114 protein-coding genes, 3 tRNA genes and 1 pseudogene (1 of these 118 running past the window's edge) are annotated in these 109,577 nt (G+C 63.5%); 70 read left to right on the top strand and 48 right to left on the bottom strand.

Annotated elements, in window-relative coordinates:
- Window positions 1-187: 187 nt before the first annotated feature.
- The 3 genes from AWB76_RS13680 to AWB76_RS13670 are packed head-to-tail and all read right to left on the bottom strand — an operon-like array spanning window position 188 to window position 1,326.
- The gene (locus AWB76_RS13680; protein ID WP_157696122.1) at window positions 188-562 is read right to left on the bottom strand and encodes a hypothetical protein; all 375 of its coding nucleotides are present in this window, start codon (window positions 560-562) and stop codon (window positions 188-190) included.
- A 19-nt stretch (window positions 563-581) separates the two neighbouring features.
- The gene (locus tag AWB76_RS13675) at window positions 582-1,106 is read right to left on the bottom strand and encodes a hypothetical protein (protein WP_157696121.1); all 525 of its coding nucleotides are present in this window, start codon (window positions 1,104-1,106) and stop codon (window positions 582-584) included.
- 4 nt (window positions 1,107-1,110) lie between these two features.
- On the bottom strand, window positions 1,111-1,326 hold the full coding sequence (locus AWB76_RS13670; RefSeq protein ID WP_061160640.1) for a hypothetical protein: 216 nt from the start codon (window positions 1,324-1,326) through the stop codon (window positions 1,111-1,113).
- 434 nt (window positions 1,327-1,760) lie between these two features.
- Between AWB76_RS13670 and AWB76_RS13665 the strand changes: the two genes are divergently transcribed.
- From AWB76_RS13665 to AWB76_RS13650, 4 genes are read left to right on the top strand one after another with little or no spacing between them, the layout of a single operon-like run.
- A complete protein-coding gene (locus tag AWB76_RS13665) occupies window positions 1,761-3,344 on the top strand; it encodes a type VI secretion system Vgr family protein (RefSeq protein WP_061160639.1) in 1,584 nt (527 codons plus the stop codon).
- Window positions 3,295-3,897, top strand: coding sequence for an RHS repeat-associated core domain-containing protein (locus tag AWB76_RS42890; RefSeq protein ID WP_082864433.1), 603 nt, complete (start codon window positions 3,295-3,297; stop codon window positions 3,895-3,897). Before AWB76_RS13665 ends, AWB76_RS42890 begins: the two co-directional genes overlap by 50 nt.
- A gap of 12 nt (window positions 3,898-3,909) precedes the next feature.
- A complete protein-coding gene (locus tag AWB76_RS13655; RefSeq protein ID WP_061160637.1) occupies window positions 3,910-4,128 on the top strand; it encodes a hypothetical protein in 219 nt (72 codons plus the stop codon).
- 27 nt (window positions 4,129-4,155) lie between these two features.
- Entirely contained in the window at window positions 4,156-4,416 is a 261-nt protein-coding gene (locus AWB76_RS13650) for a PAAR domain-containing protein (protein WP_061160636.1), read from the top strand.
- A gap of 80 nt (window positions 4,417-4,496) precedes the next feature.
- Here the strand turns inward: AWB76_RS13650 and AWB76_RS13645 are convergent, their stop codons facing one another.
- Entirely contained in the window at window positions 4,497-4,694 is a 198-nt protein-coding gene (locus tag AWB76_RS13645; protein WP_061160635.1) for a hypothetical protein, read from the bottom strand.
- Between the two features lie 19 nt (window positions 4,695-4,713).
- Window positions 4,714-5,046: a hypothetical protein gene (locus tag AWB76_RS13640; protein ID WP_061160634.1), complete on the bottom strand. Its 333-nt coding sequence runs from the start codon at window positions 5,044-5,046 to the stop codon at window positions 4,714-4,716.
- 18 nt (window positions 5,047-5,064) lie between these two features.
- Between AWB76_RS13640 and AWB76_RS42690 the strand changes: the two genes are divergently transcribed.
- The 3 genes and pseudogenes from AWB76_RS42690 to AWB76_RS13630 all read left to right on the top strand — a co-directional run.
- Window positions 5,065-6,012 carry an RHS repeat-associated core domain-containing protein gene (locus AWB76_RS42690; RefSeq protein ID WP_082864435.1) on the top strand — a complete coding sequence of 316 codons (948 nt, stop codon included), beginning with the start codon at window positions 5,065-5,067 and terminating at the stop codon, window positions 6,010-6,012.
- Between the two features lie 28 nt (window positions 6,013-6,040).
- Window positions 6,041-6,433 carry a hypothetical protein gene (locus AWB76_RS40890; RefSeq protein ID WP_074171346.1) on the top strand — a complete coding sequence of 131 codons (393 nt, stop codon included), beginning with the start codon at window positions 6,041-6,043 and terminating at the stop codon, window positions 6,431-6,433.
- Between the two features lie 119 nt (window positions 6,434-6,552).
- Window positions 6,553-6,936: pseudogene (locus AWB76_RS13630) on the top strand (transposase domain-containing protein); the annotation flags it as partial.
- 623 nt (window positions 6,937-7,559) lie between these two features.
- Here the strand turns inward: AWB76_RS13630 and AWB76_RS40885 are convergent.
- The 3 genes from AWB76_RS40885 to AWB76_RS13620 all read right to left on the bottom strand — a co-directional run bounded on the left by AWB76_RS40885 (window position 7,560) and on the right by AWB76_RS13620 (window position 9,285).
- Window positions 7,560-7,838 carry a hypothetical protein gene (locus AWB76_RS40885; RefSeq protein WP_157696120.1) on the bottom strand — a complete coding sequence of 93 codons (279 nt, stop codon included), beginning with the start codon at window positions 7,836-7,838 and terminating at the stop codon, window positions 7,560-7,562.
- Between the two features lie 196 nt (window positions 7,839-8,034).
- The gene (locus AWB76_RS40880) at window positions 8,035-8,175 is read right to left on the bottom strand and encodes a hypothetical protein (protein ID WP_157696119.1); all 141 of its coding nucleotides are present in this window, start codon (window positions 8,173-8,175) and stop codon (window positions 8,035-8,037) included.
- A gap of 171 nt (window positions 8,176-8,346) precedes the next feature.
- Window positions 8,347-9,285 carry a CHAD domain-containing protein gene (locus AWB76_RS13620; RefSeq protein ID WP_244173339.1) on the bottom strand — a complete coding sequence of 313 codons (939 nt, stop codon included), beginning with the start codon at window positions 9,283-9,285 and terminating at the stop codon, window positions 8,347-8,349.
- A gap of 294 nt (window positions 9,286-9,579) precedes the next feature.
- Here AWB76_RS13620 and AWB76_RS13615 point away from each other — a divergent pair, with 294 nt between their 5' ends.
- Entirely contained in the window at window positions 9,580-11,166 is a 1,587-nt protein-coding gene (locus tag AWB76_RS13615) for an inorganic phosphate transporter (RefSeq protein ID WP_061160630.1), read from the top strand.
- A gap of 11 nt (window positions 11,167-11,177) precedes the next feature.
- Here AWB76_RS13615 and AWB76_RS13610 read toward each other — a convergent pair whose 3' ends face one another.
- Window positions 11,178-11,711, bottom strand: a complete 534-nt coding sequence (locus tag AWB76_RS13610) for a hypothetical protein (protein ID WP_061160629.1) — start codon at window positions 11,709-11,711, stop codon at window positions 11,178-11,180.
- A 266-nt stretch (window positions 11,712-11,977) separates the two neighbouring features.
- On the opposite strand from AWB76_RS13610, the gene AWB76_RS13605 reads away from it, so the two are divergent.
- Together AWB76_RS13605 and AWB76_RS13600 are read left to right on the top strand one after the other, a co-directional pair.
- Window positions 11,978-13,156 carry a CaiB/BaiF CoA transferase family protein gene (locus AWB76_RS13605; protein ID WP_061160628.1) on the top strand — a complete coding sequence of 393 codons (1,179 nt, stop codon included), beginning with the start codon at window positions 11,978-11,980 and terminating at the stop codon, window positions 13,154-13,156.
- A 135-nt stretch (window positions 13,157-13,291) separates the two neighbouring features.
- Window positions 13,292-16,087: a winged helix-turn-helix domain-containing protein gene (locus AWB76_RS13600; protein WP_063936343.1), complete on the top strand. Its 2,796-nt coding sequence runs from the start codon at window positions 13,292-13,294 to the stop codon at window positions 16,085-16,087.
- A 9-nt stretch (window positions 16,088-16,096) separates the two neighbouring features.
- Here AWB76_RS13600 and AWB76_RS13595 read toward each other — a convergent pair whose 3' ends face one another.
- On the bottom strand, window positions 16,097-16,915 hold the full coding sequence (locus tag AWB76_RS13595) for an enoyl-CoA hydratase/isomerase family protein (protein WP_061160627.1): 819 nt from the start codon (window positions 16,913-16,915) through the stop codon (window positions 16,097-16,099).
- Between the two features lie 151 nt (window positions 16,916-17,066).
- Between AWB76_RS13595 and AWB76_RS13590 the strand changes: the two genes are divergently transcribed.
- From AWB76_RS13590 to AWB76_RS13555, 8 genes are read left to right on the top strand one after another with little or no spacing between them, the layout of a single operon-like run.
- Window positions 17,067-18,266, top strand: a complete 1,200-nt coding sequence (locus tag AWB76_RS13590; protein ID WP_061160626.1) for an acetyl-CoA C-acetyltransferase — start codon at window positions 17,067-17,069, stop codon at window positions 18,264-18,266.
- A gap of 14 nt (window positions 18,267-18,280) precedes the next feature.
- Window positions 18,281-18,670: a PhlB family protein gene (locus AWB76_RS13585; protein WP_208606565.1), complete on the top strand. Its 390-nt coding sequence runs from the start codon at window positions 18,281-18,283 to the stop codon at window positions 18,668-18,670.
- Window positions 18,667-19,815, top strand: coding sequence for a thiolase family protein (locus AWB76_RS13580; RefSeq protein WP_061160624.1), 1,149 nt, complete (start codon window positions 18,667-18,669; stop codon window positions 19,813-19,815). Before AWB76_RS13585 ends, AWB76_RS13580 begins: the two co-directional genes overlap by 4 nt.
- 13 nt (window positions 19,816-19,828) lie before the next feature.
- Window positions 19,829-20,575, top strand: a complete 747-nt coding sequence (locus AWB76_RS13575; protein ID WP_061160623.1) for an SDR family oxidoreductase — start codon at window positions 19,829-19,831, stop codon at window positions 20,573-20,575.
- A gap of 10 nt (window positions 20,576-20,585) precedes the next feature.
- Window positions 20,586-21,389: an enoyl-CoA hydratase/isomerase family protein gene (locus AWB76_RS13570; RefSeq protein WP_061160622.1), complete on the top strand. Its 804-nt coding sequence runs from the start codon at window positions 20,586-20,588 to the stop codon at window positions 21,387-21,389.
- Window positions 21,390-21,402: 13 nt separating this feature from the next.
- On the top strand, window positions 21,403-22,557 hold the full coding sequence (locus AWB76_RS13565) for an acyl-CoA dehydrogenase family protein (RefSeq protein ID WP_061160621.1): 1,155 nt from the start codon (window positions 21,403-21,405) through the stop codon (window positions 22,555-22,557).
- 33 nt (window positions 22,558-22,590) lie between these two features.
- Entirely contained in the window at window positions 22,591-23,505 is a 915-nt protein-coding gene (locus AWB76_RS13560; protein ID WP_061160620.1) for an SDR family NAD(P)-dependent oxidoreductase, read from the top strand.
- Between the two features lie 9 nt (window positions 23,506-23,514).
- Window positions 23,515-25,191, top strand: a complete 1,677-nt coding sequence (locus tag AWB76_RS13555) for a GMC family oxidoreductase (protein ID WP_061160619.1) — start codon at window positions 23,515-23,517, stop codon at window positions 25,189-25,191.
- 164 nt (window positions 25,192-25,355) lie between these two features.
- Here AWB76_RS13555 and AWB76_RS13550 read toward each other — a convergent pair whose 3' ends face one another.
- Entirely contained in the window at window positions 25,356-27,221 is a 1,866-nt protein-coding gene (locus tag AWB76_RS13550) for an alkyl/aryl-sulfatase (protein ID WP_061160618.1), read from the bottom strand.
- A 255-nt stretch (window positions 27,222-27,476) separates the two neighbouring features.
- On the opposite strand from AWB76_RS13550, the gene AWB76_RS13545 reads away from it, so the two are divergent.
- Window positions 27,477-28,586, top strand: a complete 1,110-nt coding sequence (locus AWB76_RS13545; protein WP_061160617.1) for a porin — start codon at window positions 27,477-27,479, stop codon at window positions 28,584-28,586.
- A 115-nt stretch (window positions 28,587-28,701) separates the two neighbouring features.
- The gene (locus AWB76_RS13540; protein ID WP_061160616.1) at window positions 28,702-29,049 is read left to right on the top strand and encodes a BON domain-containing protein; all 348 of its coding nucleotides are present in this window, start codon (window positions 28,702-28,704) and stop codon (window positions 29,047-29,049) included.
- Between the two features lie 45 nt (window positions 29,050-29,094).
- On the opposite strand, the gene AWB76_RS13535 is transcribed toward AWB76_RS13540, so the two are convergent.
- The 8 genes from AWB76_RS13535 to AWB76_RS13500 all read right to left on the bottom strand — a co-directional run bounded on the left by AWB76_RS13535 (window position 29,095) and on the right by AWB76_RS13500 (window position 37,237).
- The gene (locus tag AWB76_RS13535; protein WP_061160615.1) at window positions 29,095-30,330 is read right to left on the bottom strand and encodes an acyl-CoA dehydrogenase family protein; all 1,236 of its coding nucleotides are present in this window, start codon (window positions 30,328-30,330) and stop codon (window positions 29,095-29,097) included.
- Window positions 30,331-30,352: 22 nt separating this feature from the next.
- On the bottom strand, window positions 30,353-31,774 hold the full coding sequence (locus AWB76_RS13530; protein WP_061160614.1) for an aldehyde dehydrogenase family protein: 1,422 nt from the start codon (window positions 31,772-31,774) through the stop codon (window positions 30,353-30,355).
- An 18-nt stretch (window positions 31,775-31,792) separates the two neighbouring features.
- The gene (locus AWB76_RS13525; protein ID WP_061160613.1) at window positions 31,793-33,094 is read right to left on the bottom strand and encodes an MFS transporter; all 1,302 of its coding nucleotides are present in this window, start codon (window positions 33,092-33,094) and stop codon (window positions 31,793-31,795) included.
- A 63-nt stretch (window positions 33,095-33,157) separates the two neighbouring features.
- Window positions 33,158-33,982, bottom strand: a complete 825-nt coding sequence (locus AWB76_RS13520) for an SDR family NAD(P)-dependent oxidoreductase (RefSeq protein WP_061160612.1) — start codon at window positions 33,980-33,982, stop codon at window positions 33,158-33,160.
- A 24-nt stretch (window positions 33,983-34,006) separates the two neighbouring features.
- A complete protein-coding gene (locus AWB76_RS13515) occupies window positions 34,007-34,414 on the bottom strand; it encodes a MaoC family dehydratase (RefSeq protein ID WP_061160611.1) in 408 nt (135 codons plus the stop codon).
- Between the two features lie 16 nt (window positions 34,415-34,430).
- Window positions 34,431-34,871, bottom strand: coding sequence for a MaoC family dehydratase N-terminal domain-containing protein (locus AWB76_RS13510; RefSeq protein ID WP_061160610.1), 441 nt, complete (start codon window positions 34,869-34,871; stop codon window positions 34,431-34,433).
- Window positions 34,872-34,881: 10 nt separating this feature from the next.
- Window positions 34,882-36,069 carry a lipid-transfer protein gene (locus AWB76_RS13505; RefSeq protein WP_061160609.1) on the bottom strand — a complete coding sequence of 396 codons (1,188 nt, stop codon included), beginning with the start codon at window positions 36,067-36,069 and terminating at the stop codon, window positions 34,882-34,884.
- 28 nt (window positions 36,070-36,097) lie between these two features.
- On the bottom strand, window positions 36,098-37,237 hold the full coding sequence (locus AWB76_RS13500) for an acyl-CoA dehydrogenase family protein (RefSeq protein ID WP_061160608.1): 1,140 nt from the start codon (window positions 37,235-37,237) through the stop codon (window positions 36,098-36,100).
- Window positions 37,238-37,462: 225 nt separating this feature from the next.
- Here AWB76_RS13500 and AWB76_RS13495 point away from each other — a divergent pair, with 225 nt between their 5' ends.
- Genes AWB76_RS13495 through AWB76_RS13485 form a run of 3 tightly spaced genes read left to right on the top strand, consistent with a single transcriptional unit; the run spans window position 37,463 to window position 41,383 of the window.
- Entirely contained in the window at window positions 37,463-38,656 is a 1,194-nt protein-coding gene (locus AWB76_RS13495; protein WP_061160607.1) for an acyl-CoA dehydrogenase family protein, read from the top strand.
- Between the two features lie 17 nt (window positions 38,657-38,673).
- Window positions 38,674-39,795: an acyl-CoA dehydrogenase family protein gene (locus AWB76_RS13490; RefSeq protein WP_061160606.1), complete on the top strand. Its 1,122-nt coding sequence runs from the start codon at window positions 38,674-38,676 to the stop codon at window positions 39,793-39,795.
- A 34-nt stretch (window positions 39,796-39,829) separates the two neighbouring features.
- Window positions 39,830-41,383 (top strand): acyl-CoA synthetase, encoded by a 1,554-nt coding sequence (locus AWB76_RS13485; RefSeq protein ID WP_061160605.1) that lies wholly within the window; start codon window positions 39,830-39,832, stop codon window positions 41,381-41,383.
- Window positions 41,384-41,543: 160 nt separating this feature from the next.
- Here AWB76_RS13485 and AWB76_RS13480 read toward each other — a convergent pair whose 3' ends face one another.
- A complete protein-coding gene (locus AWB76_RS13480; RefSeq protein WP_061160668.1) occupies window positions 41,544-41,819 on the bottom strand; it encodes a hypothetical protein in 276 nt (91 codons plus the stop codon).
- 236 nt (window positions 41,820-42,055) lie between these two features.
- Here AWB76_RS13480 and AWB76_RS13475 point away from each other — a divergent pair, with 236 nt between their 5' ends.
- Both AWB76_RS13475 and AWB76_RS13470 read left to right on the top strand, forming a co-directional pair.
- Window positions 42,056-42,628, top strand: a complete 573-nt coding sequence (locus tag AWB76_RS13475) for a hypothetical protein (protein ID WP_061160604.1) — start codon at window positions 42,056-42,058, stop codon at window positions 42,626-42,628.
- Between the two features lie 297 nt (window positions 42,629-42,925).
- Complete coding sequence (locus AWB76_RS13470) at window positions 42,926-43,654, top strand: DUF2968 domain-containing protein (RefSeq protein ID WP_063936342.1); 729 nt, start codon at window positions 42,926-42,928, stop codon at window positions 43,652-43,654.
- A gap of 63 nt (window positions 43,655-43,717) precedes the next feature.
- Here AWB76_RS13470 and AWB76_RS13465 read toward each other — a convergent pair whose 3' ends face one another.
- On the bottom strand, window positions 43,718-44,029 hold the full coding sequence (locus AWB76_RS13465) for a hypothetical protein (RefSeq protein ID WP_374729926.1): 312 nt from the start codon (window positions 44,027-44,029) through the stop codon (window positions 43,718-43,720).
- Here AWB76_RS13465 and AWB76_RS13460 point away from each other — a divergent pair.
- Window positions 44,028-44,270 carry a hypothetical protein gene (locus AWB76_RS13460; protein ID WP_061160601.1) on the top strand — a complete coding sequence of 81 codons (243 nt, stop codon included), beginning with the start codon at window positions 44,028-44,030 and terminating at the stop codon, window positions 44,268-44,270. The genes AWB76_RS13465 and AWB76_RS13460 overlap by 2 nt on opposite strands.
- A 55-nt stretch (window positions 44,271-44,325) precedes the next feature.
- Here AWB76_RS13460 and AWB76_RS13455 read toward each other — a convergent pair whose 3' ends face one another.
- Window positions 44,326-44,832 carry a PRC-barrel domain-containing protein gene (locus AWB76_RS13455; protein ID WP_061160667.1) on the bottom strand — a complete coding sequence of 169 codons (507 nt, stop codon included), beginning with the start codon at window positions 44,830-44,832 and terminating at the stop codon, window positions 44,326-44,328.
- A gap of 111 nt (window positions 44,833-44,943) precedes the next feature.
- On the opposite strand from AWB76_RS13455, the gene AWB76_RS13450 reads away from it, so the two are divergent.
- Window positions 44,944-45,615 carry a ribonuclease HI family protein gene (locus AWB76_RS13450; RefSeq protein WP_061160600.1) on the top strand — a complete coding sequence of 224 codons (672 nt, stop codon included), beginning with the start codon at window positions 44,944-44,946 and terminating at the stop codon, window positions 45,613-45,615.
- Between the two features lie 9 nt (window positions 45,616-45,624).
- On the opposite strand, the gene AWB76_RS13445 is transcribed toward AWB76_RS13450, so the two are convergent.
- Entirely contained in the window at window positions 45,625-46,374 is a 750-nt protein-coding gene (locus tag AWB76_RS13445) for an SDR family oxidoreductase (RefSeq protein WP_061160599.1), read from the bottom strand.
- Window positions 46,375-46,582: 208 nt separating this feature from the next.
- On the opposite strand from AWB76_RS13445, the gene AWB76_RS13440 reads away from it, so the two are divergent.
- The 4 genes from AWB76_RS13440 to AWB76_RS13425 all read left to right on the top strand — a co-directional run bounded on the left by AWB76_RS13440 (window position 46,583) and on the right by AWB76_RS13425 (window position 50,609).
- On the top strand, window positions 46,583-47,752 hold the full coding sequence (locus AWB76_RS13440) for a porin (RefSeq protein WP_082864432.1): 1,170 nt from the start codon (window positions 46,583-46,585) through the stop codon (window positions 47,750-47,752).
- A gap of 66 nt (window positions 47,753-47,818) precedes the next feature.
- Complete coding sequence (locus tag AWB76_RS13435) at window positions 47,819-48,451, top strand: LysE family translocator (RefSeq protein WP_061160598.1); 633 nt, start codon at window positions 47,819-47,821, stop codon at window positions 48,449-48,451.
- A 497-nt stretch (window positions 48,452-48,948) separates the two neighbouring features.
- Window positions 48,949-50,493, top strand: coding sequence for a peptide MFS transporter (locus AWB76_RS13430; protein ID WP_061160665.1), 1,545 nt, complete (start codon window positions 48,949-48,951; stop codon window positions 50,491-50,493).
- 39 nt (window positions 50,494-50,532) lie between these two features.
- Window positions 50,533-50,609, top strand: a tRNA-Met gene (locus AWB76_RS13425).
- A 327-nt stretch (window positions 50,610-50,936) separates the two neighbouring features.
- Here AWB76_RS13425 and rpsU read toward each other — a convergent pair.
- From rpsU to AWB76_RS13405, 4 genes are all read right to left on the bottom strand, one after another.
- Window positions 50,937-51,149, bottom strand: a complete 213-nt coding sequence (gene rpsU / locus AWB76_RS13420) for a 30S ribosomal protein S21 (protein ID WP_006999077.1) — start codon at window positions 51,147-51,149, stop codon at window positions 50,937-50,939.
- 164 nt (window positions 51,150-51,313) lie between these two features.
- The gene (locus AWB76_RS13415) at window positions 51,314-51,622 is read right to left on the bottom strand and encodes a 2Fe-2S iron-sulfur cluster-binding protein (protein ID WP_061160664.1); all 309 of its coding nucleotides are present in this window, start codon (window positions 51,620-51,622) and stop codon (window positions 51,314-51,316) included.
- Between the two features lie 26 nt (window positions 51,623-51,648).
- Entirely contained in the window at window positions 51,649-52,242 is a 594-nt protein-coding gene (locus AWB76_RS13410) for an IMPACT family protein (RefSeq protein ID WP_061160597.1), read from the bottom strand.
- 54 nt (window positions 52,243-52,296) lie between these two features.
- Window positions 52,297-52,836 (bottom strand): GNAT family N-acetyltransferase, encoded by a 540-nt coding sequence (locus AWB76_RS13405; protein WP_061160596.1) that lies wholly within the window; start codon window positions 52,834-52,836, stop codon window positions 52,297-52,299.
- A 273-nt stretch (window positions 52,837-53,109) separates the two neighbouring features.
- On the opposite strand from AWB76_RS13405, the gene AWB76_RS13400 reads away from it, so the two are divergent.
- The 13 genes from AWB76_RS13400 to AWB76_RS13340 all read left to right on the top strand — a co-directional run bounded on the left by AWB76_RS13400 (window position 53,110) and on the right by AWB76_RS13340 (window position 66,966).
- Entirely contained in the window at window positions 53,110-54,696 is a 1,587-nt protein-coding gene (locus tag AWB76_RS13400; protein WP_061160595.1) for an EAL domain-containing protein, read from the top strand.
- A 61-nt stretch (window positions 54,697-54,757) separates the two neighbouring features.
- Window positions 54,758-55,156 (top strand): hypothetical protein, encoded by a 399-nt coding sequence (locus AWB76_RS13395; protein ID WP_061160663.1) that lies wholly within the window; start codon window positions 54,758-54,760, stop codon window positions 55,154-55,156.
- A gap of 273 nt (window positions 55,157-55,429) precedes the next feature.
- On the top strand, window positions 55,430-56,119 hold the full coding sequence (locus AWB76_RS13390; RefSeq protein ID WP_061160594.1) for an ABC transporter permease: 690 nt from the start codon (window positions 55,430-55,432) through the stop codon (window positions 56,117-56,119).
- Between the two features lie 23 nt (window positions 56,120-56,142).
- Window positions 56,143-56,892 carry an ABC transporter permease gene (locus tag AWB76_RS13385; protein ID WP_061160593.1) on the top strand — a complete coding sequence of 250 codons (750 nt, stop codon included), beginning with the start codon at window positions 56,143-56,145 and terminating at the stop codon, window positions 56,890-56,892.
- A 21-nt stretch (window positions 56,893-56,913) separates the two neighbouring features.
- On the top strand, window positions 56,914-57,741 hold the full coding sequence (locus AWB76_RS13380) for an ABC transporter ATP-binding protein (RefSeq protein ID WP_061160592.1): 828 nt from the start codon (window positions 56,914-56,916) through the stop codon (window positions 57,739-57,741).
- 43 nt (window positions 57,742-57,784) lie between these two features.
- Window positions 57,785-58,756, top strand: a complete 972-nt coding sequence (locus AWB76_RS13375) for a GlxA family transcriptional regulator (RefSeq protein WP_244173345.1) — start codon at window positions 57,785-57,787, stop codon at window positions 58,754-58,756.
- Window positions 58,757-58,871: 115 nt separating this feature from the next.
- On the top strand, window positions 58,872-60,098 hold the full coding sequence (locus AWB76_RS13370; protein WP_061160662.1) for an aspartate aminotransferase family protein: 1,227 nt from the start codon (window positions 58,872-58,874) through the stop codon (window positions 60,096-60,098).
- 16 nt (window positions 60,099-60,114) lie between these two features.
- Window positions 60,115-61,161, top strand: a complete 1,047-nt coding sequence (gene aruF / locus AWB76_RS13365) for an arginine/ornithine succinyltransferase subunit alpha (protein ID WP_061160661.1) — start codon at window positions 60,115-60,117, stop codon at window positions 61,159-61,161.
- Entirely contained in the window at window positions 61,158-62,189 is a 1,032-nt protein-coding gene (gene astA, locus AWB76_RS13360; RefSeq protein ID WP_061160590.1) for an arginine N-succinyltransferase, read from the top strand. Before aruF ends, astA begins: the two co-directional genes overlap by 4 nt.
- An 11-nt stretch (window positions 62,190-62,200) precedes the next feature.
- Window positions 62,201-63,673 carry a succinylglutamate-semialdehyde dehydrogenase gene (gene astD, locus AWB76_RS13355; RefSeq protein WP_061160589.1) on the top strand — a complete coding sequence of 491 codons (1,473 nt, stop codon included), beginning with the start codon at window positions 62,201-62,203 and terminating at the stop codon, window positions 63,671-63,673.
- Window positions 63,674-63,700: 27 nt separating this feature from the next.
- Window positions 63,701-65,041, top strand: a complete 1,341-nt coding sequence (gene astB / locus AWB76_RS13350; RefSeq protein ID WP_061160588.1) for an N-succinylarginine dihydrolase — start codon at window positions 63,701-63,703, stop codon at window positions 65,039-65,041.
- Window positions 65,025-66,041 (top strand): succinylglutamate desuccinylase, encoded by a 1,017-nt coding sequence (astE, locus tag AWB76_RS13345; protein ID WP_061160587.1) that lies wholly within the window; start codon window positions 65,025-65,027, stop codon window positions 66,039-66,041. Before astB ends, astE begins: the two co-directional genes overlap by 17 nt.
- Window positions 66,042-66,165: 124 nt before the next feature.
- Window positions 66,166-66,966, top strand: coding sequence for an ABC transporter substrate-binding protein (locus tag AWB76_RS13340; protein ID WP_061160586.1), 801 nt, complete (start codon window positions 66,166-66,168; stop codon window positions 66,964-66,966).
- A 65-nt stretch (window positions 66,967-67,031) separates the two neighbouring features.
- Here AWB76_RS13340 and AWB76_RS13335 read toward each other — a convergent pair whose 3' ends face one another.
- From AWB76_RS13335 to AWB76_RS13320, 4 genes are read right to left on the bottom strand one after another with little or no spacing between them, the layout of a single operon-like run.
- The gene (locus AWB76_RS13335) at window positions 67,032-67,895 is read right to left on the bottom strand and encodes an efflux RND transporter periplasmic adaptor subunit (protein WP_061160585.1); all 864 of its coding nucleotides are present in this window, start codon (window positions 67,893-67,895) and stop codon (window positions 67,032-67,034) included.
- 39 nt (window positions 67,896-67,934) lie between these two features.
- Entirely contained in the window at window positions 67,935-68,138 is a 204-nt protein-coding gene (locus tag AWB76_RS13330; RefSeq protein WP_061160584.1) for a DUF1656 domain-containing protein, read from the bottom strand.
- Window positions 68,125-70,317, bottom strand: coding sequence for an FUSC family protein (locus AWB76_RS13325; RefSeq protein WP_061160583.1), 2,193 nt, complete (start codon window positions 70,315-70,317; stop codon window positions 68,125-68,127). The genes AWB76_RS13330 and AWB76_RS13325 overlap by 14 nt, the downstream gene beginning before the upstream one ends.
- Before the next feature lie 2 nt (window positions 70,318-70,319).
- On the bottom strand, window positions 70,320-71,834 hold the full coding sequence (locus tag AWB76_RS13320; protein WP_061160582.1) for an efflux transporter outer membrane subunit: 1,515 nt from the start codon (window positions 71,832-71,834) through the stop codon (window positions 70,320-70,322).
- A gap of 168 nt (window positions 71,835-72,002) precedes the next feature.
- On the opposite strand from AWB76_RS13320, the gene AWB76_RS13315 reads away from it, so the two are divergent.
- Window positions 72,003-72,941, top strand: coding sequence for a LysR family transcriptional regulator (locus AWB76_RS13315; RefSeq protein WP_061160581.1), 939 nt, complete (start codon window positions 72,003-72,005; stop codon window positions 72,939-72,941).
- Window positions 72,942-73,065: 124 nt separating this feature from the next.
- Window positions 73,066-73,224 (top strand): hypothetical protein, encoded by a 159-nt coding sequence (locus AWB76_RS40875; protein ID WP_157696118.1) that lies wholly within the window; start codon window positions 73,066-73,068, stop codon window positions 73,222-73,224.
- Between the two features lie 18 nt (window positions 73,225-73,242).
- On the opposite strand, the gene AWB76_RS13310 is transcribed toward AWB76_RS40875, so the two are convergent.
- The 5 genes from AWB76_RS13310 to wrbA form a co-directional block, all read right to left on the bottom strand.
- Entirely contained in the window at window positions 73,243-73,953 is a 711-nt protein-coding gene (locus AWB76_RS13310; protein WP_061160580.1) for an SOS response-associated peptidase, read from the bottom strand.
- Between the two features lie 62 nt (window positions 73,954-74,015).
- The gene (locus tag AWB76_RS13305; RefSeq protein WP_061160579.1) at window positions 74,016-74,819 is read right to left on the bottom strand and encodes a metallophosphoesterase; all 804 of its coding nucleotides are present in this window, start codon (window positions 74,817-74,819) and stop codon (window positions 74,016-74,018) included.
- Window positions 74,816-76,270, bottom strand: a complete 1,455-nt coding sequence (locus tag AWB76_RS13300; RefSeq protein ID WP_061160578.1) for an FAD-binding oxidoreductase — start codon at window positions 76,268-76,270, stop codon at window positions 74,816-74,818. Before AWB76_RS13300 ends, AWB76_RS13305 begins: the two co-directional genes overlap by 4 nt.
- 160 nt (window positions 76,271-76,430) lie before the next feature.
- Window positions 76,431-76,826 (bottom strand): DUF2069 domain-containing protein, encoded by a 396-nt coding sequence (locus tag AWB76_RS13295; protein ID WP_061160577.1) that lies wholly within the window; start codon window positions 76,824-76,826, stop codon window positions 76,431-76,433.
- Window positions 76,823-77,443, bottom strand: coding sequence for an NAD(P)H:quinone oxidoreductase (gene wrbA, locus AWB76_RS13290; RefSeq protein ID WP_061160576.1), 621 nt, complete (start codon window positions 77,441-77,443; stop codon window positions 76,823-76,825). The genes AWB76_RS13295 and wrbA overlap by 4 nt, the downstream gene beginning before the upstream one ends.
- A gap of 90 nt (window positions 77,444-77,533) precedes the next feature.
- Between wrbA and AWB76_RS13285 the strand changes: the two genes are divergently transcribed.
- Complete coding sequence (locus tag AWB76_RS13285; RefSeq protein ID WP_208606564.1) at window positions 77,534-78,847, top strand: YihY family inner membrane protein; 1,314 nt, start codon at window positions 77,534-77,536, stop codon at window positions 78,845-78,847.
- 15 nt (window positions 78,848-78,862) lie between these two features.
- Here AWB76_RS13285 and AWB76_RS13280 read toward each other — a convergent pair whose 3' ends face one another.
- The 3 genes from AWB76_RS13280 to AWB76_RS13270 form a co-directional block, all read right to left on the bottom strand.
- A complete protein-coding gene (locus AWB76_RS13280) occupies window positions 78,863-79,183 on the bottom strand; it encodes an Mpo1-like protein (protein ID WP_061160575.1) in 321 nt (106 codons plus the stop codon).
- A 150-nt stretch (window positions 79,184-79,333) separates the two neighbouring features.
- Window positions 79,334-80,176, bottom strand: coding sequence for an alpha/beta fold hydrolase (locus AWB76_RS13275; RefSeq protein WP_061160574.1), 843 nt, complete (start codon window positions 80,174-80,176; stop codon window positions 79,334-79,336).
- Complete coding sequence (locus tag AWB76_RS13270) at window positions 80,173-81,504, bottom strand: O-acetylhomoserine aminocarboxypropyltransferase (RefSeq protein WP_061160659.1); 1,332 nt, start codon at window positions 81,502-81,504, stop codon at window positions 80,173-80,175. The genes AWB76_RS13275 and AWB76_RS13270 overlap by 4 nt, the downstream gene beginning before the upstream one ends.
- 253 nt (window positions 81,505-81,757) lie before the next feature.
- Here AWB76_RS13270 and AWB76_RS13265 point away from each other — a divergent pair, with 253 nt between their 5' ends.
- The 3 genes from AWB76_RS13265 to aroC all read left to right on the top strand — a co-directional run bounded on the left by AWB76_RS13265 (window position 81,758) and on the right by aroC (window position 85,479).
- A complete protein-coding gene (locus tag AWB76_RS13265) occupies window positions 81,758-82,210 on the top strand; it encodes a CBS domain-containing protein (RefSeq protein ID WP_061160573.1) in 453 nt (150 codons plus the stop codon).
- 167 nt (window positions 82,211-82,377) lie between these two features.
- Window positions 82,378-84,318 (top strand): MFS transporter, encoded by a 1,941-nt coding sequence (locus AWB76_RS13260; RefSeq protein ID WP_061160572.1) that lies wholly within the window; start codon window positions 82,378-82,380, stop codon window positions 84,316-84,318.
- A 54-nt stretch (window positions 84,319-84,372) separates the two neighbouring features.
- Window positions 84,373-85,479, top strand: a complete 1,107-nt coding sequence (gene aroC, locus AWB76_RS13255) for a chorismate synthase (protein ID WP_061160571.1) — start codon at window positions 84,373-84,375, stop codon at window positions 85,477-85,479.
- Window positions 85,480-85,547: 68 nt separating this feature from the next.
- On the opposite strand, the gene AWB76_RS13250 is transcribed toward aroC, so the two are convergent.
- Window positions 85,548-87,221, bottom strand: coding sequence for an electron transfer flavoprotein-ubiquinone oxidoreductase (locus tag AWB76_RS13250; protein WP_061160570.1), 1,674 nt, complete (start codon window positions 87,219-87,221; stop codon window positions 85,548-85,550).
- A gap of 208 nt (window positions 87,222-87,429) precedes the next feature.
- Between AWB76_RS13250 and AWB76_RS13245 the strand changes: the two genes are divergently transcribed.
- Window positions 87,430-88,203 (top strand): SDR family oxidoreductase, encoded by a 774-nt coding sequence (locus AWB76_RS13245; protein WP_061160569.1) that lies wholly within the window; start codon window positions 87,430-87,432, stop codon window positions 88,201-88,203.
- 19 nt (window positions 88,204-88,222) lie between these two features.
- Window positions 88,223-88,660, top strand: a complete 438-nt coding sequence (locus tag AWB76_RS13240) for an acyl-CoA thioesterase (protein WP_061160568.1) — start codon at window positions 88,223-88,225, stop codon at window positions 88,658-88,660.
- A 9-nt stretch (window positions 88,661-88,669) separates the two neighbouring features.
- On the opposite strand, the gene AWB76_RS13235 is transcribed toward AWB76_RS13240, so the two are convergent.
- Window positions 88,670-89,215: a LuxR C-terminal-related transcriptional regulator gene (locus tag AWB76_RS13235; RefSeq protein WP_061160567.1), complete on the bottom strand. Its 546-nt coding sequence runs from the start codon at window positions 89,213-89,215 to the stop codon at window positions 88,670-88,672.
- Between the two features lie 220 nt (window positions 89,216-89,435).
- Between AWB76_RS13235 and AWB76_RS13230 the strand changes: the two genes are divergently transcribed.
- The 15 genes from AWB76_RS13230 to AWB76_RS13160 all read left to right on the top strand — a co-directional run bounded on the left by AWB76_RS13230 (window position 89,436) and on the right by AWB76_RS13160 (window position 103,762).
- Window positions 89,436-90,140, top strand: a complete 705-nt coding sequence (locus tag AWB76_RS13230; protein WP_061160566.1) for a CoA transferase subunit A — start codon at window positions 89,436-89,438, stop codon at window positions 90,138-90,140.
- A 2-nt stretch (window positions 90,141-90,142) separates the two neighbouring features.
- The gene (locus AWB76_RS13225) at window positions 90,143-90,784 is read left to right on the top strand and encodes a CoA transferase subunit B (RefSeq protein ID WP_061160565.1); all 642 of its coding nucleotides are present in this window, start codon (window positions 90,143-90,145) and stop codon (window positions 90,782-90,784) included.
- A gap of 205 nt (window positions 90,785-90,989) precedes the next feature.
- Window positions 90,990-91,910, top strand: a complete 921-nt coding sequence (locus tag AWB76_RS13220; RefSeq protein WP_061160564.1) for an alpha/beta fold hydrolase — start codon at window positions 90,990-90,992, stop codon at window positions 91,908-91,910.
- A 62-nt stretch (window positions 91,911-91,972) separates the two neighbouring features.
- Complete coding sequence (locus AWB76_RS13215) at window positions 91,973-92,326, top strand: RidA family protein (protein ID WP_061160563.1); 354 nt, start codon at window positions 91,973-91,975, stop codon at window positions 92,324-92,326.
- A 35-nt stretch (window positions 92,327-92,361) separates the two neighbouring features.
- Window positions 92,362-94,596, top strand: a complete 2,235-nt coding sequence (locus tag AWB76_RS13210; RefSeq protein ID WP_061160562.1) for a RelA/SpoT family protein — start codon at window positions 92,362-92,364, stop codon at window positions 94,594-94,596.
- Between the two features lie 96 nt (window positions 94,597-94,692).
- Window positions 94,693-94,769: transfer RNA gene (locus AWB76_RS13205), tRNA-Val, on the top strand.
- Between the two features lie 294 nt (window positions 94,770-95,063).
- Window positions 95,064-96,971 (top strand): threonine--tRNA ligase, encoded by a 1,908-nt coding sequence (gene thrS / locus AWB76_RS13200; RefSeq protein ID WP_061160561.1) that lies wholly within the window; start codon window positions 95,064-95,066, stop codon window positions 96,969-96,971.
- A 47-nt stretch (window positions 96,972-97,018) separates the two neighbouring features.
- The gene (gene infC, locus AWB76_RS13195) at window positions 97,019-97,546 is read left to right on the top strand and encodes a translation initiation factor IF-3 (RefSeq protein ID WP_074171343.1); all 528 of its coding nucleotides are present in this window, start codon (window positions 97,019-97,021) and stop codon (window positions 97,544-97,546) included.
- Window positions 97,547-97,779: 233 nt separating this feature from the next.
- Window positions 97,780-97,977 carry a 50S ribosomal protein L35 gene (gene rpmI, locus AWB76_RS13190; RefSeq protein ID WP_004191477.1) on the top strand — a complete coding sequence of 66 codons (198 nt, stop codon included), beginning with the start codon at window positions 97,780-97,782 and terminating at the stop codon, window positions 97,975-97,977.
- A 28-nt stretch (window positions 97,978-98,005) separates the two neighbouring features.
- On the top strand, window positions 98,006-98,365 hold the full coding sequence (rplT, locus tag AWB76_RS13185; protein ID WP_008350196.1) for a 50S ribosomal protein L20: 360 nt from the start codon (window positions 98,006-98,008) through the stop codon (window positions 98,363-98,365).
- Between the two features lie 200 nt (window positions 98,366-98,565).
- On the top strand, window positions 98,566-99,579 hold the full coding sequence (gene pheS / locus AWB76_RS13180; protein WP_061160560.1) for a phenylalanine--tRNA ligase subunit alpha: 1,014 nt from the start codon (window positions 98,566-98,568) through the stop codon (window positions 99,577-99,579).
- A 77-nt stretch (window positions 99,580-99,656) separates the two neighbouring features.
- Window positions 99,657-102,089 carry a phenylalanine--tRNA ligase subunit beta gene (pheT, locus tag AWB76_RS13175; RefSeq protein WP_061160559.1) on the top strand — a complete coding sequence of 811 codons (2,433 nt, stop codon included), beginning with the start codon at window positions 99,657-99,659 and terminating at the stop codon, window positions 102,087-102,089.
- 65 nt (window positions 102,090-102,154) lie between these two features.
- A complete protein-coding gene (locus AWB76_RS13170) occupies window positions 102,155-102,559 on the top strand; it encodes an integration host factor subunit alpha (RefSeq protein ID WP_074171342.1) in 405 nt (134 codons plus the stop codon).
- An 89-nt stretch (window positions 102,560-102,648) separates the two neighbouring features.
- Window positions 102,649-103,029, top strand: a complete 381-nt coding sequence (locus AWB76_RS13165; protein ID WP_061160557.1) for a MerR family transcriptional regulator — start codon at window positions 102,649-102,651, stop codon at window positions 103,027-103,029.
- A 133-nt stretch (window positions 103,030-103,162) separates the two neighbouring features.
- The gene (locus tag AWB76_RS13160; RefSeq protein ID WP_061160556.1) at window positions 103,163-103,762 is read left to right on the top strand and encodes a short chain dehydrogenase; all 600 of its coding nucleotides are present in this window, start codon (window positions 103,163-103,165) and stop codon (window positions 103,760-103,762) included.
- Here the strand turns inward: AWB76_RS13160 and AWB76_RS13155 are convergent.
- The 5 genes from AWB76_RS13155 to AWB76_RS13135 all read right to left on the bottom strand — a co-directional run bounded on the left by AWB76_RS13155 (window position 103,752) and on the right by AWB76_RS13135 (window position 106,192).
- The gene (locus AWB76_RS13155) at window positions 103,752-104,099 is read right to left on the bottom strand and encodes a hypothetical protein (protein ID WP_061160555.1); all 348 of its coding nucleotides are present in this window, start codon (window positions 104,097-104,099) and stop codon (window positions 103,752-103,754) included. The two genes, AWB76_RS13160 and AWB76_RS13155, sit on opposite strands and share 11 nt — an antisense overlap.
- Window positions 104,100-104,235: 136 nt before the next feature.
- A complete protein-coding gene (locus AWB76_RS13150; RefSeq protein WP_061160554.1) occupies window positions 104,236-104,490 on the bottom strand; it encodes a hypothetical protein in 255 nt (84 codons plus the stop codon).
- Between the two features lie 89 nt (window positions 104,491-104,579).
- A tRNA-Pro gene (locus AWB76_RS13145) sits at window positions 104,580-104,656 on the bottom strand.
- A 90-nt stretch (window positions 104,657-104,746) separates the two neighbouring features.
- On the bottom strand, window positions 104,747-105,157 hold the full coding sequence (locus AWB76_RS13140; RefSeq protein ID WP_061160658.1) for a hypothetical protein: 411 nt from the start codon (window positions 105,155-105,157) through the stop codon (window positions 104,747-104,749).
- Window positions 105,158-105,301: 144 nt separating this feature from the next.
- Complete coding sequence (locus AWB76_RS13135; RefSeq protein ID WP_061160553.1) at window positions 105,302-106,192, bottom strand: LysR family transcriptional regulator; 891 nt, start codon at window positions 106,190-106,192, stop codon at window positions 105,302-105,304.
- Between the two features lie 103 nt (window positions 106,193-106,295).
- Between AWB76_RS13135 and AWB76_RS13130 the strand changes: the two genes are divergently transcribed.
- Window positions 106,296-106,712: a DoxX family protein gene (locus AWB76_RS13130; protein WP_061160552.1), complete on the top strand. Its 417-nt coding sequence runs from the start codon at window positions 106,296-106,298 to the stop codon at window positions 106,710-106,712.
- 3 nt (window positions 106,713-106,715) lie between these two features.
- Here the strand turns inward: AWB76_RS13130 and AWB76_RS13125 are convergent, their stop codons facing one another.
- Together AWB76_RS13125 and AWB76_RS13120 are read right to left on the bottom strand one after the other, a co-directional pair.
- The gene (locus AWB76_RS13125; RefSeq protein ID WP_061160551.1) at window positions 106,716-107,639 is read right to left on the bottom strand and encodes a LysR family transcriptional regulator; all 924 of its coding nucleotides are present in this window, start codon (window positions 107,637-107,639) and stop codon (window positions 106,716-106,718) included.
- 43 nt (window positions 107,640-107,682) lie between these two features.
- Window positions 107,683-108,501 carry an IclR family transcriptional regulator gene (locus AWB76_RS13120; protein WP_061160550.1) on the bottom strand — a complete coding sequence of 273 codons (819 nt, stop codon included), beginning with the start codon at window positions 108,499-108,501 and terminating at the stop codon, window positions 107,683-107,685.
- A 240-nt stretch (window positions 108,502-108,741) separates the two neighbouring features.
- Between AWB76_RS13120 and AWB76_RS13115 the strand changes: the two genes are divergently transcribed.
- A complete protein-coding gene (locus AWB76_RS13115) occupies window positions 108,742-109,434 on the top strand; it encodes a 3-oxoacid CoA-transferase subunit A (RefSeq protein WP_061160549.1) in 693 nt (230 codons plus the stop codon).
- Window positions 109,435-109,448: 14 nt separating this feature from the next.
- On the top strand, window positions 109,449-109,577 hold the 5' portion of the coding sequence (locus tag AWB76_RS13110; protein WP_061160548.1) for a 3-oxoacid CoA-transferase subunit B. It continues 528 nt past the right edge of the window; only the first 129 of its 657 coding nucleotides appear in the window; its start codon is at window positions 109,449-109,451; the stop codon falls past the right edge of the window.

The raw sequence follows: 109,577 nt of genomic DNA, 5'->3' as shown, positions 1-109,577 counted from the left end.
CGCATTGCTGACATACATCACGCGCTCTCCACCTTACTCAACCTTACTCCGAGGGGCGTCGTTCGTGGATCGCGTACGCTCAAGTCTGCTGGGCGCGCGCCTGCATCGCACGCATGAATTTGTCGGTGGACAGAGAAAAAAGCCCCGCGTGAGGCGGGGCATGAAGGAGCGCGCGCGTCCGCTCGCTTTACGTGCTCCGAGGCACTCTCTTCAGCGCGAGAGCATTGCCGCCGTGTTCGAAGTGTTCGACGCCAAAGAAGCGAACGTCGATCCCGCACGCGTGCGCGTCCCGCGCGAGTTGGTCGCGGTTCGTTAGAGTGCGCTCGATGTCGCCGTGTAGATGCTCGATCACCGTTTCAAGCAACGACGTGGCTGTTGGGTCTGGGGTGCTTCGCTGCACGATACGCAGCGTCACCTGCAACCGGAGCAAATCGGCTTCTGCTTGCACCAGATAGCCATGTGCTTGATGGACTCGCGCGATCATTCCCGGTATCACAGGATTCGAGATCGACTCTAAGCGGGCGATGCGCTCGCTTCGTTTTGTGGAGGCGTGTTTCATCATGCTGTCTCGCTCTCCCTGTTCATTGAGCCGTTACCAGAACCGTCTCGATCTGCACGCCACCCCGCATTTCCAGCCACGCCAATATAGGTTCAGCAGCAGCGCAGATATCGCCCAGCGCATCGCGAACGCGCGTCATGTGTTCCTGAATCGTCAGCGTGACGCCTGCTAACGGAACGGCGAACTGTCTTGCATCTTCGCAGCAGCGAACCGCGACGTTCGCGTTGACGGTAAAGACGTTTTCAATCGATCTATACGCCTCGACGTCAAGCACACTGAGCGCCATCGTGAAATGACGATAGTCGGCTAGCGCGGGTAACAATGAGCGCTGCGCTTCCCGGATGCGATCATTGAAATCGGGGATAGAAATATGCCTGCCTTGACGCAACCGAATTTCTACGGATTGCCTATGCGCAATATCCTGAACATGGCGCACTCGCATAAGAGCGCGCGTATATCCATCGCTGTTACGTTCGATTGCGCGATTGGGGCAACGCTTCGAGCGGGTCAACAACGTTGACGTCGTGCCTTCAACTTCTTGCAGCATCGGTCTAGTCCTCTCGCGTGGGCCGATCGGCCTCGACGTGCCACCGGCCGAACGGTCCGGAAACGCCCCGCCACTGGACGCCGCCCAGCTCGATGCTGTTCCGATAATCCGCCAATTTTTCGAATGCCTTCTGATGCCGCGCCATGAGCGCTGGTTCGTCGTTCGGTCGTTCTGTCTGAGCGTCGGGTAAAAGAGCGTTTGATTTTTCTTGCTTGCTCATTCCTGCCTCTGTCGAAGAAGCCCGGAACCCCCCTCGCTCTCAGACGAAGGGGCGGGCGGGAACATAGCAGGGTTAGCAGACCGGGCTGTTGAACCATTACCGGCGAGCCTTGCGGCTCCCCTGCCAAGTCCCGCCCATAGGCGAGTCAAAGCACCGTGCGCCGATGGTCAAATCGGCGCGCGGGGTCCTGACGCTTCGCCCACATTGCGTGGGCGTCGCGAGTTCAAAACAGCGACAGGCTGCTAAACCTGTTTCCAGCGCAACCACGCGCTGGAATCGCCAGTATGCGATATGACCCCGCGCTTTGATTTTAGGACGATTCCGATTTTAGATTGCTGCCTATCGTCCGTGTTTTGGGCCTAAACGCTTTCCCCGATACCTCTTGAAATAAATCCCCTCTACGTTTCGCCGGTCAAAACACGCAGGCAACCCGGATGGAAACACAAGCAAAGCGGCCCACGGCGCTCGCGCGCTGGATCACAGGAAGGCAGAACTACTATCTAAAAGTCAGAGGCGCGCCGCCATCCGATGGTCTGTCGATCATCTCCGTGAAAGTGGTCGAGCGGCTGGGCAATCCCTATCACATCACGCTGGAACTGACCGCGAATGCGGAGCTGGCGCGCGCCGATTATCTCGGACGTAACGCGACGTTCAGCATCGAGCCATTACCCGGCGATGGCACGCCGCGCGAGTGGAACGGCAACGTGACCCGCTTCACGCGCACACGCAAAACGCGCGACTTCTGCGCGTATCGCGTCGTGGTCGAGTCGCCGCTCGCGCGCTTGCGCATTACCAAGCGTTCGCGCAACTATCAGAACAAGACGGTGCCCGAGATCATCGAGGCTATCTTGCTGGATCACGATTTCCTCACGCATCAGTTCTCGTTCAAGCTGCGCCGCACGTTTCCGAAGCTCGCATTCCACCTGCAACACCAGATGTCGGACTGGGCGTTCATCCATCTTCTGATGCGTCAGGCGGGCCTGTTCTGCTATACGCGCCCCGGCGATTTCGGCGATCAGGCGATCTTCGCGGATGACATCGATGGGTACGACTATAGCCAGCAAACGAACGTCTTATATCGCGAGGCGTCGGGGCTTGAAACCGGTAATGAAGCGGTCCTGTCGTTGCAGCAGCAAAGCGTGACCGTCGCGCAATCGATACGGGTACGCGACTACAACCCCCTGCGTTCGTGGGAACCATTCGACGCCGAGATCAATCTCGCGCGCGACGATAAAACCACCTACGGACAGTCCTATACGTGGGGCACTCATCATCTCGACGGGGAAACCGCCAGGTTCGAGGCGCAACTCCGCCACGAAGAAGCGTTGTCCGGACAGATCCGTTTCGAAGGCAAAGGCACGGTGTCAGCGTTCTGTCCGGGACTGGTCGTGCGTCTGGACGAGAAGCTGCCCGATGCGCCGCATGGGATGGCGCTCTGGGAAGTGATTCACGAAGCGGGCCGCGACCAGTCCTATCACAACACGTTCAAGGCGCTTCCAGCGGACCGGCCCTACCGCATCCCGATGCAGGAGCATTTGTGGCCCAAAATCGTTGGCACGTTGAGCGCCCGTATTACGACGCGCGACGACAGCGACTATGCGGAGATGGATGAGTTCGGCTATTACACGGCGCGTTTCGACTTCGATACGGACGACTGGCCCCGAGGCGGCGAGAGTGTCCGGCTGCGGCTGGCGAAGCCTTTCGCGGGCGAGAATCAGACGGGCTTTCATTTGCCGCTATTGCGCGATACGGAGGTCGGCATCGCCTTCACCGGTGGCGATCCTCGTTGCCCCTATATCGCCCATGCGCACCATCACAGCCATGCGACCGACCTGATTCACGGGCGCGGCTGGAATACGCGTAACGCGATCCGCACGGCGGCTAATAACAAGCTCCGGATGGAAGACGCCCGAGGCAAGGAAGGCGTGAAGCTGGCGACCGAATACGGCGGCAACCGATGGCGGGTTCGTGCAGGTTCCGGCGAAGAGCCGCCATGCGACGGTGTTCTATCAGAATGACCACCTTGGCACGCCGCAGGAGCTGCTCGACGAGTCGGGCAAGGTCGTGTGGCTCGCGCGATATAAGGCTTGGGGAGCACGCAAGCCGACCCCCTACGGCAAGACGGATGCGGCCGATACGGATAACGCGATCCGGTTTCAAGGTCAGTACGCGGACGAGGAAACGGGGCTGACCTACAATCGGCATCGGTACTACGACACGAGCGCGGGGCGGTTCATCTCTCCGGACCCTATCGGGCTGGCGGGCGGGGTCAACCTGTATCAATATGCACCGAACCCGGTGCAGTGGATTGATCCGCTAGGATTGGCGACAAAGCCGTCTTCGCCGGGAGCCATGCAGAAAGAAGTCGAGCGAGGCCAAGCGCCCCGAGAGGTTGAGCGAGTTGATAGAGGGCATATTCCCGACCAAGAGCCGCACGTTCATTACACTGACGGGACGTCTTCCAATATGAGTGGTGGAATTCACGATAAACACAAAGGACAGCCAAAGCCGTCGAAAAAGACGTGTAGTTGGCTTAGTAGTCATGGCTGGACTCCGCCACAATCCGACTAACATAGAGGCATCGTGAACATTTACGGATACAAAAACGAAGAAGGTGAGTTGCTTTCGCTGAATGAAGTTTCGTTGAAAGTGACGCTTGATGAATTGAAGGGAATATCCAAATTCATCGAGCATGTCATCCTTCAAATGGAGACATACGGCGATGATTTTGGCCACGAGCATCTTTCTGACTTCCTGAAGCTACGTGGAATTCCCGAAATAGTGATCGCGGGAGATTCCTGAAAGCACTTTCAACAATAGACTCAGAAAATGTCATCAATCGCATGCGAAGGCGACCGCACTACCCACGGCGGTCACATCATCACGGGTTCCGACACGATGGACATAAAGGGCCGTGGCATGGCCCGCCGAGGTGACTTGGTGACGTGCCCGGAACACGGTACGAACCCGATCATCGAATGCTCGGACATGCTCATGGACGCGAATGGCGAAGGCGTCGCGCTGGACGGCCATTTGACCGCGTGCGGCAGTCGCATATGTGCCTATGAGGATCATGGCTCAGTCGAGTGAGGAAAGAAGCTAGGGCCGACGCGCGGCTCTAGCTTCGCTTCGCGTAGGACCAGTCAGGCCCGCCTTGTGCGGGCCATTCCTTATGCCCGCTCGGTCTGCTCGCTGGCGTCGCCTTGCGCATCTTCGCCGCCGCCGAGCTCGCGCAGTTCGATGATGCCTTCCGTCGCTGATTCGAAGTCTTCCGCCGCGCCCGGATCGATCATCGAATCGTTCACCGTGTCACCGTCCACGATGACGCGGATAGCTGCATCGCCCTGATTTTCGATATGCACTTTCATTGCTGCGTCTCCTTGCGGGTTAGTGCTGGGGGTGAATGAGTTTACCGGGCGTGTACGTTGCCTCTGCGCTTGTCTGCGATCGTTCAATTTGCCGCGTGACGTCCCAAATGATTTTGGATCGATAGAAGAAGGTTCCGGTTGCACCGCTCCAGTTGAAGCCCGACGCGGCAGAAGAATCTTGAATCCCGGCGATACCGATGAAGCCGAGCGTCCCGAGGTCTAGTGCGTGATGCTTCCGCACGAGATTGCCCGGATTCATCAAGCCATTTTGCGAGAGCAGGAACGCACTGTTATTCCATGCATCGATCGATACGCCCGACTTGTCACATAGCCTGATGCCGCTACGCTCCATGACGGCGACGTGCTGCTGATGGAAGAGCGCTTCGAGGCAATGCCGCGCGAGTATGGACGCGAGCGCAAGTCCGCGAACGGCCGCTATGCGATGGTGCGCGAGGATGCACAGGACGCGTATTCGCTGCCGGTCGCGCAGCGTATGCGTACGCTCGACGCGAACTATCAGTGGACACGCGCGTCGTTGTATCTGCATGAGCCGGGGACGTTCGTGCCGCTCGCGCGCCTCGATGAAAAGCTGGTGGAACCGGCGTTTCTCGCGACGGGAACCGATGGCGGGTTCGTGCAGGTGCCGGCGAAGAGCCGCCGTGCGACGGTGTTCTATCAGAATGACCACCTTGGCACGCCGCAGGAGTTGCTCGACGAGTCGGGCAAGGTCGTGTGGCTCGCGCGGTATAAGGCATGGGGAGCACGTAAGCCGACGCCCTACGGCAAGACGGATGCGGCCGATACGGATAACGCGATTCGCTTTCAAGGTCAGTACGCGGACGAGGAAACGGGGCTGACCTACAATCGGCATCGGTACTATGATCCGCAGACGTGGCGGTCCATCAGTAAGGATCCGATTGGCCTAGCCGGTGGACTCAACGCGTTCCAGTACGCGCCTAACCCCATCGAGTGGGTCGATCCGTTGGGACTGTCGACGACGCCAGCAACAGCGGGAAGAAAGCAAACTTCAGCAAAGGCGAATCAGAACGCGAAGTGCCCTTGTAGAAAGGTGTGGGAAGTTAATCGCTTTGATCGGATCTGTGAAGCAATGTTGAACGGAACCCGAGTCACATATTTCCGTCATCCCACCACGGAATTGTGGTGGTCTCAAGACACTGACGGGCACGGAGGATCAGCTTGGAAGGTAATGGCCCAAGTCGGCAATAATCTTGTTCATCGGCAAGACGCCGATATTACGGCGACTATATGGATAAGCACAAGGGCGAGACCGGCAAAACAATGCCTATGGGTGGTATGAAATGCCGGGATGCCAAGGGGAACGGGTAATGATTCATAGCGCAGAAGAATTCAAGCGATATGTTGAAAGCGATGATGAAGATGAATTCATGAAATCGCGCGAAGCGGCCGCCGACAATGTATGGTTTGACGTTTTAACAAAGTACCCTGAGTTGTCCCGCCAGGTTGCGTTCAACAGCACAATTTCGCTAAGTGTGCTGGAGAGATTATCGGAAAGCGAAGACAGTGAGGTTCGCTGGGACGTTGCAACGAAAAGACGGATTAGCCGTCCGATCTTCGAGCGTTTGGCACATAATTCAGATTCGAGTGTCAGGCATCGAATTGCCTGCAACCCAAAAGTGCCAGCAGATATTCTCCTCCAGCTTGCCGCAGATGAGGATGAGCTTGTTGTAGAGGCTGCAAGGAAAAGATTGAAGGTTTAGCAACAACACAAAGGGCCGCTGCCGCGGTAATGCCGTTCAGTTAGCGCTGAACGGCATTTTTGTTTGTGGAGCGAGAAGTGGTTGTAAACGGAGCGCCGGGCTGTTAACTTTCCGGTGCGATGCTTGCTGACCACCTCACTTATCTGATCGAAGCACAAGAGCCGGCCGATCTGCGACGGTTGGCCGAGCATCTGCCCTTCGAGTGGATCGAACGCGCAGTCCAGGCGACCGGCACGGCGAGCATCCGTCGCCGTCGCCTTCCGGCCGAGCAGGTGGTGTGGCTGGTCATTGCGCTGGCGATGTACCGTCACTGGTCGATCAGCGAGGTCCTTGACAGCCTCGATCTGGCCTTGCCCAACGAGGCCGCCCCGTTTGTCAGCAAGAGCGCTGCGGCGCAGGCGCGCCAACGTATCGGCGAAGCGCCGATGGCGTGGCTGTTTGAACAGACCGCGCGAGCGTGGACGACTCAGGACGCGGCCCACCATGCGTTCAAGGGCTTAAATTGACGAACGCTTGCGTGAGGCGATTGATTGCTTTTGCCATGATTCACCCCACATATCGACCCACAAAATGAAAGCGGATTCGCGCGGAAAAGTGCGGATTGGCGTGGTGCGAATTTCGGTCTATTTAAGTGATAGATAAGGGATTTCTGGATAGATAGGGAATGGCGCGGAACTCAAATGGGAGGTCCCTCTCTCCGCCAGAATCTCAAGCCCTTGATCTTCAAGGGCTTTTCTATTTCTGCGCCGCATGTTCGTCGATTGCGCACCTGTCTGACAAACGCGAAACGCCTAAAGGCGTTGTTTCGGTTCTCACGCGCTGCGCATCGATGCCTTCGAAACTTTCGTCAACTTCCTAATGTCTTCGCCTAGCCGCGCAATATGGGGCCAATCAGTGCGATGAAAAATTCGGATAACTGAATAAATCAGCCAGAAAGAAATGTCGTAAGAGTAATGGGCGCCGGTATGACTGAGCCTCTAATAATGCTCGAAGAACTCTCGCACATGGCAGGGCGCAGCGGCCCATGCACCCATCTCTTACGACATTAGAAGGATAGTCGATGCCGGCAGGAAAGGAATCGGATAAATCGCGTTCCGCGACCGATGACTTCGTACCGGCGAACGCCTCAGCGACGCACCGGTTTGCGGGCAAATGCCGCGATAGGATCGTCGTCCGGGGTGTCGGCCGCAGTCCGAACCGGCGCCTTGTGCCGCGCTTTGCCGACTTGCGGCGATGCAGCGGAGTTCGACTGAGTGCGGGCGGGCTCTGTGCTCGCGACCCAGGTTTCGGTGTATTTCGCGCTTGCCGGCGCAGCCGCCGCCAGAAGCGCAACGGCGACCGGCACCAGCAGTATGCTTTCTGTTCGCATGGTTGTGATGGTCAGGTTTGAACGGATGGCTTTCATCGAACATCGGCCGGACTGCACGGATGGCGAGAGCGTGGCCTGACCAGCCCATCGACGGAAATGTGCAGTTCGGTCAACCGCGAAGCCGCTTTTAAGAACCGAAGGCGTGCATTTAAGCGGCTTCAGCAGCAAAAAACGTTCGGAAAAATCCGATTACCTCGACCCGCGACGATCCTTTACGTTCGGCCCCCGCCGCTCACGCGAAGAGTCGCCCGAGCGCACGCCAGAAAGCATGCCAGCGGCCAGGTCCGGCGACGCGCGCCGCATTCATGTCGCGCCGCCAGGTCGCATCCTCCTGATCGTCGCGCGCCCGCGTGACGAGTGTTCCGAAGTACATGGCCATCCCCTTTGCGCGTATCGATGACGGAAGGCGTCGCCATGTGTGACTCGCGTGACGGGCGACTGCCATGCATTCAGGATGCCGATCCGCCCGCAACCGCGAAACCCGGATGACGCAGGGAGCGGCGCCGCGCGCGGAGATGGGCGAAAGGAGGGGTGCGGCGTCGCGTCAGACGGGATGAGGCAGCGAGCGCAGACGCTTCGCCGCCACGCGCGCTTCGTCGCGGGCCGCCTTGTTGAGCCAGCGCACGGCTTCATCGACGGCAGTCTTGTCGTTCAGCCCCGCCGCGACGCGCCGCAAGACGGCTTCGCTCGCGAACACGTCATGAAGGCGCACGAGTGCGGACTGCGCCGCGACGAGATGCGCCATCGTGTGCCGCTGTCCGCGCTCGAGCAGTGGCGCGAACAGCTCCATCAGGCATTGCAGTTTCGCCGCCGCCTCCTCGATGCTGTGCAGCGTCTTTGCATCGACGCGCTTCATGTTGGCCGCGCGTTGTTCGCGCCGGCTGAGCAGGTCATCGGCGAGCGAGACGCGCTGGCGCGCGAACGCTTCCAGCGTGCGATCTTCGCCGCGCGCCTCGAGACGCCGTCGTGCATCCGCGAGGGCGCGGCGCAGCAACACATCGACATGTGCCTTGCGCAGCGCCACGCAGCTCGTCGCCGAGGCCGCGCGCCGTTCCTGCCGCAGCGTGCGCACGACGGGTTCGAGGCGGCCAGGATGCGCGTCGGCGTGAGACAGCAGCTCGCACGCGGCATCCAGCTCATGCGCTTCGCCCGCGATGTCCGCGAGCCGTTTGAAGCGCTTGCGTACGATGCGCGCTTCCTTCTCGTCGAGCAGCGGCTCGAAAGCCCACCACAGCGCCCGCAGTTGCCGAAGCGCCGAGCGCAACCGGTCGAGCAGTTCGACATCGGCGCGCTCGGCCATCCATTCAGTTTGCTGGAAGGCTTCGCTCGCGAGCGGCGCAGTCAGCATGACGAAAGCATCGGCGACAGGTTGATCGCGAAGCGCGTACGGATCGGAAACGCGCGAGCGCGTCGCATCGGAATGCGGGCCGAGCGTGCTGCTCAGGCTCCTGCGGACAAGCGCGGGGTCGAAGTTCAGTGTCATCGTCTCGGTATGCACCTGGATCGCACGGCGCTTCTTTCTATTGCATTGTCTTATGCGCGCCGATGGCCCGCGCCGGCGTTCCGGCAAGCGGGCTGGCCGGAAACATAGACATGCAAAGTGTCATCGGTGTGACAGCGGGCGGATTACTCGATGAAATCGTTTTCGCGTCCACGACACCCTTCGAAGTCGCGCGACGTGAAAGTTTTACTTGAACTGTTGACACAAAAATTTCACGGTCGGAAACGTCGACGGATCGTATGCTTTGCTCCGCTACGGTAAACGCGCGGGGCGAGCATGCCGGATATCGCATTTCCTCAGCAGAGCGGCGTCAGCGAACGCACGCGCCGCACCAGTCTCCTCGTATTCGCGCTCATCCTCATCGGCGGTATCGGTTATGTCGGATTACATCTGGCGACCGATCTCGAATCCGTCCGGCTGAGTTCCGCACTTCCTTATTTCCTGCTCGGCGTCGCGCTTCTGATTGCGCTCGGCTTCGAATTCGTCAACGGTTTTCACGACACCGCGAACGCAGTCGCGACCGTCATCTATACGCATTCGCTGACGCCGAATCTCGCGGTGGTCTGGTCCGGCACGTGGAATTTCATCGGCGTGCTCGTGTCGAGCGGCGCGGTCGCGTTCGGCATCCTGCAACTGCTGCCCGTCGAGCTGATTCTGCAGGTCGGCAGCAGCGCGGGTTTCGCGATGGTCTTCGCGCTGCTCATCGCCGCGATCATCTGGAATCTCGCGACGTGGTATTTCGGCTTGCCGTCGTCGAGCTCGCATACGCTGATCGGCTCGATCATCGGCGTGGGTCTCATGAACCAGTTATTGCGTGGACCGAACGGCACGAGCGGCGTCGACTGGTCGCAAGCGGCGGGCGTCGGCAAGTCGCTGCTGTTTTCGCCGATCGTCGGCTTTATCTGCGCCGGGCTTTTGCTGCTGCTGCTGAAGGCGCTCGTGCGCGTGCCGGCGCTCTACAAGGAGCCGAAGAAAAATCATCCGCCGCCGTTCTGGATTCGCGCGCTGCTGATTCTGACCTGCACGGGCGTCTCGTTCGCGCACGGTTCGAACGACGGGCAAAAAGGCATGGGCCTCATCATGCTGATCCTGATCGGCACGGTGCCCACGGCCTATGCGCTCAACAAGGCGGTGAGTCCTGCCGAAACGCAGAGCTTCATCGCCATCGCGCACGAGGCATCGGCGACTTTCGCGAAATATCTCAACGGCGCGCCGCCTTCCACCGATGCGCGTGAGGACGTCCAATCCTACGTGCGCACGCGCCAGCTTTCGCCGGCGACCGTGCCCGCGCTGAAGCAACTGACCGATCTCATCGCGCAACAGGTCGGCGCGTCGGGTTCGCTCGCGGCGGTGCCGCAGGATCTCGTCGATAACGTGCGCAACAACATGTACCTTGCGTCCGAAGCGATCCGCCTGATTGAAAAGGCGAACACGCCCGCGTTCGCGCCCGCCGACCGCGGCGTCATCGATGCCTACAAGAAGCAGCTCGATCACGCGACGAAGTTCATCCCGACGTGGGTGAAGGTCGCGGTGGCGATCGCGCTCGGGCTCGGCACGATGGTCGGCTGGAAGCGCATCGTCGTGACCGTCGGCGAGAAGATCGGCAAGCAGCATCTGACGTACGGGCAGGGCGCATCGGCCGAACTGGTCGCGATGCTGACCATCGGCGCGGCCGATGCCTACGGCTTGCCCGTCTCGACGACGCACGTGCTGTCTTCGGGCGTCGCCGGGACGATGGCCGCCAACGGCTCGGGGCTGCAATGGAACACCGTGCGCAGTCTCGTGCTCGCGTGGGTGCTGACGCTGCCGGCGTCGATCGCGCTCGCCGCCGGGCTCTACTGGGTCTTCAGAAATCTCTTCTGAACGCGTGACTGTCAGTCGTTCGCCGGGCGGCCGGTCTTGACCGTTTCGAGCGCCTTGATCGCTTCGACGAGGCGCTTTTCGGGCGCGGCGTCGAGCATGGCGAGCGCGGCGCGCAGCAGTTCGCTCTTCTTCACGCGCACGCCGTTCTTCTGGCATTTTTCCTTGAGCGTCGCGATCTTCGCGTAGTCCGACTTGGGCATCGTGAAGCTGTCGCGCACGACTTTCTCTTTCTTCACGCGCTTGGCTTTCGCGTCGGCTTTCGGCTGACTTGCGACAGTCTTCTTCGCCGCGACGGTCTCGGATGCGGGCGCTTTCGCGGTTTTCTTCGCGACGGGCGTTTTTTCGGCCGGCTTCTTTGCGGTCTTCGTGGCCTTCGCGGTCGTAGCCGGCGCTTTCGCCTTCGTTTCCGGCGTCGCGGCGGCCTTCGGCTGTGCCTTCTTGCTGGTCTTGCCGTCGGGCTTCGCCGGCGCAGATGCCGCTTCCGTCGCGCCCTTGGGGAAATGGAACGCCTTCTTGGTCGGCGCCTTGACTTGCGGTGTGCTCATCCGTTCTCTCCTGTCGTGTGCGAAGAAAACAGTATATACGGTTTATCGGCGCGCGCGTTTGCTCGACGTGCCGGGAAACGCGTGTCGCTTCAACGGGATAGACGCACGGCCCGCGAGTTATCTACACGCTTGTCCACTGAAACTGTGGATATGTCCGCCGATGCCGCGCGATCCGTTCGACCGCTGCGCCCACCGTTCGCGGGGGGGACTGAGGCCGGCCTCCTCCGCTACCCTGATTGCCGGCTATGGGTCCGGGAGACGAGGCGATGGGCGTTTTGAGCGGCATTCGCGTGCTGGAATTCGAGGCGATCGGCCCGGCGCCGTTCGGAACGATGCTGCTGGCGGACATGGGCGCGGACGTCTTGCGCATCGACCGTCCGGAGGCCGCCGACGATCTCGGTCCGAAAAGTCCGGGCCCACGTTTCGATCTGACCGGGCGGGGCCGCCGCTCGGTCACGCTCGATCTCAAACAGCCCCACGCTGCCGGGGCCGCGCTCGATCTGATGTCGCGCGCGGATGTGGTCATCGAAGGCTTTCGTCCCGGCACGATGGAGCGGCTCGGGCTCGGTCCCGACATCGCACTGAAACGCAATCCGAAGCTCGTCTACGGCCGCATGACCGGCTGGGGGCAAACCGGCCCGCTGGCGCAACGCGCGGGGCACGATCTGAACTACATCGCGCTGTCGGGCGTGCTGTCCGGCATCGGCCGAAAGGATGAGGCGCCGGTGCCGCCGCTCAACCTCGTCGGCGACTACGGCGGGGGCGGCATGCTGCTCGCGCTGGGCGTCGTTGCGGCGCTGCATCACGTCGCGCGCGGCGGCGCGGGCCAGGTCGTCGATGCCGCCATGACCGAAGGCGCCGCGCAACTCGGCTCCGTCTTTTGGGGGCAAGTGGCGGCGGGCAACTGGCGCGAGTCGCGCGAAAGCAATCTGATCGATGGCGGCGCGCCGTGGTACGACAGCTATCGCACGAAAGATGGCGAGTACATGGCGGTCGGCGCGGTCGAGGCGCGCTTCTATGCCGCACTGCTCGACAAACTCGGCCTCGCGCATGCCGGCCTGCCGAAGCAACACGACCGTACCGGCTGGCCGATGCTTCGCGAACGCTTCGCCGAGGTCTTCTCGACGCGCACGCGCGCCGAATGGTGCGCAATTTTCGCGGATTCCGATGCCTGCGTCGCGCCCGTGTTGCGCTTCTCGGAGGCGCCGTGGCATCCGCATCACATCGAGCGATGCAGCTTCGTCGAGCACGCTGGCGCCATCGTGCCCGCACCGGCGCCGCGCTTTTCCGCGACGCCATCGGACATCGGCGCGCCCGCGCCCGCGCGCGGCGAAGGCGGGCTCGATGCGCTGTCCGACTGGGGCTTCGATGCAGCGCACGTGCAAAGGCTGCGCGCGAGCGGTCTGGATTATGGCGATGCATCGTCATCCCAAAAAAAAGGATGACGTAACGTACGCAGGTGCAACGGAGAACACCTCGTCGCTAGCCCGTGACAACCTCTATAGCCATGTCCGGTTGCGGTGCGATAGCGTATGCACTGTGGATGCACCGCGCAGGCGAGGAAGGGGGCGAAGCAACAGATGTCAGTCAGTCCGGAGAAGTTTCTCGATGGTTTGAATGCGGCCGAGCTAAAGCCGCTTGTCAGCAGCAAATGGGTCGTGCCATGCAGCAACCGGCGCATCGCGCCGCGTGAACGTCTGTTGTCGCGCATGACCGCCGAGCGCAGGCGTTGCTGCTTCGTGCTGCAAAGCCCGGCGGGGTATGGCAAGACGACGTCGCTCGCGGCGTGGTGCCGCGCGCTGGTGCCGTTCGGCTACGACGTCGCGTGGTTTTCGCTGGATGCATCGGACAACGATCCGGGCGTCTGGCTCGACTATCTGCTGACGAGCGTGGGCCGCGTCAATCCGGCCATCTCGCGTGAAGCCATGTTGATGCAGGGCTTCGGCAACAATCAGGACGGGCTCGAGCGTGCCGTGATCGCGCTGGTGCGCGGCATCGTGCAGCATCGGCGCGAACTGGTCATTGCGTTCGACGATGCGCATCATCTGACCGATCCGCGCATCCTCGAGGCGCTGCAGTGGCTGCTTGACTATGCGCCCGCGAATCTGCATCTGGCGTTTGCATCGCGCGGGCCGATTCCGCTGTCGATGGACCGTCTGCGGGCGCAGGACCAGACGCTGGAATTGAGTCATGCCGATCTGCGCCTGTCGCCCGAGGAAGCGGAAAGTTTTCTGAAGACCCAGCTCGGCGAAGTGGATGCCGCCAGCGCACGCCGTCTGAACGATCTGACCGATGGCTGGGTCTCCGGCCTGCAACTGTTCTCCCTGAGCCTCAAGAAAAAGCGCCGCGCGACGACCTCGGGCGCAATCGATCTGGCCATTCAGGAGCACGTGCGCGACGCCGGAACGTTCGCCGTGTACTTCGAGCGCGAGGTGCTGTCGAAACTGGCGCCCGCCGAGCTCGACCTGCTGACCCGTGCGGCGGCGTGCGACCGTTTTTGCGCATCGCTGTGCGCGGCGCTGTTCGTGCGCGACGTGCCCGAGCGCGGCGGCATGGTGAATCGGCTGGCACGGCTGGAGGGCGACAACCTCTTTATCACGCCGCTGAATCAGAGCGGGCAGGAGACGTGGTATCGGCTGCATCCGCTCCTGAGGCAGACGCTGCTCGAGCGCTTCGAAAGCTGGAGCGACGGCACGCGCCGCGAAGTGCACGCGTGCGCGCGGCAATGGTTTCTCGAACACGGCTATCTCGGCGAAGCGGTTCATCATGCGCTCAAGGCGGGCGAGCCGGCGCTGGCGGCGGCCCTCATCGAACAGTGCGCGCAGACGCTGTTTCTCGGCGGGCAGATGCGCACGCTCGCCGCGCTCGTGCGGCAGTTGCCGCAGGCGCAAGTGCAATCGAGCCTGAACCTGCGCATCTGGATGGCGCGCCAGCAGTTGTTTCATATGGAACCCGATGCATGCGCCGCCGGCCTCGATGCCCTCGACGCCGATCTGCCGCCGCAACGCGCCGCCGAGCGCTTCACGGTGCTGGTGCTGCGCGGCGCGCTCGCTATTCAGCGCGACGACGCCAATCTCGCCATGTCCTTGCTGCCGAAGCTGCTGGACCCGCCGCCGTCCGCCGATGCCGTGACATTGGCGGGACGCAACAACGTGCTGTCGTGGATCTACATGCAGCGCGGCGAGTTCCAGGCGGCGCGCGACATTCAGGACGACCATGCCCATCCGCGCGATGCCGAAGCGGCGCCGTTGATCGGCACCGGCGCAGGCGTGTTGATGGGCCGATGCTTCGTCGGCCTTTCGCACGCGCTCGAAGGGCAGATGATTCAGGCCGAGCGGACCTATCGCGCGGTGCTGCGCGAGGCGGAGCGGCACGGACGCGCGGCGAATCAGTCGGCGTGTGTCGCCGCCGTGCTGCTCGGCGAGGTGCTCTACGAACAGAATCAGACCGAAGCCGCCCGCGAGTTGCTCGAACGGCGCGCGGACGTCTTCGAGCGCGTCGCCGTTGCCGACGTCGTGCTGCGCGGCATGCTGGTGCTGTCGGGCGCGCGCTGGGTGGCGGGGCATCGGCTCGATTCGTTCGCCTGGCTGGAGCGGCTGGAAGATCACGGCACGGCGACGGGCCTCTCGCGGCTCGTCGGCATCAGCCTGGCGGCGCAGGTGTTTCGCCGTCTGTCGAACAACGAATACGACGTCGCGTCAGGCTGCCTCGCGCGGTTGCAGGCGCTCGTCGCCGCGACGCCCGAGCGCGATGCGCGCAGTTTCGACGGCTTGCGTTATGCGGCGCGCGCGGCCGCGATCCGTCATCAGATGGCGACCGGCGATCTCGAACAGGCGGCGCTGCAACTCGACGCGCTCATCGACTATTGCGAGGCTCACGGCCGTCAGGGCCACGTTGCGCCCTTGCGGCTGCAGCGCGCCGTCGTCGACATGAAGCTGGGGCGCGCGGCGCAGGCACGAACGAACATGGTGACGGCGCTGTCGATGGGGCATCGCATGGGCCTGTTGCGCAGCCTGCTCGATGCCGATGCCGGCGCGCTCGATCTGATCGCCGAGTTCGCGCGTCAGGCGCCGTTCGATTCGGTGCTCGCGTTCTACATCGAACGCCTGCAGGCGGCGGCGCCGCGCGTGGCAGATGAGCTCGCGTCGCGGGGACGGACGAAGCCGCGTCCGGCCGACGGCATGCGAGCGTTGTCCGAACGCGAGCTCGACGTGATGAAGCTGCTCGCCGAAGCGCTCTCGACCAAGAAGATCGCGCGGGCGCTGGGTCTGTCGCCGGAGACGGTGAAGTGGCATCTCACCAATATCTACGGCAAGCTCGGCGTCAGCGGGCGCGATGAAGCGGTCGAGCGCATGCGCGATCTGGCCGCGCACTGAGCGCGGACTTCAGCGGCTTCGTTCCCAGTCGAACGCCGCGCCGCGCCCGTCGAGAAACGCATTGACCGCGTTCGTGTGATAGGCCGTGGTCGATGCCAGCGCCTGTGCCGCGCTCTCCATGTCGGCAAGCGCGGCGTAAGGCGTTTCGAAGCTCTGATCCATCATGCGCTTGGTGAGCCCGGTCGCTTCGCGCGGCGCGGGAAGGAAGCGCCGCGCGAACGCGCGTGCATCTTCGGCAAGGGTCTCGGGCGAGTGGATCGCATGCACGATACCCAGTTGCTTCGCTTCGTGCGCATCGACGCGACGCGCGGTCATCGCCAGCTCCTTCGCGGCGCTCAGTCCGATCATGCGCGGCAGGAAATATGCCGCGCCGAGATCGGGCACGAGGCCGACCTTCGCGAACGACATGCAGAAGAACGCCCGCGACGACGCCAGCACGAAATCCGCCGCCAGCGCGATGGAAAAGCCCGCGCCGACCGCCGGGCCGTCGACGGCGGCAATCACCGGCATCTCCAGATTGCGCAGCCGCAGCATCCACGTGTGGCCGTCGATGATGCGGCGGCGCATGGCATCGGGCGAACCATCCTCGGCGCGCAGCTCCTTCAGCGATTTCAGGTCGCCCCCCGCGCAAAAGCTGCCGCCCGCTCCGGTCACGATCAACACGCGCACGTCGCGGTTTCCCTCGACGCAATCCAGCATCTCCAGATAATCCGCGCGCAGATTCAGCGACAACGCATTGCGCGCTTGCGGCCGCTGATGCGTGAATTCGGCGACGCCATCGTCGATGGTCAACGTGGCTTCGCGCAGCGAGAAGGTTTTCCTGTGCATGTCCGATCCTCGTCCAGGTGGGTAAAGGCGTGATCCATTCTCGCGCCGCCGTCCCGGAAGCCTTCCCCCCCAACATCGGTGGGCTGACGCGCGCGCGCGGCTGGTCTACTCGTTCTCATCACGCGAACGAATTCAAGGAACCGGACCAGTCATGGGACACGCCTATATCGTTTCTCCGCTTCGCACGCCCGTCGGCAAATTCGGTGGCTCGCTCGCGCCGCTTGCCGCCGCCGATCTCGCCGCGCACGTCATCCGCGCCGTGCTCGAACGCTCCCAGGCGCCGCACGATTCCGTCGATGAAGTCATCGTCGCGCAGTCGTATCAGTCGAGCGAGGCGCCTTGCATCGGACGATATGCGGCGTCGCTCGCGGGACTGCCCGAGCATGTGTCGGGCTATGCGGTCGACCGCCGCTGCGGCTCGGGCCTGCAGGCCGTCATCGATGCCGCGCTGCAAGTGCAGACCCACGCCGCCGACTGCGTGGTCGTGGCGGGCGTCGAAAGCATGAGCAATATCGAGTACTACAGCACCAAGATGCGCTGGGGCGCGCGCATGGGCGATGTCGCGTTTCACGACCGTCTCGATCGCGGTCGCGTGAATTCGCAGCCCGTCAGCCGCTATGGCGTCATGGCCGGCGGCGCCGCCGAAACCGCGGAAAACCTCGCGCGCGATTACGACATTGGCCGCGAGCCAAGCGACCGCTACGCCGCGCGCAGTCATCAACTCGCGGCGCAGGCCTGGAAAGAAGGCCGTTTCGACGCGGAAGTCGTCTCCGTTCCCGTGCCGCACAAGAAGGGCGAAACGAAGCTCTTTTCGCGCGATGAAGGCATCCGCGAGGACGCGAGTCTCGATGTCATGGCGAAGCTGCCCGCGCTGCTGAAAAACGGCACGGTGACGGCAGGCAATGCGTGTCAACAGAACGATGCGGCATCCGCGTGTCTCGTCGTATCGGAAGCCTGGCTCGCGAAGCACGGTGCGCAACCGATGGGCCGTTTCGTCGGCTGGGCGGCGTCGGGCTGCGATCCGCTGCGCATGGGCATCGGCCCGGTGCCGGCGGTGGCGAAGCTGCTGCCGCGCATCGGTTTGACGCTGAAGGACATGGATCTGCTCGAAATCAACGAGGCGTTCGCCGTGCAGGTCCTGAGCTGCCTGCGCGCGTGGAAGCTCGAAGGCGATTCGCGCGTGAACGTCAACGGATCGGGCATCTCGCTCGGGCATCCGATCGGCGCAACGGGCGTGCGCATCATGACGTCGATGCTGCACGAAATGGCGCGTCGCGGCGCGCGCTACGGTTTGGAAACGATGTGCATCGGCGGCGGCCAGGGGCTGGCGGCGGTGTTCGAGCGCGTATGAAAGAAGAGGGGACAATGAGCATTCCTGATGATTATTCGAAACAACCGTGGTGCATGCAGGACGGGCGTCCCGTGCTGCTGGCCCATCAGCGCATCGATGACGATGCACTCCTGTTTCCGCCCTTGCCGCCCAAATCGCGGATGGCCGCCCGTGCAAAGCTGATCGCACTGACTGGCACGCCCGTGCTCTACAGCTTCACGGTGATGCACGCCAGCCCGAAACTCGGCCTGCCGCCGACAACACTCTGCTTCGCGGATTATCCCGAAGGCGTGCGCGTCTTCGGGCGGCTGGCGTGTCCGGAGGGCCGTCGTCCTGTCATCGGCGAGAAGCTTCAGACGCGCCTCTTCGATACCGCCAGCGGCGAAATTTTCGGATTCGAATTGCAGGAGCCCGCGCAGTCATGAAGCAGCCCATTTATATTGCCGGCGTCGCGATGACGCCCTTCGGCCGCCACGACGGCGGCATGCAGGATCTGGCGCAATGCGCGGTCGAGGATGCCATCGCGGATGCGGGCATCGAATCGCAAGCCGTGCAGGCTTTCTATGCGGCCAACGTGTTCGGCGGCATGGTGCTTGGTCAGGTGCTGTTGCGCGACCTCGGGCTGACAGGCCCGGCCGTCTACAACGTCGAGAACGCCTGCGCGAGCGGCGCGACCGGCGTGCATCTCGCCTGTCACGCGCTCGAAGCGGGCCGCTACGACACCGTCGTCGTGCTGGGTGCGGAGCAGTTGACCACGATGGGCGGCGGCGCGTTGCCGCTGCAGCGCAACGACTACATGACGGAGCTTTACGCCCGCGCCGGTCTCACGCTGCCGGCCGTCTATGCGATGCGCGCCACGCGCTATCTGCACGAGTTCGGCGTGAAGCCGGACGTGCTGGCCGAAGTCGCGGTCAAGAACCGCCGTCACGGCGCGCTCAATCCGTATGCGCAGACGAAAAAGGAAACCACCGTCGATGAAGTCATGTCGTCGCGCATGGTGTTCGATCCGCTGACGCTGCTGCAATGCTGCCCGTCTGCCGTCGATGGCGCCGCGGCGCTCGTGCTCACCACGAAGAAGCCGCATCGGCGCGCGAAGCCGGTGCGCGTGCTGGCGTCGGTCGTGCAGTCGGGCAAGCAGGAACTCGGGCTCGACGACATCCTCGCCGCCGAAATCACCGCGCGCGCGGCACGGCTCGCTTACGCGCAGGCGGATGTCACGCCGGACGATCTCGACATGGTCGAACTGCACGATGCATTCACCATCGCCGAACTCGTCTATTACCAGGCGCTCGGGCTGTGCGAACGCGGCGAAGCGCACGAGTTGCTGCGCTCGGGCGCGACCGCGCTCGGCGGCCGCGTGCCGGTGAATCCGAGCGGCGGTCTGCTGGCGAAAGGGCATCCGCTCGGCGCGACGGGCGTCGCGCAAATGGTCGAGGCCGTCTGGCAACTCGAAGGCCGCGCGGGCGACCGGCAGATCAGAAACGCGACGCTCGCGATGACGCAATGCACGGGCGGCGGTATCGCGGGCGTGGATCACGCGGCGTCCGCCGTGCACATCCTGGGGCACTAAAGGACAGAAGATCATGGACAAGCAAATCGCCATCGTTACCGGCGGCGCGCAGGGCATCGGCCTTGGCATCACGCGGGCGCTGCTCGACAAAGGGCACGCGGTCGCCGTGTTCGATCTCAACGGCGCGGCACTCGACGCACTCGACTCCGAGGCGGCGCGCACGCAGAAACGCCTTCTGCCGATGCGTGTCGACGTGACGAAGTCGAACGACATACGCGACGCCGTCGCCGACATCACGGAGCGCTGGAAGACGCCCGACATTCTCATCAATAACGCGGGCATCACGCGCGACAAACGTTTCGTGAAGATGAGCGAAGAGGACTGGGACTTCGTCATCGACGTGAACCTCAAGTCGCAGTTTCTGTGCGCGCATGCCGTCGTGCCGGGGATGATCGAGCAGGGTTATGGACGCATCGTCAATATCTCGTCGCGCGCGTGGCTCGGCGGCTTCGGACAGTCGAACTATTCGGCGGCGAAGGGCGGCGTCGTGAGTCTGACGCGTTCGCTCGCGATCGAACTCGCGAAGAACGGCATCACCGTGAACGCGATCGCGCCGGGCATCGTCGAGACGCCGTTGATGGCGAGCTATACCGACGAGCAGCGCGACAAGCTGAAGGCGACCGTGCCGGTGCAGCGTATCGGCCGGCCGGAAGACGTCGCGCATGCCGTCATGATGTTCACGAGCCGCGAGGCGTCGTACATCACGGGGCAGACGCTCTACGTATGCGGCGGGCGCTCGCTGTCCAGCCCGAGCGTATGAGGAGCGCGCGATGACCGTCCATCTCACGCTGCAAGACCACGTCGCCACGATCACGCTCGATGCGCCCGCGTCGCTCAACGCATTGACCGTCGATGAACTGCAGGAACTGCGCGCACATCTCGCCGCGTGTCAGGACGATGACGCCGTGCGCGCCATCGTCATCACGGGTACGGGCGAGCGCGCCTTTTGCACCGGCGCCAATCTGAAGGCGACGATGCCATCGTCGAAGAGCTTCGTCTCCGGCGCATACAAGAGCCGTCACGCGGAAAGTCTGCAAGGCGGCTACACGCGTCTGCTCGACTTCTCCGATCTCGGCATCTGGAAACCGATGATCGCCGCGATCAACGGCTATTGCCTCGGCGGCGGGATGGAACTGGCGCTGCAATGCGATCTGCGGATCGCATCGGAGAACGCGAGCTTTGGCTTGCCCGAAGTGAAGGTCGCGAGCGTGCCCGCATGCGGCGGCGTGCAATACCTGTTGCGCGCGATTCCCGCCGCTCACGCGATGAAGCTCGCGCTCACCGGCGAGCGCATCGATGCGGCGGAGGCGTTGCGCATCGGCCTTGTCAGCGACGTCACGCCGAAGGCAGGCCTGCTCGATCTCGCGATGTCGCTCGCCTCGCGCATCGCGGCGAACGGGCCGCTCGCGGTGCAGGCCGTGAAGCAACTCGCCGTGCAAACGACGCATCTCGCGCCCCGCGATTTCGTCGCTCAGGCGAATCTTCAATGGGGCTTGCTGCGAGACAGCGCCGATCGCATCGAAGGACGCGAAGCCTTCGCGGAAAAGCGCTCGCCTGTCTATCGCGGCGCGTAAGAGGAGAACAGTCATGAATTTCACGCTCACGGAAGAGCAGTCGCTGATGGTATCGGCGGCGAAGCGCATGGTGGAACTGCGCATCGGTCCGATCCTGCGCAGCCATCCGGCGGACAAGCCGTTGCCGAAGAAAGCGATGCTCGAGATTTTCGCGGAGTTTGCGGAACTGGGTATCACGGCGCCACGTCTGCCGGCAGAGGCGGGCGGCGGCGGGCTCAACATGCTCGACTACGGCCTGATTCTCGAACAATTGCCGCCGGTGGTGGCGCTGTCGCTCGCGTCGCACGAAGGGACGATTCTGCGCATTCACCTTGGTTGTCCTGATCATATTCGCGAGCGCTATCTGCCCGATCTCATCGCGGGCCGCAAGATCGCCTGCACCGCAAACACCGAGGCGAACGCGGGATCGGATTCGGGCGCGATTCGCACGAAGCTCGAGCTCGAAGGCGAGCATGCGTATCTCACGGGCCGGAAGATGTGGATCACCAATGCGTCGATCGCGGATGTGATCAACGTGTCGTGCGTGATCGGCATCGACGAAAAGGGCAAGCCGGTGACGCGGCGCGCGCTGGTGGATCGCAGTGAAGTGGATATCGATATCCGCGAAACCGCGATCACCGGCTTGCGCCAGGGCCATTTGAGCGAACTCGTGTTCGAGCGAACGCGCGTGCCCACGAGCCACATCATGGGCGACGCAGGCGATGCCGCCAAAACCCTCACGATGGCCTGGAACGGCAACCGTCCGTTGCTCGGGCTGATGTGCGTGCATCTCGCGCAGAAGGCGTTCGAGCTTGCGCGCGACTACGCGGCATCGCGTCAGCAGTTCGGCAAGCCGCTCGCGAGTCATCAACTCGTGCAGCAGGATCTCGCCGATATCGAAACGGCGATCGTGTCCTCGCGCCTCATGTGCTACTACGCGCTCGACTGCATCGATCATGGTCTGCGCGCGAACGGCACGTCCGCGATGGCCAAACGCTACGCGACGCAGGCCTGCGAGCGCGCGATTCATCTGGCGATGCAGATTCACGGCGCAATGGGCATCAGCGAAGAACTCGGCCTCGAACAGATGTGGCGCGATGCGCGCGTGTTTCAGGTGCCCGATGGCATGAACGGCATTCTCGCGCTGATCCAGGGCCGCGAAATCACCCAGACGGCGGCGTTTCGCTAGAAACATCGCCGGACAAATGAAGGAGACAATGCAATGAGCGAAAAGATGATGGACGGCAAGGTCGTGATCGTGACGGGCGCGGGACGCGGCATCGGGCGCGAGATCGCGCTGCTGATGGGCCGCCACGGCGCGAAGGTCGTCGTCAACGATGTCGGCGTCAGCGTGAACGGCGGCGAGAGCGCCGAAGATCCGGCGCAGGAAGTTGTTTCGATGATCCGCGCGGAAGGCGGCGAGGCAACCGTCAATCGCGACAGCGTGGCCGATGCGAAAAGCGCGAGCCGTATCGTCGATATGGCGATGGAAACGTTCGGGCGCATCGACAGCGTCGTGAATAACGCCGGCATTCTGCGCGACCGCATCTTTCATCAGATGACGCCCGAAGAATTCGATGCCGTGCTGCAAGTGCATCTTTACGGCGCGTTCAACGTCAGCCGTGCCGCCGCGACGCATTTCAAGGCGCAGAAGAGCGGCAGCTTCGTGCATATGACATCGACGTCGGGATTGATCGGCAATGTCGGGCAGGCCAACTATGCGGCGGCGAAGCTCGGCGTCGCGGGTTTGTCGAAGTCGCTCGCGCTCGACATGGCGCGCTACAACGTGCGCTCGAACTGCATCTCGCCGTTCGCGTGGAGCCGCATGGCCGGCTCGATTCCGGACACGCCCGATCAGGCCGAACGCCTTGCGAAAGCACGTTCGATGTCGCCCGCCGATATCGCGCCGCTCGCCGTGTTCCTCGCCAGCGACGCCGCCGCCGATGTCAACGCGCAGATCTTCACCGTGCGCCGCAACGAGATTTTCCTGATGAGCCAGCCGCGTCCGATCCGCGCGATGCAGCGCGCCGAAGGCTGGACGCCCGAGACGCTCGCGACGCATCTGCGTCCGGCGATGGCGCCGTCGTTCGTGCCGGTCGAAGTGTCGAGCGATGTCTTCAGCTGGGACCCGGTGTAAGGGCGCGTCATGGAAACCAACTTCGATTACGTCGTCGTCGGCGCGGGATCGGCGGGCTGCGCGGTCGCGGGACGGCTCGCGCAGACGGGCGGCTGCAGCGTCGCGATCATCGAAGCCGGGACGCACGATCACAGCAAGAAGATCACGACGCCTCTCGGTCTCGTGCTGCTGTCGGGCAAGGAGAACGCGTACAACTACGGCTATCGCACGGAACGTCAGGCGCAGTTGATGGACCGTCGCGGCCGGCAGCCGCGCGGGCGCGGTCTAGGCGGCAGTTCGTCGATCAACGGCATGATCTATATCCGTGGCGTGCCGCGCGATTACGACCGTTGGGCCGAAGCCGGCTGCGATGGCTGGGCCTGGCGCGATGTCCTGCCGTACTTCAAGCGCTCGGAAGGCAACGAACGCATGGCCGGTCAGGACGATGCGCTGCATGGCGGGCGCGGTCCGCTCGCCGTCAGCGATCCGCGTTCGCCGAGCCAGTTCTCGCGATGGTTCGTGGAAGCGGCGCAGGCGGCGGGGTATCGGTACAACGCGGATTTCAACGGCGCCACGCAGGAAGGCGTCGGGTTGTTCCAGTTGACGCAGAAGAACGGCGAGCGCTGGAACGCGGCGCGTGCGTATCTGCATCAGGGCGACACGCGTGAGTTGAGCCGCTATCCGAACTTGCATGTGCTGTCGGAGACGCAAGCCGTGCGCATCGTGTTCGATGGCAAGCGCGCGGTCGGCGTCGAAGTGCGGCGCGGCGAGCAGACGTCGATCATTCGCGCGCGGCGTGAAGTGATCGTGAGCAGCGGCGCATTCGGATCGCCGCAGTTGCTGATGGCGTCGGGCATCGGGCCGGCGGAGCATCTGAACGAACTCGGTGTGCCGGTGATCGTGGCATCGCCGGATGTCCGCCGTAACCTGCAAGAGCACGCCGATGTATTGCTCTATCAGCTCAAGGTGAACTCGACGGAACTGATCGGCCCGTCCGTGCGCGGCGGCTGGCATCTGCTGAAGGCATGGCGGCGCTACAAGCGCGAGCGTGCTGGCGTGCTGACGAGCAACATCGTGGAGGCGGGCGGCTTCTTCAAGAGCCGCCCCGATCTCGACGAGCCCGATCTGCAGGCGCATTTCATGACCGCGGCCGTCACGAAACCGATGCGCTACGGTCAGGGCTATTCGTGTCACGTGTGCGTGCTGCGTCCGCATAGCCGCGGCGAAGTGCGGCTGAAGTCGGCGGATACGCGCGATGCACCGATCATCGATCTGAACATGCTCTCCGATGCGCGCGACATGGACACGCTCGTTACGGGCGTGCGCATGCTGAAGCGCATCTTCGATCAGCCGCAGCTCGCGCGTCACGGCGGTATATTCGGCGATCCGAACCTGCGCGCCGATGGCAGCGACGACGAGCGCATCCGCAAGATCATCGCGGCGCGCGCGGATACGGCGTTTCATCCGGTCGGTACATGCCGCATGGGTCGCGACGAACGCGCGGTCGTCGATCCGCAACTGCGCGTGCGCGGCGTCGAGGGCTTGCGTGTGGTGGATGCATCGATCATGCCGACGATCATCGGCGGGAACACGAACGCACCGGCGATCATGATCGGCGAGAAAGCGGCGGATATGATCCTGGGGCGGGTTGCATCTCAGGCGGTGCAGACGCCGACAGGCGTGCCCGAGGAAAACCGAGTCGCCTGAACGGGCGCCGGTCGCGAACCTCGAGTTAAAGCCCCGGCCACGGCCGGGGCTTTTTCGTTTTGCGCGCTTGAACAGGCGGTGCGAGCGGCGCCAACGCGGTCGTTGAAAAGCAAAAACCCCACGTTCGCAAGAACGTGGGGTTCGGCAAGACGCTCAAGCCGGCATCACGGCTCGACGACGTTGAACATCGGGTCGAACTCATCGAGCATATTGAGCAGACGCACGACGCTTCCGACATCACCTTCCACTTGCACATCGCCCTGTTCGACGAGAAGCGCGAGCGTATCGCCGAGTTTGTCGTCGCCCGATTGCAGGCGCGCAAGCCCCACGCGTCCCAGCGACACATGCGCCGTCGCTTTGCCGCGCACCGCGCCGGGCAGATACGTGAGCGTCGCATTCTCCAGACGCATCGCGATGCGCTCGCCGGTTTCCGGATTCGACCACTCGATCTGCATGTGTTCGTCCTTCGCCTGTTCCGAGTCGAGACGAATCGCGAAGTAATCGAGCAGCAACTCCAGCGGCAGCACCGAAACGAGATCGCGGCTCACATGCCGGCGCTTGATCTTCGGCGCGCCGCGTCGCAGCTCCTGCGCGCCGAGCAGATACGCATTGCGCCACGTCGACGATTCCGCCGCGAAGCCGAGCTGCTCGAGTGCATCCGCGCACAATGCGCGCGCGTCCTTGTTCGACGGATCCGCGAACACCAGATGGTTCGTCACCTCCGCGACCCAGCGATACTCGCCACGCGCGAAATCGGCGCGGGCTTTATGGAGCAGTGCCTCTGCGCCGCCCATATAGTCGACGTAACGCGGCCCGGCGGTTTCCGGAGGCAAGGTGTGCAGATGTGCAGGATTGCCGTCGTACCAGCCGAGATAACGCTGCACGATAGCTTTCACGTTATGCGAGATCGCGCCATAGAACCCGCGATTCGCCCACGTGCTGGCGAGCGTGTCCGGCAGCTTCATCACCTCGGCCACTTCGATGGCCGTCATCCCGTGATTCATCAGCCGAACGGTCTGATCGTGCAGATGCTTGTAGAGATCGCGCTGTTGCCGCAGATACGTGCGGATGCGCTCGTTGCCCCACGTCGGCCAGTTGTGCTGCGCGAAGACGACATCGGCGGTGGGCGCATACCGGTCGAGCGCCTCGTCGAGATAACGCGACCACAGACGCGCATCGCGCACTTCGGCGCCGCGCAAGGGGCAGAGATTGTGCATGGTCTGCACGCCGATCTCCGCCGTGTTCAACGCCCGCAACTCGGGAAAGTGCATGAACATTTCCGACGGCGCTTCGCTTTCCAGCGCCAGATGGAAGATGATCTTCACACCGTCGATGACATGCGTCTCCACTTCCTGCTCGATCGTCATGGTCGGCGGGATCAGCGTGCCGGTGCCCATCGGCACGCCTTTGCCGATGCCGCAATCGACCTGGCCGCACACGTGTTTCGGCAGGCTGATGCCGGCCTGGAACATGCCGCGACGCATCATCGCATTGCCCGCTATGGCGTTCTCCGACACCGTATGCCACATGAAGCCGCGTGGCGCGATGATCGGCACGCCGCGCGCGCGGGCATCGGCTTCGTCGAGTGCGCCGCGTGCGCCGCCGTAATGATCGGAATGACTGTGCGTGTAGATCATCGCGGAGACGGGGCGGTCGCCGCGATGCTTGCGATACAGCGCAATCGCCGCCTGCGCGGTCTCCGCAACCGTGAGCGGATCGATGACGATCACGCCCGTATCGCCTTCGATGAAACTCACGTTGGCGATATCGAAGCCGCGCACCTGATAGATGCGCTCGGTCACCTTGAACAGGCCGTGATGCATGTTCAGCCGCGCCTGCCGCCACAGATTCGGATGCACGCTGGGCGCGGGTGTTTCTTCGTCGAGGAACGCGTAGTCGCGCAGGCTCCAGACGGTGCGCCCGCGCGCGTCGAGAATCTCCGCGTCAGGAATGGTTCCGATGAAACCGCGCTGTGCGTTTTCAGAGTCGATGTCGTCCAGCTCGGGCTGAACGGTGTCACGCGTATTCATGATGTTCTCTCGAGGTTTTCGAAATACATGTTGAGCCGTGCTGACACATTAGGCGGCGGCGCGTCTTACGCTCCCACCGCCGTTAGGGGGGCAGGCTGCTTAAGGGGAATCCCGCCCCCACACTTCGGGTAGGTCGCGCGCGCGCGAGGGTCTCCACACTGGATGCATCACCCGTCCTCCGATAACAACCACACGGCGGCCGGGTTTGTCTGTCCGCATCGGCAGGTGCGGAAAATCTGTGGAGGAGACATAGCTATGCGTCTGGTCAGACGGAGTATCTGTGCGGCGGCGATGTTGCTCGCGGCGCAAGCGGCATCGGCTCAATCCAGCGTGACGCTCTACGGCGTCATCGATGTATTCGGCCTCTGGAACAACAACGGCGGCACGAGCACGGTGTCGATGCGCAGCGGCGGGAACGTCGGCTCGCTGTTCGGCTTCAAGGGCAGCGAAGATCTCGGCGGCGGGAACAAGGCCGACTTCGCGATCGAAAACGGCTTCAACATCAACAACGGCACGTTCCTCGCGGATTCGTCGGTGATGTTCTATCGGCAATCGTGGGTCGGGTTGTCGAACGAGAAGTACGGGTCGTTGCGCTTCGGCCGTCAATACACGCCGAGCTTTTTCATCGCGTATCCGGCCGATCCGTTCCGGCTCGACGAAGCGCTCGGGCTCGCCGCATCGGCGGTGCTCGCCCGCGATCCCGCCACGAACGGCGTGCAATATCTGAACGGGCGTCAGAGCAACGCGGTGCAGTATCTGTCGCCGACCTTGGCCGGCTTCAAGTTCTCCGCGCTGTACGGTTTCTCGGCGAGCGTCACGCAGCCGACGCCGACGACGTTCGGCAACGTGATGGACTTCTCGCTGCAGTATTCGGGCTATGGCCTGTATGCAGGCGTCGGTTATCAGAATCAGCGTCCGGGTCAGCAGACGCTCGGTCCGATCGTCACGAATCTCGTCGCCAGCGAGCGCTTTACCGGCGCGATCGCGTATCGCCTCGGCATCGTCAATCTGCAGGCGCTGTATATCTACACGAAGCCCGACGATGCACCGGCCGGTTCGGTCGCGGCCCGCATGAACTCGGTGCATTCGTACAGCATCGCGCAGCTCGGCGCGACGGTGCAGGTCACGCCTTTCGATACCTTCGAGGCGGCGTTCCTGCATCGCGATGTGCGCGGCGCGCACGACAACACGCCGGCTGTCCAGATCGGCTGGGATCATTCGCTGTCCAAGCGCACGTCGATTTATGCGCGCGCGGGCTACATGAAGAACAACGGCAATTCGACGATGAGCTGGACCGGCATCGCCGTGTCGAAGCCGCAGACATCGCAGACGATGGCCGCGGTCGGCATGATGCACCGCTTCTGACGGGCGGCCGAAGTATTCCTTCGTGATGCAACGTTTCTTTCCTTCAGCCCGGATCACCCGGGCTGAAGGTGTTTCAACAACCTCTTAAAGATTGAACAGAAAAGGAGAAAATCAAATGACGCGTAATCAGGTTGCCCGGCTGATGCTGACTGCGATGATCGCGGCGGCGTCCCTGGGCGCGCAGGCACAAACGTCCGCACCCGATGAGGCCACGGCGGCGAGTGTGCCGCAAGAGAAGTCGGGCAAGTCCGCCGATCGCAAACTTCAACGCGATGTCTTCAAGGCGTTGCAGCGTACGAAGGGACTCGTATCGACGGGTATTGCAGTGAAAGCGAAGAACGGCGATGTGATTCTGGAAGGCGGCGTGCCGGAGTCATCGCAGATGGCGCTCGCCACGAAGGCGGCGGAGGCGGTGCCGGGGGTGAAGTCGGTGAGGAATGCGCTGACGCTTTCGCAGTTCTGAAGCACATGGCTCGCGGTTATATGACCGCGAGCCATGCATGAAACATCAGTTAAACGAAGTGTCGCCTTCGAGCAGCTTGCGCGCGATCGTGCGCCGCTGAATCTCCGACGTTCCATCCGGAATGCGCACCGTGCGCGCATAGCGATAACCCTTCTCCAGACGCAGTTCGTTGGTCAGGCCCATCGCGCCATGCACCTGAATGGCGCGATCGAACACGCGTCCCACCATTTCCGTCGCCGATGCCTTCACGATCGATACTTCCTTCGTCGCGGGCCTGCCTTCGTCGATGAGCCACGCGCAGTGGCGCAGCATCGATTTGCTGGCGTAGATGTCCATGGCGCAATCGGCGAGCATGAACTGCACCGCCTGATGATCCGCGATCGGCCGGCCGAAAGTCTTGCGCACCTTCGCATACTCGACCGCCTGATCGAGCGCCCATTGCGCGAGACCGAGACAGCTCGCGGCCATCGAAAGACGGCCCGCATTCACGCCATCCAGCGCAACGGACAAGCCCTGATCGACCGGACCGAGACGATGCGTATCCGGCACGCGCACATCGTCCAGTGCGACGATGCCCGTCTCCGATCCGTGATGCCCCATCACCGGAATCACGCTCGGCACGGAGAAGCCCGGCGTGTTCGTCGGCAGGAAGAAGCCCGTCACGCCGCCGCGATGCGCGCGCGCTTTCTCTTCGTCGGTGATGGCGAAGATCATCGCGTAGTCGGCGTAGGGCGCGTTCGTGATCCATTGCTTCGTGCCGTTGATGATCCAGTGATCGCCATCGCGCACCGCACGCGTGCGCATGCCGAACACGTCGGAACCGGCGTCGGGTTCGCTCAGGCCGAAGCACATGGTCTTGTTGCCCGACGCAATACCTTCGAGCAGCGGCGCCAGCACGTCGGGCCGCAGATGCCGCAGCACGGGCGACAAGCCATTGGTGAAAGGCGAGGGCAGCACGACCGTATGCACGAGATGGCGCGACGGTCCGCAATGCGCATTGAGACGCTCCTGGATATACACCGTCGCCTGCGCGCCGAGTCCGCCGCCGCCGAGCGATTCATCGCCGAGCGCCGTGTAGAAGCCGAGTTCCGCCGAGCGCATGCGCACTTGCCGCCGCAGCGCCAGAACTTCGGGACGATAACGCCCATCCTCGAAGTAAGCGCGATGCTCGTGATCCAGCAGCGCGCGATGCTCGTGTTCGAGCGGCGCCACTTCACGGTCGATGAAGCGGATGAGCGCATCGCCGAAATCGACCCATTCGCTGGGAACATCGAAGTTCATGTCATGGTTCCTTGTGTGTGAATCAGCGCATCACCGACTTGGTTTCGAGGTATTCGGCGAAGCCTTCCTCGCCGTATTCGCGCCCGTTGCCCGAGGTCTTGTAACCGCCGAGCGGCATCGAGAAATCGGTCTGAGCCTCGTTGATGCGCACGATGCCCGCGCGCATGCGATTCGCCACGCGGCGCGCGCGAGCTTCGTCGTTCGAATAGATGTAAGCGGCGAGACCGTACGGCGAGTCGTTGGCGATATCGATGGCTTCGTCTTCGCTGTCGTAGGGGATCATCGCGAGCACCGGGCCGAAGATTTCTTCGCGCGCGATCGCCATGTCGTTGCGTGCGTCCGCGAAGACGGTCGGACGCGCGAAGAAGCCGCGCTCGATACCTGCGGGTCGGCCCGGTCCGCCCGCGACGAGGCGCGCGCCTTCCTCCATGCCGGCGCGAATCATGCGCTGCACTTTCTCGAACTGCGCACGGTTCGACAGCGGACCGAGACGCGTGGCGGGAGCGGCGGGATCGCCGGCCGTGAGCTTATCGGCGACCGCGGCTGCAACCGCGGCGGCTTCATCCATGCGATTGCGCGGCACCAACATGCGCGTGGGTGCAACACAGGTCTGCCCCGAGTTGGTCATGCACTGCACGACGGCGCTTTTCACGGCGGCGTGCAGATCGGCATCGTCGAGGATGATGAGCGGCGACTTGCCGCCGAGTTCCTGCGTCACGCGCTTGACCGTCGCGGCCGCGGCGCGCGCGACTTCCACGCCGGCACGCGTCGATCCGGTGATCGACACCATGTCGACGTCGCAATGCGCGCTGAGCGCCGCGCCGACCGCCGGGCCATCGCCGAAGAGCATGTTGAAGACGCCGGCGGGCGTGCCGGCGTCATGCATGATGTCGGCGAAGATGACGGCATCGAGCGGCGCGATCTCCGATGGCTTCAGCACGACCGTGCAGCCCGCCGCGATCGCGGGCGCGACCTTGGCCGCGATCTGATTGAGCGGCCAGTTCCACGGCGTGATGAGCGCGGCAACGCCGATCGCCTCGCGGCGCACGACATTGCGGCCGTGCTCGCGTTCGAAGCGAAACTCGCGCAGGACCTTGAGCGCACCTTCGAGCTGCATCAGTCCGACAGGCACATGCAGCGACTTCGCCAGCGCGGCGGGCGCGCCCATTTCGATACGCACGGCATCGGCCAGATCGCTCATGCGCGCGCGGTAGCATTCGATGATGCGTTCCAGCAACGCGATGCGTTCCTCGCGCGTGGTGTGCGACCACGCGGGAAACGCAGCGCGCGCAGCGGAGACGGCGCGATTCACGTCTTCCGTGCCGCCGAGCTGCACGATGCCCGTGACGGTTTCATCGGCGGGATTGATGATCTCGAAGGCCGTGCTCGCGCCGGCAGGCTCGACCCAGCGTCCATCGATGTAGTAGCGGTTCAGCGTTTTCATGTGTCGTGGTGTTCCTGTTCAGACAGCCGTCGATCGCGCCGGGGCCGCCGTCGTTTCGAGCACGCGGCGCGAACGTTCGGGATGCAGCCAGCTCAACGCCACCAATGCAGCGAGGACGACGAGGATCGCGCACGTCGCGAAGCCTTTCTCGTAGGCCTGGGCGGCGGCTCCGCCGTGCTGCACGATCTCGCCCATCAGCGCGGGCGAAATGGCGCCGCCGAGACTGCCGATGGCCGCATAGATCGCGAGCGTAGCTCCACGTTGCGTTTCGGGCACGACTTCCGCGAGCAAGGCAGGGGCGATGGAGAAGCAGATCGTCGGCAGACCCGCGCCGACCGCCATCAGCAAGACCTTCTGAAGCGTGGTGAATTCGAACATCAGCGGAAGCACGTAGATGCAGCCGCTCACGATGTACGCGATGCTGATGAACTTCACCCGCGCCGCACGCGAGCCGACGCCGCGGCCCATCAGACGTTGCGAGAACCACGACAGGCCGAGGTTGATCGGCGTCGCCGCGATGATGATCAGCGCGAACAGACGGCCCGCCTGCACGTGCGAGTAGCCGAGGCCTTTCTCCAGATACGTCGGCAGCCACGTGAATACCTGCGTCAGCGACCAGTACGCCGCGAAGCCGAGCAGGATCGTGCACAGCACCGACGCATTGGTCAGCGTCTTGCGCAGCGGTTGACGCGCAGCCTCGGCCGACGCACCCGCTTGGGCCGATGCCGCCTTGTGCTCGATATTCCCTTCGCGCCCGAAGCACAGCCACAGCACGCTCCACGCGAAGCCGATGCCGGCGAGGATCAGGAAGTTCATGCGCCAGCCGAAACGCGACGTGACGAGCGGAATCAGCATGCCGGCCATCAACAGGCCGAGACCCGCGCCCTGGCTCACGATCGCCACCGGCAGCGTGCGCTTCGTGTCGGGGAACCATTTGTAGAGCGCGTGGATGGTCGTCGGCATGAACGGACCTTCCGCCGCGCCGAGCAGCACGCGGCAGATCAGCAACGCGAAGAGGCTCGTCATGTGGGCTTGCGGGATCTGCAACACCGCCCACGCGATGCCCATGGCGAGCAGCAGCCAGCGCGTCTTGACACGATTCGAGATGAAGCCGACGGCGATCGTCGAGATGGAAAAGAGCCAGAAGAATGCACCGGCGATAAGGCCGAACTGCGCGTGACTGAGACCGAGCTCTTTCGACATCGGTACCGCGACGACACCGATCACGACCTTGTCGAGATAATTGATGAGCGCGAGTCCCGTCAGCAGGACGGTCATGGCCCAAGCGGACCGGGGCTTGAAATCGGACGACACTGTCATGGTGAACCTCGCTTCCCGCGATGCGGCGTGGTGGTCAATCGGAGCGATGAGACGTGCCCGCCATCATTGCGGCGCACCGGCTACCGCCACCACCTGTCCCGTAATGTAGTTCGATTCGGGCAGGCAGAACAGATAGACGGCGCCCGCGGCTTCTTCAGGCGTGCCGCCGCGTCCGAGCGGATTGCGTTGCGCGTGCGTCTTGAGCAGCTCCGGATTGATGCCGACGCGGATATCGCGGCCTTCGATCTTCACGGTCGCGCCTTCCTTGGCATCGGCGTCGGTCATGCGCGTGTGGATGAGGCCGAATGCGACGGCATTCACGTTCACCTTCATGCGTCCCCATTCACGCGACAGCGCGCGCGTCATGCCGATCACGCCGGCCTTCGCGGACGAATAGTTCATCTGCCCCGCGTTGCCGTTGAGCGCCGATACCGACGACACGTTGACGATCTTGCGGAACACTTCGCGTCCTTCGGCGCTTTCGGCCTGCCATTGCGCCTTGATATGCGGATACGCCGCACGCAGGATGCGAAAGGGCGCGGTCAGATGGCAATCGAGAATGGCGTACCACTGCTCGTCGGTCATGCGCTGGATGACGTCGTCCCACGTATAGCCCGCGTTGTTCACGATGATGTCGATGCCGCCGAACGCCTTGATCGCCGTGCCGACGTAGCGCTCGGCGAAGTCCGGCGCCGCGACGCTGCCGACGCACGCGACCGCATCGGCGCCTTGCTTCTTGAGCAGCTCGACGGTTTCATGCGCGGGGTCGGCATCGAGATCGTTCACGACGATGCGCGCGCCTTCGCTCGCGAGCTTCATCGCGATAGCTTGACCGATACCGCGCCCCGAGCCGGTGACGAGCGCGACCTTTCCATTGAGTTTTGCCATTTCAGTCTCCTGTGTCTCTCAGATTCATACGGCGATGACGGCATCGCCCGCGACTTTGACTTCGCCATATTGATTGGCGGTCTGTATCTCGAGGCGCACGCGCTGCTCGCCGTCTTTCTCGAATTTTTCGACGACCGTGCCCGTGCACGTGACGACATGCCCGAGATGCGTGATGCCCGTGAAGCGCACGCCGAACTCGCGCAGCTTGCGTTGATCGGCCCAGTGCGTCAGCAGACGGCCGAGCCACGCCATCGACAACATGCCGTGCGCGAAGACATCGGGCATGCGGGCCTTGCGCGCGTAATCGATATCGATATGAATCGGGTTGTGATCGTTCGATGCACCCGCGAACAACGCAAGCGTCGTGCGGTTCACCGGCGGCAGCGTGAGCGGCGGCAGCGTGTCGCCGACCTGAAGCGTGTTGAAGTCCATTGCGTCCCCCTGGGCATTAACCGTTGCGATGCACGAGCACGCTGCGCAGATCCGCGACATGCTCGCCGCGCGCGTTCGTCACGCGCGTCTCGCGCACGACGAAGCTCAGCGCGCCGCCTTTTTTGTCATAGATGTCGGCGATCCCGCTTTCGAACAGCAGCTTCTCGCCGGCATAGGCGAGACGGTGATACGTGAACGACTGCTCGCCATGCAGAATGCGCGATGCCTCGATGCCGATCTCCTGACGCCATCCCGCGGACGGATACGTGAGTTCGAGCGAGAAGAGGAACGTGGGCGGCAGCGGCAGGTTCGGATGACCGGCATCGCGCGCGGCGGATTCGTCGATGTATTCGGAGCGCGTTTCGCCCGTCGCCTTGGCGAACAGCGCGAGCTGACCCGCTTCGGCCGTCGCGTGAAACGAGGGCAGCGCACGGCCGATGAAAGACTTGTTCAGCATGTCGTCGTCCTCAGGCCGCGCGCTGGTAAGCGGTGACGACGCATGCGCCGCCGAGGCCGAGGTTGTGCTGCAACGCGACCTTCGCGTTCTGCACCTGACGCTCGCCCGCCGTGCCGCGCAACTGATGCACGAGCTCGAAGCATTGCGCGAGACCCGTCGCGCCGAGCGGATGCCCCTTCGACAGCAATCCGCCCGACGGATTGACGACCCAGCGCCCGCCATACGTATTGTCGCCACGTTCGACGAGCTTTTCGCCTTCGCCCTTGTCGCAGAGGCCGAGCCCTTCATACGTGATGAGTTCGTTTTGCGCGAAGCAGTCATGCAGCTCGATGACGTCGATATCCTCGGGCCCGATGCCGGCCTGCTCGTACACCGCGCGCGATGCCGATTGCGTCATGCCGAAACCGACGAGATCGATCATGTCGGGATTGTCGAAGAGGGTGGGGCCATCGGTGGTGAGCGCCTGGCCCGCGATCATCACGTCGGCGCGCAAGCCGTGCTTCTTCGCGAACGCTTCCGAGCAGACGATCGCCGCGGCGGCACCGCACGTCGGCGGGCAGGCCATCAGACGCGTCAGTACGCCTTCCCAGACCATCGGCGCGGCGAGCACGTCTTCCGGCGTCACGACCTTGCGGAAGATGGCGAGCGGATTGCGTGCGGCATGCTGGCTCGCCTTCGCGCGAATCTTCGCGAAGGTTTCGAGCTTCGTGCCGTATTTCTTCATGTGCGTCTGACCGGCGCCCGCGAACATGCGGATCGCGCCGGGCTGTTCGCAGTCGGGCACGAGGCGGTCGGCGATCTCGATGAACTTCGCCATCGCGCGCGGACGATCGTCCCAGTTGCTCTTGAGCGCGCCCGGCTGCATCTCCTCGAAGCCGAAGGCAAGCGCGCATTCCACCATGCCGCTCTTCACCGCCTGATGCGCGAGCCACAATGCCGACGAACCCGTCGCGCAGTTGTTGTTGACGTTGATGACCGGAATCCCCGTCATGCCGACGCGATACAGCGCCGTCTGGCCGCACGTCGAGTCGCCATAGACATAGCCCGCGTAGGCCTGCTGGATATGCTTGAAATCGATGCCCGAATCGGCGAGCGCCTCGCGAATGGCAAAGGCGCCCATTTCATCGTAATGCGCACTCGCGCCGGGCTTGGCGAACGGAATCATGCCGACGCCGGCGACATAAACTTTGCTGGTCATGCTTGTCTCCTTGGTTTATCGAATGGGTTCAAAGCGCGCGAGAGATGAGCTCGCGCATGACTTCGCTCGTGCCGCCGTAGATGCGGTTCACGCGCGAATCGACGAAGGCGCGGGCGATCGGATACTCGAGCATGTAGCCGTAGCCGCCATGCAGTTGCACCATCTCGTCGAGCGCCTTGCCGAGCGTTTCGGTGGCGAACAGTTTGGCCAGCGCGGACTCTTCGAGCGTGAGACGGCGGCGCATGTGCTCGCCGAGGTAGTGATCGATCATCAGACGCACCGCGACGGCCTGCGCCTGAATGTCCGCGAGCTTGAAGCGCGTGTTCTGGAAGTCCCACACGGTCTGGCCGAACGCCTTGCGTTCCTTGACATACTCGACGGTGTGTTTCAGCGCAGTCTCGAGCCGCGCGGCGGCGGCGAGCGCGATCGAAAAGCGCTCCTGCGGCAGTTCGGCCATCAGATATTTGAAGCCCATGCCTTCTTCGCCGAGCAGGTTGGCAGCCGGCACGCGCACGTTGTCGAAGAACAGTTCGGCGGTGTCCTGCGCATGCAGACCGACCTTGTCGAGCTTGCGGCCGCGCCGGAAACCTTCGCGGTCCGCTTCGACCACGAGCAGGCTGATGCCCTTCGCGCCCGCCGCCGGGTCCGTCTTGCACACGACGATGAACAGATCGCCGCTGATGCCGTTGCTGATGAAGGTCTTGCTGCCGTTGATGACGTATTCGTCGCCATCGCGCACGGCGGTGGTACGCACGGCCTTGAGGTCGCTGCCGGTGCCGGGTTCGGTCATCGCGATACCGAGCACGATCTCGCCCGAGCACGCGCCCGGCAGCCACTTGTCCTTCTGCGCGGCGGTGCCCACGCGCGCGATGTACGGCGCGATGATGTCGGAGTGCATGTTGAACGTGACGCCCGAGAGGCCGCAGCGCGCGACTTCCTCGGCCATGACCGCGCTGTGCCCGTAGTCGCCGCCACCGCCGCCGTATTCCGTCGGCAGCGTGACGCACAACAGGCCTTCGCGCCCGGCCTTGCGCCAGGTTTCGCGGTCGACCATGCCGGCTTCGTTCCACTGAGCCTGACGCGGCAGACATTCGCGTTCGAAGAAGCGGCGCACGGTGGTGCGGAACATCTCGTGATCATCGCGATAGACGCTTCGTTGGATTTCCATGTCGGTTTCCGTCGGGTTCCTTTGAACGGCGCGTTCCGGTAACGCGTCCGCTGTGACTCGGGTAGTCGTTCGTACATGGTCGGCGGGCGCGCGTCGACATCGCCCACCACCAATGGGGGGGCGAGTGCAGCGCGGGGCGCGCGCGGGAACCACACCCCCCATCGTTGGTGGGGATCACGGTTCCTGGCTGACCTACGCTCGTCTGACATTCAAAGGGAGAGACCGATGGACCTCCGCTTCACCGCAGCCGACGACGCGTTTCGCGAGGAAGTCCGCGCGTTCGTGCGGGAACATTTGCCTGCGGATATCCGCGCGAAGGTGGAATCACAGCGGCGTCTGGGCAAGGACGATTTCGTGCGCTGGCATCGCATCCTGCATGCGCGCGGCTGGGGCGCGCCGTCGTGGCCGAAGGAATACGGCGGCACCGGCTGGAGCGCGTTGCAGCGGGTGATCTTCGAGATCGAGACTATCGGTGCAGGCGCGCCTCGCCTGATTCCGTTCGGCGTATCGATGATCGCGCCGGTCCTGATGAAATTCGCCAGCAAGGAGATGCAGGCGCGCTTCCTGCCGCGCATTCCCACGATGGACGACTTCTGGTGCCAGGGCTATTCGGAGCCGGGCGCGGGCTCCGATCTGGCGTCGCTGAGGACGAAGGCCGTGCGCAAGGGCGATTGCTATATCGTCAATGGTCAGAAGACCTGGACGACCTATGCGCAATATGCCGACTGGATCTTCTGCCTCGTGCGCACCGGCAGTGACGGCAAGCAGCAGGACGGCATCTCCATGTTGCTCATCGACATGAAAAGTCCCGGCGTGACCGTGCGTCCCATCAAGACGCTCGATGGCGGCCACGATGTCAACGAGACGTGGTTCGAAGACGTGGAAGTGCCGGTCGAGAATCTCGTCGGCGAAGAGGGGCGCGCGTGGACCTATGCGAAGGTGCTGCTCGGCCATGAGCGCACGGGCATTGCGGGCATCGGTCAGTGTTATCGCGAGTTGCGGCGGTTGAAGCGCTATGCGCGCGAGGCGGCGGATGGCCACGGCGGCCGCATGTTCGACGATGTCCGCATGCGCGACAAGATCGCGCGCATCGAAATGGAGCTGATGTCGCTCGAGATGCTGCTGTTGCGCGTGGCGGCGCAGAGCAAGGGACAGCCGGGACCGGAAGCGTCCGTCGTGAAGATTCGCGGCTCCGAGATTCAGCAGGACATCGCGATGCTTCAGATGGAAGTCGCCGGACCGCATGCGTGGCCGTTCGAGCCGGAGTGGATCGAGCCGGATGCGGCGTCGCCCGTCGAGGGTCCTTCGTGGGCCGCGCCCGCCTGCGCAAGCTATTTCGACATGCGCAAGCTCTCGATCTACGGCGGCACGAACGAAGTGCAACGGGGCATCATCGCACGCATGATGATGCAGGCGTAACGCGGGCGGAGTGACATATGGACTTCGAATACAGCGATGAACAGCAGATGCTCGCGGACAGCCTGCGCCGTTACATCGACGAGCAGTACACCTTCGAGCAGCGCCGCAAGAGTGCGGTCGCGACAGGCGGCTTCGATCGTGGCATCTGGAACGCGCTCGCGGAAATGGGCGTCCTGGGTCTGAACGTGCCGGTGGCGTTCGGCGGCTTCGCTCAGGGCGCGGAAAGCCAGTTGATCGTGCAGCGCGAACTGGGACGCGGGCTCGTGGCGGAACCGGTCATTCCATGTGCGGTGATGCCGGCGGCCGTGCTCGATGCCTATGGCAGCGAGGCGCAGAAAGACACATGGCTGCCCAGAGTCGCGACGGGAGAAAGCACGCTAGCGCTTGCATATCTGGAACCTGCATCGCGATACGATCCGCGCAACGTGCGCTGCACCGCCACGCGTCTCGACGATGGCTACATGCTCGACGGACGCAAATCGCTCGTATGGCACGGAGCGTGCGCCGATGGCTGGCTCGTCACGGCGCGCGCCGGCGATACGGTCGCGTTGTTCCTCGTGCCGCGTGACGCACGCGGTGTTGCATCGAAAGACTATGCGTCGATGGACGGTCAGCGCGGCGCGGACCTTCATTTCAGCAACGTGAAGCTGCCGGCGAGCGCGCTGGTCGGAACGGTGACGAGCGGACTCGATGCGCTCGAGCACGGCCTCGATCACGGTATCGCCGCGCAATGCGCGCAGGCGTCGGGCGCGATGGAGCGTCTCATCGAAATCACGCGCGATTATCTGAATACGCGCCGGCAATTCGGACAGCCTCTCGCGGCGTTTCAGGCGCTGCAGCATCGGCTGGCGGACATGCTCGTGCAGAAGGAGTGCGCGTTGTCGATGGCCTATGTCGCCGCGCAGGCGCTCGGCGAACCGGACGCGTGCAAACGGCGCCGCATGGTGTCGGGCGCGAAGGTCACGGTCGCGAAGGCGGCGCGTCATGTCGGACAGCAGGCGGTGCAGCTGCACGGCGGCATGGGCATCACCGATGAACTGAGCGTCGGCGATTACTTCAAATACCTAACGATGATGGACGTGCTGCTCGGCGACACGGACTATCATATGGAACGCTACTGCGCGGCGATGATCGACTGACGCCGCAGCAATAAAAATATACAGGGAGACGACGGTGTATCTCACGAACAGCCTGCACCGCTGCGTGCAACAAACTCCGGACAAGATCGCGACGATCTTTCGCGGCCGCCAGCGCCACTACGACGACTTCTGCCAGCGCGTCGCGCGGCTTGCGGGCGTGTTGCAGCAGGCGGGCATGAAGGAGAACGACCGGGTCGGCATACTGGCGCTCAATTCGGATCGCTTCCTCGAAGTCATGATGGCCGTGTGGTGGGGCGGCGGCGTGCTCAATCCGGTGAACATTCGCTGGAGCGTGCCGGAAATCGTCTATTCGCTCGATGACTGCGACACCGGTCTGCTCTTCATCGACGATCACTTCATGCACATGGCCGCGCCCATCGCCAAAACGGCGAAGCGCGCGCCGGTGTTCATCCATTGCGGCGATGCGGCCACGCCCGACGGCATGCTGTGCTACGAGCAGTCGATCGAATCGGCGCAACCTGTCGACGATGCCTGGCGCGGTTACGAGGACCTCGCCATCGTCATGTACACGGGCGGCACGACCGGCTTTCCGAAAGGCGTCATGCAGAGCCATCGCAATCTGTGGAGCGGCTGCATTCAGCGCATCGCGGAGACGCCGCCGATCAAGGGCGGCAAGAGCCTGCATGCGGCGCCGCTGTTCCATGCCGCCGCGCTCTCGCGCGCGCTGAACCAGTTCATCGCGGGTGAGACGCATGTCATCGTACCTGCGTTCAGTCCGAGCGAAGTGCTGGCGACGATCGAACGCGAACGCGTCGATGAGGTCGGCCTCGTCCCGACGATGATCCAGGCGCTGGTCGATCATCCCGATTTCTGCAAGCACGATCTGTCGAGCGTGAAACGGCTGGTGTATGGCGCCTCGCCGATCATCGCATCGGTGCTGGAGCGCATGGAGAACCTGTTGCCGGGCGTCGAGTTCTACCAGTCGTACGGACTGACCGAGGCGCTGGTCGTCACCGCGAATCCGCCCGCAAATCATGGCGCGGCGGGGCGCGCGAGCGGCCTGTCGATGTCGGTCGGCACCGCATTGTGCGCAACCGTACTTCGCATCGTCGATGAACAGGGCCGCGAAGTGCCCCGCATGTCGGTCGGGGAGATCGTGCTGCGTGGGCCGAGCGTGACGCGCGGCTATTGGAACAAGCCGGAAGAGACCGCCCACGCGATTCGCGACGCATGGTTGTACACCGGCGACGGCGGGTACATGGATGCGGCCGGGCATGTGTTCATCGTCGATCGCATGAAGGACATGATCGTGAGCGGCGGCGAGAACGTGTATTCGGCGGAAGTCGAGAACGCGATCGGCCGGCATCCCGCGGTGGCGATGTGCGCAGTCATCGGCGTGCCCAGCGACGAGTGGGGCGAGACGGTGCATGCGGTGGTCGTCAAAAAGCCGGGGGCGTCCGTGACAGAGGATGAAATCCGCGAGCATTGCCGCGCGTTTATCGCGCGATACAAGTGTCCGAAGTCCGTCGAGTTCCGCGAGCAGATGCCGTTGTCCGGTGCGGGGAAGATTCTGAAGCGGGAGTTGAGGGCACCGTTTTGGGACGGGAAGGGAAAACGCGTGAATTGAAGGGGCGTTTCTCCACGGCGGAATCTGGCGGCGTCTATCGCCGCGACCGTGGCTGCCGCGATCGTCTTGTACGGAACGGCACGCCTCGTCTTCCCGCCCAGCACTGTTCAAACAAAACGCCGGCGCAAGGCCGGCGTCGTGGACGAAAGCGCGCATCGCGTTATTGTTTTATCGCCCCGGTCGATCTGGAGCCTTGAGACTGCTCCGGCGACATGCCCTGTTCGCGCTGCTGCATCAGCGTTCCGCCGCCCGACGTGCCGGACTGTACCCCGCCTTGCGACGAGTCGCCCGTCTGCGGACGCGGCACGGGCTCGTTCTTGCCTGGCTGCATGTGCTGCTGGCGCTGCATCAACTGATCGCGCGACATTTCCTGCGAAGTCGCACCTGTGCTGGCAAGCGCGAGCAGCGCGCCAGCGATCACGGTCGTGGTTCTCATCTCCATCTCCTGGAAGCCGGCGCCCGCCGCGCCGCTTACAGGATTGTCAGCATCGACCGTGCCGCACCGCTCGGGATTAGGACTGTCCTTATTTATGTCCTAAGCGACAAAAAATAGCCGATAAAAGGATAGGATAATCGACTGGCGATCAGGGCACGGCGCTATTTCAATCCGCGATCCAAACCGTTTCGGGTTGCCTCAATCTTGGTAAAAGACTGCATACCTCGGAGCTTCTCATGTCGGTCACATTGAGCGATCTATTGGAATGGCGCAGCCAACTGCCCGAATCGTCGCACGACGAAGCAAACATGCTGAATGCATTGATTGCGCGTCGTGAAACGGAAATTCGCGCGCGCATTGCTGATTTGATTGCATCCACCAGTCAGCGCGAAAACTGGAAACTGCAACATTGCGCGGCCGTTGCGCGGCGCGTCGAACACACACCGGTTTCGCAACTCGAATTGCTTCACAAATTTTTTCAATGTCGCGAGCAAGGCCAGCAGCATGTCGAAACGCCCGCCGCGCTTTCCGATTTATTCGCCATTGACCGGCCGGAATCCGAAGCGCCCCGCGCGCCGGTGCAAGCAGTGGCGGCTGAAGCCCGCGAACCGGTGGTTCCGTTGCCGGTTGCCGATCTGCACGGCGTAATGGGCTCGCTCGAATCGCGCGTCGCCAGTACGCCGGGAATTTCGGCCGGCATTCAGGGCGTCAGGATCATGCGCATGGTTGCGCTGATGTCGAAAGCGCGCGCCGCGCAGATTGCGAAGATGAGAATGGACGGAACCCAGGCGTTCTATCGCCACTCTTAACGCCGACCGTTTCAATTCGCGCGACGCTATGTTATTCGCGCGATTTTCTGCATTCAGCTTCCGGTGAAATCGACGCAACACATTAGCGTCTTTTCGCATCGTTTGAACCGCAGGACGTGTCGCCTATACTTTGATTTGACAATTTATTCGATCGAAACCGAGCCAAGCCGTTCGTCATGCTCAATGGTTGAGTTCGGCAGTCATCGAATCGAATTGCAATTGTGACGTTTTTGCTTTTTTTGCATCCACGTCACTGCATGAACGCCGGCCCTGAAAAAGGGTTGGTCAGGAGCCAACGTGAAAAGCCTTCTGAGCAGAAGAGGGAGCTTGCTCGACAATGCGCCATCGTTTCTGGTGCGCCAGAAATCGAACGGTGCAGACCACTTCCCCGCGCCCGATATCAACACCGACGACGAACCGGACGACGCGAGCGGTCCGGCGCAACCTTCAACGCGCGTGACGCCGCTGCGACCCGCGAGTGTGCCCGCACCGCAGCCAGGCAAGGCGGCGTTGCAGGCCGCGCAACTCGCGGAATGGCTGGTGGAGCAAGGCTCGCTTACGACGTTTCGCACGTTTCGGAGCTTTGCCTACTCCGCGAGTCTGCTCTTCTATCCGCGCGAGCTGACCTATTACGCGGTCCTGTATAACCAGGACGCCGTCTGGCGTGTGCTCAAAAGCGGCGATCTCGGTGCAGCCGAGTCGGCGTTCCGGCATTTCGTCGAGCACACAATGCGCCTCGCGGACGCCGAAATGCGGCGCGCGCATCTCGAAGCGCAAAACGAGCAGTTCTCGCGTCTGATCGCGGAATCGGAAGCGCAGATCGAACGCGTGCGCGTCGATGTGCAAAGTGGCAGCCAGCACGATCAGGAAGTTGCGCTCAGGCAGCAGGAGATCCGCAAAGAGCTGGCGCAACTGGAAGGTAAGCGCGTCGCCGCACAATCTCAGCTCAACAAGCTGCAGCGCCAGCTTCATCAACTCAATACCGCCGTCAACGAGAACGTGCCGCATTTGCCGACCGTCCGTTGACGTGGACAGGTAATCGTCCGAAGAAAACTTCTCGATCTCGCGTAGAATCGCCCCTTCGGGCAGCTAGTCGAATCTTTCGGCATACTCCGCACCGAGCTTCGCAATGTATGTGCTGAGTCCGCGTCCGGCGCGGGCCAGTCGCTTCATTTCCTCGACGCGCGTGCGACCGGGCACGCGATAGTCATACAAGTATGTTCCGCCGCTGACGAAGCGCACTTTGATGCCGTCGCGCAGGATGTCGAAAGCTTCGACACCCGAATTGCCGGCGAGATTTCGATAGGGCTGCATGATGTCTTCAGACTTGCACTCGCGCAAACGATTGCGCGTTCGGGGCAGGCCTAAAGTTTCGTCGGCCGGGACCGTTAAGGGTGTCATGGATAAAGATCAATTCCCGTTCCTCGACTCGGACGATCCGCACTTTCAACACGCGCGCGCGTTGAGCCTCTCGGTCGGTGCGATTCGCCGCGCGCAGGGCAAGTGCAGCCCGAACGACTACCCGGTCGGCTCGCTCGAATGGCACTTCGCCATCGAGGATTTCGCAGGCGACGTTCTGCGTGCGCTGATGGGCGAGACCGAAGGCGTCGACGCTCAGGTCGGAGAGCGTCCGCGCGACTGACCGCGCGCACGCTGCGCGTCATCTGTGCCGCCCATCGGCGGCGATTTCCCCTTTGTTACAGCTTCACGCCGCCCGCTTCGGGCGCGTCCACGCCGCCGGGCGGGATCGCGCCGCTCGGGCCGACGTCGCTCGTGCGGTCGTTCGACCAGTACGGCTCGCGCCCGTAATGCTGATGCACGGTGCTCGCCCAGACGTGATCGGCCATCGACGGCCACGAATCCTTGTCGAAGCCCGGCGAATTGCGCACCTGCTCGGCTGTCGCGTCGATCCGGAAGCAGTGGCGGTCCGTATCGAGCGTGAGCGCGCTCCACGGCACGGCAAGCAGCTTGTCGCCGATGCCGAGAAACCCGCCGCTCGACAGCACCGCATACGCGATGCGTCCGCTCGTCACATCCAGCATGATTTCCTTCAGCGAGCCGACGTCGTGGCCGTCGCTGCTCTGCACCGAATTGCCGTCGAGGGTGCTCGCCGCCATCACGTCGGGTCCGGGGCCGGCGGCCGTCGCCGCGCCCTTGCCGACGATCTTCGCGCCTGCCGAAGTCGGCTCCATCGGTTGACTCATGATCCGCTCCTTGCTGACCGTTGTGGACGTGTTCCCTTCAGCAACGGCCGTACCCATGACGCGTCGTGAACGTCTGTTAAAGTCGGGCTTCGCTCAATCCGTTCGGTGCCCATGATCGCTTTCGAGGAATTGCTGGCCGTCGCTTACAAAAACGAGCGCATGCAGAGCCGCCGGCTCGCCAGGGGCGCGGCGATTTCCGAGCACGCGGCGCTCGTCAGGACGTTGCAGAAGGCGGCCGGCGAGCAGTCCTTGCGCGATTTGATCGATGCGCGCCGCGCCACGCAAATCCGCCACGCCGATGCGCTGCGCCTGCGCGAAACCCGGCGCGCCGAGCGGCAAAAGCCGCGCGAAACGGGGTTCGATACGACAGGATGGCGCGGCTGGTTCGACGGCTCCGCGCTGCCGAATCCCGGGCGATTAGGCATAGGCGGCGTGCTGCTCGGTCCGCTCGGAGAGCGCGTCGAAATCAGCGCAGCAGCCGGCACGGGCGACAGCAGCGCGGCGGAATATCTCGCGTTGATCGCCGTGCTCGAAGCGGCCGTGCGCGCGGGCGCGACGGACGCGGTCATCTACGGCGACAGCCGCGTCGTGATCGACGACGTGAATATCGCGGACGGCACGGGTATCCGCGCGCTCGCGCAGCACGCTGCGCGCGTGCGTGTGCTTATCGCGCAAATCGGCGATGTCCGGCTGCAGTGGATTCCGCGTGCGCGCAACGATCGCGCGGACGCGCTGTCGCGCAAAACGCTCGACCCGGCGCGCGTGGCGGTCGAAGCGGCCTGACGCGCTTCGTCAGTTCAGATCGCGGACATCGGCGGTCGGCGTGTCTCCGAATGCATCGCTCAACAGATAATCGACGACCTTGCGCGCCGAAGCCTCGGGTGTCGCGAGCTGACCGTCGCGCTTGAGCGTGTCGAAGCGTTCGCGGATCGGGAAGCGTTCGAGATCGGTGCCGCGAATCTCGGCCTGCATGTCGGTGTCCACGACGCCCGGCGCGACGCTGCAAATGCGCAGCGCCGGATTGCCGTCGAGCGCGACCGCGCGCGCGTGATGATCGAGCGCCGCCTTGGTCGCGCAGTAGATGCTCCATCCGGGATAGGCGTTGCGCGCCGCGCCGCTGGAGATATGCGCGATGCGCGTATCGGTCGATTTCCCGCTTATCCGTGACACGGCGGCCGCGAGCATCAGCGGCGCGGCGACGTTGACGCTGACCGCGCGCGCGACGGCGGCCGGATCCTGATCGGCCAGACCGCCGACTGGCGCGAGCACGCCTGCATTGTTGATGAGCAGCACGCGTTGCGCGCCGGAGACGAAGCGCGAAAGCGCGTCGCCCGACAGCCATTCGCCGAGTTTCGACAGATCGGCGAGATCCAGTTCGATCTCGTGCAACTTGCCGGGATGGCGCGCGGCGAGTTCGCCGTTGCGCTGCCGGGAGATCGCGAACACTTCGGCGCCTTGCTCGAGGAGGCGTTCGGCGAGCGCGGCGCCGAGTCCGCGGGTGTGGCCGGTGAGAACGGCGCGAATGGGATGAGTCATGAGCATGGTCGGGTTGACTGAAGTCGTCCGATTCTAGCGGCAAGCGTGGCCGCGCACCGGCTATGCTCAAACGCGCCGATCCTGCAAGATGCGCACGCGCGCAATACGGGCGTTCGTTGGTTCCTGGACACAGATGTGATCGGGCTTCTTTTTTTGACTGACAAGCCTCGTCACAAAACTGAAAATCCTCATGAAAAGAATACGGGAGCCATCCATGCCGAACCACTATCAAGCGTCCCGAGCGGCGTTGCCGATTTCCGAGACCGATCATGTCGCCGCGCGCAGCTCCCGCTCGCTGACATTCCCGATGGCGCTATGCGCGATCCTCGCCAGCTTTCCCGCGGCGGTCTGGGCGCAGAGCTCCGTGCAGCTCTACGGCGAACTCGACGCCGGCATCGCCTACACGAACAACGTGGGCGGCAAGTCGCAGTATCGTCTGACGAGCGGCACCATCGACGGCAGTTACTGGGGCTTGCAGGGCACCGAGGATCTGGGCGGCGGCGCGCGGGCGGTCTTCCGGCTCGAACGCGGCTTGTCCGTCGCGACGGGCGAGGGCCTGAACGATCATCCGACGTATGTCGGCATCGGCTCGGATACGCTCGGCACGCTCACGTTCGGCCGACAGTACGATTCGATCCACGATTATTTCCAGACCTTCACGCTGACCGGCAACACGGGCGGCACGGCCTTCGCGCACGTGCTCGACAACGACAACGCGAACAACTCGTTCCTCGCGTCGAACTCCGTCAAGTACACCAGCGCGAATTACGGCGGCCTGAGCTTCGGCGGCCTCTACGCGTTCTCGAATCAGGCGGGCGGCTTTGCTGACAATCGCGCGTATAGCGTCGGGGCCAGCTATTCGGCGGGCTCGTTTAACGCGGGCGCGGCGTATCTGCACAACAACGGGCGCGGCAACACGACGACCGGCGCGTACGATTCGCTGACGCTGCCCGGCTCGGGCAATACGGTCATCAACGCGAACGTGCAGCGACAGAACACGTACGGCGTCGGCATGAGCTACGAATTCGGCGAGTTCACGTTGAGCGGCGCGTTCTCCCGCTCGATCAACTCCGGCGTCACCGATGCCGATACCGGCGAACTGGTGCCATCGCTCGCGCTCAACAATTACGAGATCAACGGCATCTACAAGCTGACGCCGGCCATTCAGATTTCGGGGATGTACGTCTACACCAACGGCGGCGGCGCGCACTGGCACGAGGGCGCGCTGCAGGTCGACTATCTGCTCTCCAAGCGCACGGATGTCTATCTGGAGTCGGTCTATCAGCGCGCTTCGTCGGGTGCGCCGGCAGTGATCAACACCAACGATCCGTCGAGCGGCCGCAATCAGTTGATGCTGAGCACGGGCATCCGTCATCGTTTCTGACCATTCCGGGGGCGTCGGGCGCGTGCTAACTTGACGGTCTCGTTTCGGCCGGTCAGCAGGTGTCCCATGTCGCTCCAGACGTTCTCCATTTTTCTGCCCGCGTGCTTCGCCATCAACATGGCTTTCGGGCCGAACAACGTGCTGTCGCTGTCGAATGGCGCGCGTGATGGCGTGCGCGCATCGGTGCTGGCGTCGTTCGGGCGGATCGTCGCGTTCGCGATCATGATCGCCATCGCGGGACTCGGGCTCGGCGCGCTGCTGCTCGCGTCGCAAACGCTTTTCACGGCGATCAAGTTCGCCGGCGCCGCTTATCTCGTCTGGATCGGCGTGAAGCTGATCCGCTCGGGACCGGCGCTCGTCGTCAGGGAAGAGGGCGCGGCGCGCGGCCCGGTGAGTCTTGCGCGGCTCACCAAGCAGGAATTCTGGGTCGCGGCAGGCAATCCGAAAGCGATCCTCGTCTTCACCGCGTTCTTCCCGCAATTCGTCGATCGCAGTGCGTACGCGACGAGCTTCGCGATTCTCGGCGCGACCTTCCTGCTGCTCGAACTCGTCGCGATCGTTATTTATGCGGCGCTGGGCGCACGCCTGGGTTCGCTGTCGCGCGGCGCGCGCGGATTCACCTGGTTCAACCGCGTGAGCGGGGCGCTCATGATCGGTTTTGGCGTCATGCTCGCTTTCGTGCGCCGGCCTGCAGCCTGAATCCGATATCGAACCGAACTAATCGCACCGATTATTACATTGAGTCATAAGGAATAACGGCGCATTAAGTCGCCGAGCGTTGCTCATGAGTAAGCTGTGACACGAATAACAACAAAAACGCTATTCACGATCCGCAATAAACTGGCAGCTCATTTGTCTCACGCCATTTTCGGCACGCGATGAAAGCCCGATACCGGCGCTTCCGGCGACGTTACGCCGCGCGCCGGCGGCTTGCCGGCTACCCGATACTGATCGCCGTGTTTCCTGCGTCATCGGTCGGTTTTCATCGTAACGCCCCGCGTTTCGCGTTAATTCACTGTTCGAACGCAATTGAATGTCTCCGATTTGCGATAATCGCGTGTTCGTCGCGGGTAATCGCTCGCGTCGCGATCTGATTGGTTTGCGGAGCGATTTGCGCGCTTCGCTCGTTTCATTGCATGCGACCGGCATCTCGAATTAGGCCGATTCGCTCACCGATGTTTGAAGGATCTTTTCCGATGCATACTCACCCGTCCCGCGCCTCGCAGACGCGCTCCTTCACGACCGTCTTTCTGATCGAAATGTGGGAGCGCTTCGGCTATTACGGCATGGCCGCGTTGCTCGTGCTGTTCATGGTCGACAAGATCGGTTTCACCGACGAGCACGCCAACCTGACCTGGGGCGCGTTCACGGCGCTCGTGTTTTCGGCGCCGTCGATTGGCGGCTGGATCGGCGACAAGGTGCTCGGCGCGCGCCGCACCATGACCGCGGGCGCGGTCGTGCTCGCGCTCGGCTATCTGATGCTCGCGCTGCCGGTCGACACGCTCGGCTTCATGTACGCGTCGCTCGGCGTGATCGTCGTCGGCAACGGGCTGTTCAAATCGAACGCGGCGAATCTCGTGCGCCGTATCTACGAGGGCGATGATGCGCGTCTCGACAGCGCGTTCACGATTTATTACATGGCGGTGAACATCGGCTCGACCTTTTCGATGCTGGCGACGCCGTGGATCAAGGATCAATGGGGCTGGCACGCCGCGTTCGCCGTCTGCTGCGGCGGCATGGTCCTCGGCCTGCTCAATTTCGCGGTGATGCGTCGCACGCTCGCGCACATCGGTTCCGCGCCGGACGACGCGCCGATCCGCTGGAAGCACGGTTTCGCGGTGGCGGCGGGCGGCATCGCGCTGGCGGCATCGACGGTGTTCATCCTGCAGCACAAGGCGGTGGCCGTCGCGTGTGTCTACGCGGCGGGCGTCGGGATTCTCGCGATCTTCGGCTACATGCTCGCGAAGTGCGATCGCAGCGAGCGCGCGGGTCTCGTCGCCGCGCTGATCCTTACGTTGCAGGTGATCCTGTTCTTCGTGTTCTATCAGCAGATGTCGACGTCGCTCACGCTGTTCGCGCTGCGCAACGTCGATCCGTCGTTTGCGATCGGCGGTTTGCAGCTGTTCACGTGGAGCGCGGCGCAGTTCCAGGCGCTCAATCCGATCTGGATCATGCTGTTGAGCCCGATTCTCGCGTTCCTCTACACGCGACAGGCGCAGCGCGGTCACGCCATTCCGGTAGCGGCGAAGTACGCGCTCGGCTTTGTCGTCGTGGCGATCGGCTTCTTCGTGTTCGGCCTGAGCGGGCGCTATGCGGTGGAGGGGCGTGTCTCGTCGTGGTTCATGGTGGCGGGCTACGGCATGTATTCGCTCGGCGAACTGCTCGTGTCGGGCCTCGGCCTCGCGATGATCGCGCGCTATGTGCCGGCGCGCATGAGCGGCTTCATGATGGGCGCGTATTTCGTCGCGACGGGCGTGTCGCAGTATCTCGGCAGCGTCGTCGCGAACTTCGCGCGCATGCCGTCGGGCAATCTCGAGCCGCTGCAGTCGTTGCCGCTCTATACGCATCTGTTCTTCGGACTCGGCTGGCTCGCGGCAGGCGGCGCGGCGGTCGCGCTGGCGCTCCTGCCCGTGCTCGGCAAGCTGTCGCGGGCGCATCAGCGCGCGGTGGAGCAGGCGGTCAACGCCGAAGCAAATGCCCGCGCGCAATCGGCCTCGAAATTGAGTGCAAACAACGTTTGACTTCGATGGATCGTTCGGCCTATAATCTAATTCTTCAGACGCGGGGTGGAGCAGTCTGGCAGCTCGTCGGGCTCATAACCCGAAGGTCGTAGGTTCAAATCCTACCCCCGCAACCAGTTTTCAAAAAGCAAAGAGCCCGGTTCAGCCGGGCTCTTTGCTTTTCTGCGCTTGTTTCTCTTCATTCCACTATTCCGATTTTTGATTCGGAATCAGCACAGTCGGGCATTCGCTTAAATAATCCAATCCCAAACACGAAAAGCCTGCATGAGCATTTACTCATGCAGGCTTTGTGCGATCTTGCCAGCTTCAATCGATTGGGGCGCAACGAAAGTGCGCGAATCCGCGATCTTTCACGCAACCTGCGCGCGAAACCGCGACCCGATCGATCTCAGGTTGCTATGCCGATCTTGCCCGGACAGACGAGGCGGGACGCCCCGCGTCGATCAATAGAACTTCTTCGGCAGTTGCGCGCGACGGATCTGCTTGCGCAGACGAGCAACAGCAGCAGCTTTCTTGCGCTTGCGCTCGGTGGTCGGCTTTTCATAAGCCATGCGCGACTTGAGCTCTTGAATCAGGCCCGTGCGTTCGACGGTACGGCGAAAACGACGCATGGCGACGTCGAAAGGCTCGTTCTCTTTCAACAGTACTTTAGTCATTGAAATCTCGGTTGATCTGGCCCTGCCAGAATTTAGGGCAAAACGCAATTGTACACTTTTTGAGAGTCACCCTGCACGCACTTTGTACGGAAGCATGCGCATGCGTACTCGGGAATCACATCGTAGGTCGTTGAATCGAGACGACAATCCCGACATACCCGAGTTCAGAAGCCGCGCGAGCGGGCAGGACGCGGATCGGGCGCGGCTTCGCGCGCGTCGGGCTGCCTGATCGTCACGTCGGAACGGGCGAGCGCGACGCACGGCAGGATCCAGCCTTCGGCCTTTTCCTCGGCGGTGAGTCCCGGCCATTCGATGCGATACGCAATCTCGCCGTCGACGAGCCGGCACAGGCACGCGCGGCACGTGCCGTTGCGGCAGGATCGCGGCAACGACAGTTTTGCCCGCAACGCGGCTTCGAGCAGCGTCTCGCCGTCCCTGACCGCGACGAAGTGCCCGGCAGGCTCGATGATCATCGCGAAGGCGCGTGTGTCGTCGTCGCTCACGCCTGAACCGCGATGCCCGCGCGGCCGTTGGTGAGATCGCGCAATTCGGCGGCCGCCGGTGCACGCGCGGTGGCGGCCATGCGCACGACGAGGCGCACGGTCATGCCGTATTCGCTCTGCACGAGTTCGGCATCGTGCTGTTCGATCCAGCGGCGCACGCGCGCTTCGTCGGCATAGTCGACTTCGATGGATATTGACCCGCGCTCGATGCGCTCGACGCGCTCGGCGAGTTGCATCGCGCTCGCGATCGCGTCGGTGTAGGCGCGCACGAGGCCGCCCGCGCCGAGCTTGATGCCGCCGTAGTAGCGCACGACCGCGGCCAGCACGCCGTCGACTTCGTGATGCCGCAGCACTTCGAGAATCGGCCGGCCGGCGGTGCCGGAGGGCTCGCCGTCGTCGGACATGCCGGACTGGCCGCCCGCGAGCAGCGCCCAGCAGACGTGCGTCGCCGCCGGATGTTCGGCGCGCAGGCGTTCGAGTTCGCGCATGGCTGCGTCGCGGTCCGCGACGGGAATCGCGAGCGCGATGAAGCGGCTCTTGCGGATGTCGATTTCAGTGCTGACGGAAGCGGCGAGGGTATACGTTGGCAAAGCGGTGAATGCACGTAAAGCAGATATCGAATCATAGCCGCTCGGCGCGGCCGGTCATGCCGCGACGTCCGAATTGCGCTTCAGCGCACGCTGCATGAGGACGGTGTCGACCCATCGTCCGTGCTTGAAGCCGACATCGCGCAATACGCCGACATGCTCGAAGCCGAGCCGCGCATGCAGCGCGATCGATCCCGCGTTGCCGCTGTTGCCGATCACCGCGATCATCTGCCGCCACGGTCCGCGTTCGCATCGCCCGATGAGCGCCGTGAGCAGCGCGAGGCCGATGCCGCGCCCGTGGAAGCCATCGGCGACATAGACCGAGTCTTCGATCGTATGCCGGTAAGCCGAACGCGGCCGATACGCCGACGCATACGCGTAGCCCGCGAGCCGTCCATCCAGCTCCGCGACGAGATAGGGCAGACCCGCACCCGCGATCGCCGCGTGGCGCGCGCGCATGTCGTCGGCGGAAGGCGCGATCTCTTCGAAGGTCGCCAACGCGTTTTCCACGTAATGCGAATAGATGTGCGCGATGGCGTCGAAATCGCCGGGCGCGGCGTCGCGCACGAGCGGTCGGGCGGAATCGTGTGAGGCCATGATTGTCGTTCGATGCAAGGAAAGCGCCGTTTCTGGTCTGTCCATTTTCGCACGGTGCACGGTCGGCAAAAAAAGCGCGCGCGGGCCGTGCGGAAGCCCACCAAAAGGGGATGCTTTTGGGGAAAGAATTCGTTGAACCGGGCGATGTGCGGCCCCTACACTAAGTCGTTTGTCCGAGACTCTCGCGGGCGCGGCGCAAGGCGGGCCGACGGCGCCGGGCAGGGAACAGAAAAACGCGCGCGACATGTCTCGCGCCGCGGTCAATAACACGCAATGAACAAAATTCAACGTGGGGCGCTGGCGGCGCTTCTGATCGTCATCGTGGTCATGGCGGCGCTGGCGCCGGCGGGGATCGGCTTTTTGTTCGCGCAGCGGAGCCAGCAGCATGACGAGGCCGAGCGCCTGAACACGGTCGCCGATGCCGCGCTCTTTCGCGCCGAGGACGTGACGCGCCGTCTTTCCGGCGCGCTCGGGGAGATCGGCAAAGTGGCGGCCGTGCCATGTTCGCCGCCGTATCTGAATGAGCTGCGGCGCATCGCGCTCACGCATCGGCAGGTGCGCGATGCCGGCGCCTACGATCGCGATGGCCGCTGGCAATGTTCCTCGCTGCTCGGCGCGGTGTCGGCGCGCGTGCTCGACGGCCTCACGCTGCCGCCGCCGGACTGGCGCTCGCGCGATGGCGTGATGGCCTGGTACGGCCTGTCGCGTCTGCCCGGCGGCAAGTCGTCGCTCGTGATGGGCCGCAACGGTTTCTATGTCGCCGCCGATCCATCGCTCTACGTCGACACGCTCAATGCCGGCGACGATGTCGCGAGCGGCGTCGCCATCATCAACACGGAAGTGAGCCGCGTGATCGCGACCACGCCCGCCACCGACGCCAACGCGATCCTCGCCGTCTATCGCACCGCGCCGCCCGTGCGCGACGACTCGCCGTACGTCGTGCGCCGTTCCGTGTCGATGCCGCTCGCGGTCGTCGTGAGCGCGCCGCATCAGACGCTGCGCCAGCGGCTGCGCACGCTGCCCTGGGGCTGGCTGCTCGGCGGCCTCGTGGCCGGGCTCGCGCTCGCGAGCTGGGCGGCGTTCTTCTTCGTGCGCCGGCTGTCGCCGCGCGGCCAGTTGAGCGACGCGGTGCGGCGGCATCAGTTCATCGTCGCGTATCAGCCGATCGTCGATCTCGCCACGCGGCGCTGCGTCGGCGCCGAAGCGCTCGTGCGCTGGAAGTATCAGGATCGAATCGTCCGGCCCGATCATTTCATTCCGCTCGCGGAGCACGGCGGCCTGATTCAGGCGATCACCGACCAGGTGCTCGACACCGTTCTGCTCGAACTCGGCGAATTCCTGAAGCGCTACCCGCAGTACTACGTATCGGTGAACCTGTCCGCGCCGGATCTCACGACGCACCGTTTTCTCGACGTGCTCGGTCCCGCGATCGCGCGACAGGGCGTGCGGCCGCAGCAGATCCACATCGAGGCGACCGAGCGCAGCTTTCTCGACGCCGATGCCGCCAAGGAAGTCATCAGCGCGTTCCGCGAAGCGGGTCACGCCGTCTATCTCGACGATTTCGGCACCGGTTTTTCGAGCCTTTCGCATCTGCAGAACTTCCGCATCGACGGTCTGAAGATCGACAAGTCTTTCGTCGATACGGTCGGGCAGGACGCGGCATCGAGCAGCGTCGCCTCGCACATCATCGACATGGCTGCGACGCTCGACGTGCAGGTGATCGCCGAAGGCATCGAGCACGAGGAGCAGGCCGCCTATCTGATCGCGCGCGGCGCGCAGTTCGGGCAGGGCTGGCTCTTTTCGGCGCCGCTGACTGCCGCGGACTTCATCCGCTATGCGGGCAAGACGCGCGGCGCTTGATCGGCCTCGAATCGTCCTTATCTAGGATGTTTCCTAACGAGGCACGATCATGAACCACCCGATGAACGATCAGACCGCCACCGCTTTTCTGCGCGACGTGCGGCATCCGCTGCTCGCCCTGCATCGCAGCGTGCTCGCGCATCTGCGCGCGCGTCACGAAGCCGAATTCGGGCCGGTGTCGCCGGGCGAGTTCCTGCAGATCGTGATCAACGGCTCGGCGTATCGCTGGCTCACGCCGTTGTCGACGCTGATCGCCGCCATCGACGATGTCCTCGACGACGAAGAAGCCACCGCCGACACGCGCATCGCGCACGCGAAGGCCGTCGTCGACATGTTCAGCGCCGGCACGCGCGATCCGGCGTTCGCCGAGCAGTTTCTGCCCTTGCTGCAGGACAGCCCGGACATCGCCGTGGCGAACGGGCAGGTTGCCCAGCGCGTGCGGAGCGTCGCGGGCGCGTGAAAGCACGCGGTGCGGTCTATCGAAAATGCGACCTGAAAAGCGCAATTTTCGTATGCCGCGCCTATGCGGGTTTTCCACTCTGTCGCGCCCCGGCAGCGTTGCACGGCGGGCGAACGGCCGCGCCGTTCACCATCTTGCTGATATGCTGCGTCGCAGCAAACACACTTCGCCACAATTGAGCGATTGATTTTCGCTTGCGAGTATCGCCGCCAATCGTCGGGGCGCGTCATCCAGCGCTCCGCTTCTTTCCACGAAAGACGATGGAGGCGACTCTTGATCCTGTACGGCTTCGGCCCGCTCCTTTGGGCGGGCGCCAAAGAGACGCTCGCGCTCGCGGTGCTGTCTCTGGCGGTATCGGTGCTGCTCGGCCTGGCCGGCGCATCCGCGAAACTCTCGCGTCACGCGCCGTTGCGCGGCATCGCGACCGCGTACACGACGCTCATCCGCTCGGTGCCCGATCTCGTGCTGATGCTCCTGCTCTTCTACAGCATCCAGATCGCGGTGAACAATCTCACCGACGCCTTCGGCTGGGCTCAGTTCGACATCGATCCATTTACGGCCGGCGTGCTCACGCTTGGCTTCATCTACGGCGCGTATTTCACCGAGACGTTTCGCGGCGCGTTTCTCGCGGTGCCGCGCGGGCAACTGGAAGCGGGCAGCGCGTACGGCATGAGCGGCATGCGCGTGTTCGGCCGGATTCTCTTTCCGCAGATGATGCGTTTCGCGCTGCCGGGCATCGGCAATAACTGGCAGGTGCTCGTGAAGGCGACGGCACTGGTGTCGATCATCGGTCTCGCGGATGTCGTCAAAGCCGCGCAGGACGCCGGCAAGAGCACGTTCAACATGTTCTTCTTCATCCTGATCGCGGCGCTGATCTATCTCGCGATCACGAGCGCCTCGAATCTCGTGCTGATGGCGCTGGAGCGCCGCTACTCGACCGGCGTGCGGCACGCCGAACTCTGACTTCTGCTAGCGAGCGACAAGCCATGATCCAGATCTTCGCCGAATACTGGCGCCCGTTCCTGTACTCCGACGGCATGCGCGCGTCGGGCCTCGTCGTCACGTTGTGGCTGCTCGTGGCGTCGATCGCGCTCGGTTTCTGCGCCGCCGTGCCGCTCGCCTGCGCGCGCGTGTCGCGCAACCGCTGGCTATCGACGCCCGTGCGCATCTATACGTACGTGTTTCGCGGCACGCCGCTCTACGTGCAACTGCTGTTGCTCTACACGGGCATGTACAGCCTGGAATTCGTGCGCTCGCAGTCATTGCTGGAAGCGTTCTTCAAGAGCGGTTTCAATTGCGCGATCCTCGCGTTCGCCCTGAACACCTGCGCCTACACGACGGAAATCTTCGCCGGCGCGATCCGCGGTATTGCCCACGGCGAAGTGGAAGCCGCGCGCGCCTACGGCATGAGCACGTTCACGATGTATCGCCGCGTGATCCTGCCGTCCGCGCTGCGGCGCGCCTTGCCTTTGTACAGCAACGAAGTGATCCTGATGCTGCACGCGACGACCGTCGCCTTCACGGCCACCGTGCCGGACATCCTGAAGGTCGCGCGCGATGCGAATTCGGCGACCTATCAGTCGTTCGAATCGTTCGGCATCGCGGCGCTGCTTTACGTGGCGATCTCGTTCGCGCTCGTCGCCGGGTTCCGGCGCGCCGAGCGGCGCTGGCTCGCTTATCTGCGGCCGGCGGGCGCCGAACGTACGACCCGCACGCCGCGCACGGCTCGCGCCTGACGAGCGGTAGAATCCGAACCCATGATAGAGATCGTGTCATCACCCGAGGAGAAAGCGTTGCAGCCAACCGCCAAAGACGTCGCGACCAAGCTCGTCGCCGAGGATATTCACAAGCGCTACGGCGACAACGAAGTGCTCAAGGGCGTCTCGCTCGCCGCCAAAGCGGGCGATGTGATCAGCATCATCGGCGCGAGCGGCTCGGGCAAGAGCACGTTTTTGCGCTGCATCAACTTTCTGGAGCGGCCGAACGCGGGGCAGATCATCGTCGATGGCGAAGCCGTGCGCACGAAGGCCGACAAGTCCGGCAATCTCGAAGTCGCGGATCACAAGCAGTTGCAGCGCGTGCGCACCAAGCTCGCGATGGTCTTCCAGCACTTCAACCTCTGGTCGCACATGACGGCCATCGAGAACGTGATGGAAGCGCCGCTGCACGTGCTCGGCATATCGAAGAAGGAAGCCGAGGACCGCGCGCGGGAGTATCTGGAGAAAGTGGGTTTGCCGCCGCGCGTCGAGAAGCAGTATCCGTCGCACCTGTCGGGCGGGCAGCAGCAGCGTGTCGCGATTGCGCGCGCGCTCGCGATGCATCCCGACGTCATGCTCTTCGACGAACCCACGTCCGCGCTCGATCCGGAACTCGTCGGCGAAGTGCTGAAAGTGATGCAGCGTCTCGCCGAAGAAGGGCGCACGATGATCGTCGTCACGCACGAGATGGGCTTCGCGCGCAACGTGTCGAATCACGTGATGTTCCTGCATCAGGGACGCACGGAGGAAGAGGGCGCGCCATCGGAAGTCCTGAGCGCGCCGAAGAGCGAGCGCCTGCGCCAGTTCCTGTCGGGCAGCCTCAAATAACGTGACGCTGCAAGTTGCGATCGTCGCGCTGCCGCCGGTGTCGATGAGCGGCATCGGGCCGATCATCGACAGTCTCTCGCTCGCCAACGAGATCGACGGGCATCGTCTCTACGAATGGCGCGTCTGTTCCTGGGACGGCCGTGCCGTGCCGCTCTCGGGCGGCGCGCAGCTTCCCGCCGATTGCGCCTTCAACGACGCCGTGCGCTGCGACTGGCTCATCGTCGTGTCGGAGCGCTATCAGCAGTTCGCGGATTATCGGCTCTTTCTCGCGAGCCTCGCGCGCGTCGCGCCGCGCACGCCGCTCGTGACGGGCATTCATCACGGCGTCTGGTGGCTCGCGATGGCCGGGCAGCTTTCGCAGTATCGCGTCGCGGTGAACTGGGAAACGTATCAGCAATTCACCGAGCAGTTCGAGCGCGCAATCGTCAGCCAGCAGATCTTCGAGATCGACCGCGACCGCGCTACCTGCACGGGCGGGCAGGCGAGCATCGACTTCATGCTCGCGATGATCGCGCGCGATCACGGCCCGGATCTCGCGGAACGCATCGCGGATTCGCTCGGCATCGGCAGCCTGCGCGCGGGCACGGAGCGCCAGCGCATTCCGTTCGTCACCGCGCCGGGCGAGCGCCATCCGCGTCTGAACGACGCGCTCCAGTTGATGGAAGCGAACATCGAAGATCCGCTCGCCACTGATGAAATCGCGAATCTCGTCGGCATCTCGCGCCGGCAACTGGAGCGGCTCTTTCGCCAGTATCTCGGCGCGATGCCGTCGAAGTATTACCTCAATCTGCGCCTGACGAAGGCGCGCACGCAGTTGCAGCGCACGAGCAAATCGGTGGTGCAGATCAGCCTCGCGTGCGGGTTTTCATCGGCGGCGCATTTTTCCAATGCGTATCGCGACCGCTTCGGCGTGACGCCGCGCGAGGAGCGCCGCAACTGGATCGAAAAGCAGCGCGGCGGCGCGATCGACGAACCGCGCGGCGGCGCGCTCATCGAGCCGCCGGACGCAGCATAAAGCTGCAAAAAAGCCCATCGAAGCATGTCGCGAACGCGCAAGACGGAACGCGTGCGATTGCCTAATATCGAAAGCATTGCAAGAACCGATGCACGAACCTGACGAGGAGTGGCTCATGACCGACATCAATGTGAATCGCGGTACGTTCGACGAAGTAATGGTTCCGGTATTCGCGCCGGCCAGTTTCGTGCCCGACCGGGGCCGCGGCTCGCGCGTATGGGACACCGAAGGCCGCGATTATGTCGATTTCGCCGGCGGCATCGCCGTGACGGCGCTCGGCCACGGCCATCCGGAATTGCTGAAAGTGCTGCACGAGCAGGGCGAAAAACTCTGGCACATCGGCAACGGCTATACGAATGCACCGGTGTTGCGCCTCGCGAAACGCCTGACCGATCTCACTTTCGCCGACCGCGCGTTCTTCGCGAACTCGGGCGCGGAAGCGAACGAAGCGGCGCTGAAGCTCGCGCGCCGCTATGCGATCGACAATCACGGCGACGACAAGATCGAGATCATCTCGTTCACGCAATCGTTCCACGGACGCACTTTCTTCACGGTGAGCGTCGGCGGTCAGCCGAAGTACGCCGAAGGCTTCGGTCCGCAGCCGCAGGGCATCCGTCATCTGCCGTACAACGATCTGCCGAAGGCGCTCGAAGCCATCGGCCCGAAGACGTGCGCGGTGATCGTCGAGCCGGTGCAGGGCGAAGGCGGCGTGCTGCCCGCCGATCCCGCGTTCCTGAAGGGCTTGCGCGAAGCCTGCGACAGGCACGGCGCGCTCCTGATTTTCGATGAGGTGCAGACGGGCGTCGGCCGCACGGGCACGTTCTACGCGTACATGCAGTACGGCGTGACGCCCGATATCCTCACGAGCGCGAAGGCACTGGGCAACGGTTTTCCCATCGGCGTGATGTTGACGACCAACGACATCGCCGCGCACTTCAAGGTCGGCGTGCATGGCACGACATACGGCGGCAATCCGCTGGGCGCGTCGATCGCGGAGAAGGTCGTCGAACTGATCAGCGATCCGAAGGTTCTCGAAGGCGTGAACGAGCGCAGCGAGGCGATCAAGGCGCATCTGGAGCGCATCAACGAGCGCTTCGGCATGTTCAGGGAGATTCGCGGACGCGGTCTTCTGATCGGCGCCGAACTGAACGACAGCTACAAGGATCGCGCGAAGGACGTGCTCAATGCCGCGGCCGCGAACGGCGTCATCATGCTGATCGCGGGGCCAAACGTGCTGCGCTTCGCGCCGTCGCTCATCATGCCGATGGCCGATCTCGACGAAGGCTTCGCGCGCATCGAGAAGGCGATCGAGCAGGTCGTCGGCACGGCTGCCGTCAAGTAATCGACAGGACCCGATGATGCTATTCGTCCGTCCCGCAAGACTCTCCGATCTCGACGAGCTCGAGCGCATGGCACGCGCGGCGCTTCCCGTGCTGCACTCGCTGCCGCGCGACCGGCGCGCGCTGGAAACGCGCGTCGCGTTGTCGGAAGACTCGTTTCGCGCCGAAGTGGAATTTCCCGGCGAGGAGTTCTATCTCTTCGTGCTCGAAGATTCGCAGACGGGGAGGTTGCTCGGCTCGTCGAGCATCGTCGCGTCGGCGGGATACTCCGAGCCGTTCTACGCGTTTCGCAACGACGCGCTGATTCACGCGTCGCGCGAACTCAAGGTGAATCGCAAGATTCACGCGCTCACGATGTCGCACGAACTGACGGGCAAGAGCCGTCTGACGGGTTTTTATATCGATCCGTCGTTGCGCGACGAAGCGAACGAAGCGGCGGCACATCTGCTGTCGCGCGCGCGCATGATCTACATCGCGACGAACCGCAAGCGCTTTTCGAGCGAAGTCTTCTCGCTGATGCTCGGCGTGACCGACGCCGCCGGCGCGTCGCCGTTCTGGGATGCGGTCGGCCGCAAGTTCTTCGGCCGCGACTTCGAGCAGGTCGAAGCGGAATCGGGCGGGCGCAGCCGCACGTTCATCGCGGAAGTGATGCCGAGCTATCCGCTCTACGTGCCGCTGCTTCCGGGCGAAGCGCAGCGCGTATTGGGCGAGCCGAACGGCAGCACGCTGCTTGCGTATGACATTCATCTCGAAGAAGGTTTCGAACCGGATCGTTACGTCGATATTTTCGATGCAGGCCCGGTGCTGACGATCGCCGTCGACAAGAGCGCATCGGCCGGTTCTGGGGAGTTGCGCTCGGTGCGCGATGCCGCCGCCGAAACCGGCACGCCGTATCTCGTCGCGGCGGGCGGCGCGCACGAATTCCGCTGCATCGTCGCGCCACTGACGGGCACGCGCGCCGATGGCGCCGCATTGAGCGCGGCCGCGCGCGCGGCGCTCGGCGTGGAAGACAAGGACACGGTGCGTTGCGTGCCGTTGCATCAGGCATCGGGAGAATTGCAATGATCGTCGTGCGTTGCACGCAGCCGGGCGATGTCGACGCGCTCGTCGCGCTCGCCCAGGAAACAGGCCCCGGACTCACCACGTTCAAGCCGGATCGCGGCGCGCTCGCGGCCCGTGTCGAACGCGCGCGCCGCACGCTCAAGGGCGACGCGCAAGCCTTCGAGGCCGGTTATTTCTTCGTCATGGAAGACACCGCGACCGGCGACGTCGCGGGCGTGTGCGGCATCGAAACGGAAGTCGGGCTGGAGCAGCCGTTCTACAACTATCGCGTCTCGACGGTCGTGCACGCGAGTCAGGACATGGGCGTCTGGACGCGCATGTCGCTGCTCAACATCTCGCACGATCTGACCGGTTACGCCGAAGTGTGTTCGCTGTTCCTGAGTCCCCGTTATCGCACGGCGGGCGTGGGCGGTTTGCTGTCGCGTTCGCGCTTCATGTTCATCGCACAGTTCACGGATCGCTTTCCGCAGCGCTTGTGCGCGGAATTGCGCGGCCACTTCGACGAAAACGGCGAGTCGCCGTTCTGGAACGCGGTCGGCTCGCACTTCTATCAGATCGATTTCAACGAAGCGGATTACCTCAGCTCGCACGGCAAGAAGTCGTTCGTCGCGGAGCTGATGCCGCGTTATCCGGTCTATCTCGATCTGCTGCCCGATACCGCGCAACAGGCAGTTGGCGTCACGCACAAGGACACCGCGCCCGCGCGCAAGATGCTCGAAGCGGAAGGGCTGCGTTACGAGAATCACGTCGATATCTTCGACGCCGGCCCGGTGCTCGAATGCCACATCGCGGACTTGCGCACGGTGCGCGAGAGCGTAATCGCGCGCGTGCGTATCGGCGATCGGCCCGGGACGGACAGCGACGCGAAGAGCCTCGTCTCAAACACCTTGCTCGAAGACTTCCGTTGCGGCGCGACGACCGGCGCGGTCGAGAACGGCGCGTTCCTGTTGACGGCGGACGAAGCCGCCGCCTTGCGCGTGAAGGAAGGCGACAACGTGCGCGTGCTCACTTCGACGCCGCGCACCAGATAAGAGAAAACGACATGGATATTTCGAACCAGTTGTATATCGGCGGTGACTGGCAGGACGGAAAGGGCGCGGCGTTCGCATCGCGCAATCCGGGCACCGATGAAACCGTGTGGCAAGGCAAGAGCGCGGCCCCCGAGGACGTGGATCGCGCGGTGGCCTCGGCGCGGCGCGCGTTCGCGTCGTGGTCGGCGATTTCGTTCGATGAACGCGTCGCCATCGCGAAACGCTTCGCCGCGTTGCTCAACGAGAACAAGGAAGCGCTCGCGGCGCAGATCGGCCGCGAGACCGGCAAGCCGCTGTGGGAAGCGCGCACGGAAGTGGCGTCGATGGCCGCAAAGGTCGATATCTCCGTGCAGGCGTATCACGAGCGCACCGGCGAAAAGCGCGCGCCGATGGCCGATGGCGTCGCGGTGCTGCGACATCGTCCGCATGGCGTCGTCGCCGTGTTCGGGCCGTATAACTTTCCGGGACATCTGCCGAACGGGCATATCGTGCCGGCGCTGATCGCGGGCAATGCGGTCGTGTTCAAGCCGTCCGAACTCGCGCCGGGCGTGGCCGCCGCGACCGTCGCGCTGTGGGTTCAGGCCGGACTGCCCGCGGGCGTGCTCAATCTCGTGCAGGGCGAGAAGGATACGGGCGTCGCGCTCGCGAATCATCGGCAGATCGACGGGCTGTTCTTCACCGGAAGCTCGGACACGGGCACGCTGCTGCACAAGCAGTTCGGCGGCCGGCCCGAGATCGTGCTCGCGCTGGAGATGGGCGGCAACAATCCGCTCGTTGTCGCGAACGTCGAAGATGTCGATGCCGCCGTGCATCACGCGATCCAGTCGGCATTTCTGTCGGCGGGCCAGCGTTGCACGTGCGCGCGGCGTCTGTTCGTTCCCGACGATGCCAATGGCGAGCGTTTCATGCAGCGGTTCGTCGAGGTGAGCGCGAATATCCGCGTCGGCACATTCGACGACGAACCGCAGCCCTACATGGGCGCCGTGATCTCGGCGCGCGCGGCGGCACGTCTCGTCGATGCGCAGACGCGTCTGATCGAATCCGGCGCGAAGGCCGCGCTCGAAATGAAGCAGCGCGCGGCCAATCTCGGCTTCGTCTCGCCCGCGATTCTCGACGTGACGAACGCGCGCGACGTCCCCGACGAAGAACATTTCGGCCCGATGGTGCAGGTCACGCGCTACAAGACATTCGATGAAGCCATCGAGCGCGCGAACGACACCGCCTACGGCCTGTCCGCCGGCCTGCTCGCCGACGACGAATCCGCCTGGGAGCACTTCCAGCGCACCATCCGCGCGGGCATCGTCAACTGGAACCGGCCGACCAACGGCGCATCGTCGGCGGCGCCGTTCGGCGGCATCGGGCGTTCGGGCAATCAGCGGCCGAGTGCGTACTACGCGGCGGACTATTGCTCGTATCCGATGGCATCGGTGGAAAGCGCGCAATTGCAGATGCCGGCGAGCGTGTCGCCGGGGCTCACGTTTTAGGTCACGTTTCAAACAGCGGGAATGACTATGTTTGCAACCGAAGCGAACTTCGACGGGCTGGTCGGCCCGACGCACAACTACGCGGGACTCTCGTTCGGCAACGTCGCGTCGCGCAACAACGAGAAATCGGTGGCGAATCCGAAGGCCGCCGCGAAGCAGGGCTTGCGCAAGATGAAGCAGCTGGCGGATCTCGGCTTTCATCAGGGCGTGCTGCCGCCGCTCGAACGCCCGTCAATCAAACTGTTGCGCTCTGTCGGCTTTTCCGGCGACGACGCCAGCGTGATCGCGCGCGCGGCGCGTGAAGCACCGGAGCTGCTCGCGGCGGCGAGTTCGGCATCGGCGATGTGGACCGCGAATGCGGCGACCGTGAGTCCGTCGGCGGATACGGCCGACGGCCGCGTGCATTTCACGCCCGCGAATCTCGCCGCCAAGCTGCATCGCGCGATCGAGCATGGCGAAACGCGCCGCACGCTCGCCGCGATCTTCGCCGATGAAGCCCGCTTTCGCATCCATCACGCGCTGCCTGGCACGCCCGCGCTCGGCGACGAAGGCGCGGCGAACCACACGCGTTTTGCGCGCGAGTACGGCGCGAAGGGCGTCGAGTTCTTCGTGTACGGACGCAGCGAGTACGGCCAGGGTCCGCAGCCGCAGCGTTATCCCGCGCGTCAGACGCTCGAAGCGAGCCGCGCGGTCGCGCGCCTGCACGGCTTGTCCGACGATGCGACCGTGTTCGCGCAGCAATCGCCCGATGTGATCGATGCAGGCGTGTTCCACAACGACGTGATCGCGGTCGGCAATCGCACGACGCTCTTTTGCCACGAGCGCGCGTTCGTCGACCAGCACAAGGTTTACGACGAACTCCGCGCGAAGCTCGCGGCGCACGGTACGCCGTTCGAGGCGCTCGAAGTGCCGGACAGCGAAGTGAGCGTGGAGGATGCGGTTTCGTCGTATCTCTTCAACAGCCAGTTGCTCTCGGGCGCGGACGGCAGGCAACGGCTCGTCGTGCCGCAGGAATGCCGCGAGAACGCGCGCGTGGCCGCGTATCTGGATTCGCTCGCATCGCGCAAGACGCCGATCGACGAAGTGCTCGTCTTCGATTTGCGCGAGAGCATGAAGAACGGCGGCGGCCCGGCGTGCCTGCGTCTGCGCGTCGTGCTGAATGATGCCGAGCGTGCTGCCGTGAACCCGCGCGTCTGGATCGACGATGCGCTCTTCGCGCAACTCGATGCGTGGATCGACCGGCATTATCGCGACCGTCTCGCGCCCGCCGATCTCGCCGATCCGACGCTGCTCGCCGAATCGCGCGCCGCGCTCGACGAGCTGACGACCCTTCTCGGACTCGGTGCCGTCTATGACTTCCAGCGCTGATTCATCCTTGCTCGACGACTTTCTCGCTTTTACGCTCGCGGGCAGTCGTCCCACGGCGCACGCGGGCACGGCGCCTTCCGGCGTGCGATGGACGTGGCAAGGCGAAGGCGTGCTGCTGCTCGAACCCGCGCGCGAGGCGGCGCATAGCGTGCTCGCATCGGCGGGCATTCATGGCGATGAAACCGCGCCGATCGAAATGCTGTCCTCGCTCGTCGCGGATATCGCGAATGGCCGCGCGCCGCTCGTCGCACGCATGCTCGTGATCCTCGGCAATATCGACGCGATGCGTGCGGCCGATCGCTATATCGACGACGATCTGAATCGCCTGTTCAGCGGCCGTCACGCGAGTTTGCCCGGCAGCCGCGAGGCAGCGCGCGCAGCCGAGCTGGAGCGCGCGGCGCTTGCCTTTTTCGATGACGTCGCGCAGCCGAAGTGGCATATCGACATGCACACGGCGATCCGGGCGTCGGTGTTCGAGCAGTTCGCGTTGCTGCCGCACACGGGCGCGCCGCTCGCCCGCGCGATGTTCGACTGGCTGCGCGATGCGCGTCTGCAAGCGGTGCTGCTGCATCGCGAGAAGGCGAACACCTTCACGCATTTCACGGCCGTGGCGGCGGGCGCGCTCGCGTGCACGCTCGAACTCGGCAAGGTTCGCCCGTTCGGGCAGAACGATCTCGCGCGTTTCGCCGCATCGGATGCGGCATTGCGCCGCCTGATCGCAGGCGAGGCGGCCCGCGACACCGCGCCGCTGCGCGTGTTCACCGTAGTGGCGCAAATCGACAAGCAAAGCGAGCACTTCGTGCTGAACGTGGCGAGCGATGTGCCGAACTTCACCGCGTTCCCGGCCGGCACCGAACTCGCGCACGATGGCGATTACCGATATCGCGTGTCGCACGATGAAGAGCGCATCGTGTTTCCGAATCCGAAAGTGAAGCCCGGTCTGCGCGCCGGTCTGATGGTCGTCGATACGACCGATTCGACGCTCGCCTCCCTCGATTGACCGGCATCGGCTGGCCGGCGTCACTTCCCGAAGCACTGCGGGCTTGCGTGCGCCACGCGCTACAATCGCGCCCCGGTGTCGGATCATCACACCCGAATTGAACCGCAATGGAAGGAGATGGAAGTTGAAGAAATCGCATCTGATCGGTCGCAAGCTCGCCACACTCGCGGTGCTGGGCGCCGCTGTCCTCACGAACGCGTACGCCGCCGATGACATGAAGCAACTGCGTTTCGGCGTCGAAGCGTCCTACGCGCCGTTCGAATCGAAGTCGCCGGCGGGCGAGCTGCAGGGCTTCGATATCGACATCGGCAATGCGGTCTGCGCGAAGCTGAAGATGAAGTGCGTGTGGGTCGAGAATTCGTTCGATGGCCTGATTCCCGCGTTGCAGGCGCGCAAGTTCGACGCGATCAACTCGGACATGACGATCACCGACAAGCGCAAGGTCGCCATCGACTTCACCGATCCGATCTACACGATCCCGAATCAGCTGATTGCGAAGAAGGGCAGCGCGATCCAGCCGACCGTCGACGGTCTGAAGGGCAAACGCGTCGGCGTGCTGCAGGGCTCGATCCAGGAGACCTACGCGAAGGCGAAATGGGCGACTGCGGGCATCGATGTCGAGTCGTATCAGGCGCAGGATCAGATCTATGCGGATCTGGCGTCGGGCCGTCTGGATGCGGCGTTTCAGGATGCCGAAGCGGCGTCGAAGGGCTTTCTGAAGCAGCCGCAGGGCGCGGGTTTCGCGTTCGCGGGTCCGGCCGTGGCCGATGACAAGCTGCTGGGTTCGGGCGTGGGCTTCGGCGTGCGCAAGAACGACAAGGCGCTGAAGGATGCGGTGAATCGCGCGCTCAAGGAACTGAAGGATGAGGGGACGATCGACCGCTTCGCGCAGAAGTATTTCGATGTGAAGGTCGTGCTGAAGTAAGGCTTCGACCCTGCCTGATGTGAAAAGCCCGCTCGGGAGGGAATCCGGAGCGGGCTTTTTTTCCGTCACATCGACGGCGTGACGATCACCGTCGCCGTCGTCCCCGCACTCAGTAGAACCCCCTCCGGCACCTCATCGATATGCACGCGCACCGGCACGCGTTGCGCGAGCCGCACCCAGTTGAAGGTCGGGTTCACGTCCGCGAGCAGTTCGCGGCTTTGCGGATTGTCGCGGTCATAGATGCCGCGCGAAATGCTCTCGACGTGCCCCTTCAGCTCGCCGCCGCTCATCAAACGAATCGACGCCTTGTCGCCGATACGCACATGCGGCAGCTTCGTTTCCTCGAAATAGCCGTACACCCAGAACGAGTGACTATCGACGATCGCGAGCTTGGCCGCGCCCGCCGTCGCGTAGTCGCCGCGAAACACGTTCAGATTCGTGACGTAGCCATCCACCGGCGAAAAGACCTTGGTGCGTTCGAGATTGAGCTTCGCGGCATCGAGCGCGGCCTGCGCCTGTTGCAGTTGCGCTTGCGCGGTCGATGCCGTCTGCATCGCGTTTTCGCGCGCTTCCTTCGACACGACCTGGCTGTCCATGTCGGCGCGGCGCGCGGCATCCGCACGACGCATGCGCAACTCGGCCACGCGCGCCGAGACGTTCGCCTCCGCCTGCTCGACCGCGATCTGATAATGCGACGGATCGATCTCCATCAGCAGGTCGCCTTTCTTCACGAACTGGTTGTCGCGAACCGGCAACTGCACGACCGCGCCCGACACGTCCGGCGCCACGTTGACGACATCGGCGCGCACGCGGCCATCGCGTGTCCACGGCTCGTCCATGTAGTGCACCCACAGCACGCGTCCGATGACGAGCGCGACCGCGAAAATGGCGATCGTCAAAACCAGTCCGATGATTTTCCTGAGAATCATGATGCAACTCTTATTCAGCGTGTATGAAGGTGATGCCGCTCAGCGATACGCAACGAGCCCGAGCGTCCCGCAAATGCAGACGAGCAGACTCGCGCGAAAGAGCGCCGGATGCCAGACCACGCGATAAAGCCCGGTCAGCGCGAGCACGCGGTCGACGACCCACGTGATCATCGCGCCGGCGATGAAGAGCAGCAGAATCGTCGGCACATAGGCTTCGAGGATCGCGACGTTACGCGGGAACATGATTCGCTCCTTCGGGCGTGTGTGTCTGAACGGGCGCGAATTGCGCGAACGGTGATTCGTGATCGAGCAGCGCGGTACGAACGAAATGCAGATGACTCGCGATGCGCTGCAGCCGATGCCTGTCCTCGCGCGGCGGATCGAGCCGCGCGAGCAGATCCTGCGTATCGGCGATCGCGCGTTCGGTCACGGCGAGCGCGGCGTCGAAACGCTGCGCCTTCGGGCGATCGAAGAGACGCGCGACGGCATCGAGCGTCGCATCGATGCAGCGGCGCCACGGCATCGACGCCGCATAAGCCGGCCCGCCCGGCAGCGCCGCGATCTCGCGACGCAAGTCGATCACCGCATTGCCGAATTCGAGTACCGCGAAAAGCCACTGCAGCGCGTCGCGTTGCAAATCGGGGCGGCCGGTCGCGAGCGCGTTGATCTGCGCGAGCAGGTCGCGCGTGCGGCTCTCGAAGTGCGTCGTGAGACTTGCGAGACGTCCACGGCGCGCGTTCACGACTTCGCGCCGCAGATCGCCGAGGAGCAATCGACGCAGCCACGGCGCATCGGTCGGCAGCAGCACGGCGAACGCGATCGCCGCGACGATCATCGACAGCACGAGCGCGAGCGCATCGTTCATGAAGCCGGTCGGATCGTAGTGCACGAGATTGTCCGGGCCCGCGAGAAAGCAGAAGAAGATGCAATAGCCGATGCCCACGCCGGCCAGCGCGCGCCGCGTGCTCAGATACGCGCCGAGCAACAGCGCGGGCGCGAGCGCGGCGCACATCATCGCGAAACCCTCGATATGCGGAAACACGCCGAACACGACGATCATGCCGCTGACGGTCGCGAGCATCGTGCCGAGCGCCATTTGCGCCGACATGAGCGTGGGGCGCGGCGATGACGACGCGAGCGCGCACACGGCCGCCGCGTTGAGGACCATCGTGCCGCCGCTCGGCCACGCGGTCTCGATCCAGAACGCGGAGAGCACGAACATCACGACCGCGCCGCGCAAGCCGGAAATGGCCGCTGCGAGCATGTTGGTCTTCGGCACGTAGCGCGCGATCCAGTGCTCGCGTTCATGCGACGGCGATGTCAGCGACGCATAGGTTTCGGCATACGCGAGCATGTCGTCGACGAAGCGATACAGCAGCTCCGTGGCCGTATCGAACTCCAGTTGCGCGAAGTCCGGATTCGCTTCGAGTGCCGCGCGCACCGCGCGCACGCGCTTCGGCAATGCCGCCTTGTGGTCGCGCAATTGCGCGGCGGCGTGCGCGGCATCGGCGGCGTTTCTGACCGGCTCGCCCGATACCGAAAAGAGCGGCGGCACTTCGCGAAAGAACGGCTCGAGCGCGTCGATGGTCGTCGCCGATGCGGTCTCGCGCAGCCGGTTCATCAACTGATGCAGCGCGTGAAAGCGCGTCGACGCGCTCATGAACTCGCTGTTCAGGCGCGCGAGCCGTCCGCCGCGCATGCGCGATTCGGGATTCTCGAACACGGCGACACTGCGCGCCGCCTCGAACCCGACGATATCCGACACGAACGCGAGATTGGTCCGCTCGATCTGCGCGCGCTCCATCTTGCCCGACAGCGCGCGGCACACGTAATCGACGAACTGCGTGAAGCGGCGGCGCACCGTCGTGCGAACCTGCTCGCCCGCATGCTGCGGAAAGATGAGCGCGCTCACCGCGCCGGAACACACGATGCCGAGCGTCACTTCGCCGACCCGCGTAAGCGCCGACAGATACGCGGCCTCGGGATGCTGCGCCGCCGGAATCCCGATCAGCGCCGCCGTGTAGCCCGCGAGCACGAAACCGTACGAGCGGAAATTGCGGTTGCGCGCCGCGCCCGCGGTGCAGATGCCGACCCAAAGCGCCGTCGCCGAGAGAAACAGCACCGGCTGCTGCGAGAACAGGCTGATGAGAATCATCATCACGACGAGGCCGACCATCGTCCCGCAGAAACGATAGAAGCTCTTCGCGAGCACCATGCCGCTTTGCGGCTGCATCACGACGAACACGGTGGTCATCGCGGTGCGCGGCTGCGCCATGTCGAGGCGCATCGCGATCCACAGCGACAGCAGCGCCGCGAGCACGGCCTTGACGATATAGACCCACGCGAGGCCGTCGGTGCGCGCCCAGTCGAGGAAGGCTTGCCTGAGCGACTGACGTTCGATGAGAGAAGCGGGCGTCGACATGCTCAGTCTCGCTGCGCTTTCGCGAACGGCCCGATGTGCTGCGACGGCGCGAGCGCGGACGGTTGCGGCCCGTTCGACGGATCGTCGATGCCGCCGCCGAGCGCCGACGTGAGGGTCGCGTACGAGGCGAGCCGCTGCGCGCGCACGCGTGCCTGGCCGTCCTGCGCCTTGAGCAACTGCGTTTGCGCGATGAGCACGTTCAGATAATCGGTGAGGCCGCGTTTATAGCCTGCGTTCGCGAGATCGTAGTTCTTGCGCGCGGCGGCGACGGATCGGCCCGACGCGTCGAGCTGCGTATCGAGCGAATGCACGCGCACGACCTGATCGGCGATGTCCTTGAGCGCGGCGACGAGCGTCGCGTTGTAATGATCGACGGCCTGATCGTAGCGCGCCGACGCCGCGCCGAGCTGCGCGCGCAGACGTCCGCCTTCGAAGATCGGCAGCGAGATCGCGGGGCCGAAGCTGTAGCCGGATGCATCGCGTGTGAGGAAGGAGAGCAGCGCGCCGCCCGCGAACGCCTGCGTTAGCGACGCCGCCAGATTGATGTTCGGATAGAAACCGGCCTTCGCGACGTCGATGCCGCGCGCCTCGCCCGCCACCATCCAGCGCGCCGCAACGATATCCGGCCGATGTCCGACGAGTTCCGCCGGCAGCGCGGAGGGCAGCGGCAGCGGCGTCGCGAGCGACAACTCGGGGCGCGTGAGCGCTTCGCCCGCGCCGGGGCCGTCGCCGGCGAGCGCGGCCAGTTGATGGCGCGCGAGCTGGATTTCTTCCTTGTAGACATCGACCTGACGTTCGTACTCGGGCAACGGCGTTTCGGCCTGACTCACTTCGAGTTGCGTGCCGAGACCGCCTTTCAACCGCCGCCGCGCGAGATCGGCGATGCGCTCCTGCTGCGCGAGCGTCTCCTGCGCGATATCGAGCAGCGCGAACGACTGCGAAAAACCGATGTATGCGCGCACGACGTTCGCCTCGAGTTCGAGCTGCGCGGCGCGGGCATCGGCGGCGCGCACATGGGCGACATCGAGCGCGCGCTCGGCGTTGTTGTCGTCGCGGTGCCAGAGGTCGAGGTTGTAGGAGAGCGAGAGGGCGGCGGTGTTGTCCCAGGTCGTCGTGTCGGCGTACGGGCCCGGGCCGTAGAAATCGTTGTTGGGCCAGTTCTTGCGGGAGATGCTCATCGCGCCGTCGACGTGCGGCAGAAGCTCGGAGCGCGCGACGCCCGCCTGTTGCTGCGCCTCGCGCACGCGCGCCGCGGCCATCGCGAGCGTGGGGCTGCCGGCGGTCGCGCGGGCGATCCACGCGTCGAGCTGCGGGTCGCGATAAGCGCGCCACCATTGCGCGTCGGGCCATTGGGCTTCGGCGTTGGCGGCGCGGATGGCGCTGCCGGCATCGAGCGTCGATGCATCCTTGAGCGAATCCTGCGGCGCGATCTTGCCCATGCTCGCGCATCCGGCAATTGTTAATAGCGCTGTAAGAACGGCGGCATAAGCAGCGCTTCTGGACACTCGCCCTCGCACGATTCACTCCTAAAATTGAACTAGATTCCAGGAAGTGATTATATTTTTGCGGAGATTGTCGAATAACCCGTAAGGATGCAAAGCATTCTTACGGACAATGTGATAATCGTTGTTGCCTGACGTGTAACAATTCGATCCACAAACAGTTCTTCAAGACGGAAAAGCGCCATGGACACGCTGCAAAACATGCGCGTATTTGTGCGGGTCGTGGAAGCGGGCAGCTTCACGGCGGCCGCCCAACATCTCAATACGACGACGGCTTACGCATCGCGGGCGGTATCGGACCTCGAAGCGCATCTGCGCGCGCGCTTGCTGAATCGCACGACGCGGCGCATCGCGCTCACGGAAGCCGGCGAGCGTTATTTGCAACGCTGCGAGCAGATCCTCGCCTATGTCGATCAGGCGGAAGCGGAGGCGGGCGACGCGCACGCGCGGCCGTCCGGCAAGCTCAAGGTCCATTCGATGACGAGCTTCGGCCAGCACTACGTCGTGCCGATGATCTCGCGCTATCAGCAGCGCCATCCGTCGGTGCAGGTCGATCTGACGCTCGCGCAGCGCGTGCCGGATCTGCTCGACGAAGGCTACGACGTGTCGGTCGTGCTTGCGTCGGAACTGCCGGACTCCGGTCTCGTGTCGGCGCGCCTCGGCTCGGTGTACAGCATCGCGTGCGCGTCGCCGGCTTATATCGAGCAACATGGCGCGCCGCACGTGCTCTCCGATCTCGTGCGCCACACCTGTCTGCATCTGATGACGCCGGTGTTCCCGCCGGACCGCTGGGTTTTCGACGGCCCGAACGGACAGGAGACGGTGAGCCTCGGCCCGTCGACGTTCACGGTGAATGTCGCCGAAGCGATGGTCGCCGCGATCCGCGAGAGCATGGGCATCGGCGTGCTGCCGACATCGTCCGCGCTGCCGGGCTTGCGCGCGGGCACGCTCGTACGCGTGCTGCCGCAATACACGATGCAGGAGCTGAACGTGTACGCGCTCTATCCGTCGCGCCAGTATCTCGACGCGAAAATCCGCACATGGGTCGAGTTCCTGCGCGAGGCGTTGCCCGATACGCTCGCGGCGGACGCGGAATCGCTGAAGGAGTTCGTTGCCGCGTGAAGGTGTCGGGCCGTGCGTTCAGTTACGAAAAAAGCTGCGGCGCAACACTTGCTTACTCACGACTTGTCCTTAGCTTGATAACTTCAGCACGTGTTCTCTCGCATCTTTTACCGGGATAAGTCACATGAGTACGCCTCTTTTGCTTGCACTCGCCGCGCTGATGGTGCTGATCGCCGTTCCGGCGTCGCGCGATCTTTTCAACGCCATGCGCGCCCAGTCGGAGCGCAACGCGAAACGGCGTCTGGTGCCGGTGCGTATCGACGACGATCGTCCACGGCGCTGATCCCGCCTCACCCGGCGTTCAGAGCGACGTTTCCAGCGGCTCGATGAGTCGTGGCTCGTCGTTCGTTGCGCGGTTCACATCGGTCGACACGCGATGCCACGCGAAGTGCGACGCCGGCACGCCATCCGACTTGACGAGCGCGGCTAGATCTTCGGGCGATGCATCCGGATCGAGCCAGCGCCGTGCGACGTTGGGCGCGAACACGAGCGGGCGTCGGTCGTGCACATCGACGAGTCCTTCGTCCGCCGCAGCCGTCACGATGACGAAGCCCGCGCCCGGCACGGCGGCGTCATCGTCGCGCATGATGCTCGTGAGCGCGGCGAGATACATCGGCTCGCCGTCCGCGCGCTGAATGAAATAGGGCTGCTTGAAAGGCTTCGCGGCCGGGTCGTCGGGGCGCGGCTCGATGCGCCATTCGAACCAGCCATCGGCGGGCACGAGAATGCGCGCCTTCTTCCACAGATGCTTGAAATACGCGCTCGTCGCCGCCGTCTCGACGCGCGCGTTGATGGTCTGCGGCAGCTTCTTCTGGATCGCCCACGGCGGGCAATAGCCCCAATGCACCGCGCGAATGGTTTCGTCGGGATAGACGGCGAGCGGATGCGTGCCGGGCGACAGGTTATAGCCGGGACGCCTGTCGGCGGCATCGACGAGCACGAACGGATTGCGCAGATGCAGGCGTTGCGCGTAATGCATCGGCAGTCGGTACTGGCTGATTCGGCCGCACATGGCGTTCCTCCGCAAAGTCCAACACGGTTCCGGGCTTCTTTACCGGCGCGTTTATCAACGCTTCAGATTTCCACGACCTTGTCCCACGCGAAATCCGGATTCTCCCACCGTTGCTCGCGCCGGCTGAAATAGCCGCGCGGATTGCACACGACGCGCGTGCCGTTCACTTCGTAATCGAACGACGTATGCGTGTGCCCGTGAATCCACAGCGAAGCGGGCGCGCGTGCCAGCGCCGGCAAATGATTCACGAAGCCCGCCGACACGAGATCTTCCGCATAGCGCGGCGCGAGGCTCTGGCGCATCGGCGCGTGATGCGTGACGACGATCGTCTGCCCCGCGAACGGCTTCGCGAGTTCGCTTTCGAGCCATGCGCGCGACTGTTCGTGCAGCGCGAGGGAATCGTCGGGTGCGAATTCGCGCGGTTCGCCGTCCGGCTCGGGCCACGCAAGCTGAATGAGGCCTTTGTAGTCGAGCATCACTTTCGTGCACGCCGCTTTGGCGTTCTCGATTTCCGCGTCTGCGGAGCCGAAGAGCGCGAAGTCGGTCCAGAGCGTCGTGCCGAGCACGCGCCACGCGCCGCGCCGATCCACCAGCGACGCGTTGTTCAGATAGTGCACGTTGTCGACGCTGCGGGCGGCGTCCTGCATGGCCGCTTCCATCGCGCCGAATTCGGCGTCGTAATACTCGTGATTGCCGGGCACGTAGATCACAGGCACGTCGGAATCGAAGTTCTCCGCCGCCCAGCGCAGGCCTTCGGCATGGTTATGAATGTCGCCCGCGAGCACGACGAGATCGGCCTCGGCGTAGGGAATCGCCAACGGCTCGTCGCATTCGAGATGCAGGTCCGAGAGCACGCGAATCTTCATGCGATGTTCTCCTTCGCGGGCGTGCCGTTCCAGCGCACGACCTTGCCGGGATTCATCAGGTTATCCGGATCGAGCGCGGCCTTGATCGTCTGCATGAGCCGTACTTCGACTGGCGACTTGTAGTGCATCGCTTCATCCACTTTCAACTGGCCGATGCCGTGCTCCGCGCTGATGCTGCCGCGATGCCGGTGCACCTGGTCGTACACGAGCGCATTGATCGGCGTCTGGAATTCGTCGAGAAAGCGCTTTGCATCGACGCCTTCGGGCGCCTGCACGTTGTAGTGCAGGTTGCCGTCGCCGAGATGGCCGAAGGTGACCATGCGCACGCCGGGCACCGTTTTCGCGATGATTGCATCCGTTTCTTCGATGAACCGGCCGATGCTGGAAATGGGCACCGCGATGTCGTGCTTGATGTTCAGGCCTTCCTCCGCCTGCGCGAGCGGGATGTGTTCGCGCAATCCCCAGAAAGCCTGCGACTGCGCGAGATTTTCCGCAACGACGGCGTTTTCGACGATGCCTTTTTCAAGCGCTTCTTCCATCAGCCGCTCGAAGAGGGCGCGGGCGTGCTCGGCGCTTTCGCTATCGGAGAGTTCGAGCAGCACGGTTTGCGCGTGCGGCTCGCCGAACGGATAGCGCAGTTGCGGGAAGTGTTTGCCGACGAGCCGCATCGAGAAATCCGACATCAGCTCGAAGCCGGTCAAGAGCGCGCCCGCGTGATGCTGCGCCAGCGAGAGAAAATCGAGCGCGGCGTGCGGCGACGCGAGTCCGGCCAGCGCGGTGACTTCCGCGACCGGCGCGGGATGCAGCTTCATGACCGCAGCCGTGATGATGCCGAGCGTGCCTTCCGCGCCGATGAACAGATCGCGCAGATCGTAGCCGGTGTTGTCCTTGCGCAGTCCGCGCAGACCGTCCCAGATTTCCCCCTGCGGCGTCACGACTTCGAGGCCGAGACACAGTTCACGCGTGTTGCCGTAGCGCAGCACGCCGGTGCCGCCCGCGTTCGTCGACAGATTGCCGCCGATCGTGCAACTGCCTTCGGCGGCGAGGCTCAGCGGGAACAGCCGTTGCGCGCCATCGGCTCGCGCCTGAATGTCGGCGAGCACGACGCCCGCTTCGACGGTGATGGTGTTGTTATGTGTATCGACGTCGCGAATGCGATTGAGCCGTTTCAGGCTGATGACCGCCTGCGCGCCGCTCGCATCGGGTGTCGCGCCGCCGACCAAACCGGTATTGCCGCCCTGCGGAACGATCGCGATGCGATGTTCGCGCGCAAGCCGCACGATCGCCGCGACCTGCGTGGTATCCGCGGGCAGCAGCACGGCGCACGCTTCGCCGCGATAGCGCTTGCGCCAGTCGACGAGATAAGGCTCGGTGTCGTGGGCATCGGTGAGAACGTGCGATGCGCCGAGAGCGTTGGCGCAGGCGGCGATGAAAGCTTGAGTTGCGGTCATGGACAGATTGGCAAGAATTCCGGTGGGGCGTAGTGCACAGTATCGCGCAGGGCGGCGGCGCGCGATCGTCGGCCGAATGGCATAGGCCTGCACGTCAGGCAAGGTTTCGTGCTACAAAGCATCACGTCCCGGCAGCGCGGGCGTCAAAAAAGCGAACGGATCAGCTTTTTTTCGCACGTGCGTTCAACCGGGCCGCCCGCTTGAACGGCGCGACGTAGGCGAGCGCGCAGACGAAGAAGGCGAGCGCCAGCAATGCTTCGAGCCAGGCAAGCGATGCGGAGAGGCCAGCATCGGTCATGCCGCGAACTACGCCTTCGGCGAGATAGAGGAGCACGAGCATCGACGCCCATTGCAGCGTGTAGAGATTCTTGCGCGCGACGCCCGGCAGCGCGCACGCGAGCGGCAGCGCCTTCAGCGCGAGCGCCCACGCGCCGGGACGCACCGGCGCGAGCCAGAGCTCCCAGACGAGCGCGAGCACGATGAGCGCGGCGAGGCTCGCGAGCGCGCCGAACGCGAATGCGCCGTTGCGACGGGCGGTAGCGATCGGCGTGGTCATGCGCAACGGGCGCCGCGCACGAGATTCAACGCGGTGCGCGCGAGCCGTGCGCCGAGCGCGATGGCGAGCGCCTTCTCATCGGCGGAAATGCCGTGGCGCTGGTTGTCGTCGCCGCCCGCGCGCGCATGATGCGACGCCCCGTAAGGCGTGCCGCCGCTTTGCGTCGTGGTGAGGCGCGATTCGGTGTACGGAATGCCGACGATCATCATGCCGTGGTGCAGGAGCGGCAGCATCATCGAGAGCAGGGTGCTTTCCTGGCCGCCGTGCAGGCTGCCGGTCGAGGTGAAGACGCTGGCGGGCTTGTCGGCGAGCGCGCCGGACAGCCATTGCGGCGTGGTGCCGTCGAGAAAGTACTTGAGCGGCGCGGCCATGTTGCCGAAGCGCGTGGGCGAGCCGAGCGCGAGGCCGGCGCATTCTTCGAGATCGCGCAGTTCGGCGTAGGGCGGGCCGTCCTCGGGAATGTCGGGCCGGGTCGCTTCGCAGACGGTAGAAACCGGCGGCACAGTGCGCACGCGCGCCTGCATGCCGGGAACGCTGTCGACGCCTTGGGCGATCGCGAGCGCCAGCTCGCGGGTCGCGCCGTGGCGGCTGTAATAGAGCACGAGGATGTCGTTCATAAGGCTTTTTTAGTGAACGGCTATTATAGGTATTGAGTGATTTTCGTGGCGAGACGCGGCTTTATACGTGCCGGCCGCCATGACGGGAGAATGCGTTTGCAGCACGTTTTCATCGATCTCGCAGCGGTCAAGCGTCTCGCCAGTTTCGTCGCGCGGCGCCTCGGCGAAGACCGCGTCGCGCAAGTGGCGGGCAGCCTCACGTTCACGAGCGTGCTGTCGATCGTGCCGCTCGCGACCGTCGCGTTCGCGCTCTTCACCGCGTTCCCGATCTTCGGCTCGTTTCAGGCGTCATTGCAGGACTTTCTCGCCGTCCACCTGATGCCGCCGCAGATCAACGATCAGATCTTCAAGTATCTGAACCAGTTCGCGGCGAAGGCGAAGGGGCTTACGACCGTCGGCATGATCATTCTGTTCGTGACCTCCGTCATGACGATGATGACGGTCGAGTCCGTGTTCAACGTGATCTGGCGCGTGAAGAAGGCGCGCCCGCTCGCGCAGCGCGTGCTCGTCTATTGGGCGATCATCACGCTCGGGCCGATTCTCTTCGGCTGCAGCCTGTCCATCTCGTCGTATGTGTTCGCGCATTCGGTCGCGTTCGCGGGTTCGCACAACCTGATGCCGCCGATCGTCGAATGGGCGCTGACGGGCGTCTCGCTGCCGCTCACGGCGCTCGCGTTCACGATCATTTATGTCTATATGCCGAACTGCAAGGTGGAATGGCGCGATGCGATCGTCGGCGGGCTGATCGCGGCCGTCGCGTTCGAGCTCGGCAAACGCGGCTTCGGGTATTACGTGCGGCGCATTCCCACCTATACGGCCGTCTACGGCGCCTTTGCCGCGCTGCCGGTGTTTCTCCTGTGGGTGTATCTGTGCTGGATGTTCGCGCTCATCGGCGCGATGGTCACTTCGGCGCTGCCGGCCATTCGCACGGGGCAGTATCATCGGCGCGATTTTCCGGGCAGCGACCTGCTCGATGCGCTCGAAATCCTCGCGCGGCTCGTCGAGGCTCGCGACGAGGGCAAGCCCGGCTACACGGCGTTGCAGCTTTCGAGCATGGCGCGCTGCGATCTGGATACATCGTCGAGGCTGATCGGGCGGCTCGACGCGCTCGGCTGGATTGGCCGGCTGGAAGATTCGCGCATGCCGCGCTACGTGCTGATCGCCAATCCGAATCAGATCACGGTAACGATGCTCTTCGAGCAGTTCGTGATCGACCGCGCCGAACTCGAATATCAGTTGAAGCTGGATGCGGCGCAGATCGACTGTTCCGCGCTCATGAACGCGCTGGATAGCGAGAAGCTCGAAATCACGCTCGGTGCGTTGATCGCGGCGCGGGCATCGGCGCTCACGAGCGCGCGTCTGCGCGAAGTGCCGCGCTCGTCGATGCCCGGGCAGCCCGCCTGAGCATCGCGGGCGCAATCATAGCGAAATCCGGCCGACGCAGATGTCCTTGAACATGACCCAGTCGCCCATCAGGCTGTAGACCGGATGGCGAAACGTCGCCGGGCGGTTCTTTTCGAAGAAGAAATGGCCGACCCACGCGAAGCCGTAGCCGCAGACGACGGCCGCGGGCAGCCAGAGCCAGTCGCCGGTGGCGATCGCCATTGCGAGGCAGCCGATCACGCCAAGCGAACCGACGAAATGCAGCCTGCGCGAAACGGCGTTGCGGTGCTCGTCGAGGTAATAGGGATAGAACTCGGCGAAATTCGCGAAATGTTCACCGTGTGCGGTGTGCGCCATGACGGCCTCCCTGATAATGCCTGCCGGTGTCGTTGCGGACGGTGCTCGACCGCGCCCGTCTGACGATTGCCAGCAAGAATCATTCTGCGACTCCCGTCCCGCACGTGCAAGCGGATACGGCGGGTTTTGGCGGTCCGCCGCACGCGCATTTCAGGCGGGCTTTGTCGACGAATGAGCGCAGGCGAGCGCGAACGCGAACAACGTATCCAGCGTCGCGTCGGGCTGCTCGGACATGAGCGCGTGACCGGCATCGAGTTCGACCGTCTGCACGGATGCGCCGGCTTTCTTCAGCGCATCGACGAGCGGACGGGCGGCGCGCGGCGGCGTCATCACATCGCGCTTGCCGCTCACGATGCACACCGGACAGCGCATGGCCGTCGCTCGCTCGACCGCGTCGGCGTAGGTGTTGCAGGCGCTGAAATCGGTATGGAAAAGCAGCGCTTCGCCGCGCAGGCTCACGCGCTCCATCAGCCGCTGATTCACGCCCTGCAGCCAGAAACCCGGCGCGGGACTGGACGGCTTCGCGGCGATCGTCGAATGCGACCATTGATTGACCATCGCGATGGCTTCGGGCTCGTGCTCGCGGGCAGCGTCGAGCAGCGTGTCGGAGACGGCCATCGGCGCGGCGGTCGCGAGAAGCGCGAGACCCGTCGCGTGCTCGGGATAACGGCTCGCGGCTTCGAGCGCGATCAGCGAGCCCATGCTGTGACCGACGAAGAGTGCTTTTTGCACACCGGCCGCGTCGAGGACGGCGATTACCCAGTCGGCGAGTTCGGCGATGCTCGCAAGCGCAGGCCCGTCGCTTTTTCCGTGACTCGGCAAATCGAGCGCCAGCACGCAGAAGCCATGATGCGCGAAATAACGCGTCTGCAAGGCCCATACGCTGTGATCGTGCTCCGCGCCGTGAATGAACACGACGGCCGGCCGGGCAGCGTCGAAAGGCTTGCCGCCGGTGTAGGCATAGGCCGCGCGGCCGTGGACGTCGAGGATCATGCGCGGCTCCCGAGCGGTACCGCGGCGCTTTGACCGCGTTCGGCCGCTTTCTGCGCGGCCTTCAATCCGCGCTTGAGATCGTCGATGAGATCGTCCGGGTCTTCCAGTCCGATCGACAGACGGATGCGTCCCGGCCCGATGCCCGCGGCGGCGAGCGCGGCGGCGTCCATGCGGAAATGCGTCGTCGATGCGGGATGGATCACGAGCGAGCGCGCGTCGCCGACATTCGCGAGATGCGAGAACAGCGTGAGCGTTTCGATGAACGTGCGCGCCGCCGGCACGCCGCCTTTCAGATCGAAGCTGAACACCGCGCCCGCGCCGCGCGGCAGCAGACGTTGGGCGAGCGCGTGATCGCGATGCGTCGGCAATTCGGGATAGGCCACGCCTTCCACCGCGGGCGAACTCAGCAGGAACTCGATCACCTTGCGCGTATTCGCGACATGCCGATCCATGCGCAGCGGCAAGGTTTCGATGCCTTGAAGCAGTTGCCACGCCGCCTGCGGATGCAGACACGCGCCGAAATCGCGCAGGCCTTCGCGCCGGGCGCGCAGAAGGAAGGGCGCGACAGTGCTTTCTTCGGCGAACACCATGCCGTGAAAGCCGTCGTAGGGTTCGGTGAACTCCGGGAAACGTCCGCTCGCGGCGAAGTCGAACGTGCCGCCGTCGACGAGCACGCCGCCGATCGTCGTCCCGTGTCCGCCGAGAAACTTGGTCGCGGAGTGATAGACGAGGTCCGCGCCGTGCTCGAACGGGCGCAGCAGATAGGGCGTCGTGAACGTGGAATCGACCAGAAGCGGCGCCGCGTGCTCGTGCGCGATTTCCGCGACGCCCGCGATATCGAGCACGTCGAGGCCCGGATTGCCGAGCGTCTCGCCGAAGAAAAGCCGCGTGTTCGGCCGCGCGGCCGTGCGCCACGCGTCGAGATCGTGCGGCGGCACGAACGTCGTGTCGATGCCGAAGCGCCGCAGCGTGTAATGCAGCAGATTGTGCGAGCCGCCATAGAGCGCGCTGGATGCGACGATATGCGAGCCCGCGCCCATCAGCGTCGCGATGGCCAGGTGCAGCGCGGCCTGGCCGCTCGCCGTGCCGATCGCGCCGACGCCGCCTTCGAGCGCGGCGACGCGCTCCTCGAACACCGCGACGGTCGGATTCGAGATGCGCGAGTACACGTGTCCCGAGCGCTCCATGTTGAAGAGCGCGGCGGCGTGATCGCTGTCGCGGAAAGTGAAGGACGTGGTCTGATAAATCGGCGTCGCGCGGGCGCCGGTGGCGGGATCGGGCGCGGCGCCCGCGTGCAGCGCGAGCGTGTCGAAGCGGTTGGCTGGCATCATAGGAGGCCGGCGCGCGGGGCGGCGCCGGCGTGCGGCGGAAAATGAGGGTCAATCATCCTAACATCGGATGCGCGCGCCCAAACCTAGGGCGAACGCGCGGCCCATCATCGCGCAAAGCCTTGTCCATTCGGCCGATGCGGGCGGTCCGGCGGTCCGGTTCGCTTTCCTTTTGCGGGCCTTTCCGATAGCATCGACCTATCATTTCATCAATCGTTTGGGCATCTGAACAGGCATTCGCGAGGAGACAGTCATGCGAGTCAGCGACATTCTGAAGGTGAAAGGCAATACGCTGTTCACCGTGACACCCGACACGCCGGTTTCCGAAGCGGTCGACACCATGGCCGCGCACGATATCGGCTCGCTCGTCGTCATGGAGTACGGCGATCTCGTCGGCATGCTGACCTTCCGCGAGATCATCCTGACCTTGCACAACAACAGCGGCTCGGTCGGCGCCACGACCATCCGCAAGATCATGGACGACCATCCGCTCACCTGCACGCCGGAAACGGACGTGAACGAAGTGCGCCGCATGATGCTCGAGCATCACGTGCGCTATCTGCCGGTCATGGATAAACGCCAGTTGATGGGCGTCATCTCGTTTTATGACGTGGCCAAGGCGGTCGTGGAAGAGCAGGGTTTCGAGAACCGCATGCTGAAGGCCTATATCCGTGACTGGCCGGAGCAGCAGGAAGAAGCCCGCTGAACATCGATGTGCCGCGAGGAACTGGCTTCGCGGCAGATGGCGACCGAGCCGATGCTCTACACGGAATTCATCATCCGCAGCGCGCCCCACAGGCGCGCTTTTTTTTCGTTCGGATTCGATCGCGCTACGAGCGATCAACGCCGGACTCTACTTAATCCGTAAGACCCATGAGTGATAAACCGCTGCGCGCTTCATCGCGCACTTCCCGGCGTACGCATGCAGAGGGCGACAGCCAGTTCCGCCTGTTGCGCGAGCGCCGTTTCGCGCCGTTTTTCTGGACGCAGTTCCTCGGCGCGATGAACGACAACGTCTTCAAGGTCGGTTTCACGTCGCTCGTGACGTTCCAGGCCGCGCGCTTTTCCGGCGTCGATCCGAAAACCGCCGCGTTTCTCATTTCCGCGATCTTCATCGTGCCGTTCGTGCTGTTTTCCGCGACTTCCGGCCAGATCGCCGATAAGTACGACAAGGCCGTGCTCGCGCGTATCGTGAAGAGCTTCGAGATCGTCGTGATGCTGATCGGCGGCGCGGGCTTCGTGCTGCACAGCGCGCCGCTTCTTTATGCGTGCACGTTCCTGATGGGCGTGCATTCGACCGTTTTCGGGCCGGTGAAATACGCCTATCTGCCGCAGCATCTCGATTCGCATGAACTTGTAGGCGGCAACGGACTCGTCGAGATGGGCACGTTCGTCGCGATCCTGATCGGCACGATCATCGGCGGGGCGGCGGCGGGCGCATCGGAACACGGCGCGATGCTGCTCGCGTTCGCGTGCATCGCGTTCGCGATCATCGGGCGCGTGGCGTCCGTGTTTGTGCCGAAGTCGGCCGCGTCGCAGCCCGATCTGCGCATCAACTGGAATCCGTTCTCGGAGACGTGGCGCAATCTCGAGCTCGCGAAGCAGAACCGCACCGTGTTTCTGAGCCTGCTCGGCATTTCGTGGCTGTGGTTCGTCGGCGCGACCTTTCTCACGTCGTTCTTCAATTTCGCGAAGGACGTGCTCTCCGCCGATCCGGATGTCGTGACCATTCTGCTCGCGACATTTTCCATCGGCATCGGCACGGGCTCGCTTCTGTGCGAGCGGCTTTCGAAGCGGCGCGTCGAGATCGGGCTCGTGCCGCTCGGCTCGATCGGCATCAGCGTGTTCGCAATCGACCTGTTCTTCGCGAGCCATCGCATCGCGCCGGCGGGGCATCTGCTCAACGTCAGCGAATTCCTGTCGATGCTCGCGCACTGGCGCATTCTCGCCGACCTGTTTCTGCTCGCGATGTTCGGCGGCTTCTACAGCGTGCCGCTCTACGCGCTGATTCAGGCGCGCAGTCAGCCGACGCATCGCGCGCGCATCATCGCCGCGAACAACATCCTGAATTCGTTCTTCATGATCGTCTCGTCGCTGATGGCGCTCGCGCTCACGTCGTTCGGCGTCGGCATTCCGGGGCTCTTTCTGACGACCGCGCTGCTCAATGTCGTCGTCGCCGTCTATATCTATTCGCTCGTGCCGGAGTTCCTGCTGCGTTTCATCGCGTGGATTCTGGTGCACACGTTCTATCGCATTCGTCTCGTCGATGCCGGGCGCATCCCGGCGCGCGGCGCGGCCGTGCTCGTGTGCAATCACGTGAGTTTCGTCGATGCGGTCGTCATCATGGCCGAGAGCCCGCGCCCGATCCGCTTCGTGATGGATCACCGCATCTTCCGCACGCCGTTCGTCGGCTGGATGTTCCGGCATGTGAAGGCGATTCCGATCGCGCCCGCGCACGAAGACCCGGAGATGCTCGAACGCGCCTATTCCGCGTGCGCGAAGGCATTGGACGAGGGCGATCTCGTCTGCATCTTTCCCGAAGGCAAATTGACGCGCACCGGCGAGATCAATCCGTTCCGGCACGGCATCGCCGAGATTCTGCGACGCCACCCGGCGCCCGTCGTGCCGATGGCGTTGCGCGGCCTCTGGGGCAGCGTGTTTTCGCGCCACGAGGACGCGCAATGGCCGCGGCCGATCCATCGCGGCGCGATGACGCGGCTGACGCTCGCGGTCGGCGAACCGATCGCGCCGCAGGACGCGACGCCCGCGCATCTGCAGGAAGCCGTGTCGGCCTTGCGCGGTGCGCGGCGGTAGACGGCGCTGGCATAATAGCGGTTTCCCCCGACACTTTTTTTCAGGTCGACGCTCATGTCCGGCAATACCCTTGGCACGCTCTTCACCGTCACGAATTTCGGCGAGTCGCATGGTCCGGCGATCGGCTGCGTGATCGACGGCTGCCCGCCGGGCATGGCGCTCACGGAAGCCGATATCCAGATCGAACTCGACCGGCGCCGCCCCGGCACGTCGCGCCACGTGACGCAGCGCCAGGAAGCGGATCAGGTCGAGATTCTTTCCGGCGTGTTCGAAGGCGTGACCACGGGCACGCCCATCGCGCTGCTGATCCGCAATACCGATCAGCGCAGCAAGGACTACGGCAACATCGCGCAGACGTTCCGTCCCGGTCACGCGGACTACACCTACTGGCAGAAGTACGGCGTGCGCGATTATCGCGGCGGCGGCCGGTCGTCCGCGCGTCTGACCGCGCCGACGGTTGCCGCCGGCGCGGTCGCGAAGAAGTGGCTGCGCGAGAAGTTCGGTCTCGAGACGCACGGCCGCATGAGCGCGCTCGGTGAAATCGAGATTCCGTTCGTCGACTGGCAGTACGTGCCGGAGAATCCGTTCTTCTCGGCGAACGAAGAGATCGTGCCGCAGCTCGAGGCATACATGGACAACCTGCGCCGCGACGGCGATTCGGTCGGGGCGCGCATCGAGGTTGTGGCCACGGGCGTGCCGGTCGGTCTCGGCGAGCCGCTTTACGATCGTCTGGATGCCGACATCGCCCACGCGATGATGGGCCTGAACGCGGTGAAGGCCGTCGAAATCGGCGCGGGCTTTGCGAGCGTCGCGCAACGCGGTTCGCAGCATGGCGACGAAATGACGCCCGAAGGCTTCGTGACCAATAACGCGGGCGGCATTCTCGGCGGCATTTCGAGCGGACAGGACATCACGGTGTCGATTGCGATCAAGCCGACGTCGAGCATCCGCACGCCGCGCCAGTCCATCGACAAGGAAGGCGCGAGCGCGACGGTCGAAACCTTCGGCCGTCACGATCCGTGCGTCGGCATTCGCGCGACGCCGATCGCCGAAGCGCTGCTCGCGCTGGTGCTGATGGACCACGCGCTGCGGCATCGTGCGCAATGCGGCGATGTCGTCGTCGACACGCCGAAGATCGCGGCGCAGGCGCCGGGCAAGTAAGCACAAATAAAAACAAGACGGGCGCCGGTTTCAAACCCGGCGCCCGTTTTCATTTCAGCGTCGAAACATCACATGTTCGGATAGTTCGGCCCGCCGCCGCCTTCCGGCGTGACCCACACGATGTTCTGCGTCGGGTCCTTGATGTCGCACGTCTTGCAGTGCACGCAGTTCTGCGCGTTGATCTGCAAACGGTCGCCGCCTTCGTCGTCCTTCACGAACTCGTACACCGCTGCCGGGCAGAAGCGCGCTTCCGGACCGGCGTAGGTGCGCAGATTCACGTTGACCGGCACGCTCGCATCCTTCAGCGTCAGGTGCGCGGGCTGGTTCTCTTCGTGATTCGTGTTCGAGATGAACACCGACGAGAGACGGTCGAACGTGAGCTTGCCATCGGGCTTCGGATAGACGATCGGCTTGCACTGCGACGCCGGCTTCAGCATCTCGTGATCCCAGTGCTGATGATGCAGCGTCCACGGCACGTTGCCGCCCATCACCTTTTGCTCCAGACCGACCATGAAGGTGCCGAGGTACAGGCCCTTGCTCATCCACTGCTTGAAGTTGCGCGCGCGATGCAACTCGGTCTTGAGCCAGGACGTGTCGAACGCTTCGGGATAAGCCGTGAGTTCGTCGTTCTGGCGGCCTGCCTGAACCGCTTCGAAGGCGGCTTCGGCGGCCATCTTGCCCGACTTGATCGCCGCGTGCGAACCTTTGATGCGCGAGGCATTGAGGAAACCGGCGTCGTCGCCCGCGAGCGCGCCGCCGGGGAACGCGAGCTTCGGCAGCGACATCAGGCCGCCGGCCGTGATCGCGCGCGCGCCGTAGGAAATGCGCTTGCCGCCTTCGAGGAACGCGCGGATCGACGGATGTGTCTTGTAGCGCTGGAATTCCTCGAACGGCGACAGATACGGATTCGAGTACCCGAGCCCGACGACGAACCCGACCACCACCTGGTTGTTGTCCATGTGATAGAGGAACGAGCCGCCGTAAGTGTCGGGTTCGAGCGGCCAGCCGGCGGTGTGGATCACGAGGCCGGGCTTGTGCTTGACCGGATCGATTTCCCACAATTCCTTGATGCCGATGCCGTACACCTGCGGATCGGAATTCTGGTTGAGCCTGAATTTCTCGATGAGCTGACGGCCCAGATGCCCGCGCGCGCCTTCGCAGAAGAGCGTGTATTTCGCGTGCAATTCCATGCCGAGCTGGAAGTTTTCGGTCGGCTGGCCGTCCTTGCCGACGCCCATGTTGCCCGTGACGACGCCGCGCACCGAGCCGTCATCGGCATACAGGATTTCCGCAGCCGGAAAGCCCGGAAAGATCTCGACGCCCAGCGCCTCGGCCTGTTGCCCGAGCCAGCGCGTGACGTTCGCGAGCGAAATGACGTAGTTGCCGTGATTCTTGAAGTTGTCGGGAAGCAGCCAGTTCGGCACCTGCTTCGCGTCGTTCTGCGAGAGGAACAGGAAGCGGTCTTCGGTCACTTCGACGTCGAGCGGCGCGCCTTTTTCCTTCCAGTCGGGAATGAGCTCGGACAGGCCGCGCGGGTCCATGACGGCGCCCGACAGGATATGCGCCCCGATCTCGGAGCCTTTCTCCAGAACGCAGACGCCGATTTCGACGCCTTTCTCCTCCGCCAGTTGCTTCAACCGGATGGCCGCCGACAAACCGGCTGGCCCGCCGCCGACGATAACGACGTCGTATTCCATCGATTCGCGGGGACCGTATTGCTCGATGAGGCTCGCCGGGGTCATCAATGCTCCTATGTGCCGTTAGAATGCCCTTTCGGGATCGCGTATTTTCAGGGAAGGTGAGGCGGGCCGCAACCAAAGCTCGCCAATTTAGCACGATCGTACTATTATTCACGACACCCGCGCTATCGGTGTTGACGCTTATTGCCCTTGATCTGCGCACCCGCGTGCCTGCCTGGGCGTTGAGCCAACCATACAACAAGGAAGCACAATGGGCCGTTCGATCAACCTGGAAGGCAAGGTCGCGCTGATCACCGGCGCGTCCAGCGGTTTGGGCAAGCGTTTCGCGCAGGTGTTGTCGCAGGCGGGCGCCAAAGTGGTGCTCGCGAGCCGGCGCACCGAGCGGCTGAAGGAGTTGCGGGCCGAGATCGAGGCGTCGGGCGGCGCTGCGCACGTCGTCACGCTCGACGTCACCGATTACCAGAGCATCAAGTCCGCGATCGCGCACGCGGAGACCGAAGCGGGTACCATCGACATCCTCGTGAATAACTCGGGCGTGTCGACCACGCAAAAGCTTACCGAGGTCACGCCGGCGGACTACGAGTTCGTGTTCGGCACGAACGTGCGGGGCGCGTTTTTCGTCGCGCAGGAAGTGGCCAAGCGCATGATCATGCGCGGCAACAGCGCGGCCAAGCCGGCGTATCGCATCATCAACGTGGCGTCGGTGGCGGGACTGCGCGTGTTTCCGCAGATCGGCCTCTATTCGATGAGCAAGGCCGCCGTCGTGCAGATGACGAAGGCCATGGCGCTCGAATGGGGCCGCCACGGCATCAACGTCAACGCGATCTGCCCGGGTTATATCGACACCGAAATCAATCACCATCACTGGAAGACCGAGCAGGGGCAAAAGCTCATATCGATGCTGCCGCGCCGCCGCGTGGGTTCGCCCAACGATCTCGACGGCCTGCTTCTGTTGCTCGCCGCCGATGAATCGCAGTTCATGAACGGCTCGGTCATTTCAGCGGACGATGGCTTCTCGCTCTGAACTTTTCTGAACGCACGCAATGACCACGGATAACGCTCTTCACACCGTCTTCGAACTCTCCATGCCGATCCGCTGGGGCGATATGGACGCCTTCGGCCACGTCAACAACACCGTGTATTTCCGCTACATGGAGCAGGTGCGCATCTCGTGGTTCGAAGAGATCGGGCTCGTGGGCAGCAACACGGAGGGGGAAGGGCCGGTGATCGTGAACGCGTCGATGGAGTTTCTGAGGCAGCTTCAGTATCCCGGCGATGTGATCGGACGCATGTCCGTCGGCAAGCCGGGCCGCAGCAGTCTGGATACGCGTTTCGAGCTGTATCGCACCGATGCGCCCGACGTGCTCTACGCGCGCGGCGCGGCGAAAATCGTGTGGATCGACTACGCGGCGGGCAAGTCGGTGCCGCTTCCGGACATGTTGCGGCAGATCGTCGAGACGGCCGCGCCCGTCGCCCTGTAAACGCGCAGCTCAGGTGCCGAGCAGCCGTTGCAGCAGCTCGGTGGCGTTGCCCGTGTCGTACTTTCTCATGAGGCGCGCGCGGTAGATATCCACTGTACGCGGGCTGATTTCGAGCACCCGGCCAATCTGCTTGCTCGTCTTGCCCGTCACGAGCTGCGCGGCGATCTCGCGCTCGCGCGGCGTCAGTTCGATCGCGACCCGCCGCGTCGCGCTCAAATCCTCGAATGTCCAGACGCCGGCCGCATGCGGCGCAGCCTGATCGAGCGCGCGGCCGGTCACGTGGCACCAGAACAGCTCGCCGTTCTTGCGCTTCATGATGCGGTCGTCGCTATACGTGCCTTCCTTGCTGATGTGCGCGGCGATGCGCTCGCCGATGCGCGCGAATTCGTCCGGCGACGGATACAGCACCTCGAACGACTTGCCGATGAGCGCCTCGCGCGCGGAGCCGAAGATCGCGCAGAGCTGCGCGTTGCAGTCCTCGATGGTGCGCTCGCGCGAAAGCACGAGCCCCACGGGCGCGAGATGAAACGCGGTTTGATAATCCAGTGCACGCATGTGAAATCGGGCGCGCGGGGACTCTCGTTTCGCGGCGAAAAGCGCCGGGAACCAAAAGCGCGCGGGCAATGACTTATGTATTTTTGCGTATTGTGCCGGATCATCGGCCCAAAGTACTCTTGTGCCACGCCAAAAGGCCGCGCGGCGCGCTCAAAGAAGCGCATCGGCGGCGCCAAAAAGCCGATTTTCAGTTGGTTTCAAACATGGAAGGGACACACAGATGAACAAGGTCTATCCCAGCGCGAAAGCCGCGCTCGAGGACATCGTCAAGGACGGGCAGACGTTCGCCGTCGGCGGTTTCGGGCTCTGCGGCATTCCCGAAGCGCTCATCGCGGCACTGCGCGACACGGGCGTGAAGGACATCACCTGCATCAGCAATAACGCGGGCGTCGACGGCTTCGGCCTCGGTCTGCTGCTCGAGACGCGCCAGATCAAGAAGATGATTTCGTCGTACGTCGGCGAAAACAAGGAGTTCGAGCGGCAGTATCTCGCCGGCGAACTCGAGCTCGAATTCACGCCGCAGGGCACGCTCGCCGAGAAGCTGCGCGCGGGCGGCGCGGGCATTCCGGCGTTCTTCACGAACACCGGTTTCGGCACCGTGATCGCCGATGGCAAGGAAACGCGCCAGTTCGGCGAGAACCACTACGTGCTCGAACATTCGCTGACCGCCGATGTCGCGCTCGTCAAAGCCTGGAAGGCCGACAAGTCCGGCAACCTGATCTATCGCCGCACGGCGCGCAACTTCAACCCGAATTGCGCGATGGCCGGCAAGATCACCGTCGCCGAAGTCGAAGAGATCGTCGAGACGGGCGAGCTGGATCCGGACCATATCCATACGCCTGGCATCTTCGTGCAACGCCTCGTGCTGAATGCGCACCCGGAAAAGCGCATCGAACAACGCATCGTCCGCGCGAAAGGAGAGTAATCATGGCTTGGACTCGTGACCAGATGGCCGCGCGTGCGGCGCAGGAACTGCAGGACGGCTTCTACGTGAACCTGGGCATCGGCTTGCCGACGCTCGTCGCCAATCACGTTCCGGACGGCATGGAAGTGTGGCTGCAATCGGAAAACGGCCTGCTCGGGATCGGCCCGTCGCCGTATGAAGACGAAGTCGACGCCGATCTCATCAACGCCGGCAAGCAGACCGTGACGACGCTGCCGGGCTCGTCGATCTTTTCGTCGGCGGATTCGTTCGCGATGATTCGCGGCGGCCACATCAATCTGGCGATCCTCGGCGCAATGCAGATCAGCAAGAAGGGCGATCTCGCGAACTGGATGATCCCCGGCAAGATGATCAAGGGCATGGGCGGCGCGATGGACCTCGTCGCCGGCGTGAAGCGCGTGGTCGTGCTGATGGAGCACGTCGCGAAGGGCGACCAGCACAAGATTCTCGAAGCGTGCACGCTGCCGCTGACGGGCGTGGGCGTCGTGAACCGCATCATCACGGATCTCGGCGTGATCGACGTCGTGAACGGCGGACTGAAGCTCGTCGAGCTGGCTGACGGCGTGACGGCCGAGGAAATCCAGAAGAAGACGGGCGCGCCGCTCGATGTCTCGAGCGTGAAGTAATTTCGGCGTGACACGAACGCCGCTTCGCGCGGCGTGAGCGCGAAACACGGGCGGGCGGAGCTTTCGAAGCTCCGCCCGCTTTGTTTTTGCGCGATCGGCCGCATCTGGGAGGCTTTGAACGGGGTCGTCCGTTCGGCCAACGTTCGCTCGGTCCGGCGTGATGCGCTTTACAATCGTTTTCGACACTTGCCACGAGGAATCCTCCATGACCGCATCCATCGTCGTCGAAGCAGTGCATTCCGATCTGAACGAACCGCGTCAGCGCTTCGTCCAATGCGCGAGCCCGGCGGGTCTGCATCGCATCGCCTATACGGAGTGGGGCGATCCGGGCAATCCGCGCGTGCTGCTCTGCGTGCACGGCCTGACGCGTTCCGGACGCGATTTCGACACGCTCGCGCGGGCTTTCGCGCACGAGTATCGCGTGGTGTGTCCGGACGTCGTCGGGCGCGGTCTGTCCGACTGGCTCGCCGATCCGCGCTACTACGGCGTGCCGCAATATGTCGCGGACATGGTCACGCTGATCGCGCGGCTGAACGTGGAGACGGTGGACTGGTTTGGCACGTCGATGGGCGGACTCATCGGCATGGCGCTCGGCGGGCTGCCGAACACGCCGATCAGGAAGATGCTGCTCAACGATGTCGGGCCGCATATCGAGCCGATCGCGCTGCAGCGCATCGGCGAGTATCTTGGCAAGCCGGCGCGCTTCGCGTCGCTCGATGAAGGCGTGCGTCATGCGGCGGCGCTGGCCTCGTCGTTCGGGCCGCTGACCGACGAAGAGTGGGCGAGCATCAACACGCCGCTTCTGCAAGAGCGGGACGGCGCGTGGGGCTTTCGCTACGATCCGGGCATCGCGACGCCTTTCACCTCGGCCACCGACGAGCAGAACGCAGCCGGCGAGGCATTTCTGTGGCGTTCGCTCGCGTCGATCAGGACGCCGGTGCTCGTCGTGCGCGGCGAGAGCTCGGATTTGCTGTCGCGCGAGACGGTCGCGCAAATGGTCGAAAAGGGCCACGCCGTGACGCGCGCCGAGATTCCGGGCGCGGGGCACGCGCCCGCGTTTCTTGTCGAGGATCAAATCGCCATTGCCAGGGGGTTCTTTCTCGGCGATGGCGGCAGCGGGGCATAATATTGGGTTGAGCGTCCGTCGCCAGTGCTCGTCTTTTCAACATCATCGATCAGGAACACACAATGGCAGTCATTCGTCATCACGTCGGCCCGCGCCTTTCCGAAACCGCGATCCACAACGGCACCGTGTATCTCGCCGGCCAGATCGCCGAGGACACGGAGCAGGACATCACCGGTCAGACGCGTGAAGTGCTCGGCCACATCGACCGCTTGCTCGAGGAAGCGAACAGCGACAAGTCGCATTTGCTCACGGTGCAGATCTACATCTCGGACATGATCCATTTCCCCGGCATGAACGCCGTGTGGGATTCGTGGGTCGCGGAAGGCAACACGCCGCCGCGCGCGACGGTCGAGTCGAAGCTGGCGAATCCGGCGTGCCTCGTCGAAATCGTCGTGATCGCGGCGCAGCGCAGCTGATTCGTTGCATCGCCTGACGTAACTGCATTGCCGGCATGACCGAGACCGCTATTCCTGCGCAAACGCTGCCCGAGCCGTCCATCGACGACGCGCTCGCGTTCGTGCGCGAGCACGCGAAGGACGCGCGCGTCTCGACCGGCGAACTGCTCTCGGACCACGCGGCGGGCACCGCGCGCATCATGCAGACGCTCAACGTCGATTCGCACGCGGTCGCCGCGGCGGCGCTCTTCGTGCTGGCGCCGCATCTCGACGATCCCGAGAAGGTGATCGCCGAGCGCTTCGGACCGGAAGTGCAGCGGCTCGTCGGCGACGTGCGCAAGCTCTTGCGGCTCGGCTCGGTCAGCTCGCGCGCGACGCTCGCGGAATTGCCCGAGAACACGCGCGATGCCCAAGCCGCGCGGCGCGCGCAGGTCGAGGCGCTGCGCAAGATGCTGCTCGCGTTCGCGCAGGACATTCGCGTCGTGCTGATCCGGCTCGCATCGCGCGTGCAGACGTTGCGCTATCACGCGGCCCACAAGATCGATCCCACGCCCGATGTGCCGCGCGAGACGCTCGAAATCTACGCGCCGCTCGCCAACCGGCTCGGCATCTGGCAACTGAAGTGGGAGCTCGAGGATCTCTCGTTCCGCTTCGAAGATCCGGTCACGTACAAGCGCATCGCCAAGCTGCTCGACGAGAAGCGCATCGAGCGCGAAAGCTATGTGACGGAGGCGATCGCGCGTCTGCAGAAGGAGCTCGACACCGCGCACATCAAGGCGGAAGTGAGCGGGCGGCCGAAGCACATCTACAGCATCTGGAAGAAGATGCGCGGCAAGCATCTCGACTTCTCCGAACTGAACGATGTGCGCGCGTTTCGCGTGATCGTCGGCGACATCAAGGATTGCTACACCGTGCTCGGCATTGTGCACAACCTGTGGCAGCCGGTGCCGCGCGAGTTCGACGACTACATCTCGCGTCCCAAACCCAACGGCTACATGTCGCTGCATACGGTCGTGATCGGCGACGACGGGCGCGCATTCGAAGTTCAGATCCGCACGCACGAGATGCATCAGTTCGCCGAGTACGGCGTGGCCGCGCACTGGCGTTACAAGGAAGCGGGCGCGCGCGGTTACGCGGGGCAGGTGACGGCGAGCGAGAAATACGACGAGAAGATTGCATGGCTGCGTCAGCTTCTCGCATGGAAGGACGACGTGGAAGGCGAGGGGCGCGGCGAACAACGCGGCTGGCAGCATCTGCGCGATGCCACCCTCGACGACGACCACATCTACGTGCTGACGCCGCAGGCCCGCGTGATCGCGCTGCCGCAGGGCGCGACGGCCGTCGATTTCGCGTATCACCTGCATAGCGAGCTTGGGCATCGCTGTCGCGGCGCGCGCGTCGACGGCGCGATGGTGCCGCTCAACACGCCGCTGCAGAACGGGCAGACGGTCGAGATCGTCGCGGTGAAAGAGGGCGGGCCGTCGCGCGACTGGCTCAATCCACAGCTCGGCTATCTGCAAAGCCCGCGCGCGCGGCAGAAAGTGCGCTCGTGGTTCCTGGCGGCGGACGCGGCGGAAAACATCGCGGCGGGACGGAGCCTGGTCGAAAAGACCTTGCAGCGCGAGGGGAAGACGTCGGTCAGTCTCGATCAGCTCGCGAGCAAGCTCGGCTTCAAGACGCCCGAGGATCTCTACGCGGTCGTCGCGAAGGAAGAGTTCAGTCTGCGCAACATCGAGCAGGCGCTCTCCGACACGCCGCCGCCCGAGCCCGAGCCGGAAGCGCCCGAGCAGTTCGAAAAGCGCAGCAGCGGACAGAGCGTCGCGCACGGTGCGTCGACGGGCGTGCTCGTCGTCGGCGTGGATGCACTGCTCACGCAACTCGCGCGCTGCTGCCGTCCGGCGCCGCCCGATCCGATCGCGGGTTTCGTCACGCGCGGCAAAGGCATGTCGGTCCATCGCACCGATTGCACGACGTTCAAGCGCATGGCCCAGCGTTCGCCCGAACGCGTGCTGCACACGACATGGTCCGCCGACGTGATGAACGGACGCGGCTCGTCGGTGTATCCGGTGGATCTCGCGGTGGAGTCGGCCGACCGGCAGGGTCTGCTGCGCGATATCTCCGAAGTGTTCGCGCGCGAGAAAATCAACGTGATCGGCGTGAAGAGCCAGAGCCGTCGGAATATCGCCTATATGCAGTTCACCGTGGAAGTATCGAGCGCCGCACAGATTCAGCGCGCGTGCACGCTGCTCGGAGAAGTGCAGGGCGTCATTCGCGCGTCGCGCCGCGCGTAGTCGGGGAGTGTTGAACGGATCGGCGAATATTTTCGATTTTTCTGAAGAAACCCACTTGCCAAGATCCGAAACGCTCCATATAATCTCACTTCTTTCAGGCTCGTAGCTCAGCTGGTTAGAGCACCACCTTGACATGGTGGGGGTCGTTGGTTCGAGTCCAATCGAGCCTACCAACGAAAACGAAATTCAGCGGACTTCAGTTCGCGGAGTTTCAAACCGCAAGAAGCGCACTGCGCAAAAGGCGAAAAGAAAATGGCACGTCGAACGTTGACCGAAACAACTTCGGAGCGACGCTAGTCGAGGACCATATTCGCCTTCTGCCAAATTGTTTCGCGGTATGTGTGAAAAGTGAATGCGGCCCCTCGATAGCGGGGCCGCATTTTTTTTGCCTTGCGATTTTCGAAAAGAAATCGCGCGGCAATGCTTAATCGAATCGCCCGGCATGCGCCGGCGTCTTGGAGAACGATATGGTTTCGGTACGTTTGCCTGATGGGTCGGTCCGACAATACGACCACCCGGTGACCGTCGCGGAAGTCGCGGCATCGATCGGCGCGGGCCTTGCCAAGGCGGCGCTCGCCGGCAAGCTCAACGGCGAACTCGTCGACACCTCGTTTCTGATCGACAAGGATTCGTCGCTCGCGATCGTCACCGACAAGGATCCCGAAGGCGTCGATGTCGTGCGCCACTCGACCGCGCACTTGCTGGCCTATGCGGTGAAGGATCTGTTCCCGCAAGCGCAGGTGACCATCGGACCGGTCATCGACAACGGCTTCTATTACGACTTCTCGTATAGCCGTCCTTTCACGCCCGAAGATCTCGAGAAGATCGAGAAGCGCATGCAGGAACTGGCGCAGAAGAACGAGCCGGTATCGCGCCGCGTCGTGTCGCGCAATGAGGCCGTCGAGTACTTCAAGAGCATCGGCGAGGCATATAAGGCCGAGATCATCGAATCGATTCCGGAAAGCGACGAGATCCGGCTGTATTCGCACGGCAATTTCATCGACCTGTGCCGCGGCCCGCACGTGCCGTCCACCGGCAAGCTGAAGGTTTTCAAGCTGATGAAAGTCGCGGGCGCCTACTGGCGCGGCGACTCGAAGAACGAGCAGCTTCAGCGCATCTACGGCACTGCCTGGACCAAAAAGGAAGACCAGGACCAGTACCTGCACATGCTGGAAGAAGCCGAGAAGCGCGATCACCGCAAGCTCGGCAAGCAGCTCGACCTGTTCCATCTGCAGGACGAAGCGCCGGGCATGGTCTTCTGGCATCCGAAGGGCTGGTCGCTGTGGCAGCAAGTCGAGCAGTACATGCGCCGCCGCGTGAACGAAGCCGGCTATCTCGAGATCAAGACCCCGATGGTCATGGATCGCTCGCTCTGGGAAGCGTCGGGCCACTGGCAGAATTATCGTGAAAACATGTTCACGACCGAGTCGGAAAAGCGCGACTACGCGATCAAGCCGATGAACTGCCCGGGTCATGTTCAAGTGTTCAATCATGGCCTGCGTTCGTACCGCGATCTGCCGCTGCGTTATGCCGAGTTCGGTTCGTGCCATCGCAACGAGCCGTCGGGCGCGCTGCACGGCCTGATGCGCGTGCGCGGCTTCGTTCAGGACGATGCGCATATCTTCTGTACCGAAGATCAGTTCATCGCGGAATCGATCGCGTTCAACACCCTCGCGATGAGCGTGTACAAGGATTTCGGCTTCGATCAGATCGACATCAAATTGTCGCTGCGTCCGGAGCAACGCGCCGGCACCGATGAAACGTGGGATCGCGCCGAGCAGGGCCTGCGCGAAGCGCTGACCGCGTGCGGTCTGAAGTGGGAAGAGCTCGCGGGCGAAGGCGCGTTCTACGGTCCGAAGATCGAGTACCACATCAAGGATGCGCTTGGCCGATCGTGGCAGTGCGGCACGCTCCAGCTCGACATGGTGCTGCCGGAGCGTCTCGGCGCGGAATACGTGGCGGAAGACAATAGCCGCCGCCGTCCGGTCATGCTTCACCGTGCAATCGTCGGATCAATGGAGCGTTTTCTCGGCATTTTGATCGAGCACCATGCCGGCGCCATGCCGCCCTGGCTCGCTCCGATCCAGGCCGTTGTGTTGAATATTGCTGAAAGTCAGGCGGAATATGCCGCAAATCTGGCTCAATCGTTGCAAAAACAAGGGCTTAGAGTGGAGTCCGATTTGCGCAACGAGAAGATTAGCTATAAAATACGCGAGCACACGCTGCAAAAGGTGCCGTATTTGCTGGTCGTCGGCGACAAAGAGCGTGATGCACAAACCGTGGCCGTGCGTGCTCGTGGCGGTGTCGACCTGGGTGTAATGCCAGTCGACGCATTCCTCGAACGTCTGCAGCAGGAAGTGCGGGCGTTCAAGTAAGTCACTCGCAGCGCGGCTTGTTTTTTCATTTTTAGAGGAAACGTAACATCGCTACTGATAAGTCGTCACATCGCATCAACGGTGAAATTACTGCGCCGGAAGTGCGTTTGGTCGGAGTGGACAACGAGCCGCTCGGAATCGTGAAACTGGCCGAGGCGTTCCGTCAATCGGAGCAACTCGACGTGGATCTCGTCGAAATCGCGCCGCAGGCGTCACCGCCTGTCTGCCGTTTGATGGATTACGGCAAGTTCAAGTATTCGGAAGCGAAGAAGCAACACGAGGCGAAGCTCAAGCAGAAGATCGTGCAGGTGAAGGAAGTCAAATTCCGCCCCGGCACGGACGACGGTGACTACAACGTCAAACTGCGCAACCTCACTCGCTTCCTCGAAGACGGCGACAAGACGAAAATCACGTTGCGTTTCCGCGGTCGCGAAATGGCGCACCAGGAAATCGGCATGCGCATGCTCGAACGTCTGAAGACGGATCTGGACGAATACGGTCAGGTCGAGCAGATGCCGAAGATGGAAGGGCGTCAGATGATCATGGTGCTTGCCCCGAAGAAGAAGGCCAAGTAACCGAAAGCAGTAAGGTAATGGATCGCGCGCCGTCGAAAGGCGGTCGGCGCGGCATTGCCGGCAGGTTCAGGCGGGCGTCACTCCGGTGGCGCCGGTCATGAAAGGCGGCGGTTCTTCACCGAGCCGCTCGCACACAAGTGGAGCGTGGGTTTCGAAGGGCGGGAAGGGGTTCGCAGGCAGTATCGGCGGATCAGCCGCACACCCATGACCATCTAATAAACTGGAGTTGTTTCATGCCGAAGATGAAGACCAAGAAGAGTGCTGCAAAGCGCTTCGTGGTGCGTCCGGGCGGTACCGTCAAGCGCGGTCAGGCCTTCAAGCGCCACATTCTTACCAAGAAAACCACCAAGAACAAACGCCATCTGCGTGGCGCCACGGCCGTTCATGATTCCGATCTGAACTCCGTCCGCGCGATGCTGCCGTTCGCTTAACCTCAACTGACACTCCAAGGAGAGCAAGATGCCTCGAGTAAAACGTGGGGTTACCGCACGGGCCCGTCACAAGAAGATCATCCGTCTGGCCAAGGGTTACCGCGGCCGTCGCAATAACGTCTATCGCATCGCCAAGCAGGCGGTCATGCGCGCAGGCCAGTACGCCTACCGCGATCGCCGCAACAAGAAGCGTGTGTTCCGCGCACTGTGGATCACGCGTATCAACGCGGCGGTGCGTCAGCACGACATGACCTACAGCGTGTTCATCAACGGCCTGAAGAAGGCTTCGATCGAACTCGACCGTAAGGTTCTGGCTGACATGGCTGTGTTCGACAAGGCTGCTTTTGCTGCGATCGTGAAGCAGGTGAAAGCCGCCGTTGCAGCCTAATTGCGAAATTAGTACTGCGTGGTTCGCCTGAACGTCGTCCTTCACAGGGCGGCGCGAAGGCAGAAAACGGGGCTCTCACCGAGCCCCGTTTTTGTTGGTCGGACGGTTTTGCTTATCCACGCCATCGGCATGCGCGTAGGACGGCGTGGATGAGCAAAACCGAACCTAAGTTTGAATTTCGACGTTAAAAGATGGGATCAATGGATCTGGACCAGATTGTCGCCGACGCGAAAAGCGCCTTTGAACACGCCACCGATACCACCACGCTCGAAAACGAGAAGGCGCGGTTCCTTGGCAAGTCCGGTGCGCTGACCGAATTGCTGAAGGGCTTGGGCAAGCTCGATCCGGAAGCGAAGAAGACCGAAGGCGCACGCATCAATCAGGCGAAGCAGCAAGTCGAAGCCGCGCTGAACGCGCGCCGTCAGGCGCTCGCCGATGCGCTGCTGAACCAGCGGCTTGCGGCGGAAGCCATCGACGTCACGCTGCCCGGCCGCGGCGCGGGCGCGGGCACGCTGCATCCGGTGATGCGCACGTGGGAGCGCGTCGAACAGGTGTTTCGCACGATCGGCTTCGACGTGGCCGACGGTCCCGAGATCGAAACCGACTGGTACAACTTCACCGCGTTGAACAGCCCGGAGAACCATCCGGCGCGTTCGATGCAGGACACGTTCTACGTCGACGGCAAGGACGCCGATGGCCGTCCGCTGCTTCTTCGCACGCACACGAGCCCGATGCAGGTACGCTACGCGCGCATGAACAAGCCGCCGATCAAGGTGATCGTGCCGGGCCGCACGTATCGCGTGGACAGCGACGCCACCCATTCGCCGATGTTCAACCAGGTCGAAGGCCTGTGGATCGAAGAGAACATCAGCTTCGCGGATCTGAAGGGCGTCTACACCGATTTTCTGAAGAAGTTTTTCGAGCGCGACGACATTCTCGTGCGCTTCCGTCCATCGTATTTTCCGTTCACGGAGCCTTCCGCCGAGATCGACATGATGTTCGAACACGGCAAGAACGCGGGCAAATGGCTGGAAATCTCCGGCTCGGGTCAGGTGCATCCGACCGTTATCCGCAACATGGGGCTGGACCCGGAGCGCTACATCGGTTTCGCGTTCGGCAGCGGTCTCGAGCGCCTGACCATGTTGCGCTATGGCGTGCAGGACCTGCGTCTGTTCTTCGAGAACGATCTGCGTTTCCTGCGTCAGTTCGCGTAAAGCACACTGCGCCCGCGGCGATCGCTGCTCGAGAAGCGGCGATCGAGAGACTCCAAATATTTCGAACGTAGACACACATGCAATTCCCAGAATCCTGGCTCCGCAGTTTCGTCGATCCCAAGCTCTCCACCGACGAACTCGCGCACGCGCTGACCATGGCCGGTCTCGAAGTCGAAGACCTGCGTCCGGTCGCGCCGCCGACCACGAATATCGTCGTGGGCCAAGTGCTCGAAGTCGCCAAGCATCCGAATGCCGACAAGCTCAACGTCTGTCAGGTCGATGCCGGCACGGGCGAGCAACTGAACATCGTGTGCGGCGCGCCGAACGTGGCGCCGGGCATCAAGGTGCCGGTCGCGCTGATCGGCGCCGTGTTGCCGCCGGCCGAAACGGGCGGCGAGCCGTTCGCGATCAAGCCGACCAAGCTGCGCGGCGTCGACAGTCAGGGCATGCTGTGCTCGGCGCGCGAGCTCAAGCTGTCGGAAGATCACAGCGGTCTGCTGATCCTGCCCGTCGATGCGAAGGTCGGCCAGGACATCCGCGAGGCGCTCAATCTCGACGACACCGTCTTCGAGATCAAGCTCACGCCGAACAAGGCGGATTGCCTGTCCGTGTTCGGCGTCGCGCGCGAGACCGCCGCGATCACCGGCGCGCCGTTGAAGGCGCTCGACATGCCCGCCGTCGAGACGAAGCTCGACGAAAAGCTGCCCGTGAAAATCATGGCGCCCGATCTGTGCGGACGTTTCTCCGGCCGCGTGATTCGCGGCGTGAACGCGCACGCCAAGACGCCGCAATGGATGGTCGAGCGCCTCGAACGCTCGGGCCAGCGCAGCATCTCGGCGCTCGTCGACATCTCCAACTACGTGATGCTCGAACTCGGCCGTCCGTCGCACGTGTTCGATCTCGACAAGATCCACGGCGCGATGGAAGTGCGCTGGGGCAAGAAGGGCGAATCGCTCAAACTGCTGAACGGCAACACCATCGAGGTCGATGAAACCGTCGGCGTGATCGCGGACGATCACCATCTCGAAAGTCTCGCGGGCATCATGGGCGGCGACAGCACCGCCGTGTCGCTCGACACGACCAACATCTATCTCGAAGCCGCATTCTGGTGGCCGGACGCGATCCGCGGCCGCGCGCGCAAGTACAACTTCTCGACGGATGCAGCGCATCGTTTCGAGCGCGGCGTCGATTACTCGACGACCGTCGAGCACATCGAGCGCATCTCGCGCCTGATTCTCGATATCTGCGGCGGCGAGGCCGGTCCCGTCGACGATCAGATCGTCAACGTGCCCGAGCGCAATCCGGTGTCGATGCGCGTGTCGCGCGCGCATCGCATCATCGGCGTGGAGATCGGCGCGGAAGAGATCGCACAAATTTTCACGCGCCTGAACCTCGCGTTCGAGCGCGACGGCGATACCTTCAGGGTCACGCCGCCGCCGTATCGCTTCGATATCGAGATCGAAGAAGATCTGATCGAGGAAGTCGCGCGCATCTACGGTTTCGAGAAGATTCCGGCGCGTCCGCCGGTCGCGCGCAGCGAGATGCGCATCACGAACGAAACGAAGCGCTCGATCCACACGCTGCGTCATGAAGTCGCCGCGCGCGATTACTCGGAGACGGTGAACTTCAGCTTCGTCGATGCCGAATGGGAGAAGGACTTCGCCGGCAACGACAACCCGATCAAGCTGCTGAACCCGATCGCGAGCCAGCTCTCGGTCATGCGCACGACGATGTTCGGCAGCCTGATCGAAGTGCTGCGTCATAACCTGAACCGCCGCGCGGACCGCGTGCGCGTGTTCGAAGCGGGACGCGTGTTCCATCGCGATGTAGCGGTGAAAGCGGGCGAACTCGCGGTCGAAGGCTTCGCGCAGCCGAAGATGATCGGCGGCCTCGCGTATGGTCCGGTGATCGAGGAGCAGTGGGGCGTGGCCTCGCGCAACGTCGACTTCTTCGACGTGAAGGGCGATGTCGAAGCGCTGTTCGCGCCGGTCGTGCCGCGCTTCGTGAAGGCGGAGCATCCGGCGCTGCATCCGGGACGCAGCGCGCGCATCGAAGTGGCGGGGCGTGCGGTCGGCTGGATCGGCGAATTGCATCCGCGCTGGCTGCAAAAGTACGACCTGCCGAACGCGCCGATCCTCTTCGAAATCGACGCCGACGCGCTGATGGATCGCGCCTTGCCGACGCCATCCGAAGTGTCGAAATTTCCGCCCGTGCGTCGCGATATCGCGATTGTCGTGGATCAAGACGTCGCCGTTCAGGCGCTGCTCGACGAGCTCGAAAGCGCCCGTTCGGAGGCCGCTTGCAAGCACGTCACGAGGGTTGCGCTTTTCGATGAATTTCGTCCAAAATCAAATACTTCCGGTGGCTTGGGAGAGCATGAGAAAAGTCTTGCCTTCCGTGTAACGTTGCAAGATACTGGCGGCACGCTTCAGGACGAAACGGTCGATACGGCTATCAAAACGCTGGTGGATCGCCTGGCTCGAGTACACGGCGCGCGGTTGCGCGGATAGCCTGCAGTTGGCCCTTTCCGTTTCAACGCCCAGGTCTCAAAAGTGGCAAGCGCCGTTTTACCGATATGAACCAAATGAACTCGAGTGATTTCGAAGCCCTTCTTTCGGCGCAGCGTAGCGCCATGACCCGAGATACCCAGACCTCGAGCACGCCCGGCGACACGCCGACGCTCACCAAAGCCGAACTGGCGGAAATGCTGTTCGACCATGTCGGTCTGAACAAGCGCGAAGCCAAGGACATGGTCGAAGCCTTCTTCGAAGTCATCCGCGATGCGCTGGAGAGCGGCGAGAGCGTCAAGCTCTCCGGCTTCGGCAATTTCCAGTTGCGCGACAAGCCTCAACGTCCGGGCCGCAATCCGAAGACGGGCGAGGCGATTCCTATCGCCGCGCGGCGGGTCGTCACGTTTCACGCAAGTCAGAAGCTGAAGGCACTGGTCGAAACGGGAGCGGAGACCGATCTCACCCGCTGATCTCCCGGCGGCGTGCGCATGAATCGCGCGCCGCGCTGCTCGACCACCGCGCTTCAATCGACATCACTTATAACGATGGTTGATCGACGATGGAAAAAGTCGTCTTGCCTCCGATCCCCGCCAAGCGTTACTTCACGATTGGCGAAGTCAGCGAGTTGTGCGGCGTCAAGCCTCACGTGCTGCGCTATTGGGAGCAGGAGTTCACGCAACTGCGGCCGGTCAAGCGGCGGGGCAATCGCCGCTATTATCAGCATCACGAAGTCCTGCTGATCCGGCGGATTCGCGAGTTGCTGTACGAGCAGGGCTTCACGATCAACGGCGCGCGTAACCGGCTCGATTCGCAAGGCCGCGCAATCGACGAGGACACGGAGACTGCCGAGACGCAAGCTTCTGCACCGGCGCAAGCAAGTGTCGATGTCGATCAGCTACGCAAGGATATTCTTCAGGTGATCGATCTGCTGGGCGGTTGACCGCCGCCGGATTCAAATCTCAATGCCGCGATTCGTCGCGGCTTTTTTTCGTCCCGCCCACGCGCTGCACGACATTCGCGACGGCGGTAGCATGGTCGCTTCGCGGTTTCATCACGTCGATTCAGGAGGGCTTATGCGAGTGTTGCTCGTTGGCGCAACTGGCATGTTGGGCACGGAGATCAAACGGATTCTGGAACCCGGGCACGAAGTGATCACCGCGAGCCGCAAGGGCTCGGATGTATCGGTGGATTTGTCGGACAAGGCGAGCATCGTCGCGATGTACGAGAAGGTCGGAAAGGTCGGCGCTGTGGTGTGTGTCGGCGGCGCGGCGAAGTTTGCGCCGCTCGATTCACTCGCCGACGACGACTATGCCTTCAGCCTCGCGAACAAGCTCATGGGGCAGGTGAATCTCGTGCGCTGCGGCATCGGTCATGTGGACGAAGGCGGCTCCATCACGCTGACGAGCGGCACGCTCGCTCAACAGCCGATGGTCGGCAGCGGCGCAGTGAGCATCGTCAACGCAGGCGTGGAAGGCTTCGTTCGCGTCGCGGCGCTCGAACTGCAAGGCAAGCTTCGCGTGAACGTCGTGAGTCCGGGCTGGGTCGCGGAGACGCTTGCTTCGATGGGCAAGGATGCATCGCAAGGCATTGCCGCTGCGGATGTCGCGAAAGTCTACAAGCGCGCCGTCGACGAAACGATGACCGGCCAGACGCTGCCCGCCGCTAAGACTTGACGCCGACGCGAAAGCGCTTTTTCGGACCGGCTGCCTGCGAGGGCGGCAGCTTGGTCTTGACCGACCAATAGACGATGCTCGGCCCGACGCCCCAAGGCGGATAGATGCGCCAGTCATCGACGCCATGATGGAAGAAATAAAGCGCGAAGCATCGACCTGGCTTGGTGGCGCTCACGGAGATATAGCGGCTGCCGCCGGGATAGATGCGCCCGAAGCGCGTGACGCGCGCGCGGCTTCCCGAATCGAACCATCTCGCGATTTCCGCGCGCAGGGCGGAACAGGTTCGACCGGATCGGGTGCGCCGCTCCTGCGCGGACGCTGGGACAGACAAAGGCATGGGGCGCCGTTCCTTATGTGTCACCTTAAGATTAGGGCTTAAGGCACTGACACACAAGCGTTTTTTTCGCCTTAACGTCTGAATAAACGATGTGGCGCTACGGTTTTGCTGCGCGAATCGTCCAAGACGGACGACGTCAGTAGCTCATGCCCATCATGGCGGTCGTGCCGCTCAGGGCTTCTTCCTCGGCGCGGGCCTTGAGCATGGCATCGGCGAGACGGTAGTAGAGTTGCGCGCGTTCCTGAAGAAATGCGGGCGGCGCGTCGTTGGAAAGTTTTTCGTCGGCCATGTCGCCCGCCAGTGCCTGGCCTGCGAAGTAGTCGCGTAGCGACATGCCGTAGTTGCTATTGCCAGGGAACGCGCGCGGGTTGTTGAGCTTGTTGTATGCCATCGTTGTTGCTCGTGTCGATCGATACGGCGACCCTGGATGGGCCAAAGAAAAAAGGCTCTCCGGCCATAAGCCGGAGAGCCTTGTATTTCTGGTCGGGGCGAGAGGATTTGAACCTCCGACCACCTGCACCCCATGCAGGTACGCTACCAGGCTGCGCTACGCCCCGAAAGAGCGAAAGTATATCAGAGAGAAACGAATAGTAGAACTGCTTCGAACAATTTCGCTGTTGCACTTACCAAATTCACTCGCCGAAGCGTCATAGCGTCAACTCCGACTGAGTGTACGGCGAGGTTTGAATCTTCACGGCGTCGCCCCGTTCCGTCGATGTCCGGTCACTATCGAGCGCGCGTGCGAAGCGCTGACGCCTGCGGAACCTGAACGCCAGCAGCAGGGAAATCGCGCATGGAATGAGATACGCGAAAATGCGCTCGCTCCATGCCGTCCTCGATCCGAAATTGTCGTATGGGCTGCGCGTGTCGAAGCCCGCGGACGCGAAGATCATCGTCAAGGTGAAGTCGAGCAGCATGGCCGAAAGGCACAGCGCCAGGAAGATCAGCGCGCCGTTCCACTTCAGGCTGCCGTCGCGCGCATTCAACGCGTGGCAGACAAAGAGCATGACGCCCAGCAAGGTCAGAATGAAGGCCAGGGGAAGCCAGGGAAAATCCATTTCGCGCATGCCTCGCGTGCAGGTGACAGGGACGATCCCGGTGGCGCGCGAAATGTGACTTTTTGCCGCATCTGACGCGCCCGATCCGGAAACGAGCGCGATCATTACACGCAAGTTTCGATGCAAAAATAAGAGTAATCCTAATCATGTCGGCCGATCGGCCAGGGACTCCGACAGGAAATCGATGAAGGTCCGAACCTTCGTCGTCATGTATTTTCGGCTCGTGTACACGGCGTAGACCGATGGGGAAAACGCCGTATAACTCGGCAGCACGCGCACGAGCGAGCCCGACGCCAGTTCCGGCTCGACGATCCACGCCGGGAAGTACGCGAGTCCGAGCCCGGCGCGCACGAGTTGCAGCGCCATCGACGTATCGTTGGTCTTGAGCACGGCCTGATTCTTCACGGTGAACGCGCCGTCCGGCCCGGTCAGCGTCACGGAGTCGATGTTGGTGTACGTCGGCAAGACGAAGCGATGACGCGCGACATCGTCCGGATGGCGCAGCTTGCCGTGTTCTTCGAGATACGCGCGCGAGCCCGCGAGCACGAAAGGCATCTTGCACAAGGGCCGCACGATCAGCGAGGGCGACGGCTCCGAGGTCGCGCGTATCGCCATGTCGTAGCCTTCCTCGACGAGATCGACGAAGCGATTCTCCAGCCGCAGATCGACGAGCACGCCCGGATAGCGCGCCTGATACGCGACGAGCAGATCTGCGAACTTGCGATTGGCGAACCAGCCCGGCGCCGTGACCTTGAGCACGCCTTGCGGCTGCGCCGTCTGCACGCCGACGGCGGCCTGCGCGGCCTGAAGGATATCGAGCGCCTCGCTGCACTGCTCGTAGTACACGTTGCCGGCCTCCGTGAGACTCAGGTGGCGCGTCGTGCGGTTCAGGAGGCGCACGCCCAGATGGCGTTCCAGATTGGCGACGTGCTTGCTCGTCATCGCGGTCGATATGTCGAGCCGTTCCGCGGCCTTCACGAAGCTTCCTGCTTCGACGACTTCGCGGAATACGCGCAAGCTGGTCAGAGCGTCCATCGATCATTTCCTGCTGGGAAACAAAACGCTAATGTTAACCGGATTTATCGACGGGCGATGTCTGCCTAAACTTCAGGCAATCCATCTTCGAAGGAGTCTTGCGATGTCCACGACCCAAACTCGTCCGCTCACGGCCAGCGTGCCCGCGCTCGCCGGCTACGCGCACGCGCTGCTGCGCATCGTCGCTTCGTATCTGCTGCTTACGCACGCGAGCGCGAAGCTGTTCCACGTTCCGCACATCGCGATGTTCGATGGCTTGCCGCTTTTCTCGCTGCTCGGCGTGGCGGGCATCATCGAACTGATCGGCGGCGTGCTCGTGCTGATCGGCCTGTTCACGCGCGCGGCGGCGTTCGTGCTGTCGGGCGAACTGGCGTTCGCGTATTTCATCGGACATGCGCCGAACGGGCACTTCTTCCTGCCGCTGCTGAATCAGGGCGAGCCGGCCGTGCTGCTGTCGTTCATCTTTCTGTTCATCGCGGCGGCGGGGCCGGGCGCGTGGAGCATCGACAAGCGGCGTTGATGTCTACTTGGGCCACTCGTCGAGCTCGTCGTTGAAGAGCGACGCGACGATGCCGCGCAGCCACATCGTGCGCGCATCGTTGTGAAACTTGCGATGCCAGTGCTGCTTCAGATCGAAGCGCGGCAACGGCAGCGGCGGCTCGGCGAGCGTGATCGACGCATGCTCGGCGACATACGCGAAGCCGATCGCATGCGGCACCGTCGCGATGAGATCGGTGCGCGACAGGATGAACGGCAAGCTCATGAAGTGCGGAGTCTCCAGCACCGCGCGCCGCCGCACGCGCTCCTTGTCCAGATAGTTCTCCAGCACCTCCTGACTGCGGCCTTCGGCGCGCACGACCGCGTGGCCGCACGCCATGAAGCGCTCGAGCGTGAGCGGCTGATTCGCGAACGGATGATCGCGGCGCATCAGGCAGATGAAGCGATGCGAGAAGAGCCGCTGCTGAAAAAAGTTGTTGCCGCGCAAGTCCGGAAAATATCCGACGGCCAGATCGATGTCGCCCGCTTCGAGCCCACGCTCGACATCGCCGTGCGACGCCGACACCGAGCGCAGATTCGCGTTCGGCGCCTCTTTCGCGAAGGCCTGCAGAAGCCGCGGCAGAAACACGATCTCGCCGACATCGGACAGTGCGATCGAAAACGTCTCGGTGCTCGCGGACGGATCGAAATGCTGCCGGTCCAGCAAGCCGCGCTCGATGCGTGCCAGCGCCTCGCGCGCCGCAGGCACGAGCGCGATGGTGCGCGGCGTCGGCTCCATGCCGCGCGAGGTGCGCACGAAAAGCGGATCGTTGAAGTATTCGCGCAGCCGCGCGAGCGCCGTCGACACGCGCGGCTGGCTCACGCCGAGCCGTTCGGCGGCGCGGCTCACGTTGCGTGTTTCCTCGATGGCGACGAGGTACGGAATCAGGTTGAGATCGAGATCGGTCATCACCGGGCTGCCTCCTCGCGCGTCGATGCGGCGTCGGTGCGGATCACCCGCGCCGCGCGACCATGTCCGACACGCGCTGCGCCGCGTCCTGCAGCGGTTCGAGATACGCCTTCACCATCTGCTTCGCGCTCTTGCGCTGCGCATTGCCGCTGATGTTCAGCGCCGCGATCACGCGGCCTTGCCGGTCGCGGATCGGCGCGGACATCGAAATCAGTCCTTCCTCCAGTTCCTGATCGACGATGGCCCAGCCCTGACGGCGCACCGCCGCGATGGCTTCCTTCAGCGCGTGCTTGTCGATGATCGTGCGCGGCGTGCGTGCGACGAGCGAACTCGCATCGAGCGCTTCGTCGAGGCGCGCATCGTCGAGGGCGGCGAGAAGCACGCGGCCCATCGACGTGCAGAACGCGGGCAAACGGCTGCCGATCGACAGATTCTGCGTGATGATCTTGTGCGTCGGCACGCGCAGCACGTAGACGATCTCCGCGCCGTTCAGCACGGCCGCCGAGCAGCTTTCGTGCACCTGCTCGACGAGGTCTTCCATCACCGGTTCGGCGAGGTTCCAGAAGGGCATCGACGTCAGATACGCGAAGCCGAGATCGAGGATCTTCGGCGTCAGTTGAAAGAGACGTCCGTCCGCTTCCACATAACCGAGCGCCTGCAGCGTCAGAAGAATGCGGCGGGCGCCCGCGCGCGTGAGGCCGGTGGCCGCGGCGACATCGGTGAGTGTCTGGGCGGGGCGGTTCGCATCGAACGAGCGGATGACGGCGAGGCCGCGCGCGAACGACTGCACGTAGGCATCGCCGGGACGCGATTGCGCGTCTTGCGGCTCGGCATCCGGATTGAGCGTGGCTGAATTCTTCATAAGACCCGTGATGAAAGCGCGAATCAGCGGTCGAACCGGAGTCGGACTCCGTGAAAACCCGCAGTCTGCACTTGCTTCGTTGACACGACAACGAATGCAGGACTACCATGCCGATGTTCGCTAAACGAATCCATGTTCGCATGACGAACATTTTGAGGCAAGTCTGATTACCAACTGGTAAACCCGAATTCGGGAAGCGCGATCGAGCATCGGCTCGCCCGGGACAGGAGAAGGAACGGCATGATCAACAAGATTTTCGATTCGCTCGCCTCGGCCGTGGCCGACGTCCACGACGGCGCGACCATCATGATCGGCGGTTTCGGCACGGCGGGCATGCCGTCCGAGCTGATCGACGCGCTCATCGAGCAAGGCGCGCGCGAGCTCACGATCGTCAACAACAACGCCGGCAACGGCGACACGGGACTCGCCGCCTTGCTCAAGGCGAAGCGCGTGCGCAAGATCATCTGCTCGTTTCCGCGTCAGACGGATTCGTATGTGTTCGACGCGCTCTATCGCGCGGGCGAAATCGAGCTGGAACTCGTGCCGCAGGGCAATCTCGCGGAGCGCATCCGCGCGGCGGGCGCGGGCATCGGCGGCTTTTTCACGCCGACCGGTTACGGCACCAAGCTCGCGCAAGGCAAGGAAACGCGCGTGATCGACGGCAAGCATTACGTACTCGAAGCGCCGCTGCACGCCGATTTCGCGCTCGTGAAGGCCTACAAGGGCGACCGCTGGGGCAATCTGGTCTATCGTAAAACTGCGCGCAATTTCGGGCCGATCATGGCGAGCGCCGCGAAAACGGCCATCGTGCAGGTGTCGAAGGTCGTGCCGCTCGGCGAACTGGACCCCGAAAACATCGTGACGCCGGGCATTTTCGTGCAGCGCGTCGTGGAAGTGCCGCAAGCCGTGCATCAAGCCGAACTCGCCGCTTAAGGAAGGACGAAGCCATGAAGAAACTCACTCGTGACGAAATGGCCAAGCGCGTGGCCGCGGACATTCCCGAAGGCGCATACGTGAATCTGGGCATTGGCGTGCCGACGCTCGTCGCCAATCATCTCGCGGCGGATCGCGAAATC

The sequence above is a fragment of the Caballeronia temeraria genome (genome assembly GCF_001544795.2).
GTDB lineage: Bacteria > Pseudomonadota > Gammaproteobacteria > Burkholderiales > Burkholderiaceae > Caballeronia > Caballeronia temeraria.
This window is presented reverse-complemented; position numbering and strand designations above follow the sequence as displayed.

Excerpts from the sequence above, each read along its gene's own strand:
- AWB76_RS13480 (WP_061160668.1), bottom strand. The coding sequence starts at position 41,819 with ATGAGAACCACGACCGTGATCGCTGGCGCGCTGCTCGCGCTTGCCAGC.
- AWB76_RS13120 (WP_061160550.1), bottom strand. The coding sequence starts at position 108,501 with ATGAAGAATTCAGCCACGCTCAATCCGGATGCCGAGCCGCAAGACGCG.
- AWB76_RS13550 (WP_061160618.1), bottom strand. The coding sequence starts at position 27,221 with ATGAATACGCGTGACACCGTTCAGCCCGAGCTGGACGACATCGACTCT.
- AWB76_RS13440 (WP_082864432.1), top strand. The coding sequence starts at position 46,583 with ATGCCGAACCACTATCAAGCGTCCCGAGCGGCGTTGCCGATTTCCGAG.
- rpmI (WP_004191477.1), top strand. The coding sequence starts at position 97,780 with ATGCCGAAGATGAAGACCAAGAAGAGTGCTGCAAAGCGCTTCGTGGTG.
- AWB76_RS13405 (WP_061160596.1), bottom strand. The coding sequence starts at position 52,836 with ATGGCCTCACACGATTCCGCCCGACCGCTCGTGCGCGACGCCGCGCCC.
- AWB76_RS13265 (WP_061160573.1), top strand. The coding sequence starts at position 81,758 with ATGCGAGTCAGCGACATTCTGAAGGTGAAAGGCAATACGCTGTTCACC.
- AWB76_RS13170 (WP_074171342.1), top strand. The coding sequence starts at position 102,155 with ATGAACCAAATGAACTCGAGTGATTTCGAAGCCCTTCTTTCGGCGCAG.
- AWB76_RS13555 (WP_061160619.1), top strand. The coding sequence starts at position 23,515 with ATGGAAACCAACTTCGATTACGTCGTCGTCGGCGCGGGATCGGCGGGC.
- AWB76_RS13335 (WP_061160585.1), bottom strand. The coding sequence starts at position 67,895 with ATGATTCTCAGGAAAATCATCGGACTGGTTTTGACGATCGCCATTTTC.
- AWB76_RS13415 (WP_061160664.1), bottom strand. The coding sequence starts at position 51,622 with ATGATCATCGAGCCTGCCGGGCACTTCGTCGCGGTCAGGGACGGCGAG.
- AWB76_RS13580 (WP_061160624.1), top strand. The coding sequence starts at position 18,667 with ATGAAGCAGCCCATTTATATTGCCGGCGTCGCGATGACGCCCTTCGGC.
- AWB76_RS13305 (WP_061160579.1), bottom strand. The coding sequence starts at position 74,819 with ATGAAGATTCGCGTGCTCTCGGACCTGCATCTCGAATGCGACGAGCCG.
- AWB76_RS13670 (WP_061160640.1), bottom strand. The coding sequence starts at position 1,326 with ATGAGCAAGCAAGAAAAATCAAACGCTCTTTTACCCGACGCTCAGACA.
- thrS (WP_061160561.1), top strand. The coding sequence starts at position 95,064 with ATGGTTTCGGTACGTTTGCCTGATGGGTCGGTCCGACAATACGACCAC.
- AWB76_RS13590 (WP_061160626.1), top strand. The coding sequence starts at position 17,067 with ATGGGACACGCCTATATCGTTTCTCCGCTTCGCACGCCCGTCGGCAAA.
- AWB76_RS13140 (WP_061160658.1), bottom strand. The coding sequence starts at position 105,157 with ATGGATTTTCCCTGGCTTCCCCTGGCCTTCATTCTGACCTTGCTGGGC.
- AWB76_RS13380 (WP_061160592.1), top strand. The coding sequence starts at position 56,914 with ATGATAGAGATCGTGTCATCACCCGAGGAGAAAGCGTTGCAGCCAACC.
- AWB76_RS13560 (WP_061160620.1), top strand. The coding sequence starts at position 22,591 with ATGAGCGAAAAGATGATGGACGGCAAGGTCGTGATCGTGACGGGCGCG.
- AWB76_RS13330 (WP_061160584.1), bottom strand. The coding sequence starts at position 68,138 with ATGTTCCCGCGTAACGTCGCGATCCTCGAAGCCTATGTGCCGACGATT.
- AWB76_RS13315 (WP_061160581.1), top strand. The coding sequence starts at position 72,003 with ATGGACACGCTGCAAAACATGCGCGTATTTGTGCGGGTCGTGGAAGCG.
- AWB76_RS13115 (WP_061160549.1), top strand. The coding sequence starts at position 108,742 with ATGATCAACAAGATTTTCGATTCGCTCGCCTCGGCCGTGGCCGACGTC.
- AWB76_RS13370 (WP_061160662.1), top strand. The coding sequence starts at position 58,872 with ATGACCGACATCAATGTGAATCGCGGTACGTTCGACGAAGTAATGGTT.
- AWB76_RS13505 (WP_061160609.1), bottom strand. The coding sequence starts at position 36,069 with ATGACCAGCAAAGTTTATGTCGCCGGCGTCGGCATGATTCCGTTCGCC.
- AWB76_RS13225 (WP_061160565.1), top strand. The coding sequence starts at position 90,143 with ATGGCTTGGACTCGTGACCAGATGGCCGCGCGTGCGGCGCAGGAACTG.
- AWB76_RS13310 (WP_061160580.1), bottom strand. The coding sequence starts at position 73,953 with ATGTGCGGCCGAATCAGCCAGTACCGACTGCCGATGCATTACGCGCAA.
- AWB76_RS13275 (WP_061160574.1), bottom strand. The coding sequence starts at position 80,176 with ATGATCCTCGACGTCCACGGCCGCGCGGCCTATGCCTACACCGGCGGC.
- rpsU (WP_006999077.1), bottom strand. The coding sequence starts at position 51,149 with ATGACTAAAGTACTGTTGAAAGAGAACGAGCCTTTCGACGTCGCCATG.
- AWB76_RS13595 (WP_061160627.1), bottom strand. The coding sequence starts at position 16,915 with ATGCACAGGAAAACCTTCTCGCTGCGCGAAGCCACGTTGACCATCGAC.
- AWB76_RS13620 (WP_244173339.1), bottom strand. The coding sequence starts at position 9,285 with ATGACACTGAACTTCGACCCCGCGCTTGTCCGCAGGAGCCTGAGCAGC.
- AWB76_RS13600 (WP_063936343.1), top strand. The coding sequence starts at position 13,292 with ATGTCAGTCAGTCCGGAGAAGTTTCTCGATGGTTTGAATGCGGCCGAG.
- AWB76_RS13460 (WP_061160601.1), top strand. The coding sequence starts at position 44,028 with ATGGATAAAGATCAATTCCCGTTCCTCGACTCGGACGATCCGCACTTT.
- AWB76_RS13215 (WP_061160563.1), top strand. The coding sequence starts at position 91,973 with ATGGCAGTCATTCGTCATCACGTCGGCCCGCGCCTTTCCGAAACCGCG.
- AWB76_RS40880 (WP_157696119.1), bottom strand. The coding sequence starts at position 8,175 with ATGTACTTCGGAACACTCGTCACGCGGGCGCGCGACGATCAGGAGGAT.
- AWB76_RS13230 (WP_061160566.1), top strand. The coding sequence starts at position 89,436 with ATGAACAAGGTCTATCCCAGCGCGAAAGCCGCGCTCGAGGACATCGTC.
- AWB76_RS13515 (WP_061160611.1), bottom strand. The coding sequence starts at position 34,414 with ATGGACTTCAACACGCTTCAGGTCGGCGACACGCTGCCGCCGCTCACG.
- AWB76_RS13395 (WP_061160663.1), top strand. The coding sequence starts at position 54,758 with ATGAACGATCAGACCGCCACCGCTTTTCTGCGCGACGTGCGGCATCCG.
- AWB76_RS13495 (WP_061160607.1), top strand. The coding sequence starts at position 37,463 with ATGGACCTCCGCTTCACCGCAGCCGACGACGCGTTTCGCGAGGAAGTC.
- rplT (WP_008350196.1), top strand. The coding sequence starts at position 98,006 with ATGCCTCGAGTAAAACGTGGGGTTACCGCACGGGCCCGTCACAAGAAG.
- AWB76_RS13610 (WP_061160629.1), bottom strand. The coding sequence starts at position 11,711 with ATGAGCACACCGCAAGTCAAGGCGCCGACCAAGAAGGCGTTCCATTTC.
- AWB76_RS13135 (WP_061160553.1), bottom strand. The coding sequence starts at position 106,192 with ATGGACGCTCTGACCAGCTTGCGCGTATTCCGCGAAGTCGTCGAAGCA.
- AWB76_RS13565 (WP_061160621.1), top strand. The coding sequence starts at position 21,403 with ATGAATTTCACGCTCACGGAAGAGCAGTCGCTGATGGTATCGGCGGCG.
- astB (WP_061160588.1), top strand. The coding sequence starts at position 63,701 with ATGTTTGCAACCGAAGCGAACTTCGACGGGCTGGTCGGCCCGACGCAC.
- AWB76_RS13680 (WP_157696122.1), bottom strand. The coding sequence starts at position 562 with ATGATGAAACACGCCTCCACAAAACGAAGCGAGCGCATCGCCCGCTTA.
- AWB76_RS13250 (WP_061160570.1), bottom strand. The coding sequence starts at position 87,221 with ATGACCCCGGCGAGCCTCATCGAGCAATACGGTCCCCGCGAATCGATG.
- AWB76_RS13295 (WP_061160577.1), bottom strand. The coding sequence starts at position 76,826 with ATGACCACGCCGATCGCTACCGCCCGTCGCAACGGCGCATTCGCGTTC.
- AWB76_RS13665 (WP_061160639.1), top strand. The coding sequence starts at position 1,761 with ATGGAAACACAAGCAAAGCGGCCCACGGCGCTCGCGCGCTGGATCACA.
- AWB76_RS13645 (WP_061160635.1), bottom strand. The coding sequence starts at position 4,694 with ATGAAAGTGCATATCGAAAATCAGGGCGATGCAGCTATCCGCGTCATC.
- AWB76_RS13570 (WP_061160622.1), top strand. The coding sequence starts at position 20,586 with ATGACCGTCCATCTCACGCTGCAAGACCACGTCGCCACGATCACGCTC.
- AWB76_RS13270 (WP_061160659.1), bottom strand. The coding sequence starts at position 81,504 with ATGCCAGCCAACCGCTTCGACACGCTCGCGCTGCACGCGGGCGCCGCG.
- AWB76_RS13285 (WP_208606564.1), top strand. The coding sequence starts at position 77,534 with ATGCGTTTGCAGCACGTTTTCATCGATCTCGCAGCGGTCAAGCGTCTC.
- pheT (WP_061160559.1), top strand. The coding sequence starts at position 99,657 with ATGCAATTCCCAGAATCCTGGCTCCGCAGTTTCGTCGATCCCAAGCTC.
- AWB76_RS13455 (WP_061160667.1), bottom strand. The coding sequence starts at position 44,832 with ATGAGTCAACCGATGGAGCCGACTTCGGCAGGCGCGAAGATCGTCGGC.
- AWB76_RS13475 (WP_061160604.1), top strand. The coding sequence starts at position 42,056 with ATGTCGGTCACATTGAGCGATCTATTGGAATGGCGCAGCCAACTGCCC.
- AWB76_RS13540 (WP_061160616.1), top strand. The coding sequence starts at position 28,702 with ATGACGCGTAATCAGGTTGCCCGGCTGATGCTGACTGCGATGATCGCG.
- AWB76_RS13445 (WP_061160599.1), bottom strand. The coding sequence starts at position 46,374 with ATGCTCATGACTCATCCCATTCGCGCCGTTCTCACCGGCCACACCCGC.
- AWB76_RS13375 (WP_244173345.1), top strand. The coding sequence starts at position 57,785 with ATGAGCGGCATCGGGCCGATCATCGACAGTCTCTCGCTCGCCAACGAG.
- AWB76_RS13650 (WP_061160636.1), top strand. The coding sequence starts at position 4,156 with ATGTCATCAATCGCATGCGAAGGCGACCGCACTACCCACGGCGGTCAC.
- AWB76_RS13280 (WP_061160575.1), bottom strand. The coding sequence starts at position 79,183 with ATGGCGCACACCGCACACGGTGAACATTTCGCGAATTTCGCCGAGTTC.
- AWB76_RS13465 (WP_374729926.1), bottom strand. The coding sequence starts at position 44,029 with ATGACACCCTTAACGGTCCCGGCCGACGAAACTTTAGGCCTGCCCCGA.
- AWB76_RS13430 (WP_061160665.1), top strand. The coding sequence starts at position 48,949 with ATGCATACTCACCCGTCCCGCGCCTCGCAGACGCGCTCCTTCACGACC.
- AWB76_RS13130 (WP_061160552.1), top strand. The coding sequence starts at position 106,296 with ATGTCCACGACCCAAACTCGTCCGCTCACGGCCAGCGTGCCCGCGCTC.
- AWB76_RS13160 (WP_061160556.1), top strand. The coding sequence starts at position 103,163 with ATGCGAGTGTTGCTCGTTGGCGCAACTGGCATGTTGGGCACGGAGATC.
- pheS (WP_061160560.1), top strand. The coding sequence starts at position 98,566 with ATGGATCTGGACCAGATTGTCGCCGACGCGAAAAGCGCCTTTGAACAC.
- AWB76_RS13400 (WP_061160595.1), top strand. The coding sequence starts at position 53,110 with ATGAACAAAATTCAACGTGGGGCGCTGGCGGCGCTTCTGATCGTCATC.
- AWB76_RS13450 (WP_061160600.1), top strand. The coding sequence starts at position 44,944 with ATGATCGCTTTCGAGGAATTGCTGGCCGTCGCTTACAAAAACGAGCGC.
- AWB76_RS13640 (WP_061160634.1), bottom strand. The coding sequence starts at position 5,046 with ATGGAGCGTAGCGGCATCAGGCTATGTGACAAGTCGGGCGTATCGATC.
- AWB76_RS13500 (WP_061160608.1), bottom strand. The coding sequence starts at position 37,237 with ATGGAAATCCAACGAAGCGTCTATCGCGATGATCACGAGATGTTCCGC.
- AWB76_RS42690 (WP_082864435.1), top strand. The coding sequence starts at position 5,065 with ATGGAAGAGCGCTTCGAGGCAATGCCGCGCGAGTATGGACGCGAGCGC.
- AWB76_RS13210 (WP_061160562.1), top strand. The coding sequence starts at position 92,362 with ATGACCGAGACCGCTATTCCTGCGCAAACGCTGCCCGAGCCGTCCATC.
- AWB76_RS13435 (WP_061160598.1), top strand. The coding sequence starts at position 47,819 with ATGTCGCTCCAGACGTTCTCCATTTTTCTGCCCGCGTGCTTCGCCATC.
- AWB76_RS13325 (WP_061160583.1), bottom strand. The coding sequence starts at position 70,317 with ATGTCGACGCCCGCTTCTCTCATCGAACGTCAGTCGCTCAGGCAAGCC.
- AWB76_RS13385 (WP_061160593.1), top strand. The coding sequence starts at position 56,143 with ATGATCCAGATCTTCGCCGAATACTGGCGCCCGTTCCTGTACTCCGAC.
- astE (WP_061160587.1), top strand. The coding sequence starts at position 65,025 with ATGACTTCCAGCGCTGATTCATCCTTGCTCGACGACTTTCTCGCTTTT.
- AWB76_RS40890 (WP_074171346.1), top strand. The coding sequence starts at position 6,041 with ATGATTCATAGCGCAGAAGAATTCAAGCGATATGTTGAAAGCGATGAT.
- AWB76_RS13535 (WP_061160615.1), bottom strand. The coding sequence starts at position 30,330 with ATGAACTTCGATGTTCCCAGCGAATGGGTCGATTTCGGCGATGCGCTC.
- AWB76_RS13235 (WP_061160567.1), bottom strand. The coding sequence starts at position 89,215 with ATGCGTGCACTGGATTATCAAACCGCGTTTCATCTCGCGCCCGTGGGG.
- AWB76_RS13150 (WP_061160554.1), bottom strand. The coding sequence starts at position 104,490 with ATGGCATACAACAAGCTCAACAACCCGCGCGCGTTCCCTGGCAATAGC.
- aroC (WP_061160571.1), top strand. The coding sequence starts at position 84,373 with ATGTCCGGCAATACCCTTGGCACGCTCTTCACCGTCACGAATTTCGGC.
- AWB76_RS13545 (WP_061160617.1), top strand. The coding sequence starts at position 27,477 with ATGCGTCTGGTCAGACGGAGTATCTGTGCGGCGGCGATGTTGCTCGCG.
- AWB76_RS40885 (WP_157696120.1), bottom strand. The coding sequence starts at position 7,838 with ATGAAAGCCATCCGTTCAAACCTGACCATCACAACCATGCGAACAGAA.
- AWB76_RS13615 (WP_061160630.1), top strand. The coding sequence starts at position 9,580 with ATGCCGGATATCGCATTTCCTCAGCAGAGCGGCGTCAGCGAACGCACG.
- AWB76_RS13520 (WP_061160612.1), bottom strand. The coding sequence starts at position 33,982 with ATGGCAAAACTCAATGGAAAGGTCGCGCTCGTCACCGGCTCGGGGCGC.
- AWB76_RS13260 (WP_061160572.1), top strand. The coding sequence starts at position 82,378 with ATGAGTGATAAACCGCTGCGCGCTTCATCGCGCACTTCCCGGCGTACG.
- AWB76_RS13300 (WP_061160578.1), bottom strand. The coding sequence starts at position 76,270 with ATGACCGCAACTCAAGCTTTCATCGCCGCCTGCGCCAACGCTCTCGGC.
- AWB76_RS13675 (WP_157696121.1), bottom strand. The coding sequence starts at position 1,106 with ATGCTGCAAGAAGTTGAAGGCACGACGTCAACGTTGTTGACCCGCTCG.
- AWB76_RS13575 (WP_061160623.1), top strand. The coding sequence starts at position 19,829 with ATGGACAAGCAAATCGCCATCGTTACCGGCGGCGCGCAGGGCATCGGC.
- AWB76_RS13220 (WP_061160564.1), top strand. The coding sequence starts at position 90,990 with ATGACCGCATCCATCGTCGTCGAAGCAGTGCATTCCGATCTGAACGAA.
- AWB76_RS13605 (WP_061160628.1), top strand. The coding sequence starts at position 11,978 with ATGGGCGTTTTGAGCGGCATTCGCGTGCTGGAATTCGAGGCGATCGGC.
- AWB76_RS13245 (WP_061160569.1), top strand. The coding sequence starts at position 87,430 with ATGGGCCGTTCGATCAACCTGGAAGGCAAGGTCGCGCTGATCACCGGC.
- AWB76_RS13125 (WP_061160551.1), bottom strand. The coding sequence starts at position 107,639 with ATGACCGATCTCGATCTCAACCTGATTCCGTACCTCGTCGCCATCGAG.
- aruF (WP_061160661.1), top strand. The coding sequence starts at position 60,115 with ATGCTATTCGTCCGTCCCGCAAGACTCTCCGATCTCGACGAGCTCGAG.
- AWB76_RS13490 (WP_061160606.1), top strand. The coding sequence starts at position 38,674 with ATGGACTTCGAATACAGCGATGAACAGCAGATGCTCGCGGACAGCCTG.
- AWB76_RS13525 (WP_061160613.1), bottom strand. The coding sequence starts at position 33,094 with ATGACAGTGTCGTCCGATTTCAAGCCCCGGTCCGCTTGGGCCATGACC.
- AWB76_RS13530 (WP_061160614.1), bottom strand. The coding sequence starts at position 31,774 with ATGAAAACGCTGAACCGCTACTACATCGATGGACGCTGGGTCGAGCCT.
- AWB76_RS13155 (WP_061160555.1), bottom strand. The coding sequence starts at position 104,099 with ATGCCTTTGTCTGTCCCAGCGTCCGCGCAGGAGCGGCGCACCCGATCC.
- AWB76_RS13585 (WP_208606565.1), top strand. The coding sequence starts at position 18,281 with ATGAGCATTCCTGATGATTATTCGAAACAACCGTGGTGCATGCAGGAC.
- AWB76_RS13510 (WP_061160610.1), bottom strand. The coding sequence starts at position 34,871 with ATGCTGAACAAGTCTTTCATCGGCCGTGCGCTGCCCTCGTTTCACGCG.
- AWB76_RS40875 (WP_157696118.1), top strand. The coding sequence starts at position 73,066 with ATGAGTACGCCTCTTTTGCTTGCACTCGCCGCGCTGATGGTGCTGATC.
- astA (WP_061160590.1), top strand. The coding sequence starts at position 61,158 with ATGATCGTCGTGCGTTGCACGCAGCCGGGCGATGTCGACGCGCTCGTC.
- AWB76_RS13165 (WP_061160557.1), top strand. The coding sequence starts at position 102,649 with ATGGAAAAAGTCGTCTTGCCTCCGATCCCCGCCAAGCGTTACTTCACG.
- astD (WP_061160589.1), top strand. The coding sequence starts at position 62,201 with ATGGATATTTCGAACCAGTTGTATATCGGCGGTGACTGGCAGGACGGA.
- wrbA (WP_061160576.1), bottom strand. The coding sequence starts at position 77,443 with ATGAACGACATCCTCGTGCTCTATTACAGCCGCCACGGCGCGACCCGC.
- AWB76_RS13240 (WP_061160568.1), top strand. The coding sequence starts at position 88,223 with ATGACCACGGATAACGCTCTTCACACCGTCTTCGAACTCTCCATGCCG.